Source organism: Pseudocitrobacter sp. CD920760 (assembly GCF_057782505.1).
The window spans coordinates 1727577-1842919 of sequence record NZ_CM173490.1; the positions used below are offsets into that span (position 1 = coordinate 1727577).

Genomic DNA, 115343 nt, shown 5'->3' on the forward strand with positions numbered 1-115343 from the left:
GGTTTTGACCGGGGAACCGTTATGGAAACCGGTGCGGTGTTTCACATCGACGCCGTAAGCGGAGGTATCCTGAGAGATAACCAGCAGCTCTTTCACGCCTGCGTCGGCCAGACGTTTCGCTTCAGAGAGCACATCGCCAATCGGGCGGCTGTCGAGGTCGCCACGCATGGACGGAATGATGCAGAAGGTGCAGCGGTGGTTGCAGCCTTCGGAAATTTTTAAATAGGCGTAATGACGCGGCGTCAGCTTTACACCCTGTTCCGGCACCAGGCTGGTAAACGGGTTGTGCTGCGGCTTCGGCGCATAGTGATGGACGTGTTCCAGCACCTGCTCGTAGCTATGCGGGCCGGTAATTTCCAGTACTTTAGGATGCACTTCGCGAATTTGATCTTCTTTGGCACCCAGGCAGCCGGTGACGATCACCTTGCCGTTTTCTTTTAAGGCTTCGCCAATCGCTTCCAGGGATTCCTGGACGGCGCTGTCGATAAAACCGCAGGTGTTGACGATAACCATATCGGCATCATCGTAGCTCGGGACCACGTCGTAACCTTCAGTACGCAGCTCCGTTAAAATACGTTCGGAGTCCACCAGGTTTTTCGGGCAGCCTAAAGATATAAATCCTACTTTCGGTTGACTAGTAGGTGTTTTAGTATGGGACATGTAGATTTACTCACATTGGATCAATGGCGCGGGATTTTAATGTCATCTAAGCAGAAATTATACAGCTATGTGCGTTGGTCAAGCGAGAAACAATCAACGGGAACCTCTTTCGAAAGGCAAACGGCTAGGGCGAAGCATTATGCTCATGATAACGATCTTGAGTATGTCGAGATCAAAGATGCTGGTGTGTCTGCTTTCAAAGGTAAAAACTCGACTCAAGGCCAGTTAGGTGAATTTATCGCTAGCGTTGAGAAAGGTCTAATACCTAAAGATAGCTGGCTGTATGTGGAAAATTTTGATCGTATAACCCGTGAAGAAGTTACCGATGCGAATGCACTTTTCCTGCGGTTGATAAACATGGGGTTAACGATAGTTACGGGCATGGACCAGCGTGTTTTCACGCGCGAAAGTGTGAATAAGAACCCGACGGATCTTATGCTTTCCATTCTAATGTTCATGCGTGCCCATGAAGAAAGCAAGACGAAATCTGACCGGGTTAACTCGCATGTACTAGCACTGTTGGCGCGTGAAAAACAGGGACTCCCTGTAAACATTAAAGCTGTTGGTAGGCATCCATTTTGGATAGATGACAGTGGCCCAGATAACGAGAAGGTTAAAAAACATCCTGATTACTGGCAGCCCGTCCAAGATGCGGTAAGGCTGTTCCTTGAAGGGCATGGTGCGTTTTATGTAACTAACTATCTGAACGAAAATTACTCACCGCCTCCTGCGTTTAAAAACAAGACACGTAAAGAGGGAGGATGGTCATTACAGGCTCTAAATAAAATGAGGAGTAATCAGGCGTTGATTGGTACAAGGATTTTTAGCCTTTCGGGTAAGGAATATCGCCTTGAGAATTACTATCCGCCTCTTTGTACTCCAGGTGAGTTTGCACAGCTTCAGGACATCAAAGCGAACAACAACAGATATAGTGGCAAAGTTTCGACGGCGATCAGCCTTCTGGGAGGAATGCAGATTCTTCGATGTGGTCACTGTAATGGGACCATGACAGCTTTTCTACAGCGGGGGCAATTGCGCTACATCTGTGAGTATGGGCGTGCAGGTGGAAGTTGCAATGCCTGGAGTGTGAAAGCCTCCATTGTTGAACGTTGCTTGATGCCTGTTCTGATCACTGGTTTCTTGATGGGGGCATACAAAACGCATAGTGATCTAACCTCGTTGGATGAAGAGTCCGACGAACTTAAAGAAAAGCTCAATAAAATTCAGAATCAACAAGATCACGTGATTGATGCGATTGCTGAGTACGGCAGAACTCCAAAGTTTGATGCTAAGTATAAGGCCTTGGAAAAGGTAGGGCAGGATATTAGTGGGAAGTTGCAACAGCTTAGCCAGTTAAAAGCGCTGTACGCGACAACAAAAGACTTCTCGGATAACATTGCAGACTTTGTTGCTGAGCAATGTCATTGGCTGATTATCTCTGATGTTCATAATTCAAGACGAGCGCAGTTAAGGGAAAATGTACGCAAGGTCATCAAGTCAGTAATCGTCACAAAGAAAAACCGATGTATACGTATAGAATTTCAACTCATTACCGGTGAGCCTTTTGTTTTTACAGGCAGTAAATCTCCGGACTATGAAGTATTCCTCCCTCGCCGGATTCATGACATCCTGCCTGATGCTACCGAAGATGAAAAATTTGAATGGAAAAAGTCAGATTATGAGTACAACAAGCACTTTCTGAAGCTTTGGTATGAGGTTGTGAACAAAAGTTTTCTTTCACATTATCCTGAGATCGACGGAAAGGATTTTTGGCCAAAAAGATAATTAATAATCATTCTCATTTACGAGTATTTATGATAAAATACTTTATGTAATGAATAACTTATTGAGAGGTCATTTTGTGCTTTGCCTTAACGCTACCAGCTTTTTCACCGCCTTCCTCAGAAGAACGTAAAACGCTGGTCAGTATCCTCAAAAGGTCCGGGTTGACCCCGACAACTTCCCGGATCAACCTTATTCACCACCTGACGCAAACCCAGATCCCAGTTACTGCATTAGACCTGTCACAGCAGGTTAATTTGCCCCTATCGACAACGCACAGAAATTTATCCGCATTCGCGGATTTCGGGTTGGTAGATTTTATCGTTGACCGTTCAAGTGTCTGCCGGTGGTATCTTTTGACCGCTGGACGCGCTAACTATTGTCCGACCTGCAACCAGTCTTTCAACGCCACTTACTGATACACCAAGAAACCACCGCAAAACGGTACTACTGAAGCAAATCAGCGTCAGCGATTACTTATACCCAACTTTCACCGATACGGAGGCCACATATGGCAACGAAAAAGAACTCTCGGAATGCAATATCACCAGAACTACAATCCTTTATTGACGAGATTGCAGCCAGATACCAACCCGACCCCGAAACACAGCATCGCCGTATTGAAAACGCTGAAGCCCGCTATAACCGATATCAGAACTTTACTGATATCCCAGCGCGGCTGGTGGATAAATTCCAAAGCCTAATCCTTGAAGGCTGGAGGTTTCATCTTGCTGGGCCTGCTTCAGTTATTACCAACTCATCGATGATTTCCGTTACTCTGCAAAAACCAGCCTCATTGATTGAGCAGGAACTTGAAGCACTACGTGTTAAAACCTCAGAGGCGTACCACAACGAGCTGATCGACGCTATGGAATTGGCGATCGACACATTGATTGCTGAAGCGGCTGAAGATGCCAGACGGCAGGCAGAAGAACAGGCAATAGCCAATCAATCCGCGATGCGTAGTCAACTTCGCAACTTGCTGAAACAGGGGGTTGTATGACCGCACAGAGCCGCGAATGCCCCGAGAGAACCATCGATCCGGATGCCCTTGCCCTTGCGATAGCAGCCGCCCGTAAACTCAAGGAAGAGGACCCGGAACGTTACAAATCAATCCCCGCTGAAAAAGGAAAACAATGATGAAAATCTACGATATCACCGTACCGGGAACTGTTGCAGATTGGCTAACCTCCGCGCGTGGAGATATGCCAATCCCTGTATTTGTTCGCCGCCTGCTCAATGAAATCTCCAGTTCACCAGAACACTATACCGACCTTATTAATGCTATTTTTAACACCTCAGTGGAGGATACATGCAGAACCAGAACACAGAACACCTGACAGAAGAACGCGCCGCAAACGATGTAGATGTTTACGATAGTGAGTTAGAAGAAACAAAGAAATTACATGCCCTGGATTTTTCTAATTACATGAAAGAACATGGTTATGTTTACCTCAACCGCCCGCAAGGTCCTGAGCTTTACAGTATAGAGACGGATAAAACATACTCCTTCCACGCGGAGTACAATTTATTTATTCAATGGTACAAAAAGCAGTCTGGAGCAAACACGAAGCCTAATCTGGCGATGGTTCATGAAGCCCTGGTCCAGCGTCTAAAGTTTGTTTCCGGCAAGACCTTCGCCCCGGGTAAAGAGGTTCCACTGATCCATGAAGCTGATGGTGTGCCAGTGCTCAATACATGGCAGCCATACGAACCAAAAACTGAAGCCATGCCAGATGCGGATCTTTCACTGTGGCTTGGGTTTCTGGAGCGCCTCTTCCCTGTAGCTCAGGAGCGCCGTACCGTTTGCCAGTGGCTGGCGCATATGTTCCAGCGACCAGAAGAAAAACCAAGCTGGCATCTGATGCTGACAAGCGATACCGGAACCGGGAAAGGTTTCCTGTTTAATCAGATTTTATACCCATTGCTGAACAAGCAGGCATCACTGCTTAATTCCTATGAAAAGCTGACCGGGAAGTTTAGCTCCGTGCTTTCGTCCTCCATGCTGGTCTTCCTTGATGACTGCCAATCAATGTCAAAGACCTTGCAAACACAGCTTAAGTCGCTGCTAACCGAACGGCGGCAACAGGTTGAAGAAAAATACGCTCAGGCACGGATGGTTGATACTTGCACCCGCTTTATTCTTGCCAGCAACGAAAAACGCCCCCTAAAACTTGATGCTAACGAACGGCGTTGGTATGCAGTCAGCTACCTTGAGCACCAACAGGATCGCGAAGATACCACGCAATTTATTGACCGCCTGGATAAATGGTTGCAGGAGCAAGGGAATCTTGATGCGCTTTACTTCTGGTTTCAGCAATATGATCTGGCTGGCTTTAATCCGAACCGCTGCGAACATACAGCGACGTTAACAAGCATGATAGAGCAATCACGATCGATGCTGGATATTGAGTTGACCGACTGGCTGGAATCCAACAAGGTTTTCAAAATGGATATGCTGAAAAACGTATTCAATGAAAGCCCTGATAAGGTTAAGCGCAAGCTGGAAGAATTGGGCTACCGTCAGGCGAGAATCTATACCAATGGGCAAAACGTAGACCGTTCCCGCTACTGGTTTCCTCGGGACTGGAAACCAAAACAGGCGGCACAATGGATAGAGGAAAGAAAAATCGATGGTGGTATCAAACCAATAGTGTCTGTTTAATCGGGGCTAACAGCCCCTTTTCTTTTTCCTGAACTAAATAATCCCACCCTAACCTGTAAACGCCAAAAGTAATCCCACGGCAATATGGTTTAATTGCTATTTAAAACAACCTTATACATAATAAATCCCTACAAGCCCAATAATCCCAAAGCTCTTTTATATACAACGTTAGTTACTGTGACGCACGTCAGTAAGTCACGGAGGCAAGGCGTAGCCGTGTGTGCAAATCCTGAAGCAGCACACCGCTTTACTCTGCTGGTGGCAAGTTTGCTTAACATGTTCACCTCTCACCACCAGCCGCATTCGCACATAAAATTTCATGCTGACATTCTCAATGTTGGCCCATCTCAGCCAGCAGCACATGGCGCTTTGATCGCTATCGCCCCGGCTGGAGTTTCTCAGATTAAATCCTGCTGAAAGCAAGGAAAATTCTCCTCTGAACCATCGCCCCACCTCGGGGATAAGGCCATATCTCTATTTTCACAAAGGGTATACCTGAAATGAAAAGTACATTCGTGAACAAATTTATTCACAATGAGTGGTATAAATTGACTCTATATAGATAATTCACGTAAGATATTCAAATGAAAACCCAATGTGAAAAAGACAATGGCTACACACCAAATCACGACCCACGCTTACCTCAGAGCATCAACTGATGATCAGGACGCAACACGCGCCCTTGATACGGTTAACCAGTTCGCGGCAAACCACCAGCTAACGAACATCATGCACTACGTGGAAAACTTTTCAGGTGCAAAGCTGGACCGCCCTGAACTCTCCAGACTTTTAGAGGCCGCCAAACAAGGTGATCTGTTGCTGGTGGAGTCTATCGACCGTTTAACCCGTCTACCTGCTGCACAATATGAGGCTCTGAAAGCTCGCATTGCTGAACGTGGTTTACGTGTCATTGTGGTTGACCTGCCAACTTCCCACGGGGCATTACAACCAGCAGTCGATGATCGTATAGTGCAACTTATCAACGGCCTCATGATGGACATTGCAGCCCATTACGCACACGAGGATTACACCAAGCGTCGCCAGCGTCAGGCACAGGGTATCGCTAAGGCTAAGGCTGAAAACAAATACAAAGGCAGACCTGCGGATACAGATCTGCGACGCAAGATTGAGTCGTACCTCATCAAAGGCGGTAACACATACGCGGAGATAGCGAAACTGTGTGATTGTTCCGTTGGAATGGTTGCCAAGGTCAAAGCATTACTATCAAATTGATAAATCTGAAATTTCGTCCTCATGACTATTTATCCAAGTTGTCGAATGATTTACTTTATGTCTTAAACAAGTTTACTAAGGTTGAAGGTTATGCACACGATGCTTGAGGACTATGGCGTAGAGATAAATGAGTATCTCATCGATGAGCTTAGGGAGGCGGTAAACCACAACCTTGATTACGTTTATACACACTTCTCAGATCAGAATGGTAAAAACAGATGGGGCGCATTATGCAGTTGCATGGACTGGATAACCGTAGCTATCCGATACATAAAAAATTACCCTGAGTTATCAGAAGATATCGACATCAGAGCGATGCAAGTTTACTCCCTCATATCTTCAATCGACATCATTACTGAATCCGTTGAGCAACTTCACCGGATTGTGATAAGCGAGAAACTTGAAGGATGGCCCTTTAAAGGAAAGAATACTGTTTTCAAAAAGAAAGTGGCTTATCTATCAGGTAAGGATGATGACCTTTACTTTGGAGAAATCAGGTCAGTGTTCGGAGCTCATCCAACAAAACTTCGTAACGGCAATGAGGAAAAGCTGTTCGCGAGTTGGCCTCATGAGAATTCTTTCGAAGGCTTTGACTTTACCGTTAGTCTTTCGAGCAACATTGTGGGCAAGGAAGATGTGAGTTTCGGTATAAATATTGCTGAACTCCTCGCCTACGCCAAAGAGCGCTTTGAGCATCTTGTGAACATAAAACATGGTCTGGATTTTCTTTATGATAAGCGCTGTACTGAGCTAGCCAAGATACAAATACCAGAATCACACAGCATTCAGCAAGAGTTGGATCTCTTATCAGAGGCGTCCAAGGAGCGGTTCAATAACGAGTATTATCATTATACTATCAGTGAGTTAATCACCATTTTTTCAGTGGCTCTCACAGAAGAACATCTCAAATCTGAAGAATTGGCGTTCAAGGAGAAGCTACTACCACTGATTGCTGAAATACGACGAAATCTCCAGAACATGAAACTCGTCGATCTCGAGTGCGGCAACGGAGTGATTGTTTCTTCCCTGCCAGGTCGTGCTCTAAGGTATGAACTACCGAAACTATTCTCACTCTTACATTCAAAGCGTTCTGACCCACTTACTGATTTTTATTTCAAGCAATTAAACAAATACTGTGATGAAAAATACATTTTCCGAATCACTGACGGTTATGGGATAACGTTACTTAAGCTCCGTATGATGACATACGCAGAAAGCAGGAAATGACTGAGTCAGCAGAGAGGTATGCCAGGTCACGGATTTGCTATAAACGTTACTCGCCTTAACCACTAACCCCCGTCACTGATATTCGCCACAGATGTCGAGCGACTATGGCGAGCAGAGACGCTTCGTTAGACCGTGCTGCAAGTGTGGCGGTGATATTTTCGCCGCTGACTGTGTACAAGGTGGGGGCTTCTGAAATCTTCCTGGCGGGGGGGCGTTGGGGTAGCCGGAAAGCCCCCCCAATGAATAAGTTACCGAAAATCTTTCTTTGAAAATTTGTACGTTACATCATCAGTGTCTGCATGCAACTCGGTAATAACCAGCGTCGTATCTTTGACTGTGAACACCACGTTAAATTCAACATTTCCTGTGCCATTCCAGCGATCGCTACTTTTGCCTGATTCTCTCCAGATCACATTGTCATCAGAGAGTTTGCAGTCGAATAAGAAATTCTTACCATCCGACGGACGACGATACGAAATAGTAAAGACCCCTTTGGTCCCTGCTTTAGCCGCTTTAATACTACCAACGGCGTGTCCAAACATTCCCGCAATCGTTGCTTTGCATACTTGAGCCGTTGTAAACGGTACTGTGCTAGCCGGGGACATATTTGCTGGTGATGCTTTTTTTACGCTCACAACATCCGGTGAAACGAAGGGCTGACTTGTGGGCGCACTGCTGTTGGCGACGTCATTAGAATGATATGAATTACCTGAACTACCTCCTTCACTACTGCACCCCTTGAAGACGGCGATTACAACAATGCCGATGAAAATTAACCCACGAACCGGAGACTGGTATGGTTTTTTTACCCCGCAACCGGGACATACTTTTGCTTCAGAGGAAACTTTCTGACCACACTCCCTGCAAGACTTCATCGCCATTATGTCTATTCCTTAATCATTAACTTCGACGGTATATCTCCCGCCTTTGTCCTTAATTATGTACTGATATGCGTCATCGCAGAACACAGTGACTGAGCCACCAAAAGCCGCAGGGAAGACACCATTCACTTTGTCACATTGATAACCTGCACCACGAACAACAGTCTGACTTTCTGATTTCAGTTCAGGTGAGCCATCATCCGCCAGTACACCATTGCAGATACCAAGCCCCAGAAATACCGCAAAAATCTTTTTCAAAACAGCCTCCTTAGTTAGAAAGAGTTAGTACACCATCGGCAAATACATGGATGTACGTTAATCACTTTAATCGATCGAAATTATAAAATCGATCGGTAAAATTGATCAACTTAGTTACTATAATCATCTGAACGAGAGAAGGCTACTAAGTAGTCATGATTGGTGAGCAACGACATTGAGAGGTTATGGATGAAATGTACTGTATTGATATTTTGCGGTTTGTTGTTGCCGCTTAGCGCCAGCGCGGGACAAATAACAATGAGCAACCCGGAACAGTCAACCACGGAGAATGGTCGCACTTTGTGCATCTACTCCAACAGCATCTACACCTTTACCTACGTCACGAAATCGAAACATTGCCCATACAGCAAAAGTTTCGACACGGCTGATAGTGAGTAAGGTCTCAGGGCTTTTGTTGCGCTACAAAATGGGATACAGTCAGCGACACACAACAACCCCAGCGCTGTAGACGCCTGACGTATGGTTGAACGAAGCCGCCTTATCGGTCAGTTTCACAACTTAAAGAAACCCTGCTTCGGCCGGGTTTTTTGCTTTCTGAAGGGAACAGCGTAGTTAAATAAAGAATGTATTATTTTTGACTTTTGGGCAGCCCAACGATACAAAACCAATTTTGCTCATTTTATATACTATTCATTGCTCGGAATCGGGAGATTATACATACGGCGCGCCACGACAGCCAGATACGTTAATCACCATTTTTCAGGCCGGGAGACGGGGATTAGTGTCAGTGTAGAAAAATTGTTTCTGGCTCGTTTCAGTTGTTGAATTATTGACCTCACGCATCATTCTGTACGAAAAATGACCTTATAATAAATGTGCCAAATGGATGAGGAGGGAGGAAATCACATGAGTGGAATGACGCTGAAACGCAACATGATGAATAAAATCATCAATGCGCGCATCGATCTCGACGCTTACCTGCAACTCAGAAAAGCGAAGGGATATATGTCGATCAGCGATAACGAGCATCTGCGTACTAACTTGTTTGATTTATGTGGTGAATTGCGTAGCAAAGCACCACAGCTGATACAGTCCGCAACGCCGAAAGAAAGGGACGCTTTGCGGCAGGCAGGCGAAGCAATCGCTTCTGCGGCTGTGTGTTTGATGACCGGGCACCATGACTGCCCGACCTCCATCGCCGTTAACGTGGAATCGCTCGAACGCTGTCTGACGACGTTGAGTGAAAGCATTTATAGTATGAATGCCCACATCGACCCTCTGCACGCCTGACCTCAGGGGGAGTTAACTCCCCCTGTTAAAGGTTTTGTAAAATCCCCCGCGTTATCAATGACGTTGTCTAACCTTAAGCCAATCAATGGCGGCTACCGGGATAGGCTATGCGTCGTACTTTTCTTACTTTGACCTTAAGTTCTCTGCTGTATGTCGCTTCCGCTCAATCGGCGGAGGTCAATGTTCAGGTGTTGCAGGATAAGCTCGAGCACCCCTGGTCACTGGCTTTTCTGCCGGATGATCACGGCATCCTGATTACGCTTCGCGGTGGCGAACTGCGTCACTGGCAGCAGGGTAAAGGGCTCTCAGCGCCCATTTCGGGCGTGCCGAAGGTCTGGGCAAACGGGCAGGGTGGTTTGCTGGATGTCGCCCTGGCACCGGATTTTGCCCAGTCGCGCCGCGTGTGGCTGAGCTTTGCGGAAGCGGGCGACGATGGCAAAGCCGGAACGGCGGTCGGTTACGGAAAATTAAGTGCGGATAACCAAACGCTGAGTGATTTCAGCGTGGTGTTCCGGCAGATGCCGAAGCTCTCTACCGGTAATCACTTTGGCGGCAGGCTGGTGTTTGATGGCAAAGGGCATCTCTATATTGGCCTCGGTGAAAACAATCAACGCAGTACCGCGCAGGATCTCGACAAACTTCAGGGAAAAGTTGTACGCCTGACTGAAGAAGGCAAGGTGCCGGACGATAACCCGTGGCTGAATAAATCGGGCGTGCGCCCGGAAATCTGGTCTTACGGTATTCGTAACCCGCAGGGGATGGCGATGAATCCGTGGAGCGAGACATTGTGGCTGAACGAGCATGGCCCGCGCGGCGGCGATGAAATCAACATTCCGCAAGCGGGGAAAAACTACGGCTGGCCGCTGGCGACGCACGGGATTAACTACAGTGGGCTGCCAATCCCCGAAGCGAAAGGGGAAACAGCGCCTGGCACTGAGCCACCGCTTTACGTGTGGAAAAAATCACCGGCATTGAGCGGTATGGCGTTTTACGATGCGAAGACGTTCCCACAGTGGCAGCACAAACTGTTTATCGGCGCGCTGAAGGATGAATCGGTGATTGTGATGCAGGTAGACGGTGATAAGGTGACGGAAGAGGCGAGGATCCTCGGCGATCGCAAACAGCGCATCCGCGATGTGCGCGTCGGACCCGACGGTTATCTGTATGTCTTAACCGATGAGTCCGACGGCGAGTTGCTGAAGGTCAGCCCTAAAAATTAACGCATAATGCGACGTAAAATACGGTTCGCCTGCTCCTCGAAGGTAGTTGCGGCTTCGTCGATGGAGGCTTTACCGTGGTCGATGCTTTCTCTGGCGGCGGTGAACAGTGCGCCAAATTGCGGATCTTCCAGGTACGGCATGGCCATCGATTTGTTTGGCATTGACTTCGACTGAATCAGCCCGGCGATTACCGGATCTTCATCTTTCAGAATGCCAGCCTCGCGGAGGATTTTTTCTCCGTCATGGCTCAGCGGCGCACCGCGTTCAAGTCCGACCGGAAGAACACCCTCGGATTCACTCATCAGGAAATGCAGTAATTGTGCAGCTTCCTGCGGATGTTTGGTGTTGCGGCTGATGGAGTACATCAGTGCGGTTTTACTAAACTGCCCGGCATCTTTTGCGTCTTTATGCATCGGATATGGGCCCATCACCAGGTCTGACGGGTTTTTCAGGTTCTGCGATTCAGCGGTGTAGAGCACGTTCCAGTTATAAACGCCGCCCCATTCGCCGTTGATCCACGGCTTCATTTCGTAATTCACGCCTTTACCAAACGAGGCCATCGCCTTGGTGTCGGGAATAACGTGGTTATCCGCCAGTTTGCGATAGAAGGTTAACGCCTCAACCAGTTCTTCATGTGACCAGGCGATTTTCTTCGTTTTCTCGTCGATCATCTCTTTCTGGTTCTTCTGGTACATATAAGAACGCAGCATCAGCAAAGCATCCTGCTCGGAGAGAATCAGCGGATAATAGTTATCGCCCAGTTTTTCTTTAAATACTGGGCCGGTCGCCAGCAGTTCATCCCAGGTTTTTGGAAACGCAACGCCCGCTTTTTTCCAGGTAGCGGCGTTGTAGAAGAACAGCATAACGTTAGAGGAAATAGGAATGGCGTTGATTTTGCCATTCACGGTGGTGGTCGCCAGCGCTTCAGGCGGGTATTGATCGAGGCCCAAAGGTTTACTTAGTTTATTGAGATCGTAAAAACCATCGCCTTTCTTCGACAGCAGCGTCAGCCAGTTCCAGTTGGTCTGCATCACGTCGGCTTCGGTGTTGCTGTTCATCTGGGTGGTCAGGCGAGGATAAAAACCGTCCCAGCCGGTGTATTCCGCTTTCACCTTGATGTTCGGATATTTGGCCTGGAAGGCTTCCAGCGCTTTCATGGTGGCCTGGTTACGGGCTTTACCGCCCCACCAGGCAAAACGCAGCTCAACCTGTTCGGCGCTGTGCGCAATAATCGGCATCGCGCTGAAACTGCAACAGGCCAGCATCAGCAGTACTGATTTTTTCATTCAATAACCCCTCCATGTTAAAGGATCAGCGGCGATCTCTGCGCTGTTGATGGTAGGCGGATAACGCTTTCACCAGCGTCATTTCCTGTTCGCACCACGGTTTGCCGTCGGCGTGAAGCACATCGTGGAACCACAGTGACTGCGGGTCTGGATGCGTTTTTTGCACGCCAGGCCACGGGATCCAGGTTTGAGTTTTTCCAGCGACCAGCCCCCAGTGGTAGCAGCCCGTTTCGAAGGCGCTGAACAGCGGAAGTTGTTCGCTAAAGTTGCAGTCGACGTGGCGGGCAAGCCACTCTGTGCACAGTACCGGGCGGTTGCGCTGGGCCAGTTTTGCCAGAATGTCCAGCTGACGGGCGGCGGTATTGTAGTTGTGGTAGCTGACGATATCGGACAGCGCCAGCGCGGCGGCATCAATTGGATGCTCGAAGGTGGCGTACTCATCGTGATCGACATGCCATGCACCAACGGTCAGCGGCTGGCTCGGGCGAACGTCGTGCGCCCAGCTGAATACGGAGACCATGAGTGTTAACGCGAACTCTTCCAGCGCGTCGTCCACTTCGCCGGATTCGCCGGGGCCGATAAACACGCCACGGTTGCCGGGTTCGTTGTAGAGATCCCAGATAGCCACGCGGTCGTCATTTTTGAAGCGGGTTAAGATGTCGCGCACGTAGGCTTCGACGCGCGGCCACAGGCTTGGGCTCATGACGATAGCGCGGCCTGGGCTGGCTGCCGCCTGGCTATTATGCAGGTTGGGCACCGGCGCTTTTTGCGGGCCGAGATAGGGCTCGTCACCGGAAAAACCGCAGTCATCCATCAGGGTCAGCATCACCTGGATTTCATGTTTCGCGGCAAGCGTCAGAAAAGTGTCGATACGCGCCAGAAGGCCATCGCGATCGTCTTCCCAGACAATGAACGGTAGGTTGGTACGCAGGGCGTTATAGCCATAGTTGTGCGCCCATTCCAGTTCTTGATCAATCGTGTGGGCGTCGAAGGTATCGGCTTGCCACATGTCAGTCCAGTTCACCGCGGTGCGCGGTAAATAGTTAAATCCACAGGCCCATCCATGATGTTTGTACCACTCCTGCGCCTGTGACTTACTCCACTGAGATTGCATGAGTATTCTCCATTGGTAATAATATTAGCTAATATTTATTACTCACGTGGCGCACGCAACGAAATTCCTGGTGTTTTGCCGTTTTGTTCACAAAAAAGGCGTAGATGTTTTGTGCTATAGTCGGCAGCGATAAGGAGCCGAAATGCAAAAGAAAAATAAGATAACCATGAGCGATATTGCCAGAGAAGCGGGGGTGTCACAGGCCACCGTATCGCTGGTGCTGAACAATAGTCGGGCGGTGCGTTTGAGCGACGATACGCGAGAGCGTGTTTTCATTGCGGCGCAAAAGCTGGGCTATAAGAAAATCGCCGTGGCGCACCGCCAGGAAGGGCAGGAAGAGATTGCATTACTGTTGTGCGGAATGGACGGTTACGATCCCTTTATTGACGCACTGAGTGAGGCCAGCGGTACGGCCTGGCAGCGGGATACGTTGCTGACTGTTTATGACTATGGCGATGATTTTGAAATGGCGCGGCAAATCATCCAACAGCTGGCGGGACGTAAATGCGCGGGCGTGATTCTGGCGAGCCCAACGACACGGGCATTTGATTTTTCTCCGTTTGAGCCGCTGCTCAATGTCCCGGTCGTGCTCCTGAATCAGTACGACCCTGCGCGGCCATTGTTACCGACGTTTCTGCCAGACGATCGCGCGAATGCTTGCCAGATAGTGAATCATCTGCTGGATCAGGGCGTGACGCGTATCGCACACATTACCGGGGATGAATGGATGGACGCCAGCGTCCTGCGTCTGGAAGGCTATCGTCAGACGCTTGAGCAGGCAGGCATTGCCATTGATGAGGCGTTAATTAAGCCGACAGACTGGTCGTTGAATGCAACATTCAACGCCACGCTTGAGCTAATGAAATTACCGCAGCCGCCGCAGGCGATATTTTGCGCCAGCGACTGGATGACGCTCGGCTGCTATCAGGCGCTGGCGACGCTCAATATTAAGGTGCCCGATGACATTCTGGTGTGCGGCTACGATGATCAGCGGATTGCGCATCAGCTGACGCCAATGCTTACCAGCGTGCAGTTAGCCTACGGCGAACTGGGCAGAATGGCGGTGGCTTACTTATGCGACGGTGATGATGTTGCCACGCACGTCCGACTGGTGGGGAAATTACAGGTACGCGGCAGCAGCCAGCGTACCTGAATGGCATCAGGTGACGGGGATCATCACCACATTCTGGAAGGCCGGGCGATCCGCAAGCTGCTGATACCAGCGCGCCAGATGCGGATGCGGCTGCCAGGCTTTCACTGTTTCCAGCAGGTTGTAGATGAACGGTGCGACCGCAATATCGCCGGGGCCAAATTCCTGGCCTGATAACCAACGATGCTTCGCCAGTTCAGCATCAAGCATCGCCAACAGCGGTTCACACTGGGCGATGGCTTTTTCAATCGCCGCGTGGTCGCGTTTTTCCGCTGGCGTTCTGACCAGCCCCATCAGGATCAGGCGGTGGCTGGGGGAAAGGGTATCATTGGCCCAGTCCATCCACTTCTCACCCTGTGCGCGCGTTGCCGGTGAATCCTGCCACAGGCGTCCCTGGCCGTACTGGGCTACCAGATAACGCACGATAGTATTTGACTCCCACAACACAATATCGGCTTCGTCATCTTTCAGCAGCGGCACCAGGCCATTGGGATTGAGCGCCAGAAATTCGGCGTCGTGGTTCAAACCAAACTCCATGCCCGCCATAATCTGCTGATAAGGTAATTCCAGCTCCTCCAGCGTCCAGCGGACCTTTTTCACGTTCGTTGAGTTATTGCGTCCCCACAGCGTAATCATAATCACCCCAGTGTTTCGTATCAGTACGTATCAGCATGGTGATTCAATCCTCGACATTAGGCAATCTCGATCAAAAAATTGTTCAGGATTTTCGCACATCCCTGGGATCTTGCGTAAACTTAACAAACTTTACCAACTCACTGTTTCTTTAAGAGAGTTTATACGTTATTACTCACCGCCTGGTGCAGCACGGTTACGGTAGTGGCGTGTTTTTTTGGAATGGATACTTGGGTGGCTTTTATGACGCGTGATGCTTTTTCCCTTCGTGGCCTGGTGACGGGCTCTGCTCTTTTACTTCTTGTCGCACCTGCTGTGCAGGCGGCGGAACAACTTCCTGATGCGCCGTCGATTGACGCACGTGCGTGGATCCTGATGGATTACTCCAGCGGTAAAGTGTTAACCGAAGGGAATGCGGACGAAAAACTGGACCCGGCCAGCCTGACCAAAATCATGACCAGCTACGTGGTGGGCCAGGCGCTGAAAGCGGGGAAAATTAAGCCGACCGATATGGTCACCATCGGAAAAGATGCATGGGCGACCGGCAACCCGGCACTGCGCGGCTCTTCCGTCATGTTCCTGAAGCCTGGCGAACAGGTTTCCGTTGAGAACCTGAATAAAGGTGTGATTATCCAGTCCGGTAACGATGCCAGTATTGCCATTGCGGACTATGTCGCCGGCAGCCAGGACTCCTTCGTGAGCCTGATGAACGGCTATGCGCAGAAAATTGGCCTCACCAATACCACCTTTAAAACCGTCCACGGCCTTGATGCGCCGGGGCAGTTCAGTACTGCGCGCGATATGGCCTTGTTGACCAAAGCCATGATCCACGATGTGCCTGAAGAGTACGCGATCCACAAAGAGAAAGAGTTCACCTTTAACAACATTCGCCAGCCAAACCGTAACCGTCTGTTGTGGAGCTCAAGCCTGAACGTTGATGGCGTGAAAACAGGCACCACCGCAGGTGCAGGCTATAACCTGGTAGCGTCTGCCAGTCAGGGCGAAATGCGCCTGATTTCCGTGGTACTCGGCACCAAAACGGACCGCATTCGCTTTGGCGAATCAGAGAAACTGCTGACCTGGGGCTTCCGCTTCTTCGAAACCGTGACGCCGATTAAACCGGACGCCACCTTCGTGACGCAGCGCGTCTGGTTCGGCGATACCAGCGAAGCGAAGCTGGGCGCTGGCGAAGCGGGCTCAATTACCATACCGAAAGGGCAACTGAAAAACCTGAAGGCCAGCTACTCACTAACTCAGCCGCAGCTCACCGCGCCGCTCAAGAAAGGCCAGGTTGTCGGGACCATCGACTTTAAACTGAATGATAAAACTATTGAACAGCGTCCACTGATTGTGATGGAAGCCGTGGAAGAGGGCGGGTTCTTTAACCGGATGCTCGATTTCGTGCTGATGAAATTCCACGAATGGTTTGGTAGCTGGTTCTCTTAATTGACGATAACAGGCCGCGCCAGTTGGCGCGGTCAGTAAAGTAAGGATATCTGCGTTTTTTTCGCCAGCGCGACAATATCATCATCCGGGCGAATATCACTGGCAATTACATCAAACTTCTCCAGCGCGCCCATTCTTGCCGGGCGTACCTTACCAAATTTACTGTGATCCGCCACCAGCACGTGGTAGCGCGCCTGACGCATCGCCCAGTGTTTTACCGGTAATTCTTCGAGATTAAAGCAGGTTGCACCCTGAACAATGTCGATGCCAGCCGCCGAATAAAAGGCGATATCCGGGCAGAGATGGGCCAGCGTGTCGTGTTCGCTCAGCGGTTTAAAGATGGCGTTGCTGGCATGAAACTCCCCCCCGCAGAGGATAACTTTGCAGTTGGGTTTTTCCTGCAACGCCAGAAAGGTATTCAGTGAATAGCAAACGCCGGTAAAAGGCAGCTCATTATCAATAGCGTCAATGATCCACGGTGTCGTCGTACCGCAATCAAAAAAGGCCATCTGGTGTGCTTTAAGCAACTGCGCAGCATGCTGAGCCGCGCGCTTCTTTTCATCCACCAGACGCGTTTTTTGATCGCTTAAGAGATAATGCGAGGCACTACGCGGTTCGAGGACGATGTAGCCGCCGAGCAGCACCACCGGCCCGCTCTGGCTATTCAGGTCACGGCGAACCGTCATTTCTGAAACGCCCAACAGCGCTGCGGCTTCTTTAAGGTGCAGTTTATCGCTGCGTTTTAATGCCTGAATGAGTTGACCAATCCGCTCGTCGCGTCGTGTTTCCATGTTTCCTCTACCGGGCCAGCTCCGGCAGGGCGCCGGAGTCAGCCTGTCATATTACCTGTGCCTGACGGCTTAGTCACGCACCCAACCCTTGCGAATGGGAAGGGAGAAAAGCATACGGTAGAGTGATTGCAGGCGTTGATAGACCTGAGAGCCAAAGCGGTGCCAGAGCATCTGTGAGGTCAGGCAGCCAATAAGGCCGCTCAGGAAACCGCCGAGCATATCGATGGGCCAGTGCACGCCAAGGTAAACCCGGGACCAGGCGATTGCGCAGGCAATAACCATTAATATCGCGCCGGACCACAAACGGTGCCAGAACAAGAAGGCGAGGGCAAAGGTGAAAATCACCGTACCGTGATCGCTTGGGAAGGAATCGTCTGCGGCATGCGGCAGGAAGTTGTAGCCCACGCCATCGACAAAGGGACGATCGTGCGGAAAAAGATGGCCCACAACCCATGAAAGCGTCAGGGCGACGACAATCGCCAGCGCGGTTTTGACCACCAGCTGACGCTGGGCGCAAACCTGCTGTTTCGGCCCCCAAAGCCAGAGCGCAGCCGCCAGGAAGGGAACGATAGAGATAAGGTCGCGGGCGATAAAGGTCGCCAGGGTGATTAACCACTGCGCCGAAGCGGGGGTGGCATTCAACAGCGCGAAGAGTTGGTGGTTCAGGATTTCCAGCATAACATCCAGACTTTTATGACAGATTAATGACCGATACCTTAAAAAGCTTAACCGCAGCGGTAAAGGGGGATTGTCTTAATTCCGCTCCCACGCACGCGCGCTAATCAGGTTAACTCGTTGAATTCAGCACACTATACCTATCCAAAGTTAAGCAAACCTTAAACGAGTAAAATTGTGCGGAAATATTACATCTGAGCGATAATTTACTATCGTCACTACGACCTGTGGATTAAACTTGCGCGTTTTTACACTGAGTTAGTTTTGGTAATGAGTAATCCCTCTCTTTCCGGCAAACGTCTGGGCCGTCAGGCGCTGCTTTTTCCGCTCTGTCTGGTGCTGTACGAATTCTCCACTTATATCGGCAATGATATGATTCAGCCGGGTATGCTGGCGGTGGTGGAACAATTCAACGCAGGCAACGAGTGGGTTCCCACCTCGATGACGGCTTATATGGCAGGCGGCATGTTTTTACAGTGGCTGCTGGGGCCGCTGTCGGATCGTATTGGCCGCCGCCCGGTAATGTTGACCGGCGTGGTGTGGTTTATCGTCACCTGTCTGGCCACGCTGCTGGTGCACAATATCGAACAGTTTATTTTCCTGCGTTTCCTGCAAGGGGTCAGCCTGTGCTTTATCGGCGCGGTAGGCTATGCGGCGATTCAGGAATCTTTCGACGAGGCCACCTGCATTAAAATCACCGCGCTGATGGCAAACGTAGCGCTGATTGCGCCATTGCTTGGCCCGTTGGTCGGTGCGGCCTGGGTGCACGTTGCGCCGTGGGAGGGTATGTTTGTACTGTTCGCGTTGCTCTCGGTTGTCGCTTTTGGCGGCTTGTTCCGCGCAATGCCGGAAACCGCTACGCGTATCGGCGAAAAGCTCTCTCTCGGTGAGTTAGGCCGTGATTACGCGCTGGTACTCAAAAATGGACGTTTCCTGGCGGGGGCACTGGCGACAGGTTTTGTTAGCCTGCCGTTACTGGCGTGGATAGCCCAATCGCCGGTGATTATTATCAGCGGTGAGCAGGCCAGCAGCTATGAATATGGCCTGTTACAGGTGCCTATCTTCGGCGCGCTGATCGCCGGAAACCTGACGCTGGCGCGCCTGACCTCTCGCCGTTCCGTGCGTTCACTGATTATCATGGGCGGTTGGCCGATTATGGCCGGTTTAGTACTGGCGGCGGCAGCGACGGTCGTTTCCTCGCACGCCTATCTGTGGATGACGGCGGGATTGAGCGTTTACGCGTTTGGTATTGGTGTGGCGAATGCCGGCCTGGTGCGACTGACGCTGTTTGCCAGCGATATGAGCAAAGGCACCGTTTCGGCGGCGATGGGCATGTTGCAGATGCTGATTTTTACCGTCGGTATCGAAGTCAGCAAACACATGTACCTGCAAGGCGGGAATGGGCTGTTTAGCCTCTTCAACCTGGCGAACGGTGTGCTGTGGCTGGTGGCGGTCGTCTTCTTCCTGAAAGACAAATCGGTAGGCAGCAGCAACCAACCGCAATAATGTGTGTGCCCGGCAAGTGCTGCCGGGCAGTCATTCAGGCGAACGGGGCTTCGCCGTTCAATGCTTTCTCAATAATGTCCAGCACACCCTCTTCGTTATTATGCGGCGCACGATATTTCGCCACTGACTTCACCACGTCCGACGCATTCGCCATCGCAAAACCGTAGCCCGCCTGTTGCAGCATTTCGATATCGTTGCCGCTGTCGCCAAAGGCCAGAACTTCGCTGTCGTCAATACCCCAGCGCGCCTGCAGCAGACGCAGACCGTTCGCTTTATGAACGCCAGGGACGATAAGGTCGATACTGCCATGGCCGGTCGTGACGGCGGTGAGCATATCGCCTACTTCTTCATGAATCAGTTTTTGCATCTCGGGTACCAGAGTATCCGGAACGTTGAGACCAAACTTCAGGAAGGTATCTTCAATATTGTCGAAGTTATCGACTTCTTCCAGACGATAATAGTAGCGGAGGGCAACCTCTTTAAATGTCTGATCATAGCGCTTTAGGGTGTAGGCGCTTTGTTTTCCGCAGGCGATGATTTCCAGTTCGGTACGGGTTTGCAGATAACGCACCACGTCCTGGAAATGCTGCTTTGGAATACTGCAGTTGAAGATATCTTCTCCGGCATCCACCACCCAGCCGCCGTTTTCGGCGACAAACGCGATTTCATCAACAATCTCCGGGAAGAAGGAGATGAGCTGATAATACTGGTTGCCGCTGGCGACCGCGAAGCGGATGCCTTGCTGCTTCATGCGCTGGTATTGAGCCAGAAATCGCTCACGATTATAGGTTTTCGCCTCGCTGAGGAAGGTGCCATCCATGTCGACTGCAATCAGTTTGATACTCATCCATTACTCTCCATCACAACGTTGGGTTCAGGTTTTGCCACCGCTCGCGCCACCAGCGCAGCGACCAGCACCAGCGCCAGCACGGCTAGCATGGCGCTGCGCAGACCATAATGTTCGCCGAGGAAGCCCAGCAGCGGCGGCCCGACAAGAAAAGCAAGATAACCGGTGGTGGCGACGACGCTTACGCGGGTCGGCGCATCCGGGCCGGTATCGCTGGCGGCGGAAATGGTTAGCGGGAAGCCCAGCGACGCGCCCAGCCCCCATAAAATCACGGATACGCCGGCAACCCAGTCGACATCGACGAAGATAATCAGCGCAATACCCAGTGCGCCCATCAGCGCACTAGCGCGAACTACCGTCACGCGGCTGTAGCGGTCAATGAACCAGCCGCCGGTAAAGCGGCCAAGGGTCATGCCCAGGGTGAAACCGGCGTAAATTAACGCGCCGGACTTCGCGCTGAACCCGTGGCCGTCAACCATCAGCAGCGGTAACCAGTCATTGGCTGAACCTTCGGCAAATGCCATCGCCAGCACCACGACGCCTATCAGCATCAGTTGCATATCGCGCCAGAAGGGAACGCCTTTCTCACTATGCTGGGTGCCATCTGCGGCGTTTTTGCCGGTACCCTCGGGAATCGCCCGAATGGCGATAGCGATAGGCGCGATGCCCACCAGCGCCGCCAGGGCGATATGCCACATTGCGGGTAGACCAAACGCGGTTAACGCCATCCCTACACCCGCGCCCACCAGGGTACCGAAGCTGTAAAAACCGTGCATCATCGGCAGCACGGTTTTTTTCATCTCTTGCTCAACGGCTGCACCTTCAACATTAATGGCCACTTCCGCTGCGCCAAAGCTGCCGCCAAACACCGCCAGCCCGGCGGCAAAAATCCACGCTGAGCTGAACCAGAGCGCGATGCTTAAAATTAGCATTCCGATGACGGCACACGACATGGTGGTGCGAATTACCGCGCGCGTGCCAAAACGCTTCACCAGCGGAGCCGAGCAGAGAATGCCGCTCATTGAGCCCACCGACAGCCCGAACAGCACAATGCCCATTTCTGCCGTCGAGACCGATAAAATATCGCGGATAGCGGGCGTGCGTGTTGCCCACGAGGCCATCAGCAAGCCCGGTAAAAAGAAGAACATAAACAGCGCATACATGCGCAACTGAAGGGCTTTGCGGGGCGTCACGTTATTATCCATTAGCGAAGTTGACGAAATGATGCGACAACACTAGCAAGGCTGTGTACATTTGTACATAAACAAACGAGGAGAAATATGGCCCGTCGACCCAACGATCCGCAGCGCCGGGAGCGCATCCTGGACGCCACGCTGGAAACCATCGCCGCCCACGGCATCAGCGCCGTCACGCACCGCAAAATTGCCAGTTGTGCCGATGTCCCGCTGGGATCGATGACCTATTACTTTGACGGCATTGAAGCATTACTGGTGGAGGCGTTTACCGTATTCACCGAACGGATGTCTCAGGAGTATCGCGACTTTTTCTGTGAGGTTGAAAACCCTGCCGCCGCCTGCGATGCCATCACTCAGCTTATCTTTAGCAGTGAAGTCACCACGCCGCGTAACATGACGCTGATGTATCAGTTGTATGCCTTTGCCAGCAATCGCCCGGCGTTAAAAGGCGTGATGCAAAATTGGATGCAGCGCAGCCAGCAAACGCTGGAGCAGTGGTTTGACCCGGCAACCGCCCGCGCGCTGGATGCGTTTATCGAAGGGATGACGCTACATTTTGTTACCGACCGCCAGCCACTGACAAAGGGGCAGATACGGGAAACGGTGGGGAGGATTGCGGGGGCATCAATTTGTACAGGCATATCGAAAGGCTAGTACACGTTAAAATGTACCGGCCTTCATTATTCGTTCACATTAAGAGGAATGCACGACCATCTCTCTTTTGTTGTAACAAATTGAATTTTCTGGAATATCTTTGTTCAGAAAACACATCGCTCCAATTGTTACATTGTCTCCAATCGTCACGTTGTTCGAAATAATGCAGGTATTGGCCCCAATATCGACATTATGACCTATTTTTAGACAATACTTTGGAAGGTCAATATCCTTAACGCCAATCGTAACGCCTTGTTTTATAGATAAATTATCGCCAATTTCGGCAAATTTAGAAATAACAACATTGGTAAAGTGATGAATTCTTGGGCATCTTCCAATCTTTGCGCCTGGCATAATATCAACATTGAAAGTAGATATAAGCTTAAGATTCAGACGTTTAGCTGCAAGTCTATAATGGTGCTTTTTACTCATATGCATTTGGTTTGCCAGACGCCACCAAAACCAGAATAGACTGTTCTGAAGACTTTTTTTCTTCGCCTTACGATACTCCTTCACAACCCTTATCCATGAAAATGTGTATTTTGAACGTAACAACTCAAGCTGCCAGTAATGGGTCAGCATGGATAAATCTTCAGTCATTAAAAAAAGGATGATGCGAAAGTAAGGCATAGTGTCTCGCCAGCAGGTTCTTCGTCAGGCGTGTAGTGTACGCAAGCAAGTATCTGATGACCAGATTCAAAAAGGCACAATGTTTTCATCGCTCTTGCCATTCAGAACAGGGATGCAGGGGAGTGGGATAAGGATGGCAAAGTGAATGGGGGATTGGTGCGCCAGGCAACAAAAAACCCATCAACCTTGAACCAAATCTGGCGGGGTTGATGGGCTCCACAAAATGGGGACATCAAAGAAAAGCAGTGGCATAAGTTATGACTGACGCTTATGCGAAAAGTTCTCTGTATCCCTAAAAATTTTTCTAAACATTTAAGACTAAGAATTATCCTAGCCCAGGCCAAATGATGATAATCAGCGTACCGGCCAATGTTAACAACACGTTAGCAATCGCGTAGGTGCCTGCATAGCCCAGCGCTGGAATGTTGCTTCGTGCAGTATCGCTAATGATTTCCATCGCCGGTGCGCAGGTACGTGCGCCCATGATGGCACCGAACAGCAGCGCGCGGTTCATGCGCAGAATGTACGCGCCGAACAGGAAGCTAATCACCACCGGCACCAGGCTGACAATCAGCCCTGCGACCAGCATCTGGCCGCCGACTGCGCCGAGGCTATTGCCGATGCCGCTGCCTGCGCTTAAACCCACGCCCGCCATAAACACCATCAGGCCGAACTCTTTCACCATGTTCAGCGCGCCCTGCGGGATGTAGCCGAAGGTCGGGTGGTTTGCACGCAGGAAGCCGAGCATGATGCCAGCAAACAGCAGACCCGCCGCGTTACCGACGCCAAAGCTAAAGTTGCTGAACTGGAAGGTGATCATGCCGATCATCAGGCCGACAATAAAGAAGGCGCAGAAGGCCAGCAGGTCAGTGACCTGACTGTGAATAGAGACGAAGCCAATGCGGTCGGCAACGGTTTTCACGCGTCGAGCGTCGCCGCTCACCTGAAGCACATCGCCTTTATTCAGCACCACGTTATCGTCGATGGGCATTTCGATCTGGCTGCGAATGACGCGGTTGAGGAAGCAACCGTGGTCGGTGAGTTTCAGCTGCGCCAGGCGACGGCCAACGGCATTGTGGTTTTTGACCACGATTTCTTCGGTGACGATGCGCATGTCGAGCAGGTCGCGGTCGAACACTTCTTTACCGTTACGGAAGCTTGGGTCGAGACGGGCATGGGCGTCCGGATATCCCACCAGCGCAATTTCATCGCCCATTTGCAGTACCGCGTCGCCGTCCGGGTTCGCCAGAATGCCATTACGGCGAATACGCTCGATATAGCATCCGGTCTGGCGATAAATTCCCAGCTCGCGCAGGTTTTTACCGTCGGCCCACGCCACCAGTTCCGGGCCAACGCGATAGGCGCGGATAACCGGCAGGTAGACTTTACGATTGGTGTCCGTATCCAGACCACGTTCACGGGCGATTTGTTGGGCGCTGGTTTGCAGATCCTGATGTTGCAGTTTTGGCAGATAGCGCGCGCCGACAATCAGGCTGACCAGACCAATCAAATAGGTGAGGGCGTAACCGAGGCTTAAGTGATCCTGGGCGATAGCCAGCAAGCCGGGTTCCATTCCCGAGTGGCGAAGGGTATCGCCTGCACCAACCAGCACTGGGGTAGAGGTCATGGAGCCAGCGAGCATACCGGCCGTCAGACCGATGTCCCAGCCGAACAGCTTACCGAGGCCCAGGGCAATCAGTAGGGCGCTGCCAACCATCACCAGCGCCAGCATCAGATAATTTTTGCCGTCGCGGAAGAAAATTGAAAAAAAGTTAGGCCCGGCTTCCACGCCCACGCAGAAAATAAACAGCATAAAGCCGAGATTGAGCGCCTCCGTGTTAATACTGAAATGCTGCTGGCCTAATAACAGGGAGACGACTAAAACGCCAATAGAATTACCGAGTTGAACGGAACCCAGACGTAATTTTCCCAGGCAAAGGCCAAGTGCCAGCACCACGAATAATAACAGGATGTAATTCCCATTTAACAAATCTGCGACGTTTATATTCACGGAGACTAACTTCTTGTTTACCAGTAACTTGTTGAAAGAGTTGGTTATTTAGTCTAATGTTTTGGTTCAGACAGCCGCGTAATTGCCTCTGTTCTGTACCTACAAAATAACCAAAAAATTGAAGCCGTTAGTTTAATCGTTCCTTATCGCTTCGGCTAGCAACAATCGCTTTTTGTACTTAAGTGTTTTGGCACGGATGGCCAGATGCTTTATCTGACTGGGCGCCCAATGGGTGAAATGTTGAGTTTGATAGAGAATTTTTCAGGAGGATCCTTTGAGATCTGAACGCGGCTGGACCGGCGTGATCTGCTGTTTCCTGCTTTTTATCGTGGTTTTCTTTTCGTTGCTGCTGCATATGAAGGGCGCGTTTCGTGCGTCTGGCGCGCCTGAGCTGGGGTTATTGTTCTTTTTGATCCCGGGAGCGGTCGCCAGCTTTATTTCGCCAAGACGTCGCTTGTTACGGCCGCTGGTCGGCGCGATTCTGGCAGCGCCGTTGTGTATGGTGCTGATGCGGTTGTTTTTCTATTCTGAGCGTTCGTTCTGGCAGGAGCTGGCGTGGCTGTTTAGCGCGGTATTCTGGTGTGCGCTGGGGGCGTTGTGCTTCTTATTTGTGACGACCTTATTACGGTTGAAAAACCGTGATGCGGATGCCCACCCGCTGGATGGGCATCCGAAGGATTAAGCGTACAGGCCGAGGGTCTCTTTGGCCCAGGCTTCAAAATCCGTGCAACCGCCGATGTGCTGCTGATCAACGAAGATCTGCGGCACAGTCTCAACCGGCTTACCGACTGTTTTTTCCAGGTCAGCTTTGCTGATGCCTTCCGCATGAATATCAACGTAGCGATAGTTGAAGTCGTCACGTTCCTGCGTCAGTTTTTCAGCCAGTTCTTTTGCGCGAACACAGTACGGGCAACCCGGGCGACCAAAAATTACGGTGAACATCGTTTCTCTCCTCAACCTTAAAATAAGGCGCTCATCATGACCTTATTCCCTCTGGCGCGAAAGAAGGTTCTGCCTGTTGCTTCAATTCATTCTGGCTATGTGTGGCGAATTGCCCTGCAACAATCGCGGCGGCTGAGATAAACTTGTGGTCTGATAAAGCAGCACGGTTAAGCGGAGGACGCATGCGTTCGCTCGGGTCGTTACCCAAAAGCGTTTTGATTCTGGAAGCAATAGGCATGGTGTTGTTGGGGGCCGCCTGGCTCTCGCTTAACGGCTATGTCACATTGCCTGCGCCTGTCGCCAGCCAGGGGGCGGCGGTGGTGATGATTTTCGCCGGGATAATCCTGATGCTCCCCGCCGCCTTTGCCCTGTTTTGGGGCATGGCGCAAACCGTTGCACCACAACTGATGGAGCGTAATGCCAAAACGCCCCCTAAGCAAGATAAGGAAAAACATGATGACGCCGACCATTGATCTGCTTCTCAGCCACCGTTCTATTCGCCAGTTTACCGATAAGCCCATCAGTGACGAGCAACGCGCGGCGATTATCGCCAGCGCCCAGGCGGCATCCAGTTCGAGTTTTTTACAGTGCAGTTCGATTATCCGCGTCACCGATAAAGTGATGCGCGCGCAACTGGTCGAGATGACCGGCGGTCAACAGCATGTCGCACAGGCGGCGGAGTTCTGGGTTTTCTGCGCCGATTTTAACCGCCATCTGCAAATTTGCCCTGACGCGCAGCTCGGCCTGGCGGAGCAACTGCTGCTGGGCGTAGTCGATACCGCGCTGATGGGGCAGAATGCCTTTACCGCCGCAGAATCTCTTGGGCTTGGCGGCGTTTACATCGGCGGAATTCGTAACAGCATTGAGGCGGTGACCGAGCTGCTGAAGCTGCCTAAACACGTGCTGCCGCTGTTTGGTTTGTGCCTGGGCTGGCCGGACAGCAACCCGGATATCAAACCGCGCCTGCCTGCCTCTATCGTGGTGCATGAAAACCACTATCAGCCGCTGGATGCCGACGAACTGGCGAAATACGACGAACAGCTTGCGGAATATTATCTGTCTCGTGGCAGCAACACGCGCCGTGACACCTGGAGCGATCATATTCGCCGCACCATCATCAAAGAGAATCGTCCGTTTATTCTCGATTATCTGCACAAGCAGGGCTGGGCGACCCGCTAATAATCTTCATCCTTCGAATTGTCTCTGCGTTGGCTGCGCGCGTTGATACGATTCGAATGATTTGATTATTAGATAGAAAAAAAGGCCGCCGGACACCATTTTTCTTCCGGCGGTACGTGTATCATACGCGGGCTTTTTTCAGGTTTTTTAGCGAGGTAAAAGGTGAAAATTGCCATTTTGTCCCGGGATGGAACGCTCTATTCCTGTAAGCGTCTGCGTGAAGCGGCAATGCGCCGTGGTCATATCGTCGAAATTCTTGACCCGCTCTCCTGCTATATGAACATCAGCCCGTCGGCGTCGTCCATCCACTATAAAGGGCGCAAGCTCCCGCATTTTGACGCGGTTATCCCGCGTATTGGGTCGGCGATCACCTTTTATGGCACGGCGGCGCTGCGTCAGTTTGAATTGCTGGGCAGCTATCCGCTTAATGAATCCGTCGCCATCACCCGCGCGCGTGACAAGCTGCGTTCGCTGCAACTGCTGGCGCGTCAGGGCATCGACCTGCCGGTGACCGGTATTGCCCATTCGCCTGATGACACCAGCGATTTAATCGATATGGTCGGCGGCGCGCCGCTGGTGGTGAAGCTGGTGGAAGGCACGCAGGGTATTGGCGTCGTGCTTGCCGAGACGCGTCAGGCAGCGGAAAGTGTGATTGATGCCTTTCGCGGCTTAAACGCGCATATCCTGGTGCAAGAATATATTGAAGAGGCGAAGGGATGCGACATTCGCTGCCTGGTGGTCGGTGATCGCGTGGTGGCGGCGATTGAGCGGCGAGCGAAAGAGGGGGATTTCCGCTCTAACTTACATCGCGGTGGCGTGGCGACGGTGGCGGAAATTACCCTGCGCGAGCGCGAAATTGCCGTGAAGGCGGCGCAAACCCTGGGGCTTGATGTCGCCGGTGTGGATATTCTGCGCGCCACGCGCGGGCCGCTGGTGATGGAAGTGAACGCTTCGCCGGGGCTGGAAGGCATCGAGAAAACCACCGGTATTGATATCGCGGGCAAAATGGTCGAGTGGATTGAGCGTCAGGCGCACCCCGGTTTTTGCCTTAAAATCGGCGGCTAAGACTGTTTTTTCGGCTTTCGTGGTATACGCGTGCAATTTTGCGTAAGCTATAGCGATCGAATGCCGGGCCCATTGCCCGGTTTTGTTCTGTTTTAAACCGCATGAGGTCATAGGTCATATGGATTCACTCGTCGTCCCGAGTCTGGATACGTTACGTCAGTGGCTCGACGAATCAGGCATCAGCTTCTATGAGTGCGATACCTGTCAGGCGTTGCACCTGCCGCATATGCAAAATTTTGATGGCGTGTTTGACGCTAAAATCGACCTTATTGATAACACTATTCTCTTCTCTGCGCTGGCGGAAATTCGTCCAACCGCACTGTTAGCGATGGCAGCGGATCTCTCTGCGATTAATGCCAGTTCGCTGACCGTGAAGGCGTTCATCGATATACAGGATGATAATCTGCCAAAACTGGTGGTTTGCCAGTCTTTATCTGCCTCTGTTGGCGTGGCCTACGAGCAGTTCGTGGCCTTCATGCGTCAAAGCGAAGAGCAGGTGTCGATGGTGATTCTGGAGGCTTTCGCGCAGCAGCTACTGTTTAAAGCGGAAGAAGAGGAAGAACAGCCATCTGAAGAGATTCAATACCACTTTCTTCACTGATTCCACCCCCTGAATAGCGCAGCCACTGCCAGAGCGGCTGCGTATCACGTTCGTTTATTCCGTATTTAACCTATTTTTAAAGATTCATTCACTACCTGAAAGACCCTTTTGGCCTATCAGATAGAGTGATCTTGCATAAAAAATTGATAAAAGGCGTTTTTAACGCTGAGCTATAGCCTCTATCTCTGGCTACAGTTATTCTTGCGATGCCCGGATGATCCCCCTCAATAGCCAGACCTTTCGCAGATTTGGCGAGGTTTTTGCATCCGTTAAGCGAGCAACGACTGCGGCGAGAGGAACCATTTCTTCTTCAATGCGGTACGACAAAAATATGCATGAATATTGCATACCTCCGACTGCGTGTATTTGGTCCAAATGTTAACGGACGTTGAGAAGGAAAAGAGATATGGCCGCTTTCAGTAAAAAATGGTTAACGGGTCTGGTGACGGGTGTGCTGATGGCCACCTCGGCAAGCGCGCTCGCTGCGGAGCAAAAAACGCTGCATATCTATAACTGGTCTGATTATATCGCGCCGGATACGGTGGCGAATTTTGAAAAAGAGACCGGCATAAAAGTGGTGTATGACGTTTTCGATTCCAACGAAGTGCTGGAAGGAAAACTGATGGCGGGCAGCACCGGGTTTGACCTTGTCGTACCCTCGGCGAGCTTCCTGGAGCGCCAGTTAACGGCGGGCGTATTCCACCCGCTGGATAAAAGCAAACTGCCTAACTGGAAAAATCTCGACCCGGAAGTACTGAAGCTGGTGGCGAAACACGATCCGGATAATAAGTACGCGATGCCCTATATGTGGGCAACCACCGGCATTGGCTATAACGTTGATAAAGTGAAAGCGGTGCTCGGCGCTGATGCGCCCGTGAACAGCTGGGATCTTATCTTCAAACCTGAAAATCTGGAGAAGCTGAAAAGCTGCGGCGTCTCCTTCCTCGATGCCCCGGAAGAGGTCTTTGCCACCGTGCTGAATTATCTGGGCAAAGACCCGAACAGCACCAAAGCGGATGACTACACCGGCCCGGCGACGGACCTGCTGCTGAAGCTGCGTCCGAACGTGCGTTACTTCCACTCCTCGCAATATATCAACGACCTGGCGAATGGCGATATCTGCGTGGCCATCGGCTGGGCGGGTGATGTATGGCAGGCGGCGAACCGCGCGAAAGAAGCGAAAAACGGCGTGAATGTTTCCTTCAGCATTCCGAAAGAGGGGGCCATGGCGTTCTTTGATGTCTTCGCTATGCCTGCCGATGCGAAAAACAAAGATGAAGCCTATCAGTTCCTCAACTATCTGATGAAACCCGAGGTGGTCGCGCATATCAGCGATCACGTCTTCTACGCCAATGCCAACAAAGCATCAACCCCGTTGGTTAGCGAAGCGATTCGCAACAACCCTGGCATTTATCCACCGCCGGATGTCTTCGCCAAACTCTTCACCCTGAAAGTGCAGGAGCCGAAGATTGATCGCGTGCGTACCCGCGCGTGGACCAAAGTAAAAAGCGGTAAATAACTGACGCAATCCGCCCGGCGTTCGCTGCCGGGTGGATTAGCAGCGCAGTTTTTCGTATGGCAACCGGGCCATAACGAGTGTGTTTTTTTTTGCCGGAGAGCACCCCATTGAACGACGCGACCCCCCGCCCACAGGCGAAAATCCGTAAAGCGCTTACCCCGCTGCTGGAGATCCGTAACCTGACCAAATCCTATGACGGCCAGCATGCCGTGGATGACGTCAGCCTCACCATTTATAAAGGCGAAATTTTTGCGCTGCTTGGCGCATCCGGCTGCGGAAAATCCACGCTGCTGCGTATGCTGGCGGGCTTTGAACAGCCCAGCACCGGGCAGATTATGCTCGATGGCGTCGACCTGGCACATGTTCCGCCCTATCAGCGTCCGATCAACATGATGTTTCAGTCCTACGCCTTGTTTCCCCATATGACCGTGGAGCAAAACATTGCTTTTGGCCTGAAGCAGGACAAACTGCCGAAGGCGGAAATTAGCGCCCGTGTCGCTGAAATGCTGGCACTGGTGCATATGCAGGAATTTGCCAAACGTAAACCGCACCAGCTATCCGGCGGCCAGCGGCAGCGTGTGGCGCTGGCGAGAAGCCTGGCGAAGCGACCAAAGCTATTGCTGCTGGATGAGCCGATGGGCGCGCTGGATAAGAAACTGCGCGACCGGATGCAGCTGGAAGTGGTCGATATTCTGGAGCGCGTCGGCGCGACCTGCGTGATGGTGACACACGACCAGGAAGAGGCGATGACCATGGCCGGGCGCATCGCCATTATGAATCGCGGCAAGTTTGTACAGATTGGTGAGCCTGAAGAGATTTACGAGCACCCGACCACCCGCTACAGCGCGGAGTTTATTGGTTCAGTAAATGTCTTTGAAGGGCTGCTCAAATCGCGCGAAGAAGATGGCCTGGTGATTGATTCTCCGGGGCTGGTGCATCCATTGAAAGTCGATGCCGATGCATCCGTAGTAGATAACGTCCCGGTGTATGTCGCGCTGCGACCGGAAAAAATCATGCTCTGCGACGCGCCGCCTGAAAATGGCTATAACTTTGCCGTGGGGGAAGTGGTGCATATTGCCTATCTGGGCGATTTATCGATTTATCACGTGCGCTTAAAAAGCGGGCAGATGATCAGTGCACAGCTACAGAATGAACATCGCTACCGAAAAGGATTACCCACCTGGGGCGATGAGGTGCGTCTGTGCTGGGATGCCGACAGCTGCGTCGTTCTGACGGTGTAAGGAGGGCGAATGAGTGCTTTAGAATCGCCAGCCCGCGTCGCGAAACCGGCGGGCTTTGCCCAGTGGCTTACGCGTATGAACGTTGCGCACGGGCGTAAATTGGTTATCGCGCTGCCGTTTATCTGGCTAATTTTGCTATTTTTGCTGCCATTTCTGACGGTATTCAAAATCAGCCTGGCCGAGATGGCGCGCGCGATCCCGCCGTATACGGATCTCATGTCGTGGGACGACGGGCAGCTTACGCTGTCGCTTAATTTTGGCAACTTCCTGCAATTGACCGACGATCCCTTGTACATCGAGGCCTATTTCCAGTCGTTGCAGGTGGCGGCTATTTCGACGATCTTCTGCCTGCTGTTGGGCTACCCGCTGGCGTGGGCGGTGGCGCACAGTAAACCATCGACGCGCAATATTCTGTTATTGCTGGTGATCCTGCCGTCGTGGACGTCGTTTTTGATTCGCGTTTATGCCTGGATGGGCATCCTGAAAGGCAACGGCGTGCTGAGTAATTTCCTGCAATGGGCGGGCATTATCGACCAGCCGCTGGAGATCCTGCACACAAATCTCGCGGTGTATATCGGCATTGTGTACGCCTATCTGCCGTTTATGGTGCTGCCTATCTACACGGCGTTGACGCGGATTGATTACTCGCTGGTGGAAGCCTCGCTGGATCTGGGCGCAAGGCCGCTGAAAACCTTCTTCAGCGTGATTGTGCCGTTAACCAAAGGCGGGATTATTGCCGGATCGATGCTGGTGTTTATTCCGGCGGTGGGGGAGTTTGTGATACCTGAACTGCTCGGCGGCCCGGATAGCATCATGATTGGCCGCGTGCTGTGGCAGGAGTTCTTTAACAACCGCGACTGGCCGGTGGCGTCGGCGGTGGCGATCGTCATGCTCCTGCTGCTGATTGTGCCGATCATGTGGTTCCACAAACATCAGCAAAAACAGATGGGAGAACACGGATGAACAACTTACCGGTCGTCCGCTCACCATGGCGAATTCTGATTCTGGTGCTCGGATTTACGTTTCTGTATGCGCCGATGCTGATGCTGGTGATTTACTCCTTCAACAGCTCAAAGCTGGTGACTGTATGGGCGGGGTGGTCAACGCGCTGGTACGGCGAACTGTTCCGCGATGATGCAATGATGAGCGCGGTGGGGCTCAGCCTGACCATTGCCGCCTGCGCGGCAACCATGGCGGCAATTCTGGGCACTATTGCGGCGGTGGTGATGGTGCGTTTTGGCCGTTTTCGCGGCTCCAACGGCTTTGCCTTTATGATAACCGCGCCGCTGGTGATGCCTGATGTGATCACCGGTTTATCGTTATTACTGCTGTTCGTTTCGCTCGGTCACGCCATCGGCTGGCCGTCCGATCGCGGCATGCTCACCATTTGGCTGGCGCACGTCACGTTCTGTACGGCGTATGTGGCGGTGGTGATTTCGTCGCGGCTGCGTGAGCTGGACCGCTCGATTGAAGAAGCGGCGATGGACCTCGGGGCGACGCCGCTGAAAGTGTTCTTTATCATTACTTTGCCGATGATTATGCCGGCGGTGATCTCGGGCTGGCTGCTGGCGTTTACGCTCTCGCTGGACGATCTGGTGATTGCCAGCTTCGTTTCCGGGCCAGGGGCGACCACGCTGCCGATGCTGGTCTTCTCCAACGTGCGTATGGGCGTCAACCCGGAAATCAACGCCCTGGCGACGCTCATTCTCGCGGTAGTAGGAATTGTCGGATTTATCGCCTGGTACCTGATGGCACGCGCAGAAAAACAACGTACGCGTGATATCCAGCGTGCAAGACAAGGATAATCCTCTTAAAATTAAGGAAGGTTGTATTCGGTTCCCTGTCCGCAGGGAACCGTTTTCACGGAAGACGACATCTTGGGATTCTTTGCTAAAACCGGCCGTTCACATGCCAGCTTAAACGTTCCTGCTCTGGTGCAGGTGGCGGCGCTCGCCATTATTTTGATCCGTTGCCTCGATCTGCTGATGATTTTCAATCTGCTGGGTCTTCGCGGACTCCTCGATTTTATTCATCGCAGCGTGCAAACCTGGAACCTGACGCTGGTGTTTCTGGCGAGCCTGATTCTGGTGTTTGTTGAAATCTGGTGTGCGTTTTCGGTGGTAAAAGGGCGCAACTGGGCGCGCTGGCTCTATCTGCTGACGCAAATTATCGCTGCCAGCTATTTATGGGCCGCCTCGCTAGGTTATGGATATCCGGAACTGTTTAGCATCGCCGGAGAATCAAAACGTGAAATATTCCGCTCGCTGGTGATGCAGAAAATGCCGGATATGCTGGTCCTGTTCCTGCTTTTTGTCCCGGCACACAGTCGACGGTTTTTCCGCTTCCAATAACGGTGATACAATCGCCGCCCCTGAATTTCTGAAGGTCTTTGTATGCAGTGCGCACTTTATGACGCGGGTCGCTGTCGCTCCTGTCAGTGGATTGAACAGCCGGTAAACGATCAACTCGCCGCCAAAATGAACGATCTCCACACGCTGCTGGCCGGGCAGGCGGTAGAGGCGTGGTGCGCACCCGTCAGCGGGCCGGAGCAGGGTTTTCGTAATAAAGCCAAAATGGTGGTCAGCGGCAGCGTGGAAAAACCGCTGCTGGGCATGCTGCACCGCGACGGCACGCCGGTTGACCTGACCGATTGCCCGCTGTATCCCGATTCTTTCGCGCCGGTTTTCGCCGCGCTCAAACCGTTCATTGCCCGCGCCGGGCTCACGCCCTATAACGTCGCGCGTAAACGCGGCGAGCTGAAGTATCTGCTGCTGACCGAAAGCCAGCGCGATGGCGGCATGATGCTGCGCTTTGTGCTGCGCTCAGAAAGTAAGCTTGAACAGCTGCGCGCTGCGCTGCCCGCGTTGCAGGCGCAGTTACCGCAGCTGAAAGTGATCACCGCCAATATTCAGCCGGTACACATGGCGATCATGGAAGGCGAGCAGGAGATCTTCTTTACCGAACAGCAGGCGCTGGCGGAAACGTTTAATGGCGTACCGCTGTGGATCCGTCCGCAAAGTTTCTTCCAGACCAACCCGACCGTTGCCAGCGCCTTATACGCGACGGCACGCGACTGGGTGCGCGCACTGCCGGTCACGCACATGTGGGATCTCTTCTGTGGCGTCGGCGGTTTTGGTCTGCACTGCGCGACACCGGAGATGACCCTCACCGGTATCGAAATTGCCCCGGAAGCCATCGCCTGTGCGAAGCAGTCTGCGGCACAACTGGGGCTCACTAAGCTTCAGTTTCAGGCGCTTGATTCCACGCAGTTTGCCACCGCCCAGGGTGACGTGCCCGAGCTGGTGCTGGTTAATCCGCCGCGTCGGGGCATTGGTAAAGCGCTGTGCGATTACTTAAGCCAGATGGCCCCGCCGTTTATTATCTACTCCAGCTGTAACGCTCAGACGATGGCGAAAGATATTGCCAGTCTGCCGGGCTACCGCATCGCGCGGGTTCAGCTGTTCGACATGTTCCCGCATACCGCCCACTACGAAGTGCTTACCCTGCTGGTAAAAAGCGGAAGTTAAACAAAATGTGAACTTTTGCCGGACGGAAATCAGGTAAGCTTTATCTCAGAAGAGATGGAAAAGGCACTGATTGATGACGGCAAAACAGATCCTGCTGGTGGAAGACGATCGCGATATCGCCACGCTGCTGCAACTCAACCTTGAAGATGAAGGCTATACCATCGTCCATGAAGAGGACGGCGGCAGGGCGTTGCAGCGCCTGGAGCATACGCAATGGGATATGGTTATCCTTGATTTAATGCTGCCTAACGTCGATGGGCTGACGATTTGCCAGCGCATTCGCGAGCGCGGTCGCTATCTGCCGGTGATTATCATCAGCGCGCGCAGCAGCGAAACGGAGCGCATTCTGGGCCTTGAAACCGGGGCCGATGATTATCTGGCAAAACCTTTCTCGGTGCAGGAGCTGGTGGCGCGTATCAAAGCACTGTTCCGTCGCCAGCAGGCAATGGGGCAGGATGTGCAGCAAACCAGCGGCACTATTGCCGCCCATGGTCTGGTGATCGACCCGCTGGCGCGTAGCGTGCGTTTGCGCGGTAATCTGGTCGATCTCACCCCGCGCGAATTTGATTTACTGTGGTTCTTCGCCCGCCATCCGGGGCAAATTTTCTCGCGCCTTGATCTGCTGGAGCAGGTGTGGGGCTATCAGCATGAAGGCTACGAACACACGGTGAATACGCACATTAACCGCCTGCGCGTCAAAATCGAACATAACGCCGCCGAGCCGGAAATCATTCTGACCGTGTGGGGTAAAGGCTATCGTTTTGTTGGAGGCCCGGCATGAAAGCGAAACTGAGCCTGAGCCAGCGCTTAACGCTACTGTTTATTCTGCTGCTGGTACTGTGCGCAACCATCGCCGGGGCGGTGCAACTCTACAGCAGCATGCAGTTTGGTAATGCGATGGTGCAGCGGCTGTCGGCGAATCTGGCGCAGCAAATTGTACGCAGCGAGCCGCTGATGGATGCGCAGGGCAGGGTGGATCGCAACACGTTAAAACCGCTCTTTGACCGTCTGATGACCTTTAACCCCAGCGTGGAGCTCTATGTTATCTCGCCCGACGGCGAGATTCTGGCCGATGCCGCGCCACCCGGGCATATCAAACGCCAGCGCGTCGCGCTCGCCCCCGTCGAACAGTTCCTGAGTCAGGCTGCGATGCCGGTGTATGGCGACGACCCGCGCAGTGCTGATAAGCATAAAGTCTTCAGCGCCGCGCCGCTGCGTCAGGATGGGGAACTGCGCGGGTATCTGTACATCATTTTGCAAGGTGAAGAACTCAACGCGCTGGCAGAAAATGCCTGGCATAAGACCCTGTGGAGCACGCTGCTGTGGGCGCTGTTGTTGGTTGCAGGCGTCGGTGTATTGGTGGCGATGCTGGTGCGTCAGTGGGTGACGCGCCCGGTGAATGCCCTAACGCGCGAGGCCAGCCGTATCGATCAGGACAGCATTAGCGCGATTAAACATCTGGCAACCCAGCCAACGGTCGAAAAGCCGGGCGATGAAGTGGCGTTGCTGCGCAATACGTTTATCGAGCTGGCGCGCAAGATTGCCTCGCAGTGGGATGAACTGGCCGACAGCGATCGCCAGCGGCGCGAGTTTATCGCCAATATTTCGCATGACCTGCGCACGCCGCTCACTTCGCTATTAGGTTATCTCGAAACCCTGTCAATGAAAGCCGCTACGCTGACGCCAGAAGAATCCCGGCATTATCTGGAAATCGCCCTGCGTCAGGGGCACAAAGTGCGTCATCTTTCGCAGGAGCTGTTTGAGCTGGCCCGGCTGGAGCATGGGGCGATTAAACCGCAGCGGGAGCGCTTTGCCCTGAGTGAACTGGTTTCCGATGTGGTGCAAAAATTTGATCTCTCCCTTGAGACGCGCAAAATCATCTTACAGACGGAGATCCCCGGGCATTTGCCGCTGATCAACGCCGATCTCTCGATGGTGGAGCGCGTGGTGACCAATTTGCTTGATAACGCGATTCGTCATACGCCGCCGGGTGGAACGATCCGCCTGAAAATCTGGCAGCAGGAGGAACGGTTGCAGATGGAAGTGGCCGACAGCGGGCCAGGCATTGATGCAGCGGTGCGGGAACAGCTTTTTGTTCGCCCTTCGGCGCTCAGCCAGCAGGCGACGCGCGAGAAGCGCGGTGGGTTAGGTTTGCTGATTGTCAAAAAAATGCTGGAACTGCACGGTGGGGGCATTGGGCTGGTGGAATCGACGGGCGGGGCGTGTTTTCGGTTTTGGCTTCCGTGTGGGCGGTAGTTGCCGGATGGCGGGGTAGCCGCCATCCGGCGAAGAGCTATTACTCAGGGAACCACTGATTGCTGATTTTCTGATAGGTGCCATCAGCTTTAATCGCTTTCAGCGCGCCGTTCAGTTTTTCCAGCAGAGCTTTGTTATCCGGACGAACCGCGATGCCCAGACCCGTGCCGAAGTATTGCGGATCGGTCACTTTCTCGGTCGCCGCGCCCAGCTGCGGGTTAGTTTTCAGCCACTCGTTCACCACCGCGGTATCACCAAACACACCATCAATACGGCCATTTTTCAGGTCGATAATCGCGTTCTGGTAGCTGTCATACGCCACGGTTTTCACTTCCGGATGCTTATCCATCAGGTATTTCTGGTGGGTGGTGCCGTTTTCCATCCCGATGCGTTTGCCTTTCAGGTCAGCGAAGGTTTTATAGGTATCTTTCTTCGCGATCACCAGTGCGGAGTTGGCGTAGTATGGCTCGGTGAATGCGACCTGCTTGCTACGTTCCGGAGTGATATCCATACCGGAAATTACGGCGTCATATTTTTTGAATTTCAGCGCCGGGATCAGGCTGTCGAACGCATGGTTAGTGAAGGTGCACTCTGCCTGCATCTGTTTGCATAACGCTTTCGCCAGATCGATATCAAAGCCGACAATCTGATTGCTGGCATCCATCGACTCAAACGGTGGGTAAGTTGCGGAGACGCCAAAGTTGATTTTATCTGCGGCGCTGGCGCCAGCGGCGAAGGTGGCAAGTAATGCGGCCAGAACTAACTTTTTCATCGGTAAGGCTCCCGTCTGTCAAAATTAAAAGATGCTGCCCTGCGTGTGGCATGAATATATCCTGCCTGCTTTTGAATTTATATGCAATAAAAATGATTTTTTATTTTGTTGATTATAAAAAAAAGCGGACAACTTATAAGGTTGCCCGCTCTATGATTGTGCCTTTATGCAATCATCGTCATCAGTTTCTGCGCTCGAATGCCAGCGCTTTTCGCTCAATCAGACGCATCAGCAGCGTCAACAGACCGTTGACGATAAGATAGACGACGCCCGCCGCGCCAAAGACCATCACGTCGTAGGTACGACCATACAGCAACTGCCCGTGGCCCATCACTTCCATCAATGTGATGGTATAGGCCAGCGAGGTACTTTTGAAGACCAGCACTACTTCGTTCGAGTAGGAAGACAAGGCGCGTTTCAGCGCGTACGGCAGCAGAATCGCCAGCGTATCTTTTTTACTCATTCCCAGTGCGCTACAGGATTGCCACTGCCCATCAGGAATGGCGCGAATCGCCCCATAGAATAACTGAGTGGTATAGGCCGCACTGTTCAGCGACAGGGCGATTAACGCGCACAGCCACGGTTCAGAAAGCAAATGCCACAGCCCCGGATAATCCTGCAACGACGGGAACTGACCCGGGCCGTAGTAAATCAGGAAGATCTGCACCAGCAGCGGCGTGCCGGTAAACAGGGTGATATAACCGCGCACGATCCAGACCAGCACCGGCGTTTTCAGCGTCAGAACGATGGTGAAAATCAGCGACAGGATCAGCGCAACCGCAATGGACGCCACGGTCAGCGTCAGGCTGGTGTGCAGCCCTTTCATCAGTTCCGGTAAATACTCGAGCATCAGCCTGGTCTCCGTTCGAAGCGAGTGGTACGCAGGTCAATGCGTTTGAGGATGTACTGGCTGAGCAGAGTGATCACCAGGTAAATCGCCGCTGCGACGATGTACCAGGTAAACGGCTCCTGCGTACGCGTGGCGATACTTTTGGTTTGCAGCATTAAATCATTCACGCTAATCAGCGACACCAGCGCGGTATCTTTCAGCAGCACCAGCCACTGGTTACCGAGCCCCGGCAGCGCATGACGCCACATTTGCGGCATCACCAGACGGAAGAAAATCGCCGCTTTCGACAGGCCCAGCGCCTGGCCGGATTCCCATTGGCCAACCGGCACCGCTTTCAGCGCGCCGCGCAGGGTTTGCGAGGCATAGGCAGCATAAAGCAGCGACAGCGCAATCACGCCGCACAGGAACGGGCTAACGTCGAAGTTTTCGATCTGCATCTGCACCGGAATTTGCACCACGCCAAGGTTAAGCGTGAAGCCGTCCGACAGCATCAGCAGCAGCTGTGAGGAACCGAAATAGATAAACAGGACCACCAGAATTTCCGGCAGCCCACGCAAGATGGTCACGATAGCGGAGCCCGCCCACGCGACAGGACGCCATTTGGCTGACTCCCATACCGCGAAGAACATCGCCAGCGCCAGCCCAATGACCAGAGCACAAACGGCAAGGCCGACGGTCATCCCGGCGGCGCTTGCTAATGGAAAAAATTCGTTCATCAGATCTTACTTCTGGAACCATTTGCTGTAGATGGTTTGATAAGTGCCATCTTTTTTCACTTTTTCCAGGGCTGCGTTGAATTTTTGCTGCAGCTCGGTGTTGCCCTGACGAACCGCGATGCCAAGACCGGTGCCGAAGTAGTCTTTATCCGTCACTTTGTCGCCGATGGCGGCCAGTTTGGCGTTGGCTTTCAGCCATTCGTTCACCACGGCAGAGTCGCCGAAGACCGCATCAATACGACCGTTTTGCAGATCCAGTTTCGCATTCTGATAGCTATCGTACGGTACGGTGGTGATTTCCGGATGTTTATCCATGATGAATTTCTGGTGGGTGGTGCCGTTCTGCACGCCCACTTTCTTGCCTTTCAGCGCATCAATGCTGGCGACTTTACCCTGCTGGCCAATAAACAGCGCAGAGTTGTCGTAATAAGGGGTGGTGAAGAGAACCTGTTTTTCACGCTCAGGCGTGATATCCATTCCGGCCATCACCGCGTCAACGCGGCGGAATTTCAGGCTTGGGATCAGGCTGTCGAAAGACTGGTTAGAGAAGGTGCAGGTGGCATCGATCTCTTTACACAGCGCGTTCGCCAGGTCGACGTCAAAGCCAACAATCTTGTTGTTTGCATCCATTGATTCGAACGGAGGGTAGGACGCTTCGGTCGCGAAACGGATGGTCTGGGCTGCGCCAGCAGAAAGGCTTACGCTTGCGAGCAGTGCGGCAATCAGTACTTTTTTCATGGTCATTGTCCCGGGTCTCTTCAGTGAGAAAGGTAATTCTTAAACGCTTCAGTCTGTGGCTGGGTGAAGCAGCTGTTATCGCCCTGTTCGACGATATAGCCGTTTTCCATATACACCACGCGGCTGGCGGTTTTTCGCGCCACTTCCACTTCGTGGGTGACGATCACCTGTGTAATGTTGGTTTCCGCCAGTTCGCGAATGATGCTGACGATCTGGGCGGTGATTTCCGGGTCGAGGGCCGCGGTCGGTTCATCAAACAGCAGAACCTGCGGTTCCATCATCAGCGCGCGAGCAATCGCCACACGTTGTTGCTGACCACCCGAAAGGTGCAGCGGATAACGATCGCTGTAAGGCTTCAGGCGTAAACGCTCGAGCAGTTTCTCGGCGCGCGCCATCGCGTTTTCTTTACTCAGGCCCAGCACGCGGCAGGGCGCTTCAATCAGGTTTTGCACCACGGTGAGGTGTGGCCAGAGGTTGTACTGCTGGAACACCATGCCGACGTTCTGGCGCAGTTCGCGAATGGCTTTATCCGACGGCGCTTTGGCGAAATCAAAGTGATTACCGGCGATGTTCAGCGTGCCGGAGCGCGGCATCTCAAGAAGATTCAGCACGCGCAGCAGCGAGCTCTTACCCGCGCCGCTTGGCCCCAGCAGTACCAGTGTTTCACCCTGCGGGCACTCAAGCGTGATGTCGAACAGCGCCTGGTGCGCGCCGTAGAAGCAGTTAATGCCGTTTAATTTAATGCTCATCGATACTCGTCAAGATGCGTTAGCTGTAGGTACTTACCCTGAACGTCCGTTCAGCGGCTCACTCAGTTGCTGCGGTATCCGGAGGCTTCGGCAGAATAACCTTCTGCTCAACCCGGCTTTGCCCGCTCATTATGTAACGAAAATGTTGCTAAATTCTCGAAGGTTTTCAGCAATTGAGGCCGCAAATAGTACCTTTGACAGAATAGTTATGCAATATTTGTGCGTTAAAACTTAAATATAAACCAGCGTTACACTTAAAGTTAGCACAAAATGTTGGGTGGGCGAGGCGGGAGGCAGAAATGTCGGCATTCCTCACGGAATGCCAGACAATTTACCCATGTGACGGTTGATGCACGGGAGGGTTAGCGTTTTTCCAGCGACTGGCGCAGCGTTCCGGCTGGCGCGTGCACGCTGCCGCCAAGGTAACGCACATCATCAACCGCCCAGCACTGGCCTTCGCGGACCATCAGCACTTCGTCCTGCCAGCTTTGCGTGCCCTGTTTGAGGCTGACGCGCAGAGGAATATTGCGCGCATCGGTATTAGGAATCGTGGATGCACTGGCGACGGTGGCGCTGTCTGCCGGCGTGGTGCGGCTGGAGAACGGATCGGACTGCAACAGTGCGCTGTGGCTGGCGTCGCTGCGGCTGTCATTCAGCACTTTTGCCAGATCGTCGCTCAGGTAAGGGCGAAGCGCCGTGAGGTCATTATTGCGATGCTGAATGCGATAATCGTAAAACTTTTGTGCCACGGCGTCCGGCCCGCCTTCCACGCAGGGCCCGCTTCGTGTACCAATATCTTTAAAGGCTGGCGTCACGGTGGTACAGGCGCTCAGCAGCATGACGCCAGGGAGGAGGAGTGCAAGAGTGGAGTAGCGCATAATTTTTCCTTTTAAGCAGCTCAACACATCCTCCTTCAAACGTGTCGTTTGTGCGATGCAGTCTGAAGGATTTGTGTATACGATTATGATGGAATCCCTTTCCAAGCATAGCGCATCGGTCCGATAATGGGAGAGGACAGTTTGCGCTAAGGCATTGAACGTTAAAAGAAGGAGTACAATGATGCAATTCTCAACCACCCCGACGCTGGAAGGCCAGACCATTGTGGAATATTGCGGCGTGATCACCGGTGAGGCGATTCTCGGGGCCAATATTTTCCGCGATTTCTTCGCCGGCATTCGCGACATTGTGGGCGGTCGTTCCGGTGCCTATGAAAAAGAGCTGCGTAAAGCGCGTGAAATCGCCTTTCAGGAGCTGGGCGAGCAGGCAAAAGCGCTGGGCGCAGATGCCATTGTTGGTATCGACATCGATTATGAAACCGTCGGCAAAGACAGCAGCATGCTGATGGTGAGCGTCAGCGGCACGGCGGTGAAAACGCGCCGATGAAACGTTTCCTGACGCTGGCTTTACTCGCGAGTTTTTTAGTGGGCTGTGCGGGTGAAAAGGGCGTGATCGACAAAGCCGGGTATCAGCTTGATACCCGTCATCCGGCGCAGGCCGCGTACCCGCGCGTAAAAGTGCTGGTGATTCACTACACGGCGGACGACTTTGACGTCTCGCTGGCGACGCTCACCGATAAACATGTGAGTTCGCATTATCTCATTCCTGATGTGCCACCTATGCACAACGGGAAACCGCGCATCTGGCAATTAGTGCCGGAAGATAAACTTGCCTGGCACGCTGGAGTCAGCTTCTGGCGCGGCGCAACGCGAATCAACGACACTTCCGTGGGTATCGAACTTGAGAACCGTGGCTGGCAGAAAACGGCAGGCGTTAAGCATTTTGCGCCGTTCTCACCCTCGCAAATTGAGGCGCTGATCCCGCTGGCGAAAGATATTATCGCCCGCTACGACATCCAGCCGCAAAACGTGGTGGCGCACGCGGATATCGCCCCGCAGCGCAAAGATGACCCCGGCCCGCTCTTTCCGTGGCAGCAGCTTGCCGCGCAGGGAATTGGTGCCTGGCCGGATTCACAACGGGTCACGTTTTACCTGAACGGACGCTCGCCGTATCAGCCTGTTGATACTGCCGGGTTGCTCGATCTGTTGTCGCGCTACGGTTACGAAGTGACGCCGGATATGACGCCAGCGCAGCAGAAAAGGGTGATTATGGCGTTCCAGATGCACTTCCGCCCGACGCTGTGGAACGGCATTGCGGATGCGCAAACTCAGGCGATAGCGGAAGCGTTGCTGGAGAAATATGGACAGGGGTGATGGCTTTGCCGGGGGCGCTGCGCTTGCCCGGCCTACATTTACTGCACGTTGTAGGCCCGATGCGCCATCGGGCATTTTCGCATTTAGCGGTGCAGCTTCCCGTGATCTTCCAGCCACTCGGCGGTGCGCACGATACCTTCGTTCAGCGTCACAATCGGCGCATAACCCAGTTCTTCTTTCGCGCGGGTGATATCCAGCGTGAAATCAAAGTTCAGCTTTGACACGCCATAATGGGTAAGAGCAGGCTCTTTGGCGGATTTATTGCCAAAGCGTTCCATGCTGCGCGCCACCATATCCAGCATCGGGTAGGGCACGGAACGGATCCGGCACTTGATATCCAGCTCGTCAATTAAACGCTCAACGATGCTGCGCAGCGTGCGAGGTTCATCGTTGGTGATGTTATACGCGCGGCCAGAAGGCAGGCCGTCGCACTGTGGCTGGCTTGCCAGCCACATGGCATGCACCACGTTTTCGTAATAGGTCATATCGACCATCGCATGGCCGCCGCGCGGCAGCAGCACGCTGCCGTAGTGGTGCATCATTTGCGCCAGACGCGGGATAAACACTTTATCATGCGGCCCAAAAATGCTTTGTGGACGCAGAATGGTAAAGCGCGTATTTGGGTTAGCCTGCGCCAGCAGTTGCACGACTTCTTCACCTGCCGCCTTGCTGCGGGCAAATTCGCAGGCAAAGCGGTGCGGACGAAAATCTTCTTTGATATCGCGATGGTGGTGATAATCGAAATAGAGCGATGGGGAAGAGATATGAATAAAGTTGCGCACGCCCCAGGCCACGGCCCATTCGCCCAGACGGCGCGTGGCGCGCACGTTAGCGAGGTCAAAGGCTTCCTGGGTTCCCCACGGAGAAGTAAAGCTGGAGCAGTGCCACAGCGTATCGACACCGGCGAGCATCACTTTCGCCTGAGAAGAGACCAGTTCCGTTAAATCGGCGTGGACGAACTCCGCACCCATTTTCTCCAGCAGTTTGCCCATCGCTTCATTGCGACCGCTCGCTCTGACGCTGATGCCCTTGTTGCGCAAATACTCGACGGCATTTCTGCCGAGCCCGCTGGTCGCGCCGGTAACCAGTACCTTCATATCGATCCACTGTGTAAAAAGAATTTCGTGCGCATTTTTCCGTGAATTTCACTCTCATGCAATGGGAAACTAAGAAGAAATGAGCTTATGCCTCTTTTTTGCCCGTGATTTCTTCTGCAAGCCTGGCAATTCGCCGCGCCATACCGCGAAAAATGAACAGATGCGCGGGGATCATTAACAGCCAGTAGAGTAATCCTGGCATACCCTGGGGATGCCACCAGGCGCGAACGTCAAGTTCACGATGGTCGCCTTTATCCACCAGCGTAAAACTGAGTCGCCCCAAACCCGGCGCTTTCATACCAAACAGCAGTGACAATTGTTTCTCCGGCTCGACGATAATCACTTTCCAGCTATCGACATTGTCACCGGTTTTCAGCCGCGCGTGCGCGGGGCGGCCTTTCGCCAGTTTATGACCCACCAGCAAATCCATCGCGGCACGCGTTTTCCACAGAATATTGCCAAAGAAATAGCCTTCGCGACCGCCCAGTCGATTCACCACTTGCCACAATGCCGCCAGGCTTGCCGGGGTTTTTACCGTATAACCCGCCTGTTTGGCGAAATATCCGTATTCGGGCCGCCAGCGGGCAAACGCATGTTCGTCGTAGCCCCAGTCACTGGAGTTCACCAGCTTCTTTTCTTCTTCCAGCGTCTGGCGTACGGCTTCATCAAACGTTGTCAATTTCTGCGGGATCAATGCGCGGAGTTCGCGATCGTCTGCCAGAAGATCGTGCTTTAAGCCCTGGATCAGTGCTTTCGCAATTGTCGGCGGCACAGAGGTGATCACATTTAAGAACCACACCGAGATCCAGCTTGTCGGGAAAGGAATGGGAATTAAGAGACGATGACGCCCGCTTACCGCCATAAAGCGCTCAAATTGTTGCTGATAGGTCAGCTCTTCCGGGCCCGCCGCTTCTAAGACGCGATGCTCTGAGGCTGGATGCTCCAGCAACCCCGCCAGATAGACCAGCAGGTTTTCCAGCGCAATCGGCGTCGTGCGCGAGCGCACCCAGCGCGGCGGTGTCAGCACGGGCAGGTTGTAAACCATATCGCGCATCACTTCGAAAGCGGCAGAGCCCGCGCCGACGATGATCCCGGCGCGCAGTTCGGTCAGCGGAATGCCCGCTTCACGCAGAATATCCCCGGTCGCCTGACGGGCGCGCAGATGCTCCGATTGTTCGTGTGCGGGAGCCTGTAATGAGCTTAAAAAGATAATCTGCTTAACCGGAACCTGACGTAACGCATCGCGCACGTTCAGCGCTACCTGACGCTCATGGGCGAGAAAGTCACGGCTTTCGCCCATGCCGTGCACCAGGTAATAGAGCGTCTCCACGCCCTCAAGCAGGGCAGGAAGGGTAACCGGCCATTCAAGATCGAGCGAGTGACAGCTCACGCCCGGAAGCTGCTGCTTTTCCAGACGTTCGATATGCCGCGCCGCCGCCCGCACGGTGTAGCCGCGCGCGCTCAGTTCCGCCACCAGATGCTGGCCGATATACCCACTTGCACCGAGGACTAAAACGGTTTGCGGCACGTCACTCTCCTTATTGGGCTAAAAACGCTTTCCAGTGGCTGACCACGTCGCTGAGCTGCTCGCGGCTGACGTCGAGATGCGTCACCAGACGCACCACCGGCGAGGCGTTAATCAGCACATCACGTTCACGCATAAATGCGCCCAACGCCGCAGCCTGCTCGTCACCCACGCGGACAAACAGCATGTTGGTATCGTGACGCATCACGTCCGCACCGATTTCACGCAGTTGCTCTGCCAGCCAGGCGGCATTGTCATGATCGTCCTGCAAACGTGCGACGTTATTTTTCAACGCATAAAGCCCGGCGGCGGCCAGAATCCCGGCCTGACGCATTCCGCCGCCGGTCATTTTACGCCAGCGCGTCGCACGCGTGATGTAGTCATGACTGCCGACCAGTAATGAACCGACAGGTGTGCCGAGACCTTTCGAGAGACAAATAGTGAACGAATCGCAATACTGCGCAATCTCTTTCAGCTCACAACCATATTCCACTACGGCGTTGAAAATGCGCGCGCCGTCGACGTGCAGCCCGAGCTTGCGCTCGCGGGTGAATTCCCACGCCTGGCGCAGATAATCGCGCGGCAACACTTTGCCGTTATGGGTGTTTTCAATGCTCAGCAGTTTGGTGCGCGCAAAGTGAATGTCATCGGCTTTAATTTTCGCCGCAACTTTATCGAGCGGCAGCGTGCCGTCTGCGGCTGCGTCAATCGGCTGAGGCTGAATACTGCCCAGCACCGCAGCACCACCGGCTTCATACAGATAATTATGCGCACCCTGGCCGACGATGTACTCCTCGCCGCGCTCGCAGTGGCTGAGCAGCGCCACCAGGTTCGCCTGGGTACCGGTGGGTAAAAAGAGGGCGGCGTCCTTTCCGGCAAGACTGGCAGCGTAGCGCTGGAGTTCATTGACGGTAGGGTCGTCGCCATACACATCATCCCCAACCGGGGCGGCCATCATCTCTTCGAGCATGGCACGGCTCGGCCGGGTAACGGTATCACTGCGTAAATCGATCATGACATTTCCTTGTAACTGAGGAGAATGTCGATAGTTTTACCTGAGCCAGTTAGTTTTCGCCAGCTCCATCACTTCATCGCCGCGCCCGTTAATAATGGCGCGCAGCATATAGAGGCTGAACCCTTTGGCCTGCTCCAGTTTAATCTGCGGCGGCATGGCCAGCTCTTCTTTGGCGACCACCACATCAACCAGCACCGGGCCGTCGATGCTGAACGCTTTCTGAATCGCTTCATCGACGTCAGCCGATTTTTCCACGCGGATACCCGGAATACCGCAGGCTTCGGCGATGCGGGCGAAGTTGGTGTCGTGCAGCTCGGTGCCGTCGGTGAGGTAACCGCCCGCTTTCATTTCCATCGCCACAAAGCCCAGTACGCTGTTATTAAAGACGAAAATTTTCACCGGCAGTTTCATCTGCACAACGGAGAGAAAATCGCCCATCAGCATGCTGAAGCCGCCGTCGCCGCACATCGCCACCACCTGGCGGCCAGGGTGAGTTGCCTGTGCGCCCAGTGCCTGCGGCATGGCATTCGCCATCGATCCGTGGTTAAACGAACCGAGCAGGCGGCGTTTGCCGTTCATTTTCAGATAACGTGCGGCCCAGACGGTTGGCGTGCCGACATCGCAGGTGAAGATGGCATCATCAGCGGCGAAATGGCTGATTTGCTGCGCCAGATATTGCGGGTGAATGGCTTTATCGCTGGGTTTGGCGAGGTCATCAAGGCCTTTGCGCGCATCGCGATAGTGCTCCAGCGCTTTATCCAGGAAGCGGCGATCGGTTTTCTCTTCCAGTTTTGGCAGCAGGGCGCGAAGTGTCGATTTGATATCGCCGACCAGCGCCATATCGACCTTACTGTGCGCGCCAATGCTGGCGGGATTAATATCAATCTGGATGATTTTGGCATCCGTGGGGTAGAACGGGCGATAAGGGAACTGTGTGCCGAGCAGGATCAGCGTATCGGCGTTCATCATGGCGTGGAAGCCCGAAGAGAAGCCAATCAGCCCGGTCATGCCCACATCGTAAGGGTTGTCGTACTCGACGTGCTCTTTACCGCGCAGGGCGTGAACAATCGGCGCTTTCAGTTTGCCCGCGAATTCCACCAGCTCTTTATGCGCCCCGGCGCAGCCGCTGCCGCACAGGAAGGCGATATTGCTGGAGTAGCGCAGCAGTTGCGCCAGTTTATCGAGTTCTTCTTCGGCGGGTATCACCACCGGGAGCGGAGCGTGATACCAGTGGCTGCTGGCGCTTTCCGGCGCGGCTTTCAGCGCCACGTCCCCTGGAAGCACAACCACCGATACGCCGCGATTGAGCACCGCTTTGCGCATGGCAATGGCCAGCACCTGAGGAATTTGCTCGGGTGACGAAACCAGTTCGCAGTAGTGGCTACATTCGCGAAACAACTCCTGCGGGTGCGTTTCCTGAAAATAGCCACTGCCGATTTCGCTCGATGGAATATGGGCGGCAATTGCCAGCACCGGCACGTGGTTGCGGTGGCAATCAAACAAGCCGTTGATTAAATGCAGGTTACCTGGTCCGCATGACCCCGCGCAGACGGCGAGTTCGCCCGTAAGTTGCGCTTCTGCGCCTGCGGCAAAGGCGGCGACTTCTTCGTGGCGCGTGGGCATCCAATCGATAGTGCCCATCCTGTTGAGACTGTCACTCAGACCGTTTAACGAGTCTCCGGTGACGCCCCAGATGCGTTTAACGCCAGCCTGTTCAAGGGTTTTGGCAATGTAAGCGGCAACGGTTTGCTTCATGGTTTTCCATCTCCTGAAATGTGATATCGCTAACAAGTTTAGTCGAAGATGGACATTGTGCTGGTTATTTTCCCTTTGATTTGTATGGGTTTAGCCATTCGTGCCTTTAACTGATACGCGTAATTTTTGGTCTGAAGCACGAAAAATGATTTGCCTGCATTTAACGGCTAGTGACTGCAATTCCGGTTTGTCCCCGCGTTTATTTCTGCTGTATCTCTTTTAGTCGAATATTTGTTCAATCTGGCGAGTTATTTTCTTGCGGGGGTAACATGCGTAATGCAGTGACACAAAGTAGCCTGTCAGCCAGGGCAGAAGACCATGCACTGGTCAGTGTTCCGGTGGCGGAACGAAAGAATGGTTATCACCTTTCAATGAGCACGGTGGGGGTAGCGACCGCGCTGGCGATGTTTGCCGTAGGTGGATTCACCGTGGTTTTGGCCGGTTTCAAGATGGGGGTGCTGGCCGGTGTGGTTTCAGGCGTGCTGGGTTTTGTTCTTGGTAAACTGCTGGGGCAAATCGCGTATCGCACCGGGATGTCCAGTACCCTGACGTCGCGTTTTTATGGCCTGGGATTTAAAGGCTCCGCATTAGGCTCATTTATCTTCTCCTTTCTGGTGCTCGGTTTTCTGGCCCTGGAAAATGCGCTGCTGTATGAAGGCACGTTATTGATGTTTGATTTGCACGACACGCTAATCACCCGAATTATGCTTTATGGGGTGATGACGCTCATGTGGGTCGTTTTGGCGATTTTCGGTATTAAGCTGGCCCTTCGCTCATCATTTTTCTTAACGTTGGTCACACTGGCGATCACGGCATTTATGATTTACCAGATTTATGTGACTGACGGGATTTCTCTGGCCGCCGTGCTGGCCTTTCCGGGCATTATTCCCGGTGGTGCATGGCAGCATTTTGACGCCGGGCTGGCGCTTACCGGCGGAACCGCTGGCACTATTGCGCTGGTTAGTGCTGATTTTGGCCGCTACAGCCGTAGTCGCAGAGATGTCACTATTCTGGCGGCACTGGGCCCTTTGGTACAGAACCTGTTGACGTTAATAATGGGGGCGCTGATTTTTATTGGCAGCCTGCCGCAAATCGTCGATTTCCTGTTACGTAAACATCCTGAACTGAATCCGCAAGCGGCGAGTGCCATGGCGCATCATTTCGCCATGGGTAACACGGGCGCCTATTACGTTATCCTGGCAGGGATGGTGGGGTTTGTGACGATTTATGCCGCTCAGGCAAAAGCTCAGGCGATTAACGCCTATTCGGGGTCGTTGGCGCTGGTTAACCTGGTGGATAGCCTGTTCAACGTGAAACCGGGGCGCGCGGCGATGGTTATCTTCGGCAACGTGCTGGCCTTGCTGATGATTGCCGCAGGTATTCTTGAGCAATTCGCCGCGTGGATTGCCTGGCTCGGTTGCATGACGATGGCGCTGTGCGGCGTGATGATTGCGGATTACTACCTGGTGCGTCGCCAGCGGCCACCGACTCAGGTGGAAAACTGCAACTGGGCCGGGGTGATTACGCTGATGGTTTCAAGCGCGGTCGGGATTGCGCTGATTCACAGTCAGGTTTTCCCCTGTGGTTTTCTTGTCACGCTGGCCATGACCTTTCTGCTTTATCCCCTGTTACGCAGGTGGCTACCCGACGGCACCGCGACGCACTATGTCGCCGAACACGCCGCGCTGGAAGAGGCGCTTTAAAGCTCACTGTTTTTCCTTACTTAAGAGAGATAAACCATGCTTTCATTTCGTGAAGGTTGTATTGCTTGCGCGTTTTTTCTGGTTGCTGTCGTGATACCGGCGCAGGGGGCCACGCCGACGGTCAATCAGCCGGCAGGGCTAAATACCGGGTTTACCAGCTTTTATGATGGTTTTCCGGCGGCACAGCCGGGGCAGTTTGCTTATCTGGGTTATTACCGTTACTCACATGCTAATCAGTTGCGCGACAACAGCGGTAATCGTATAGATGCGTTCAATCCGATGAAGCTGGATGTGTGGGTAAGTAATCACCAGTTCCTCTACACCTTTGCCGACTCGCCTTTCGATGGCGCTTCGCTGGGACTGGATTTGATTATTCCACTTGTCGGGTTTGATACGCATTTTGGTGGCCCGGCAAAACTAAAAGCGAACAGCGGCGGGGTCGGGGATATCTTTGTCGGAACGTATCTGCAATATCACCCGCTAACCAACGTGAGCGGTGAACCCGTCTTTGTTCACCGTTTTGAGATTGGTTTTAACGTTCCTACGGGGAAATATGATGCGAACAGGGATATTAACCCCGGTGCAAATCAGTGGTCATTTACGCCTACCTGGTCTGCCACCTGGCTGCCTGAACCACGCTGGACGGTAAACTGGCGCTTGCAATATCTGTATAATTTTAAGAATGATGATCCCGCCAGCAGCCAGCCGCTTACCTGGCGAGACGGTAGTGTGAATGACACCCAGGCGGGGCAACTGGTGTGGCTCAACTTTGCCAGTGAATATGAGGTGGCGCCGACGTGGCACGTCGGTATTAATGGTTACTATCTGAAGCAGATCACCGACGATAAAGTGAATAGCGATACATTAAAAGATTCACGGGAACAGGTATTGGGAATAGGGCCAGGTGTGATGTGGGGATATTCGCCAACGGATACGTTGACGCTCAATGTCTACACGGAAACGGAAGTGCGCAACCGCAGTCGTAATGCGGCAATCGTTAATTTTCTGTACGTCAAAGCATTTTAAAAAAAGCCACCGGTTATGGCCGGTGGCTTTTCACATTCTGGATCACGCCAACACTAAATCACCCTGCGGATGACAGGAGCATGCCAGCACGTATCCGTCGGCGATTTCCTGCTCGCTCAGCGTCATGGTGCTGGTGACGGTGTAATCGCCAGACACCACTTTGGTTTTGCAGCAGCCGCACACGCCTGCGCGGCAAGCGGCCTGTACCGGCACTTTGTTGCTTTCCATCGCTTCCAGAAGCGTCGTGCCTACCGGGCCGTAAAACTCCTGTGCCGGTTGCAGTTTGGTGAATTTCAGACCGCTGTTAACGGCGTCGGCCACCGGCGTGAAGAACTTCTCTTTAAAGAAGCGGGTTACGCCGAGCGCTTTCACCTCTTTCTCCACCATGTCCATGTACGGCGCGGGACCGCAGGTCATCACGGTGCGAGACGCAATATCCGGCACGCTTTGCAGCAGTTCACGGCTCAGACGACCAGAGACAAAACCATGGGTGGCATTGTTTTCTGCCACCAGCGTGACCGGATAGTTGCGCCATTCGTCGGCGAAAATCACATCCTGTGGCGAGCGAATGTTGAAGATAACCTGCACGTCAGCCTGCGGGCGATATTTTGCCAACCAGCGACGCATCGACATGATCGGCGTCACCCCGCAACCGGCTGCCAGCAGCAGGAAACGGTCGTTCGGCTCATTGTCACAGGTAAACTCGCCCATCGCATCAGACAGCCAGATGTAATCGCCGCGTTTGACATCGCGGGTCAGCCACTGGGAGCCTGCACCATCGTCGATACGACGAACGGTCAGCGTAATGTATTCGCTCACGCCCGGCGTCGATGAGAGGGTATACGCGCGCAGGGTGTCGGCAGAGTTACCCACGCTCACCAGCGCATGTTGGCCCGGACGGTACGGATAGTAGTCGTGGCACAGCAGTGACAGCGTCCATACATCCGGTGTTTCCTGGTGGATGTGGTGTACCTGCATCCGCCACGGACATTGAGGGGTTGGCATCGTCATCGTTTACTCCTTACGCGCTCAGCAGCTGCTTCATATCTTCTTCAACGGTGGTCACAGAACGCAGACCAAACTTCTCGTTGAGGATTGCCAGCAGGTCCGGCGTGAAGAAGCCCGGTGCGGTTGGGCCAGTAACGATGTTTTTCACGCCCAGCGACAGCAGAGTCAGCAGAATGACGATCGCTTTCTGTTCGAACCAGGAGAGCACCAGGGAGAGCGGCAGGTCATTGACGCCACAGCCCAGTTTTTCCGCCAGCGTCACCGCCAGGATAATTGCGGAGTATGCATCGTTACACTGACCGGCATCCACCAGACGCGGCAGACCTTCGATATCGCCGAAGTCCAGTTTGTTGAAGCGGTATTTCCCGCACGCCAGGGTCAGGATCAGGCAATCGTCCGGCACGCTGGTGGCGAAATCGGTGAAGTAGTTACGTTCGCCGCGCGCGCCATCGCAGCCGCCGACCAGGAAGATGTGACGCAGTTTTTCGCGGCTCACCAGGTCAATCAGAGTATCCGCTGCGCCCAGTAGCGTCTGGCGACCGAAACCAACGGTGATCAGGTGCGGGATTTCGCTGTACGGGAAGCCCGCCATCTGCTGTGCCTGGGCAATAACCGGCCCGAAGTTGTCGCCTTCGAGGTGGCTCACGCCCGGCCAGCCGACGATGCTACGGGTCCAGATACGGTCGTCGTATGCGCCAACAGTCGGGTCGATGATGCAGTTAGATGTCATCACGATAGGGCCAGGGAAGCGGGCGAATTCCACCTGCTGATTCTGCCAGCCGCTACCGTAGTTGCCGATCAGATGTTTGAATTTACGCAGTTCCGGGTAGCCGTGTGCTGGCAGCATTTCACCGTGGGTATAGACGTTAACGCCGGTGCCTTCGGTTTGCTCCAGCAGATTGTAGAGATCTTTCAGATCGTGACCGGAAATCAGAATACATTTCCCTTCGGTCGCTTTGACGTTCACCTGAGTCGGCGTCGGGTGACCATATTTGGTGGTTTCACCGGCATCCAGAATGCTCATTACTTTGAAGTTCATCTGGCCGATTTCCATTGAGCACTCCAGCAGAGCGTTCATATCGGAAGGCCAGGTGCCCAGCCACGCCATGATTTTGTGATACTGCGCGTAGATATCGTTGTCGTACTGACCGAGAACGTGCGCGTGCTCCATGTAAGCTGCCGCGCCTTTCAGGCCGTACAGGCACAGCAGACGCAGGCCGAGGATGTTCTCGCCAATCGCTGCTTTGTCTTTGTTCGGGGTAAATTCGGCCGCCTGCTGTTGCAGTGCGTCTAAATCATCGCTGACCAGTTGCAGATCGGCCATCGGGTTATTCACGCTTGCGCTGGCATCAACGGCCAGACATTGGGCTTTCAGTGCATCACGCAGGGCGATGGCTTCACGTGCGTAGCCGACGATGCGCGGAGAATCGAAGTTAACGTTGGTCAGCGTGGAGAAGAAGGCGCGCGGCGCAAAGTTATCAATCGCATGATCGACAATGCCATATTCACGCGCCTTCACCGCCCAGGCGGAGAGGCCTTGCAGAGCGGCAATCAACAGGTCCTGAAGATCGGACGTTTCGGCGGTTTTACCGCACATACCCTGCGAGTACGCGCAGCCGTTTCCTGCCGGAGTACGGATGGTTTGTTCACATTGCACACAAAACATGGTCATACCTTTTAAAGTTATATTTAATATACATGTTTAAGGGTAAGCCTGAGCCATGTGGTTGAAAAGCGGTTTTTATGGCTAGTTAAAGGGAGGTTGATTTAGCGCAATTTTGGCGGCAGCGAAGGCTACCGCCATGGGGGTATCAGGCGGTGAAAAAGGCCATTAACAGCGGAACCAGCAGGCTCAACACAAAGCCGTGAACAATCGCGGGCGGCACCATTTCCACGCCGCCGGAGCGCTGAAGAACAGGGAGTGTGAAGTCCATTGACGTCGCACCGCACAAACCGAGTGCCGTAGATCGACTACGCTGCACCAGCGCCGGAATGAGCATAATGGCAATGAGTTCGCGTGCCAGATCGTTAAAGAAAGTGGCGCTGCCAATCACCGGGCCAAAGGCGTCAGTGGTCATGATGCCGGAGAGCGAGTACCAGCCGAACCCGGAAGCCATAGCCAGCCCGGTTTTTAATGGCAGCCCGAGGATCAGGGAATTAATCGCTCCGCCAATTAAAGAACTCACCATCACCACCACGGAAATAATCATCCCGCGGCGATTGAGGACAATCTGTTTTAGCGTCATGCCGCTATTGCGTAGTTGAATACCCACAAGGAACAAAAGGAAAATAAGCGTATATTCGCTGGCGGCGGTCGCGTGTTGTAAAAATGAGAGACCGGTTAAACCCACGACAAAACCACCGACCACCACAAAGCACAGTTTTAATGATTCCAGCGCCATCGCGAGGCGTGATGGTAATTTTTCCTGCTGATGATGGTGACGCCAGGGCAGAGACTTTTCGAGCCAGAAAAGTGCTGCAATATTACACAGTAAAATAACCACAATACTGATAGAGGAATAGTAGAAAATAGCCAACAGATTGCTGGCCAGATTATCGAGAAATGCCAGGCTCACGCCCATCAAAAAGAGGATTACGTAAACAATCCAGCTAAGCAGTCGATTAATCAGCTGAAGCGTGGGGCGATGGGTGAGGGGGATCAGGTAACCCAGAATCAGGGGTACAAGAATGATCAGCAGTCCCGACAACATGAGCGGTCTATTCCTTGCAGTGTGTATTGAGCGGCAATGACACTACCGAAATTGGCATCAAATATCAAACCTGCCCGGTGGCGCTGCACTTACCGGGCCTACGGGGCGGTGATGAAGTAGGTCGGATAAGCGTAGCGCCATCCGACACAAAAAAAGCCCGCATAGCGGGCTTTTCATCAAACGCAGCGTAAATTAGTCGCGTTTTTCCAGCAGGGTACGGTAGATGAGGCCACCGAGGATACCGCCGATAATCGGCATGACCCAGAACAGCCACAGCTGTTGCAGCGCCCAGCCGCCCTGGAAGATAGCGACCGCGGTGCTACGCGCCGGGTTAACAGAGGTGTTGGTAACCGGGATGCTGATCAGGTGGATAAGGGTCAGCGCCAGGCCGATAGCGATCGGTGCAAAACCTGCCGGCGCATGTTTGTCGGTCGCGCCGTGGATGACCAGCAGGAAGCCACAGGTCAGCACGATTTCAATGACGATAGCGGAAAGCATAGAGAAGCCGCCCGGTGAATGTTCGCCATAGCCGTTAGACGCGAAGCCGCTTGCCGCAGCGTCGAAGCCTGCTTTACCGCTGGCCACCAGATACAGCACTGCCGCCGCGACGATACCGCCGATAACCTGCGCCACGATGTAGCCGATAACGTCTTTCGCCGGGAAACGACCGCCCGCCCACAGGCCCAGCGTAACGGCAGGGTTAAAGTGACCACCGGAGATATGGCCGACAGCGAACGCCATGGTCAGCACGGTCAGACCGAATGCCAGCGCCACGCCCGCGAAACCGATACCCAGTTCCGGGAATGCCGCAGCCAGAACGGCGCTACCGCAACCACCAAACACCAGCCAGAAAGTACCGAAGAACTCTGCAGCTAATTTTCTAAACATAACCACCTCAATAAAAAAGCACGTACAGGATGAGAAAATTCTCTCTGTACATTATTTATCGTCAGAAAGGGGTGACGACACAATTTATACCCACGACATTACTGCTGGCAGGGAAAGTGAGCAGAATCACCGCAATGCCAACAGAATAAAGCCGAGTATAGAAGTCGTTATTTTAAAAACGTTGTCATCCCTTCACCAGTTAAATTTATACGTTAAATTTGATGTAAGGCAATGTGATGTTATTCCTTAAACAATCTGCGTGGTTGAATAGAGTGTAGTGCATTCTTTTAAGAATATTCATTGGTAGCATTATCTGTTTACTCTCCCATTTTTGTGCTAGCGAAAAGCACCGTCGCGTTGCGCCCGGGCAGTCCGGATCCGTATCAATGCCGCACTCTCTTAACGGCTTGACGCAACTTGAATGTTTTTGCGTATATACTCCCGATAACAGAAGGAAAAGGCGGTAGCTAAACGGAGGGGACATGCTTCTTGAACGCGTAGAAATTGTCGGTTTTCGTGGCATTAATCGATTGTCATTAATGCTTGAGCAAAACAACGTCCTGATTGGCGAGAACGCCTGGGGCAAATCGAGCCTGCTGGACGCGTTAACCCTGCTGTTATCTCCTCGTGATGAGCTCTATCACTTTGTGCGTAACGATTTTTGGTTTCCGCCAGGCGATGTGAAGGGCCGCGAACATCATTTGCATATTATTCTGACCTTCCGCGAATCTGAACCGGGGCGTTATCGTGGGCGGCGCTACCGCCCGCTGGCCGATTGCTGGTCGCGCGGGGAAGATGGTTATCATCGTCTGTTTTACCGTCTGGAAGGTGAGCTGGGCGCGGATGACAGCGTCATGACGCTGCGCAGTTTTATCGACAGCAACGGGCATGCGCTGGAGCTGGACGATATCGATGCGATGGCGCGCCATTTGATTCGCCTGATGCCAGTGCTGCGCCTGCGCGACGCGCGCTTTATGCGCCGCATTCGCAACGGCACCGTGCCCAATACGCCGGACGTCGAAGTGACCGCGCAACAGCTTGATTTTCTCTCCCGCGAGCTGGTTTCCAGCCCGCAAAATCTGAGCGATGCACAAATTCGTCAGGGGCTGTCGGCGATGGTGCAACTGCTGGAGCACTACTTCTCTGAACAAGGCTCGGATGAAGCGCGCAACCGCCTGATGCGTCAGCGCTCTCACGATGAACAGCGAAGCTGGCGTTATCTCGATATCATCAACCGAATGATTGATAAACCTGGCGCACGCAGCCACCGGATGATCCTTCTCGCGCTCTTTTCCACGTTATTGCAGGCAAAAGGCACGGTACGCCTCGATAAAGACGCGCGTCCGTTGCTGTTAATTGAAGACCCGGAAACGCGACTACACCCGATCATGCTGTCGGTGGCGTGGAATTTACTCAATCTGCTGCCGCTACAGCGCGTGACCACCACCAATTCTGGCGAGCTATTATCGTTAACGCCGATGGAACACGTATGCCGTCTGGTGCGTGAATCCTCCCGCGTGGCGGCGTGGCGTTTAGGGCCGGGCGGTATGAACCCCGACGACAGCCGCCGCATTTCGTTCCATATTCGCTTTAATCGCGCGTCGTCGCTGTTTGCGCGCTGTTGGCTGCTGGTGGAGGGCGAAACCGAAACCTGGGTCATTAACGAACTGGCGCGCCAGTGTGGACATCACTTTGACGCCGAAGGCGTTAAAGTCATCGAATTTGCCCAGTCAGGCCTGAAGCCGTTGATTAAATTCGCCCGGCGAATGGGGATTGAGTGGCACGTGCTGGTGGATGGCGATGAGGCCGGTAAGAAATACGCCGCGACCGTGCGCGGCCTGCTCAATAATGACAGGGAACAGGAGCGTCACTACCTGACGACGCTCCCGGCGCTGGATATGGAACACTTTATGTATCGTCAGGGTTTCTCTGATGTTTACCATCGGGTGGCGCAGTTGCCGGAGAATATTCCCATGAACATGCGCCGGGTGATCACCAAAGCGATTCACCGCTCCTCAAAACCTGACCTGGCCATTGAGGTGGCGATGGAAGCAGGGCGGCGCGGCGTGGACGCCGTACCGACGCTGCTGCGAAAAATGTTCTCGCGGGTTATCTGGCTGGCGCGCGGGAAAGCCGACTAAATATTGAAGCGCTGCTGGATCTGGCTGGTAATGCTGTCCAGCAGCGCGTAACGGCGGCGATATTCCGCGCGTTTTTTACTGGCGATATCCGCTTCGTCTTTACGGGCGACGGAGAGCGGTAAATGGTAATAACCGCGCTCATCGTTCACCCCGCCGACAGCTTCCCAGAAATTGTCATAATCCGCGTGGATTTTTTTCTCTTTATCGCGATAACGCAGGCTGCGGTAAATGTGCGCCTGATTGCTCACTGCGAGAATTTGCTCCATCTGCCAGCGCTGGGCAAAGCTGCACACCGCTTCCATCACCACGCGCTTCGGGAACAGGCCGTGACAGGCTTTGGTCGCCTGATGAATATCCTGCTGTGACTGCTCGGTTTTCCCGCCCTGCAAGCCGCCAATAAACAGCGTGCGCTTACCTTCATATTCGCAAATGGTGAAAGTAATTTCCGCCAGCATTTCATTGCGCGCGTTGCGCAGCAGAATCGTGCTTTCCCCCTCTTTATCCAGTGAGATGACGGACGCAAAATGGAGGGTAAAGATTTCGCCGTCTTTGCCTTCGATTTCTGCCAGCGGAATGCCTGCGTGGGCGAAGTAGCGCTGTAACTCATCCGTGGTCAGCGCCTGGCGCAGCGTATGATAATGATAGCGCAGGGCATCCAGCAACTGATGGCGATCAAGATTGACGGCCAGATAAGGGCGGTGCAGGCGAACCGGCAGTCGCGGCTGAATTAATAACAGGCGTTCGAGGTCGGGCCATTTCGCCATTTCTGCCATCCATTGGCGTGATAAACGCGGCATCACCAGCGAACGCAGCATAAACTTTCTACGAAAGCTGCGCTGATGCCAGAACTTTCCGGGGCGCCACAGCCCGCTCCATAAGCAGAAAAACAGGCCAACGCTGGAGGTGGGGAGTGTCGGGTAATGGGAGTTTTCAGTGGTTTGCAACATATCAGCAATCCGCGTAATGGATGATGCGTTGATTTCACCACTGGCAAACTTAACCAATTCTCAATAACTCTGTTACCCTGTTCACCTTTACTTATTTGTTTAGTAACGGTTGATGTTGACGCTCTCACTCTGGCTGAAACAACGAAAAATATCAGGATAGGTATGCGTATTAAGGGAAAAATAAAAAAACGATATGCGCTGCTCGCGGTGGTGGTCATCGTGGGGCTGATTGCCGTCTGGCGCACGCTGAATGCGCCGCTGCCGCAGTATCAAACGCTGATTATTCGCCCGGGCGAGCTGGAACAAAGCGTGCTGGCGACAGGTAAGCTTGATGCGCTGCGTAAAGTTGACGTCGGCGCGCAGGTGAGCGGGCAGTTGAAAACGCTCTCCGTTGAGATTGGCGACAAAGTCAAAAAAGGGCAACTGCTGGGGGTGATTGACCCGGAGCAGGCGGAAAACCAGATTAAAGAAGTTGAAGCGACGCTGATGGAACTGCGCGCGCAACGTGCTCAGGCGGAAGCCGAACGTAAGCTGGCGCAGGTGACGCTGGCACGTCAACAGCAGCTGGCGAAAACGCAGGCCATTTCGCGCCAGGAACTCGACACCGCGACGACCGAACTTGCAGTGAAACAGGCGCAAATCGGCACGATTGATGCGCAAATTAAGCGGAATCAGGCCTCGCTTGATACGGCAAAAACGAATCTCGATTATACGCGGATCGTGGCGCCAATGGCCGGTGAAGTCACGCAAATTACGACTCTGCAAGGGCAGACGGTGATTGCGGCGCAGCAAGCGCCAAACATCCTGACGCTGGCGGATCTCAGCACCATGCTGGTGAAAGCACAGGTCTCTGAAGCCGATGTCATTAACCTGAAACCGGGGCAGAAAGCCTGGTTCACCGTTCTCGGCGATCCGTTAACGCGCTACGAAGGCACGCTGAAAGATATCCTGCCGACGCCGGAAAAAGTGAACGATGCCATTTTCTATCATGCGCGTTTTGAAGTGCCTAACCCACAGGGCGTATTACGTCTGGAGATGACCGCGCAGGTACATATTCAGCTAACAGGCGTGAAAAACGTGCTGACCATCCCGCTGAGTGCGCTGGGCGACAGCGTGGGCGATAACCGCTATACCGTGCGCCTGCTGCGTAACGGTGAGGTGAAACCGCGCGAAGTATCCATTGGTTCGCGCAACGACACGGAAGTGGAAATTGCGAAAGGTCTGGAAGCGGGCGACGAAGTGATTATTGGCGAGGGCAAAGCGGGAGCCGCGAAATGACGGCGCTGCTGCAGCTCACGGATATTCGCCGTAGTTATCCTTCCGGTGACGGGAATGTTGACGTCCTGAAAGGCATTACGCTTGATATCAACGCCGGGGAGATGGTGGCGATTGTCGGCGCGTCCGGCTCCGGTAAATCCACGCTGATGAATATCATTGGCTGCCTCGATAAACCGACCAGTGGCACCTATCGCGTGGCGGGCGTTGACGTTGCCACTCTCGATAGCGATGCGCTGGCGCAACTGCGCCGTGAGCACTTTGGTTTTATCTTCCAGCGTTATCATTTGCTCTCGCATTTGACGGCGGTGCAAAACGTGGAAATGCCCGCGGTGTACGCCGGTATGGAGCGCAAAGCCCGCCTGACGCGCGCGGCGGAACTGCTCAAGCGCCTCGGACTGGAAGAGCGCGTCGAGTACGCGCCTTCACAACTTTCCGGTGGCCAGCAGCAGCGCGTGAGTATTGCGCGTGCGTTGATGAACGGCGGGCAGGTGATCCTCGCGGATGAACCGACCGGGGCGCTGGATAGCCGTTCCGGCGAAGAGGTGATGGCGATTCTGCACCAGCTCAAAGAGCAGGGGCACACGATTATTATCGTCACCCACGACCCGCAGGTGGCCGCGCAGGCCGAACGGGTGATCGAAATTCATGACGGTGAGATTTTACGTAACCCTCCGGCAAAAGCGGCGACGGGCGAAACGCGACGCCTGAGCGGTGAGCACGTCTCCGGCTGGCGGCAGTTCAGCAACAGTTTCCGCGAAGCGCTGTCGATGGCGTGGCGCGCGCTGGCGGCCAATAAAATGCGCACGCTGTTAACCATGCTCGGCATCATTATCGGTATTGCCTCGGTGGTGTCGATTGTGGTGGTGGGCGATGCGGCAAAACAGATGGTGCTGGCGGATATTCGTTCTATTGGTACCAACACGATTGATGTGTATCCCGGTAAAGACTTTGGCGATGACGATCCGCAGTATCAACAATCGCTAAAATACGACGACCTGCTGGCGATTGAAAAACAGTCGTGGGTGAGTTCCGCAACGCCCGCCGTCTCTAAAAATCTGCGTTTACGTGCGGGTAATATTGATGTCGCCGCCAGCGTGCAGGGCATCGGCCAGCAGTACTTCAATGTTTACGGCATGACCTTCAGCGAAGGCAACACCTTTAACGCGATTCAGGCCGCTGAGCGCGCGCAGGTGGTGGTGCTGGATAACAATACCCGTCGCCAGCTTTTCCCGAATAAAACTAATGTCGTCGGCGAAATTATTCTGGTGGGGAATATGCCCGCCACGGTAATTGGCGTGGCGGATGAAAAGCAGTCGATGTTTGGCAGCAGTACGATTTTGCGCGTCTGGCTGCCTTACTCAACGATGGCGGGGCGCGTAATGGGGCAGTCGTGGCTCAATTCGATCACGGTACGCGTGAAAGAGGGCTACGACAGCAGTTTTGCCGAGCAGCAGCTCACGCGGTTGCTCAATCTTCGCCATGGCAAAAAAGATTTCTTCGTCTGGAATATGGACAGCGTCTTGAAAACGGCGGAACGCACCACACATACATTACAGCTGTTTCTGACATTGGTGGCGGTCATCTCGCTGGTGGTCGGCGGTATTGGCGTGATGAATATTATGCTGGTGTCGGTGACCGAGCGAACGCGCGAAATCGGTATTCGTATGGCGGTGGGGGCGCGGGCCAGCAATGTGCTGCAACAATTTTTGATTGAAGCGGTTTTGGTGTGTCTGGTAGGCGGAGCGTTAGGTGTGACGCTATCCTTAATGATAGCGCTGGCGCTGCAGCTGATTTTGCCGGGCTGGGAAATTGGTTTTTCGCCCGTCGCGCTGCTCACGGCGTTTATCTGTTCGACGCTCACCGGCGTGCTGTTTGGCTGGTTACCCGCTCGCAACGCGGCCCGGCTTGACCCGGTGGATGCGCTGGCGCGCGAGTAAAAGAAAAATGCCAGTCGAAGGGACTGGCATTTTGACGGCGGGATGTACACAATGAAGCGTGAAGGCTATGCGGCAGTTTCTGCCTCGACGACGGGAATAATCACGCTGGCGTGGTTACCCTTCGGGCCTTCATGAACATCAAACTGGACCGATTGCCCGGCTTTTAGCGTTCTGTAACCATCCATCTGAATGGTGGAGTAATGGGCGAATATGTCATCGCCACCGCCTTCCGGGCAGATAAAACCAAACCCTTTGGCATTGTTGAACCACTTAACAGTACCCATTTCCATACTTCGACATCCTTCGTAACTCTTATATGTAGATGGAATGAACCGGTGGTGGAGTCAGGAGCTGTTTAAAACCTCGCCAACTCTCGCCACTACAATTTAGAGTTTTCGCGCGAAGCGTCAAGGGTTTGAAGGGGTAGATTGGCGGAAAATGAATCAAAATTTGAAGCAGTTAACGCTATTGACGGGAATGTGACAGAGTTCGCTAATGACAGCTATAGGTGATAGTTATCTATGATCTACAGTAGATTTAGTACCTGTATAAACAGAGGTCAGCGACTGCGCACTTGCCACCGAAGATGATGACTGACAATGAGTAAGAGCAGAGACTGGCTGGATTTTGACCAGCTAACGGAAGACAAACTACAGGATGGGCTGAAACCCCCATCGATGTATAAAGTGATTTTAGTCAATGATGATTACACGCCAATGGAGTTTGTTATTGACGTGTTACAAAAATTCTTTTCTTATGATGTAGAACGTGCCACACAACTCATGCTCACGGTTCACTATCAGGGTAAAGCTATTTGTGGTGTTTTCACTGCCGAGGTGGCAGAAACCAAAGTAGCGATGGTGAACAAATACGCGAGGGAGAACGAGCATCCATTGTTGTGTACGCTGGAAAAAGCCTGAAATCAGGCATGAAAATTGGGGGAGGTGCCTATGCTCAATCAAGAACTGGAACTCAGTTTAAACATGGCTTTCGCCAGAGCGCGCGAGCACCGTCATGAGTTTATGACCGTCGAGCACTTGCTGCTGGCACTGCTTAGCAACCCATCGGCCCGTGAAGCGCTGGAAGCGTGTTCTGTAGACCTGGTCGCGCTGCGTCAGGAACTCGAAGCCTTCATCGAACAAACCACGCCGGTTCTGCCGGTTAGTGAAGAAGAGCGCGACACACAGCCGACGCTCAGCTTCCAGCGTGTCCTGCAACGCGCGGTATTCCACGTCCAGTCTTCTGGCCGTAGCGAAGTCACCGGCGCAAATGTTCTGGTCGCCATTTTCAGCGAGCAGGAGTCGCAAGCAGCGTATCTTCTGCGTAAACATGAAGTGAGCCGCCTCGATGTGGTCAACTTTATCTCTCACGGTACGCGTAAAGACGAACCGAGCCAGTCTTCTGACTCCGGAAGCCCGGCCCCGAACAATGAAGAGCAAGCAGGCGGGGAGGAACGTATGGAAAACTTCACCACCAACCTTAACCAGCTTGCTCGCGTCGGCGGTATTGACCCGCTGATTGGCCGCGACAAAGAGCTGGAGCGCGCCATTCAGGTGCTCTGCCGTCGTCGCAAAAACAACCCGCTGCTGGTGGGCGAATCAGGCGTCGGTAAAACCGCAATTGCCGAAGGTCTGGCATGGCGCATCGTGCGCGGTGACGTGCCGGAAATCATGGCTGACTGCACCATCTACTCACTCGATATCGGCTCGCTGCTGGCGGGGACCAAATATCGCGGTGACTTTGAAAAACGCTTTAAAGCGTTGCTCAAACAGCTGGAGCAGGACAACAACAGCATTCTGTTCATCGACGAAATCCACACCATTATCGGTGCGGGTGCGGCGTCGGGTGGCCAGGTGGATGCCGCTAACTTGATTAAACCGCTGCTCTCCAGCGGTAAAATTCGGGTTATGGGCTCAACCACTTACCAGGAATTCAGCAACATCTTTGAGAAAGACCGTGCCCTGGCGCGTCGTTTCCAGAAAATCGACATTACCGAACCTTCTGTCGAGGAAACCGTGCAGATTATCAACGGCCTGAAACCGAAGTATGAAGCTCACCATGACGTGCGCTACACCGCGAAAGCGGTACGTGCGGCGGTTGAGCTGGCGGTGAAATACATCAACGACCGTCATCTGCCGGATAAAGCGATTGACGTGATTGATGAAGCGGGTGCGCGTGCGCGCCTGATGCCCATCAGCAAGCGTAAGAAAACGATCAACGTGGCGGACATTGAATCCGTGGTCGCGCGCATTGCGCGTATCCCGGAGAAAAGCGTCTCCCAGAGCGATCGCGATACGCTGAAAACGCTGGGTAATCGCCTGAAAATGCTGGTGTTTGGTCAGGATAAAGCCATCGATGCGTTAACCGAAGCGATCAAGATGAGCCGTGCCGGTCTCGGCCACGATCATCGTCCGGTCGGTTCATTCCTGTTCGCCGGGCCAACCGGGGTCGGGAAAACCGAGGTGACGGTCCAACTGGCAAAAGCGATGGGCATTGAACTGCTGCGCTTTGATATGTCCGAATATATGGAACGCCATACGGTGAGCCGCCTGATTGGCGCGCCTCCGGGATACGTGGGCTTTGACCAGGGCGGCCTGCTCACCGATGCGGTTATCAAACATCCGCACGCGGTACTGCTGCTTGATGAAATCGAGAAAGCGCACCCGGACGTCTTTAACCTGCTGTTGCAGGTCATGGACAACGGCACGCTGACCGATAACAACGGCCGCAAAGCCGACTTCCGTAACGTGGTGCTGGTGATGACCACCAACGCCGGGGTGCGTGAAACCGAGCGTAAATCCATCGGCCTTATCCAGCAGGATAACAGCACCGATGCGATGGAAGAGATCAAAAAGATCTTTACGCCGGAATTCCGCAACCGTCTGGACAACATTATCTGGTTCGATCACCTCTCTACCGAGGTTATCCATCAGGTTGTCGATAAGTTTATCGTCGAACTGCAGGTGCAGTTGGATCAGAAAGGCGTATCGCTGGAAGTTTCTCAGGAAGCCCGCAACTGGCTGGCGGAGAAAGGCTACGACCGCGCAATGGGCGCCCGTCCAATGTCCCGCGTGATTCAGGATAACCTGAAAAAACCGCTGGCGAACGAGCTGCTGTTCGGCTCACTGGTCGATGGCGGCCAGGTGACGGTGGCGCTGGATAAAGAGAAAAATGAGCTGACTTACGGGTTCCAGAGTGCGCAAAAGCACAAACCGGAAGCGGCGCATTGATTCTCTGAAGTCAGTAATTTGAAACCGGGCGAGAGCCCGGTTTTTTTATTTTTATAAAATAGAAAAGGCCGGGGATTTCCCCGGCCTTTCAGCATCTGGTTGCCACTAAAAGGGCTCAGGAACGATCAGCGACTACGGAAGACAATGCGGCCTTTGCTCAGGTCGTACGGGGTCAACTCAACAGTCACTTTGTCGCCCGTCAGAATGCGGATGTAGTTTTTGCGCATTTTACCGGAGATGTGCGCAGTTACCACGTGACCGTTTTCAAGTTCTACGCGGAACATAGTGTTAGGTAACGTATCAAGTACGGTACCCTGCATTTCAATATTGTCTTCTTTGGCCATCTAGTCCTCGGGGTATCACTACCATAGTTTTTAACCGGCAAGATAATGCCGAACTTCATCATGTAAGTAAAGATTTTGCGAATGAATCGCCGAAAGTCGTTTTTGCGCATTACCCCAACACCACGCGAAAAGAGCGTGCGAGTGACGCAGATCGGGTTGGATACTGCGGGAGATCTGACTCGAATGATTCCCAAACGGCGGCGGGGCAAAAGGCAGAAGCGACTCTCAGGGCACAATTATATCATCCCGACAAAAATTGTGCTGAAAACATTTACACTTCCGGTGAAAAGAGTGTCCGGGGGACCCAGAAATGTTCCGGCAAACGATGCATGCGTAATATATCGAGCTGTTCCAGGTAGTCGCGTCGCGCTATTTCTACCGCACCTAATGAGGCGGTATGACTATTCAACACCTGACAGTCGATGAGTTTTCCGCCGCTTTGCTTAAACGTCTCGCAAAATACCAACAGCGCCGTTTTTGACGCGTTTTCCGCACGGCTGAACATGGATTCCCCACAAAAGAGGGCGCCCAGCGAGACACCGTACATGCCGCCAACCAACTCGTCGCCTTTCCACACTTCAATAGAATGCGCATGACCCAGTTCGTGCAGACGATGATAGGCCTGCACGATGCCAGTGGTAATCCAGGTGCCTTCGTTGCGGTCTTGCGCGCAACCGTCAATTACCTGGCCAAACGCATAATTCAGCGTGATGCGATAGGGGGAACGGCTGTGAAAACGCTTCATGCTGCGGCTGATGTGAAAGGTATCTGGCCACAGCACCGCACGCGGATCGGGCGACCACCATAGGATTGGGTCGCCCGGTGAGAACCAGGGGAAAATGCCGCGCTGATAGGCCATCAGCAGGCGAGCGGGGCTTAAGTCGCCCCCTAAGGCCAGTAAACCATTCGGCTCGCGAAGCGCCCCTTCCGGGGAAGGAAACGCTATCGAGTGACGTGAGAGCTGAACAAGGCGCATGTTTCTACTACCTCATAATACCGATCGCTCAATAATAGCCTACAAACGCTGCTTAAACTGGTAATAACGCCCCTGTTGCGACAGCAATTCTGCGTGAGTACCTTGCTCAATAACTTGCCCGTTGTCCATCACCACGATGCGATTAAAACGCGCCAGCCCACGCAGGCGATGCGTCACCATCAGCACGGTTTTATCACGCATTAGCTCTGCCAGTAAATCGAGGATCTGGCTTTCAGTCGTGGCATCCAGACCTTCGGTGGGTTCATCCAGCAGCATCAGCGGCGCATCGTGCAGCAATGCTCGGGCGATTGCCAGGCGTCGCAGCTCACCACCGGACAGCTGGCGTCCACCTTCGCCCAGCCAACTGTTGAGACCGCTATCTTCCAGCAGTTTGCTAAGGCCCGTTTGTTCCAGAACGGCGCTCAGTTCGGCATCGCTGGCGTCAGGACGCGCCAGCAGAAGGTTGTCGCGGAGTGTGGCGCTAAAAAGATGCACACGCTGCGGCACCACGCTCATGGTACGGCGCAGTGTCGGTTCGTCCAGATTGCTGAGCGGTTGTTCATTAAGCAAAATCGCCCCTTGCTGCGGATCCCATGCACGCGTAATCAACTGAAGCAACGTCGATTTACCACAACCTGTGCGCCCCAGAATGGCAATATGCTCGCCTGCGTTCACCTGCAGGGAGATATCGCTCAGCGCTGACTGCGCCTGCTCCGGATAGCGGAAAGTCACTTTCTCAAAGCGTAGCGCAACCTGCGTTGGCACAGCGGCTTTTGTTTGTGGGAACGTCACTTCGGGTTTTTGCTCGATAATCTGCGTCAGGCGCAGCGCTGAAGCGATCACCTGACCAAGATGCTGGAACGCGCCGGTAACCGGGGCCAGCGCTTCAAACGCGGCCAGCGCACAGAAGACAAACAGCGCAATCAGCGCGCCAGGCTGCGTGTTGCCGCCTACACCACCGGCGGCGAGCCAAAGCATGGCGATGACGGCTAAACCGCCAATCAGCAGCATCAGCGCTTGCGACAGGGCGGTCAGCTCCGACTGGCGACGCTGTGCGTCATGCCAGTTTACTTCCGTCTGTTCCATCTGTTCGCGGTAACGTGTGCTGGCGTTAAAAATCGTCAGCTCAGCCTGACCCTGTAACCAACTGGTCAACTGCTGGCGATAGCGCCCGCGCAGGTGCGTTAATTGCTCGCCGGTGGGTTTGCCGGCGCGATAGAACAGCGGCGGCAGCAAAAAGAGCGTCAGCAGCATAATACCGCCGAGGGTCAGCGCCAGCGTGCCATCCAGGAAACTCAGCCCGAAGGTCACGACCAGAATAACCACCAGCGCACCGACTAACGGCGAAATCACGCGCAGGTAGAGATGGTCCAGCGTATCAACATCAGCCACCATACGGTTAAGCAGTTCGCCCTGGCGAAAACGCGCCAGCCCGGCAGGAGAGAGGGGAAGCAATTTGCTGAAGGTGAAGACGCGCAGGTGCTGCAACACGCGGAAGGTGGCGTCGTGGCTGACCAGACGCTCGAAATAACGCCCGGCGGTACGGATAATCGCTGAACCGCGTACGCCTGCCGCCGGCAGCATGTAGTTGAAGCTGTAGACGCCAGCCACGCCGACGACGGCGGAGGCCGATAAGAACCAGCCGGACAGCGTCAGCAGGCCAATGCTCGCCAGCAGGGTGACAATCGCCAGCACCACGCCGAGCGTCAGCAGCCATTTATGGCGTTTATACAGCGCCAGGTAGGGAAGTAACGCACGCATTTAAATTTCCTCCTGACGGTTAGCGAGCAGCCGCGCAAACGGCCCTTGCGCTACGGCAAGCTGCTGATAGCGGCCTTGCTCAACAATCTGACCGTTATCCATTACCCAGATGGCATCCCAGTCGGTAATTTCTTCCAGCTGGTGCGTCACCATCAGCGTGGTTTGCTGGGTAGAGGCGCGCGTCAGCGCCTGCATGACACGCTGCTCACTGTGCGCGTCCAGGCTGGCGGTGGGCTCATCGAGCAACAATAACCGGCACGGCATCAGCAGCGCACGTGCCACGGCAACGCGTTGCGCCTGGCCGACGGAGAGACGCGCGGCCTGATCGCCTACGACGGTATCAACACCCTGCGGAAGCTGAGGTAAAAACTCGCTGACCCAGGCGTTATCCAGCGCGGCCTGTAACTGTTGCTCGCTGGCGTGAGGATTGGCCAGCAGAACGTTTTCGCGCAGCGTGGTGGCCGGGAGCTGCGGGTTCTGCCCGACCCAACTCATCATGCGCCGCCAGCTATCGGGGTGAAGCTGACTCAGTTCCACGCCATTAACCTGTAAAGAACCGGTATACGGCAGAAATCCTGCCAGCATGTTCAGCAATGAACTCTTTCCCGAGCCACTTTGCCCAACCATCACCACGCGCTGCCCGGCCTCCAGATTAAAGTTCAGAGGCCCGGCAAGGATTTTCCCTTCCGGTGAGGTAATGAAAAGCTCCCGCGCTGTCAGTGTGACCGGCTCTTTATCATTGATTTCTCGCTCACCCTGTTCCGGATGCGCCAGCGGCGTTTCCATAAATGTTTTTAAACTGTCGGCTGCGCCAACGGCCTGCGCTTTGGCGTGATAGAAGGTGCCTAAATCGCGCAATGGCTGGAAAAACTCCGGGGCGAGGATTAACGCGAGGAAACCCGACGAGAGCGTGACCGCCATCCCGTAGCTGCCAAAATTGAGTTCGCCGAGATACGAGAAACCAAAATAGACTGCCACCAGGGCGATAGAGAGTGAAGTAAAGAACTCCAGCACGCCGGAAGAGAGGAACGCCATGCGTAATACTTCCATCGTGCGCTGACGGAAATCTTGCGAGGCTTCACGGATACTGTCGGTTTCAGCCTCCCCGCGACCAAAGATACGCAGCGTTTCCATCCCACGCAGGCGGTCGAGGAAGTGGCCGCTCAGGCGAGCCAGCGCCTGGAAGTTGCGCCGGTTAGCGTCCGCCGCGCCCATCCCGACCAGCGCCATAAACAGCGGGATCAACGGGGCGGTAAACAGAAGAATCAGCGCGGCCGCCCAGTTCGACGGGAAGATAGCAACCACAATCAGCAGCGGCACGCAGACGGCCAGCGCCATCTGCGGCAGATAACGCGCATAGTAGTCGTGCATGTCGTCAATCTGCTCAAGAATCAGCGTCGCCCAGCTACCGGCTGGTTTACCCTGAATCCATGCCGGGCCTGCCTGTTGCAGGCGGTCGAGCACCTGTTTGCGGATTTCAAAGCGAATATGCTGCCCCGCATGGAAACCCACGCGCTCGCGCAGCCACACCACCCAGGCGCGCAGAATAAAGACCAGCACCAGCAGCACAAAAGGCAGCAACAGCGCCTCGCGTGGAATATTTTCCATAATCATGTGGTGCAGAATGCGGGCCAGAAGCCAGGCTTGCGCGATAATTAATGCGCCGCTGACAAAGCCCAGCAGACGGGAAATCATCAACCAGCGACGGGAGATCAAACTTTGCTGTTTTAACCAGCGGGTGAGTTCTTGTTGACGGCTTTTATTCATTGCGTGCTTCGCAGGTGCTTGTAATGAGAATTTTTAGGCACGGCAATGTTACATCGCGGCAAAAATAAAGGCGACTTATAGTCGCCTTATTTACCTTTGTTACTGACTTGTAAAGATTATTTACACGCGTCAGCCAAACCGTCGAGATAACGCTCTGCATCCAGCGCCGCCATACAGCCGGTGCCCGCAGAGGTGATAGCCTGACGGTAGATGTGGTCCATGACGTCGCCGGCGGCGAAAACGCCAGGGATGCTGGTTTGGGTGGCGTTGCCGTGAATACCGGACTGCACTTTGATGTAGCCGTTTTCCAGCTCCAGCTGACCTTCAAAGATAGCCGTATTCGGGCTGTGGCCGATGGCGACAAACAGACCCGCAACGTCCAGCGTTTCAATATTGTCGCTGTTTTGCGTATCGCGCAGGCGCAGACCGCTCACGCCCATCTGATCGCCCGTCACTTCTTCGAGCGTACGGTGGGTGTGCAGCACGATGTTGCCGCTTTCCACTTTATCCATCAGACGCTTGATCAGAATTTTTTCCGCGCGGAAGCTGTCGCGACGGTGAATCAGGTGCACTTCAGCAGCGATGTTAGAGAGGTACAGCGCTTCTTCAACCGCGGTGTTGCCGCCGCCGATGACAGCGACTTTCTGGTTGCGGTAGAAGAAACCGTCGCAGGTCGCGCAGGCGGAAACGCCGCGGCCTTTGAACGCGTCTTCAGAAGGCAGACCCAGATAGCGAGCAGATGCACCCGTGGCAATGATTAACGCATCGCAGGTGTATTCGCCGCTGTCGCCAATCAGGCGGAACGGACGATTTTGTAAATCCACGCTGGTGATGTGATCGAACAGAATTTCGGTTTCGAATTTCGTCGCATGCTCGTGCATACGTTCCATCAGCAGCGGCCCGGTCAGGTCGTTTGGATCGCCAGGCCAGTTTTCCACTTCTGTGGTGGTGGTCAGCTGACCGCCTTTTTCCATGCCGGTAATCAATACCGGGTGCAGGTTTGCGCGTGCGGCGTAGACCGCTGCGGTGTATCCCGCAGGTCCTGAACCAAGGATAAGCAGCTTACTGTGTTTGGCCGTGCCCATGAGATCCCCATAATTGTTGGCAGACATTGGGCTGGATTGTAGGGAATTTGTTGACGTAAAAAAAGGGCAGAGCGATTTTGTTAACGATATGTGCAATAGCAAGAACCGATGAATTGATGATTTTTACTACAGGGAATATAACTATTCCTACTGTGAGTCGCCCAATTATAAGACGATTTGCTATCAATTTTGCCCCACTGATAATGAATATCCGGCATGTTGTACTAAAAAACGATGTTTTGCTTTGACAATCCCCTGTGCTTTTGCGAAAACATTCAAGGAAGAAGAAAAGCAGTGTTGGCAGTGTTACGAATTTTAATGCACTGAAACACCATTTTTACCCGGCTCGCTGAAATCTACGTATGGTGTGGACAGACATCATACGTGATGTCAGCGGTGCTTTGCGGCACCGGGCTTCTCATACACGTACCCCTGGGTTATGCGCCGTCAGTGAATAGATTGCGCATGGACAACGGGTTCAGGCTCTGAACAGTGAAGTGCACAGGGTCAAGACAGGAGTAGGGAAGGAATACAGAGAGACAATAATAATGGTAGATAGTAAAAAGCGCCCCGGCAAAGATCTCGACCGCATCGATCGTAATATTCTGAACGAATTGCAAAAAGATGGGCGTATTTCCAACGTCGAGCTTTCAAAACGAGTAGGGCTTTCTCCGACGCCGTGCCTTGAGCGTGTGCGCCGACTGGAACGTCAGGGCTTCATTCAGGGCTATACTGCACTGTTGAACCCGCATTATCTGGACGCTTCACTGCTGGTCTTTGTTGAGATTACTCTGAATCGCGGTGCGCCGGATGTGTTTGAACAATTTAACGCCGCTGTACAAAAACTTGAAGAAATTCAAGAGTGTCATCTGGTTTCCGGTGATTTCGACTACCTGTTGAAAACCCGCGTACCGGATATGTCGGCATACCGTAAACTCCTGGGCGAAACCCTGCTGCGCCTGCCTGGCGTGAACGACACCCGTACCTATGTTGTTATGGAAGAAGTTAAGCAGAGTAATCGTCTGGTAATTAAGACTCGCTAATACGGAACAGGTGCAAAATCAGCTCAGTTTGATTACACTCCTGTTAATCCATACAGCAACAGTGCCGGGGAGACCCGGCGCTGTTGTCCGTTTTAGCATTTGGCACCTGGAGAGCCTTTCTTGAGCCAGGAATATACAGAAGACAAAGAAGTCAAACTGACAAAACTGAGCAGTGGACGCCGACTCCTTGAGGCGTTACTCCTCTTATGTTCCCTTTTTGCCATCTGGTTGATGGCGGCACTACTGAGCTTCAATCCTTCCGATCCCAGTTGGTCGCAAACAGCCTGGCATGAACCTATCCATAACCTGTGCGGCGCATCGGGCGCATGGCTTGCTGATACGCTGTTCTTTATTTTCGGCGTAATGGCTTACACCATTCCGGTGATTATTGTCGGCGGTTGCTGGTTTGCCTGGCGACACCGCGCCAGCGATGAATACATCGATTACTTCGCGGTCTCGTTACGCCTGATTGGCGTGCTGGCGATGATCCTCACTGCCTGCGGCCTGGCCGCGATCAACGCCGATGATATCTGGTACTTTGCCTCCGGCGGCGTAATTGGCAGCCTGCTTAGCACTGCGCTGCAACCGATGCTGCACAGCAGCGGCGGCACCATTGCCCTGCTATGTATTTGGGCGGCGGGCTTAACGCTGTTCACCGGCTGGTCCTGGGTCAGCATTGCCGAGAAAATCGGTAGCTGGATCCTCAATATTCTCACCTTCGCCAGTAATCGTACGCGCCGGGATGACACCTGGGTGGACGAAGAAGAGTACGAAGATGACGAAGAGTACGAAGACGATGTCCCTGTCGCGAAGCGTGAGTCTCGTCGTGCGCGTATTCTTCGTGGCGCACTGGCACGCCGTCAGCGTATTGCTGAAAAATTCTCTAACCCGATGGGGCGCAAGACCGATGCCGCGCTTTTCTCGGGTAAACGCATGGATGACCCGGAAGAGGCGGTGCAGTACAGCGCCCGTGGGGTACAGGCCGACCCTGATGACGTGTTGTTCTCCGGCAGTACTGCATTGCGCCCGGATGCCGATGATGTGCTGTTCTCTGGCTCAAGCGCAGTGCGCAGCGAAAGCGATGAATACGATCCGCTGCTAAACGGTCATTCCGTGAACGAACCGATCGCCGCCGCTGCCGCTGCTACAACGGCGACGCAGGCCTGGGCGGCCCCGGCTGACCCTGTGACGACAGCGCCGAGCGCGCTCGATGGCGCAGTACAGCCTGGCGTCGAGTGGCAGACCGTCTCTGCCGCAAATCCGGTAGAACCGTCAATTGCGCCAGCGCCAGAAGGTTGGCCACCTGCGCAACCCCAGCAGTACCAGGATGACCCGCTGTTGCAGGGCTATCAACAACCTCAGCCGTATGTTCAGGAACCGGTTTATCAGCAACCGCAGCCGTATCAGGCGTATGAGCCTGAACCGGTGTACGAACAGCCGCAGCAATATGTGCCAGAGCCGGTCTATCAACAGCCGCAGCCGTACGCGAAAGAGCCTGTTTACGAACAGCCGCAACAGCCTCAGCCGTATACGCCGGAGCCAGTTTATCAGCAGCCGCAGGTTGAGCCTGTCGCGCCTGAACCGGTTGTAGAAGAAGAGCCGAAACCGCATCAGCGTCCGCCGCTTTACTATTTCGAAGAGGTGGAAGAAAAACGTGCGCGCGAGCGTGAGCAACTTGCCGCCTGGTATCAACCGATTCCTGAGCCGCTGGCTCCGGTTGAACAGCACATTGCGCCAGCCGTTACGCCAGCGATAGACCCGACGCCTGCCGTCGCGCCTGTTGCCGCCAGCGTGCGTGAGGCCTCCTCCACCGTTGCCGCAGTCGCCGCCACGGCAGCCGCTGCAGCACCGCTCTTTAGCCCGGTTGATGGCCCGCGCCCACAGGTGAAAGAGGGCATTGGCCCGAAACTGCCGCGCCCTAACCGCGTACGTGTGCCTACTCGCCGCGAGCTGGCGTCTTTTGGTATCAAACTGCCGTCACAGCGCATGGCGGAAGAGCGTGCCCGTGGCGTGGAGCGCGATCAGCACGATGACGATATCGACAACCTGACCGATGATGAAGCCGATGCGCTGCAACAGGATGCGTTAGCGCGTCAGTTTGCGGCGACGCAGCAGCAGCGTTACGGCCGCGATACCGATATCGATAGCGCTGAAGACGACGCAGATGAAGCCGCCGAAGCGGAACTGGCTCGCCAGTTTGCCGCCAGCCAGCAGTCGCGTTATGCCAGTGAACAGCCGGCAGGCGCGCATCCGTTCTCGCTGGATGACTTCGATTTCTCGCCAACGAAAGCGCTGGTTGATGACACCCCGAAAGCCCCGCTGTTTACGCCGAGCGTAGCGCCGGAGCCGCAGGTGCAGCAGCCTCAGACACAGCAGCATTATCAGCAGCCACCTGTGCAGCCGCCGCAGCAGCATCAGCAGGCTTACCAGCCTCAGGTGCAGCAACCGCCAGTGCAACAGCCGCATTATCAGCAGCCACCTGTGCAGCAACCACAGCAGCAGGGCTATCAGCCTCAGGTTCAGCAGCCGCAACAACCGGCTCCGCAGCCTAAAGAGAGCCTGATTCACCCGCTGTTGATGCGTAACGGTGACGATCGTCCGGCGCTTAAGCCGACCACGCCGCTGCCGTCATTAGATTTGCTGACTCCGCCGCCAACGGAAGTTGAGCCGGTGGATACCTTCGCGCTGGAACAAATGGCGCGTCTGGTTGAAGCGCGTCTGGCTGATTTCCGTATCAAAGCGGATGTTGTGAACTACTCCCCAGGCCCGGTCATCACTCGCTTCGAGCTGAACCTGGCACCGGGTGTGAAAGCGGCGCGTATCTCTAACCTGTCGCGCGACCTGGCCCGTTCACTCTCCACCGTCGCTGTGCGTGTGGTGGAAGTGATCCCAGGTAAACCGTATGTTGGCCTGGAACTGCCAAACAAAAAACGTCAGACCGTGTATCTGCGCGAAGTGCTCGACTGTGCACGTTTCCGCGATAACCCGTCGCCGCTTTCCGTGGTGCTGGGTAAAGACATTGCCGGTGATCCGGTGGTGGCGGATCTGGCGAAAATGCCGCACTTGCTGGTTGCTGGTACCACCGGTTCCGGTAAGTCTGTCGGCGTGAACGCCATGATCCTCAGCATGCTTTACAAAGCTCAGCCTGAAGATGTGCGTTTCATCATGATCGACCCGAAAATGCTGGAGCTTTCCGTTTATGAAGGTATTCCGCATCTGTTAACGGAAGTGGTTACCGACATGAAAGACGCGGCCAACGCCCTGCGCTGGAGCGTTAACGAGATGGAACGCCGCTACAAGCTGATGTCGGCATTGGGCGTGCGAAACCTGGCGGGCTACAACGAGAAAATCGCCGAAGCGAAACGCATGGGCCGTCCGATTCCGGACCCATACTGGAAACCGGGTGACAGCATGGATGCCACGCATCCGGTGCTGGAAAAACTGCCGTACATCGTGGTGCTGGTGGATGAATTTGCTGACCTGATGATGACGGTCGGTAAAAAAGTGGAAGAGCTGATCGCTCGTCTGGCACAGAAAGCGCGTGCCGCCGGTATCCACCTGGTGCTGGCGACCCAGCGTCCGTCGGTTGACGTTATTACTGGCCTGATTAAAGCGAACATCCCGACGCGTATCGCGTTTACCGTGTCGAGTAAAATCGACTCCCGCACCATCCTTGATCAGGGCGGCGCGGAATCGCTGCTGGGGATGGGCGACATGCTCTACTCCGGGCCGAACTCCAGCACGCCGGTGCGTGTCCATGGCGCGTTTGTGCGCGATGAAGAAGTTCACGCCGTGGTGCAGGACTGGAAAGCGCGCGGTCGTCCGCAGTATGTTGACGGCATCACCTCTGACAGCGAAAGCGAAGGCGGCGGTGGCGGCTTAGACGGCGGCGAAGAGCTGGATCCGTTATTCGATCAGGCGGTGAATTTCGTGACGCAAAAACGTAAAGCCTCGATCTCTGGCGTACAGCGCCAGTTCCGTATCGGTTATAACCGTGCGGCGCGCATCATCGAACAGATGGAAGCGCAGGGTATCGTGAGCGAGCAAGGGCACAACGGTAACCGCGAAGTGCTTGCGCCACCACCGTTTGAGTGATCGTAAAACCAGGTAAATAAGTCAAAATTCAGTATTTTCTTCTGTCGCCTCGCCGGGCTTAGGCCTAAAGTGAGCGACAGAAGACTCCCCGTCGGGAGCATGATGCTATTAAGGATTAACGATGAAAAAGGCAGCAATCACGTGTGCATTACTTTCCAGCTTTGTTGTCAGTAGCGTCTGGGCAGATGCTGCCAGCGACCTGAAAAGCCGTCTGGATAAAGTGAGCAGTTTCCACGCGAGCTTCACCCAGAAAGTGACTGACGGTAGCGGCAATGCGGTGCAGGAAGGTCAGGGCGATCTGTGGGTGAAACGCCCGAATCTGTTTAACTGGCACATGACTCAGCCGGATGAAAGCATTCTGGTGTCTGATGGTAAAACCCTGTGGTTCTACAACCCGTTTGTGGAGCAGGCCACCGCCACGCGTCTGAGCGATGCGACCGGCAATACGCCGTTTATGCTGATTGCGCGCAACCAGTCCAGCGACTGGGCGCAGTACAACATCAAACAGAGCGGCGATGACTTCATGCTGACGCCGAAAGGCAGCAACGGCAACCTGAAGCAGTTCACCATTAACGTCGGTCGCGATGGCACCATCCATCAGTTCAGCGCGATTGAACAGGACGACCAGCGCAGCAGCTATCAGCTGAAATCGCAGCAAAACGGCGCGGTGGACGCGTCTAAGTTTACCTTTACGCCGCCAGCCGGGGTGACGGTGGACGATCAACGTAAGTAGAGGTAAGTCGTGAGCAACATGTCGCTCGACTTTTCAGATAATACCTTTCAACCTCTGGCCGCCCGTATGCGGCCAGAAAATTTAGCGCAGTACATCGGTCAGCAGCATCTGCTGGCGGCCGGGAAACCGCTGCCGCGCGCTATCGAAGCCGGGCATTTGCACTCGATGATCCTGTGGGGGCCGCCGGGCACCGGTAAAACGACTCTTGCGGAAGTGATTGCCCGTTACGCCAGTGCAGATGTCGAACGCATCTCTGCGGTGACGTCCGGGGTGAAAGAGATCCGCGAAGCCATTGAGCGCGCCCGACAGAATCGCAATGCCGGACGTCGCACCATTCTGTTTGTCGATGAAGTCCACCGTTTCAATAAAAGTCAGCAGGACGCCTTTCTGCCGCACATTGAAGACGGCACCATTACCTTTATCGGCGCGACAACCGAAAACCCCTCGTTTGAACTGAATTCGGCGCTGCTCTCCAGGGCGCGCGTCTATTTGCTGAAATCCCTCACCACTGAGGATATTGAGCAGGTTCTGGCTCAGGCGATGGAAGACAAAACGCGCGGCTACGGCGGCCAGGATATCGTGTTGCCGGATGATACCCGCCGGGCAATTGCCGAACTGGTGAACGGCGATGCGCGTCGTGCCCTGAACACGCTGGAAATGATGGCCGATATGGCCGAAGTGGATGATTCCGGCAAGCGCACGCTCAAACCTGAACTGTTAACGGAAATCGCCGGCGAGCGCAGCGCACGCTTTGATAACAAAGGCGACCGTTTCTACGATTTGATTTCCGCGCTGCATAAATCGGTACGCGGCAGCGCGCCGGATGCGGCGCTTTACTGGTATGCACGTATCATCTCCGCCGGTGGCGACCCGCTGTACGTCGCGCGTCGTTGCCTGGCGATTGCCTCAGAAGATGTTGGCAACGCTGACCCCCGCGCGATGCAGGTCGCCATTTCCGCATGGGATTGCTTTACCCGCGTCGGCCCTTCGGAGGGTGAACGCGCAATTGCCCAGGCAATCGTGTATCTCGCCTGTGCGCCGAAAAGTAATGCCGTTTATACCGCTTTCAAAGCCGCAATGGCCGATGCGCGTGAACGCCCGGACTATGACGTGCCGGTTCACCTGCGCAACGCGCCGACCAAACTGATGAAAGAGATGGGCTACGGGCAGGAGTATCGCTATGCCCATGATGAGCCAAATGCCTATGCTGCCGGTGAAGAGTACTTCCCGCAGGAAATGGCACAAACGCGCTATTATCGTCCAACTAACCGTGGCCTTGAAGGCAAGATTGGCGAAAAGCTCGCCTGGCTCGCTGAACAGGATCAAAATAGCCGCACAAAACGCTACCGCTAGCGCAGGCGTTGCGGTAATGTTGGCAATGTATCTTTGCAACCGCAGGCTGCGGTTGCATTCCCTTTTTTAATTCGATAAGCACAGGATAAGCATGCTCGATCCCAATCTGCTGCGTACCGAGCCAGACGCAGTCGCAGAAAAACTGGCACGCCGGGGCTTTAAGCTGGATGTAGATAAACTTCGCGCTCTTGAAGAGCGTCGTAAAGTGCTGCAGGTTGAAACCGAAAACCTGCAGGCAGAGCGAAACTCGCGATCGAAATCCATTGGCCAGGCGAAAGCGCGCGGGGAAGATATCGAGCCATTACGCCTGGAAGTGAACAAACTCGGTGAGCAGCTTGATGCCGCGAAATCTGAGCTGGATGTGCTGCTGGCGGAAATCCGCGATATCGCACTGACTATCCCGAACATTCCGCACGACGATGTGCCGGTCGGTAAAGACGAAAACGACAACGTTGAAGTCAGCCGCTGGGGTACGCCGCGTGAGTTCGATTTCGAAGTCCGCGACCACGTGACGCTGGGCGAGATGCACAGCGGCCTCGATTTCGCTGCAGCAGTGAAACTGACCGGTTCCCGCTTTGTGGTGATGAAAGGCCAGATCGCGCGCATGCACCGTGCACTGTCTCAGTTCATGCTGGATCTGCACACTGAACAGCACGGTTACAGCGAGAACTATGTGCCGTATCTGGTTAACCAGGACACGCTGTACGGTACGGGTCAGCTGCCGAAATTCGCCGGTGACCTGTTCCATACGCGTCCGCTGGAAGAAGAAGCCGACAGCAGCAACTATGCGTTGATCCCAACGGCCGAAGTGCCGCTGACCAACCTGGTGCGCGATGAAATCATCGACGAAGACGACCTGCCGATCAAAATGACCGCGCATACGCCGTGCTTCCGTTCTGAAGCCGGTTCTTACGGTCGTGATACCCGTGGTCTGATCCGTATGCACCAGTTCGACAAAGTTGAGATGGTGCAGGTTGTTCGCCCGGAAGACTCCATGGCGGCGCTGGAAGAGATGACCGGTCATGCAGAGAAAGTTCTGCAACTGCTGGGTCTGCCGTACCGCAAAATCATTCTGTGCACAGGGGATATGGGCTTCGGCGCCTGCAAAACCTATGACCTGGAAGTGTGGGTTCCGGCGCAGAATACCTACCGCGAGATCTCTTCCTGCTCTAACGTCTGGGATTTCCAGGCGCGTCGTATGCAGGCTCGTTGCCGTAGCAAATCTGATAAGAAAACCCGTCTGGTGCACACCCTGAACGGCTCCGGCCTGGCAGTAGGTCGTACGCTGGTGGCGGTGCTGGAAAACTACCAGCAGGCCGATGGTCGTATCGAGGTGCCGGAAGTCCTGCGCCCGTATATGAACGGCCTGGAATATATTGGCTGATTAATCTTTCTTACGTAAAAAGCGCCTGCGGGCGCTTTTTTTATGCCCATCATTGATACTGAGCAATACCTTAACCATTCAAAAGAGAAATACTCCCTTCGAAGTAACCAGTAGCATATAAAACTAAAAAATAAAAATCTCGCTATATATATGACTATATAGCGGTATTGTTTTCAATGTGAGCAACGAAGTGAGTATCCATGAAAATTAAGACCCCCGATGCCATTCTGGCAGCCGAGGTCAGCCGTCGCGGTTTGATGAAAACCTCGGCAATTGGCGGCCTGGCGATGGCCAGCAGTGCCTTCACGCTCCCGTTTAGCCGTATGGTAAGCGCCGCTGATGCGTTAGCCCCGGCAACTGCCTCTGAGCGTCTCACCTGGAGCGCGTGTACCGTAAACTGTGGCAGCCGCTGCCCGCTACGCATGCACGTTGTGGATGGTGAAATCAAATACGTCGAAACCGACAATACCGGTGATGATAACTACGACGGCTTACACCAGGTTCGCGCCTGCCTGCGCGGTCGTTCTATGCGCCGACGCGTCTACAATCCAGACCGTCTGAAATACCCGATGAAACGCGTAGGCAAACGTGGCGAAGGGAAATTTGAGCGCATCACCTGGGAAGAGGCGTTCGATACCATCGCCACCAACATGCAGCGCCTGATCAAAGAGTACGGTAACGAATCTATCTATCTCAACTACGGTACCGGTACGCTGGGCGGCACCATGACGCGCTCCTGGCCGCCGGGAAATACCCTGGTGGCCCGCCTGATGAACTGCTGTGGCGGTTATCTGAACCATTACGGTGACTACTCGTCTGCGCAGATTGCGGAAGGTCTGAACTACACCTACGGCGGTTGGGCCGACGGCAACAGCCCGTCCGATATTGAAAACAGCCAGCTTGTCGTGCTGTTTGGTAACAACCCTGGCGAAACGCGTATGAGCGGCGGTGGGGTGACGTACTACCTTGAACAGGCGCGTCAGAAATCGAATGCGCGCATGATCATCGTCGATCCGCGCTATACCGATACCGGCGCCGGGCGTGAAGATGAATGGATCCCTATTCGTCCAGGTACCGACGGGGCGTTGGTTTCTGCACTGGCGTGGGTGATGATCAGCGAAAATCTGGTCGATCAGCCGTTCCTCGATAAATACTGCGTCGGTTACGACGAGAAAACGCTGCCAGCGGGCGCGCCAGCCAATGGGCACTATAAAGCCTATATTCTTGGCCAGGGCAACGACGGCGTGGCGAAAACGCCGGAGTGGGCGTCGGCTATCACCGGTATTCCTGTAGAGCGCATTGTGAAGCTGGCGCGTGAAATTGCGACCGCTAAACCGGCGTTTATCTCTCAGGGCTGGGGCCCGCAGCGTCATGCTAACGGTGAAATCGCCACCCGCGCGATCTCCATGCTCTCTATTCTGACTGGCAATGTCGGTATTCACGGCGGTAATACTGGCGCCCGTGAAGGGTCTTACTCTTTGCCTTTCGTCCGTATGCCGACCCTGGAAAACCCGATTCAGACCAGCATCTCCATGTTTATGTGGACCGATGCAATTGAACGTGGCCCGGAAATGACGGCGCTACGCGACGGTGTGCGCGGGAAAGATAAACTCGATGTGCCGATCAAAATGATCTGGAACTATGCGGGCAACTGCATTATCAACCAGCACTCGGAAATCAACCGCACCCACGAGATCCTCCAGGATGACAAGAAGTGCGAGCTGATTGTGGTGATCGACTGCCATATGACCTCGTCCGCGAAATACGCCGATATCATCCTGCCGGACTGCACCGCGTCTGAACAGATGGACTTCGCGCTGGATGCGTCCTGCGGCAACATGTCGTACGTCATCTTTGCTGACCAGGCGATCAAACCGCGCTTCGAGTGCAAAACTATCTACGACATGACCACAGAGCTTGCCAAACGGATGGGCGTGGAGCAGCAGTTTACCGAAGGCCGTAGCCAGGAAGAGTGGATGCGCCATCTGTATGAACAGTCGCGCGAAGCAATTCCTGAGCTGCCGGACTTCGACACCTTCCGCAAGCAGGGGATTTTCAAACAGCGCGATCCTGAAGGACATCACGTTGCGTATAAGGCTTTCCGTGAAGATCCTCAGGCCAACCCACTGACCACGCCATCGGGCAAAATCGAAATTTACTCTCAGGAACTGGCGAAAATCGCCGCAACCTGGGAACTGGCTGAAGGCGATGTTATCGATCCACTGCCTATCTACACCCCGGGATTTGAAAACTATAACGATCCGCTGACGGAGAAATTCCCGTTGCAGCTGACCGGTTTCCACTATAAATCCCGCGTTCACTCTACCTATGGCAACGTTGAAGTGCTGAAAGCGGCCTGCCGTCAGGAAATGTGGATCAACCCGCTGGATGCGAAGAAACGCGGTATCGCCAACGGCGATCGTGTGCGCATCTTTAACGACCGTGGCGAAGTACACATCGAGGCGAAAGTCACGCCGCGTATGATGCCGGGCGTTGTCGCACTGGGCGAAGGGGCATGGTATGACCCGGATGCTAAAGGTGTGGATCAGGCGGGCTGTATCAACGTTCTGACGACGCAGCGTCCATCGCCGCTGGCGAAGGGCAACCCGTCACACACAAATCTCGTTCAGGTTGAAAGGGTGTAAGGAGTAATCGATGACAACCCAATACGGTTTTTATATTGATTCGAGTCGTTGCACCGGCTGCAAAACCTGCGAGCTGGCGTGTAAAGACTACAAAGATTTAGGCCCGGACGTCAGCTTCCGCCGTATTTACGAATACGCGGGCGGCGACTGGCAGGAAGACAACGGCGTCTGGCATCAGAACGTCTTTGCTTACTATCTCTCTATTTCGTGCAACCACTGCGAAGATCCGGCCTGTACCAAGGTCTGTCCGAGCGGCGCGATGCACAAACGCGAAGATGGTTTTGTGGTCGTCGATGAAGATGTTTGCATCGGCTGCCGCTACTGCCATATGGCCTGCCCGTACGGCGCGCCGCAGTACAACGCAGCGAAAGGGCACATGACGAAATGCGATGGCTGCCACGACCGCGTGGCAGACGGTAAAAAGCCAATCTGCGTGGAATCCTGCCCGCTGCGCGCGCTCGATTTCGGCCCGATTGACGAGCTGCGTAAAAAACACGGTAATCTTGCCGCTGTTGCACCGCTGCCGTCTGCGCACTTCACCAAACCGAGCATCGTCATTAAGCCGAATGCCAACAGTCGCCCAACCGGCGATACCACTGGCTACTTAGCCAATCCGAAGGAGGTGTGAGATGGGTAGTGGATGGCATGAATGGCCGTTGATGATCTTCACGGTCTTTGGTCAATGCGTGGTGGGCGCGTTTATCGTGCTGGCACTGGCGTTGCTGAAGGGCGATTTACGCCCTAACGCGCAGCAGCGCGTGGTGACCGGGATGTTTGCGCTGTGGGTGCTGATGGGCATTGCATTTATCGCATCGACGCTGCATCTGGGTTCCCCAATGCGCGCATTCAACTCGCTCAACCGCGTGGGTTCGTCGGCGCTGAGTAATGAAATTGCCAGCGGCGCAATCTTCTTTGCGGTCGGTGGCCTTGGCTGGCTGCTGGCGATGATGAAAAAACTGTCACCGGCGCTGCGTGGGCTGTGGCTGATTGTCACCGCAGTACTGGGCGTAGTATTTGTCTGGATGATGGCGCGTGTGTACAACAGCATTGATACCGTACCGACCTGGTACAGCGTCTGGACGCCGATGAGCTTCTTCCTGACACTGTTCATTGGCGGCCCGCTGCTGGGCTACCTGCTGCTGCGTGCGGCCGATGTCACCGGTTGGGCGATGCGTCTGCTGCCTGCCGTTAGCATCGTTGCGCTGGTGGTGAGTGTGGTGGTTGCGCTGATGCAGGGTGCTGAACTGGCGACGATTCACAGCTCTATTCAGCAGGCGTCAGCACTGGTGCCGGATTACGGTTCGTTGATGGCCTGGCGCGTGGTGCTGATTGCCCTGGCGCTGGTGTGCTGGGTTGCGCCGCAGCTGAGAGGCTATCAACCGGCGCTGCCGCTGCTGAGCATTGCCGTGGTGCTGGTCATTGCGGGTGAGCTGATTGGCCGTGGCGTTTTCTACGGCCTGCATATGACCGTCGGCATGGCGATTGCCAGCTAAGTTATTGTGGGTATAAAAAAAGCCAGGGCATTGCGTCCTGGCTTTTTAATGCTTTTTTATCATGAAATTTTTCGACCAATCGTTCCGACATGTTCCGGTAATAAACGAATAAAAACAATGAAATGATTGATGGCGTGAATTTATTTCCGCTTCGCTGGATAAGAAACATCAATCGTCACCCCATATTCCCCGCAGCCCCCGTCAGACGGGCGATTGACTTTAATAATGGCCGTGGCATGATGCGCTCGAAATCTGATCATCCTCACGGTTTTTACCCATGAACACCTATACTCGCCCGGTGCAGCTGTTGCTCTGTGGCTTACTTTTGTTGACTCTGGCGATCGCGGTATTAAATACGCTCGTCCCGCTTTGGCTCGCCCACGAAAACTTGCCTACCTGGCAGGTCGGGATGGTCGGTTCCTCCTATTTCACCGGTAACCTGGTGGGGACATTGCTGACCGGGCGCTTAATTAAGCGTATGGGATTTAACCGTAGCTACTACATTGCCTCCGCGATTTTTGCCGTGGGCTGCGTAGGATTAGGGATGATGGTCGGGTTCTGGAGCTGGATGTTCTGGCGCTTTGTCGCGGGCGTGGGTTGCGCCATGATTTGGGTCGTCGTGGAAAGTGCGCTGATGTGCAGTGGCACCTCACGTAACCGTGGGCGTCTGCTGGCGGCTTATATGATGGTGTACTACGTCGGTACTGTGCTGGGTCAAATCATGGTCAGCAAACTGCCAACCGATCTGCTGACCGTGTTACCGGTGATGACGGGCCTGGTACTGGCCGCCATTTTGCCGATGCTGTTCGCGCGTATCAACAATCAGCAGGATGAAACGCATGTATCAACCCGCGTGTGGTCGATGTTCACGCTTCGCCAGGCGCGCCTTGGCGTAAACGGCTGCATTATCTCCGGGATTGTACTGGGATCGCTTTATGGCCTGATGCCGCTCTATCTGAACCACCAGGGAGTGAGCGATTCCGGCATCGGTTTCTGGATGGCGGTGATGGTCAGTGCAGGTATCGTGGGTCAGTGGCCGGTTGGCCGCCTGGCGGATCGCTATGGCCGTCTGTTAGTCCTGCGTGTACAGGTCTTCGTGGTGATCCTCGGATGCCTGGCGATGCTTAGCAATGCGGCAATGGCACCTGCTTTATTTGTCCTTGGCGCTTCCGGGTTCACGTTATATCCGGTGGCAATGGCCTGGGCCTGCGAAAAGGTGGAACATCATCAACTGGTGTCGATGAACCAGGCGTTGCTGCTGAGCTATACCATCGGTAGTCTGCTCGGCCCGACGCTGACGGCAATGTTGATGCAGAACTATTCCGATAACCTGCTATTTGTGATGATCGCCTGCGTTTCGTTTGTGTATCTTCTGATGCTGCTGCGCAAAGCCGGGCATCACCCGACGCCGGTGGCGCATGCCTGAGAATTTGGCCCGTTAACGTCTGCGTTATCGGGCTGTTTAACAAAGTCGAGAAATGCCCGAAGCCCGCAGGACATATAGTGCCGATTCGGGTAGTAAAGCTGAAATCCCGGTCGCGCGGGCAACCACTCTTCCAGAACCGATTCCAGCCTTCCGCTGTGCAGATGCTCATTGACTTGTTCGCTTAGCAGGTAGCCCACGCCTGCACCCATGAGTACGGCTTCCAGCTCTGCATCCATATCATCGACGGTGATATTTCCCGCCGCCGCAATATCCAGCTTGCCTTCCGGGCCACTGAACTCCCAGTGGTAAGGCCGTCCGCTGGGATAACGAAAGACAACGCAAGGATGTTGCAATAAATCACGCGGATGCTCAGGTCGCCCAAAGCGGGCGAAATGCGCGGGCGTGGCGACGACCATTAAACGGACGGGCGGGCCAATAGGTACGGCTATCATATCCTGTTCGACAATGGCGCTCAGTCGTATCCCGGCGTCGAACCCCTCGGCCACAATATCTACCAGTTGATCGTCTGAGGAAACTTCGATTTTCAGGTCAGGATAACGGCGGGTGAACTCTGCCAGTAATGGCATCAGGAAAATGCGCGTCGCTGTGCGAGCGGCATTAAAACGCAGGGTTCCGGAGGGCGTTTCGCGAAAGTTATTCACCTCATCCAGCATGTTCTGAATATCTTCAAAAGCAGGGCGCAGTCGTTCATACAGGCTGCGACCCGCCTCCGTAAGCGCAACGCTCCGCGTGGTGCGGTTGAATAAACGGATTTTCAACCGTTGTTCCAGCTGTTTAATAGCGTGGCTAATGGCGGAAGGTGAGAGGCCTAGCGCATCTGCCGCGCCACGAAAACTTTGATGGCGGGCAACGGCGAGGAAGGTGGCGAAATCGGCAATATTGGCTTTCATTGATGAAAATTCCTCACTAACCCATGTTGAATAATCAAATTCACAGGATTATCTCACCTCAGTAAAGTGACAGGCAAATCCCAACGAACAGAGGTAACAATGGAAACCAAAAATATCTATCTGATTTGGGCGCACCCTCGCCATGATTCACTCACTGCGCAGGTGGTTAAGGAAATCCAGCAGCAGGCGGAGGATAAGCAGATTGCGGTTGATACGCTCGACCTTTATCGTGCGGATTTCGATCCCGTACTGCGTACGCAGGATGAACCCGATTGGGACGACCCGCAGAAAACTTACGCTCCAGAAGTCCATAAACTCTTTTCACAGATGCAGGGACACGATACAGCAGTGATTGTATTCCCTGTCTGGTGGTATAGCTTCCCCGCGATGTTGAAAGGGTATCTTGATCGGGTGTGGAATCATGGTCTGGCCTATGGCGAGGGAAGCTCGCTACCCTTTAAAAAAATACGCTGGGTTGCGCTGGTGGGAGGGGCGGAGGATAAGTTTGAGCACTTTGGTTGGCGCAAAAATATGAGTGACTATTTGACCAGCGCCTCAAGTTATCTCGGTGTGACGGATGTTGATGTCACTTATTTGTACAACACGATCGGCGTGGAGGCAGATATTGATAATCGCGAAGAACACTATCGCTCACTCTTTGTACAAGCCAGGAAGATGGTAAAAGCACTGTAAGTCACCAACCTAACCCGCACAGAGTGGGGGTTTTTCGCGATGCAGAGTTATTTCGCCTGCGCCAGAATATTCCCTTCCCAGCCTTTCTGCGCATAGTCATTAAGGCCGCTGATGGTTTTCACCGGCAGACCGGCGCTGAAGTTGATCTGTTTTAAATCCACCCACACCTGCGAGGCGGCAAAGGTCGATTTGAAGTGATACTCCTGATGCGAGAGGTCAGATATCGTCGTCCAGTAGGTGCCAATACCTTTGTTGTTTTCCGGTTTCTTACTGTATTTCGCGTACATATCGGTGACTTTTTGCTCGTCACTTTCCGCCGGAATACCGATCGGGTAGGCCACGTTATTGATGACCGACAGGACAAATCCCTGGGCCTGGTTCTTGTTCTCCGGTTTTGGAAGATTCTGTAAGTTCCAGCTGGCGCGCACCAGACGCTGGTCGGCATCCAGCCCGGTTGGAATAGCGTCGCGTTTCGCGTGGCTGAAACGCGCGAGATTCGCTAACTGTTTGTCGTAAGAAGGCGGGTTGGTCATCACACGGTAATTTTTATCGTGGTAGATATTCACTTTGCCGTTATCAATTTCAATGATGGCAGAGTCGCCACTCTTATCTTCGATCGCAATATGTTTTGTGTCCGTGGCGTAATCCACCGGCAGTTTAGCCGCCGCCAGACGCACGTTATGGCGAATACCCTCGACGGCGTCGTTCACTGTTGCATAGTTATCAAGGATATAGCTTAGCCACGCTCGGCTTTCGAGCACTGGCTTATCCTGATTATCCTGCTGTACCTGCGAGCCATTCATATAAAACAGGGTATGTCCCGCCAGCCCGGCCTCATTCATGCCATCCATCGGAAAGACACCATCCGCATAGACCACGACGCTGCCGTAACGTGTGGTCCAGTGCGCCGCTTTGGCGCTGTCCCCGCCATTATGGGCGATGCCTTTTGGGGTGATCACCAGTGACGGATCGACAGGGCCAAAGAAATCCAGGTTGCGAGCGGTGACCATATAGCCCGGAAACATGTTCATAAATGCGCGGGTACAGGCATCGGCGCTGACGCTTACCCCCACAGTGAGTACCAGACCTAAAGCGACGGCGGAGATTTTTTGATTCTTCATTTTTCTTCCTCAGTTAAGTTCACCCGTCTATGTTAGGGTTAATATGCTCAGCGCAATAAATCACTTAGCGGGGGGAAATCCCCCGTAAATGGATAAGGAACCTATGGAGTCGATTAATTTTTCTCTGGCGCAAATTGAAGCGTTTGCCTGCGTTTGTGAGTGCGGAACCCTGACGCAGGCGGCGAAAAAGCTGAAGAAAGACAGGACGACGGTAAGTCAGCTTATTGATTATCTTGAAATAGACTTAGGTTATGTCCTGTTCGATCGCACGAAGCGTCCGCTTGAACTGACCGATTCCGGCAAACGTCTGTATCGCCAGGCACGATTGTTCTTGCATGAAGCGCAGGCTTTTTCGCAGGTTGCTAAGCAGCTGCCCGATCAGCTCAAGACACAACTGACGCTGTGCTATGACCCCTTCACGCCGCGTGATTTTTTACTCAGCCTGGCAAGCACTCTCGCACAGCAACATATTTCGCTCGATTTGCTGATGTGTGAACGTGAACAGGCGGAGCGTTGGCTGGATGAAGGAAAGGCGGATATTGGTATTTACCAGGCGCTCAATCGATCGGTTAACGATCATCTTAAGTGGCGAGCGGTGGGGGCAATTTCGCTCTCTGTCTGGGCGCGAAAAGGCTTTTTCCCGGTCTCGCCGGTATCGATGTTACACCTCGCCGCCAGCCCGCAGCTTGTGCCGTTCTGCACGTTGCAGCAGTCGCTGGCACAGCGTATTCAAATTGCCGACCATATCATTCGCGTTAATGAAATCACGTTGCTGCAAAAACGGTTGTCCGCCGGAGACGGCTGGGCTTTTTTACCGCGTCATTTCGGGGTGGAGGAGTGGGAGAACATCGAACGCCAGGAGACCGAAGCGGGCGATAAGGGGTTAACGCATCCGGTCGTCGCGCTGTGGAAGCCTGGGCAGATACAACCTAATCAACTGGAGCAGGTTTTGAATGCGATTGATGAAGTCTGGCAGGAAGGTGAGTAAAGCAGGCGGCATGGTCAGCGGTTCATACATTATCGATGATGCTTCCCACGGCGGGCACCGTCAGGATTAAGCTGTCAAACCTGTAACAAGCCTCGACACCGATGCAACCAGTTCCGAGAGTTCATCCTGGTGACGAATGTGACTCAACTGATGTAAACGATCGTGTTCATCCAGCCAGCTCACTAACCCCTGGATCATGAGGATATGCTGCTGACTGTTCGCGGCAGCGAGGACAACGATAAACCGAACATCTGGATGTTCAGGAAATGCAATTCGTTCGCTGCAACATAGCAGGGATAAGCAACTTTGCTGGCTGAGGACGCCTTCTTCGGGGCGGGCGTGGGGAAGGGCGAATTCAGGGCTCAGAATATACCACGGGCCGTTTTCCTCTGTAGCCTGAATGATAGCGCCAGCATAACCGGTGGTTACTTTCCCTTGTTGTTCTAGCGGGAGACAAGCCATTTCGATGGCGTGTTTCCAGTCAATACTATGGTTTATATACTGATAAGCGCTGAATAAAGGATTATCCATAATAACCTCGTAAGAGCGGGCTGCTCCTGGCGTTGAGCAGCCCGTGATGTGACTAACTCAGTGCGTGATAAATAGCAGCGCCAGAGATCCCATACTTCGTTTTTAGCTCGCGGCTATTTCCTGACTCCGTGAACGTATCCTGGGTACCCAAACGGCACAGTTTTGCTGGAATGCCTCTTTGCGTCATGGCTTCCGCAATTTGTCCGCCCAGACCTCCGTTGACCGTATGATTCTCGATGGTGACGAGCGAAGGGCAGCCCTCAATCAAGGCGTAAAAAGCGTCGTGATTAAACGGCTTAAGTTTGGCAACATGGATGAGCTTGCCTTGCTTACCAGCGGCCACGAGCTTTTCGTAACCCTCCATTGCTTGTTCCATTACGGTGCCTTCAAAGAGAATGGCAAAGTCGTTGCCATTCTCTGCAATAGCCGCGATATCGGTAACGCGCGGAATAACGGATTTATCGCGTATTGGCATAGGCTCACGCGCCACGCGGATGTAAACAGGCCCGTCGATTTTTACCGCCTGTTCGAAAGCGTCTTCTATTTCGTCGGCGTCGGCAGGGGTAAGGATCGTCAACCCAGGCAGAACGCGAGTCAGAGCCAGATCTTCGAGAGCGTGGTGTGAGGCGCCATCAGGGCCATCGTCCATGCCCGGATGGCTGCCAACCAGTTTGATATTGGCTTTGGCGTAGCAGGCCTGGCGTAGCTGAGTCCAGGCTGTTCCGGTAACGAACATGGCAAAGTTCACGTAGAAGGGAATATTGCCTTCGACTGCCTGCCCAATGGCAAAACTCATCGCGGAACCTTCGGCGATCCCCATTTCAAAAAAGGATGCCGGATAGGCGGCCTGGAATTGATCGGTTCTCGTTGAGCTCGCGAGATCGCTATCAATAGCGACAATCGGATAACCTTTATTTTTCAAGGCAATAAGTGCTTTGCCAATTTCATCGCGTGGTGCTTTCATTATTGTAATTCCTCCATTGCCTGATGATATTGCTCCGTTGACGGCGTTTTGGAATGCCAGTCGCCGTTGTTTTCCATATAGCTCACACCACAGCCTTTGGTGGTATTTGCGATGATGGCGACCGGTTTACCTTTCAGATAGCGAGATAAGCGCAGCGTATTGGCAACCTGATGCATATCGTTGCCATTCTGAAGTTCAAGAACATGCCAGCCAAAATGGCGCACTTTATCTGCCAGTGGTTCAAGATTGACAACCTGATTTACCGGGTCATGCGAGGAGAATCCATTGTAATCGATGATGGCGACCAGATTGTCTATTTTCGCATGGCCAGCCTGCTGCAAGGTCTCCCAGATTTGCCCTTCATGCATTTCGCCATCGCCGATAATGGCGAACACACGTTCGGTTTCGCCCCGCTGTCGCTTCGCGGCAGCCATACCGAAGGCAATAGACAAACCCTGTCCGAGCAGCCCCGTGGTAGCGTCAACCTCAGGCATCGCCTTGATGCTGGGGTGGCCCTGTAAGCGCGAATTAATTTGTCTGAATGTCTTAAATTCGCTGCGTGCTATGACTCCTTTCTGATGCAGCATGGCGTATTGTGCAGCCACGGCATGGCCTTTACTCATGACCACTCGAGCACGGGGAGATGCGGTTAAATCAACCTCTTCGTTATAAATCCAGGTCAGGATATCGATAATCGATAGCGCTCCTCCTGGGTGTCCGATTCCGGATTCGTAAATCATGCTGACAATATCGCGACGTGCGGCGAGTGCGTGGGACTGAAGTTGCTCTATATTCATTTTTTCCTTCCTATGGCAGCATTTTGCCGATGTAGTACACCACCAAACCCAGGGCAACAAAGTCGGTTTCCGGGAAGCTGGTGCCTGATAAACCTACGGATTCCATGATCGGGTAGATCAATGCTGGCCCAACGCCTATCAATATTCCGGTCACAAAGCTGCCGACAATTGCGCCTTTCCAGCCACCAGAGGCGTTACCAAATACCGCGGCGGTCGCGCCAATAAAGAAATAGGGGATAGCGACAGGGATAATGACCGTCTGGCCGAGGATGGCGAGGAACCCCATAACCACTAATCCACCGATAAACGATGAGATGAAACCCAGCACGGTTGCTGTAGGGGCGTAGGGAAACACTACAGGGCAGTCCAGAGCGGGCTTGGCATTGGGAATAAATTTCTCTGAAATGCCCAGGAATGCAGGGACGATTTCGGACAGCAGCAAGCGAACACCGGTGATAATGATGTATAGCGATGCGGTAAAGGTTAACGACTGGTACAGCGGATAAACCAGCCAGTGCATGCCACCTGCCGCGGCGGTGACGGCAACTTTACCGGCAGCAAGCGCTGCGATGTAGTAGAAGATGCTGACAGATATGGATACGGAGACAATATAGTCTTTAAATATCCCCAGCCAGCCCGGTAGATTTAGTTTTTCTGTCGATTGTTTCGGATCGCCGACTTTTGAACCTATCCAGCCTGAGATAGCGTAAGCCAGGGTGACGTAATGGCCCATGGCAATTTCATCGTTGCCGGTGATCTTCCGCATCCAGGGCTGCGCGATGGCGGGATAGAGACAGGCCGCGAGTCCCAGAAGCACGGAACCAACAATGATGGTAGTCATGTCGCTGTAGCCCAACGCTTTAAGCGTGACGGTGAGCAGGGCGGAGAGATAAAGGTTATGTTGCCCGGTAAGGAATATGTATTTAAAGGGAGTTATGCGGGCGAATAAAAGGTTCCAGCCAAAACCAATGACCATGATGAGCGAGACGCACATGGCGAACTTGGTTTGGGCAAGCCCAGTTAATGCCTCCGCTAATGGCATAACACCTTTCAGGCCGAATCCATCGCTAAATAACGTCTGAAAGTTTCCCAGCGAGGTAACCGCAAGCCCGGCACCGCCAGCAAATACCAGAAATCCCACGATAGTTTTAAACGTACCAGAAAGGACCTTTTCGATGGGTTTACGCTGGATAAGCAGTCCGATTAATGCAATAAAACCAACTAAAAGTGGGGTTACACCCAGAATGTCGAATACAATGAACTTAAGGAGATCCATATTTCCCCCGAGAGAGATTAGTTGTTCTGAACGACGCTGGTGAGCGCAGATTCCATTTCTTCGCTGTTCATCAAATCGGTAATACCGATAGCCCTGAACCCGGCCGCTTCTACTTCATCGGTGAGATCGCGCATGGTGATGACAAAATCAATGCCTCGCCAGGTTGCCAGCCCGGAAAGCACATCGTGTTCGAGATCGATGTCCCATCCGTGTTTATCGATGATTTTTTGTGCTTTAATTTTGAGCATGAGTGAGCTGCCCATGCCGGTACGACAGACGATAAGACCTTTCATAAGATGTCCTTCTGTTTGTGAAAATAATTATTTTTAACTATCATTAATTCGATAAAAATTATTATCACAATCCCGGCCGAAATATGTGACAGCATTTGCATTTTGTGTAAAAAGGCGAAAAATGAGCCAGATAGACAATAATTTGTTGATAAACATACGAAATGAAGCATCCGGGCTAAGTCCGATCCTCGAAAAGGTCGGGCGTTTTATTACTGAAAATCCCGATTTTGTGATGCGGCACACGATTACCGAACTGGCTGATTCCATAGATACCAGCGAGGGGAGCATTACCCGATTTTGTCGAGCGTTTGGATTCAAAGGATTCTCTGACTTCAGAACCGCACTAGCGCTGGAGCAGGGCGCTGCCCGTTCGGATGAACGGGGCGATGATGAGACGTCTGCGGTATTGGCCAGTATTCGTGACAGCAATGCAATTATCGACAGTCTTGAGCTGCAAGCCGTTGCATCATGGCTGAATCAGCTGGGGAACATTGCCATTTATGCGGTGGGTACCGCCGTGCCGGTGGCGCTTTTCCTTCAGATGCATTTGGTGCAAATGGGAAAAATTGCGAGTTTTATCGACAGATCTTATCCAACAGCCATCTCCCCTTTAGCCGATAACCAGAAAACGGGCATTATCGTCATTCATACCGAACAAACGTCTACCGATATGATGCAGGCGCTGTCTCTGGCAAAAGAGCAGGGGATTAAAATATTGTCGCTGACGCGCGGATCGTTTGCACAATTGAACCGCCTCTCAGACTGGAACTTACAGGCTGCTGTGGCGCTTCAGGGGGATGGGGAGTCTGGTTTTGCGGAAATTGCGGGCGCGATGATGGTTGCAGATCGCATACTCAGTGCACTGGAAGAGCAGGACGAACGTTATGTTCAGTGCCGAAAAGCGCATCAGAAACGCATTTTCTCAATTGAAAGCGTGACGAATAAGCTGTCAGAATATTTTATGTCGTAGGGAAAGCATGGCAGATCTCGCGGATTATTATTCCGCATAGCATCTGCCACGCTGAAGGTTTTAGTACATCACCTTATGACCATACTGTTCCAGAATGCCTTTTACGCGTTCCATGGTCTCTTTTTTCGGCGGATGGACGCCATCCAGTTTGTATTCTTCGCCCATCGCAACCCATTTATGTTTACCCAGTTCGTGATACGGCAGCAGTTCGATTTTCTCGACGTTGCCCATATCTCGGGTAAATTCGCCCAGACGGTGCGCGGAATCGTCATCGTCTGACCAGCCTGGAACCACCACGTAACGGATCCAGACGTTGATCTCTTTTTTCGACAGATACTGCGCAAATTCCAGCGTGCGATGGTTAGAGACGCCAACCAGATTCTGGTGAATTTCATCGTTCATCTGTTTGAGATCGAGCATCACCAGATCGGTAACTTCCAGCAGTTCATCGATGACCGGATCGTAGCGACGCACAAAACCATTGGTATCGAGGCAGGTGTGGATGCCTTCTTTCTTACAGGCACGGAACCAGTCACGCACGAACTCTGCCTGAAGAATGGCTTCGCCGCCGGATGCGGTCACACCGCCGCCGGACGCGTTCATAAAGTGGCGATAGGTCACCACCTCTTTCATAAGTTCTTCAACGGTGACTTCTTTGCCACCGTGCGTATCCCACGTGTCGCGGTTATGGCAATAGAGGCAGCGCATCAGGCAGCCCTGGAAGAAGGTGATAAAACGGATACCTGGGCCATCAACGGTGCCACAGGATTCAAAGGAGTGAATGCGACCAGTTACAGACATTGCAGTGTTATCTCCAGTTTTTCCCCGCGTCCGGCAGGGGTGACGATCATGACTTCAGGCCGTCTTGAGTTTATTTTGCACGTTAATTTCATTATAGAGATTAACCCGCAAAATAGGCTCGGAGAGAGTGGGGCACTTATAAGAAAGGCCCCACTTGCGTGGAGCCTTTATTGTACGCTTTTTAAATCGCGATTTCAGTCAAATCCATTACATGGACTGAGTGAAGGTACGAGTAATAACGTCCTGCTGCTGTTCTTTAGTCAGGGAGTTAAAACGTACTGCGTAGCCAGATACGCGGATGGTCAGCTGCGGATATTTTTCCGGGTGTTCCATCGCGTCGAGCAGCATTTCGCGGTTCATAACGTTAACGTTCAGGTGCTGACCGCCTTCGATAGACGCTTCATGGTGGAAGTAACCATCCATCAGGCCTGCCAGGTTGGTTTTACGAACGTCGTCGTCTTTACCCAGTGCGTTCGGAACGATAGAGAAGGTGTAAGAGATACCATCTTTAGCGTAAGCAAACGGCAGTTTTGCAACGGAGGTCAGAGAGGCAACAGCACCTTTCTGGTCACGGCCGTGCATCGGGTTAGCACCTGGTCCGAACGGAGCGCCTGCGCGACGACCGTCTGGGGTGTTACCGGTTTTCTTACCATACACAACGTTGGAAGTGATGGTCAGAACGGACTGAGTCGGGATAGCGTTGCGGTAAGTAGTCAGTTTCTGAATTTTTTTCATGAAACGTTCTACCAGGTCAACAGCCATGTCATCGACGCGAGAGTCGTTGTTACCAAACTGCGGGTATTCGCCTTCGATTTCGAAGTCGATAGCCAGACCGTCTTCGTCACGAATCGGTTTAACTTTCGCATATTTGATTGCAGACAGGGAGTCAGCCGCTACGGACAGACCTGCGATACCGCAAGCCATGGTACGGATAACGTCACGGTCGTGCAGCGCCATCAGAGAAGCTTCGTAGCTGTATTTGTCATGCATGTAGTGGATGACGTTCAGTGCGGTGACGTACTGTTTAGCCAGCCAATCCATGAAGTGATCCATACGGTCGATAACTTCGTCGTAGTTCAGCACATCGCCTTTGATTGGTTCAGATTTCGGACCAACCTGCATTTTCAGTTTTTCATCAACGCCGCCGTTGATTGCGTACAGCATGGTTTTCGCCAGGTTAGCACGCGCACCGAAGAACTGCATTTGTTTACCAACGATCATCGGGCTTACGCAGCAAGCGATAGCATAGTCATCGTTGTTGAAGTCTGGACGCATCAGGTCATCGTTCTCATACTGCAGAGAAGAGGTATCGATGGACACTTTCGCAGCGTATTTTTTGAACGCCAGCGGCAGTTTTTCAGACCACAGGATAGTGATGTTCGGTTCCGGAGACGGGCCCATGGTGTACAGGGTGTTCAGGAAACGGAAGCTGTTTTTGGTCACCAGGGTACGGCCATCAACGCCCATACCACCGACGGATTCAGTTGCCCAAATCGGGTCACCGGAGAACAGTTCATCATATTCAGGAGTACGCAGGAAGCGAACCATACGCAGTTTCATGACCAGGTGGTCAATCATTTCCTGAGCTTCTTGTTCAGTGATTTTGCCTGCTTTCAGGTCACGTTCGATGTAGATATCCAGGAAGCTGGAGGTACGACCGAAGGACATTGCAGCGCCGTTCTGGGATTTAACCGCGGCCAGGTAGCCAAAGTAAGTCCACTGAATAGCTTCCTGAGCGTTGGTAGCAGGACCAGAGATATCGCAGCCATATTTAGCAGCCATTTCTTTGATCTGACCCAGTGCGCGGTGCTGTTCAGCAATTTCTTCACGCAGACGGATGGTCGCTTCCAGGTTTACGCCGTTTTCCATGTCAGATTGCAGTGACAGGAACTGTGCGTATTTGTCTTTCATCAGGAAGTCGATACCGTATACCGCGATACGACGGTAGTCACCGATGATACGACCACGACCGTATGCATCTGGCAGACCGGTCAGAACGCCAGATTTACGGCAGTTCAGGATGTCTTTGGTGTAAACATCAAAAACGCCCTGGTTGTGGGTTTTACGGTATTCGGTGAAGATTTTTTTGATCTGAGGATCCATTTCGCGGTTGTACGCTTTGCAGGAGTTCTCGATCATTTTGATGCCGCCAAACGGAATCAGCGCGCGTTTCAGCGGAGCTTCAGTCTGCAGACCAACGATTTTTTCCAGCGACTTGTTGATGTAGCCCGCGTCGTGGGAGGTGATGGTAGAAGCAACAGCGGTGTCGAAGTCAACAGGCGCGTGAGTGCGGTTTTCCTGTTTAACACCTTCCATTACTTTGTCCCACAGCTCGGTAGTTGCTTTAGTAGCACCTGCCAGGAAGGACTCGTCACCCTCGTATGGAGTGTAGTTTTTCTGGATGAAGTCACGTAAGTTGACTTCATTCTGCCAGTCACCTTTAGTAAAACCTTCCCAGGCTGTGGCTAACTTTTCATTAAGCTCGGACATGTAACACCTACCTTCTTATGTGGATTTTTTATTTACTGCCTGACACAACGCTCACTTTAGTGATGGTCGCCTTCACGCAGGTAAATGACCCAGTATGTCAGCCCAACTAACAGGCCTCCGCCAATGATATTCCCGATAGTCACCGGAATGAGGTTATCAGTGATGAAGTTCATGATAGTCAGGTGAGAAAAACTATCCGGGGTTGAACCAACTGCGGTCCAGAACTCCGGGCTTGCAAAGTTGCGAATCACAATCCCCATTGGGATCATAAACATGTTTGCAATACTGTGCTCAAAGCCGCTGGCGACGAACATGGCAACCGGAAGAACCATAATCATGGCTTTGTCCATCAGGCTGCGGCCAGAGTAGCTCATCCAGACAGCCAGACAAACCATCAGGTTAGCCAGGATGCCGAGTGCAACGGCTTCAATAAATGTGTGGTGCATTTTGTGGTCAGCGGTTTGCAGGACATTCATGCCCCAGCCACCGTTAGCGGTCATATACTCGCCGGAAAGCCACATCAGCAGAACAAAGAGCAGACATCCTACCAGGTTACCAACATAGACGTTCAACCAGTTTTTCGCCAGTTGACCCCATGTGATGCGACCGCTGGCTTTCGCCACAACGATCAGTACCGTGGAAGTGAAGAGGTCGGCCCCGCAAATGACGCAGAGAATCAAGCCCAGTGAGAAGCAGATACCCCCAATCAGTTTCGCGACGCCAAAAGGCATGCCCGCGGTTCCTGTGGTGGCAGTAATGTAGAAAACAAAAGCAATCGAGATGAACACGCCCGCAGTAATCGCCAGATAAAAGGTTTTCAGCGGATGCTTCGTTGCTTTATAGACACCTGCTTCTTCGGCAACTTTGGCCATAGCGGCAGGAACAAGTAGATCAAAAGGGTTGTCAGCTTTCACACTAACTCTCTCTTTATTAAGTCGGCGACGAGATACTAACAAAGCATTATAGATGAGAATTTGATGTAGATCATATCTCGCCTGGCTTATAGGCCCGCAAATCGAATGGTTTTTCATCGAAAGCGGCATAACTTTTTGATTATCAAAGTAAAAATAAATTTTAAAGTTTGCAATATCAGTTGATTTTTTTCGTCACCCTCCCGTTTTGCCAGTTAATTAAAATGGAGTAATGATCATTTAAATTAACATTATTGGTAAGCTACCAATAATAGTGTTTACTTGTACGTAACGTAATTATCACAAATTAATTTACGGCATTTTAGAAATAAAAAAAGGGCCGTTAAACGGCCCCATAATATAGCGTAGACTAATCTTTAAACCTACTTATTCTCCGGTCTTTTTAGCCCTGCTTTGACCAAAACGCAGCTTTTGCACACTGCAATTTTTCATAGGCTGCCAGCAGCGACTGGTGCGCCGGGAAGGCCGCCAGGTCGTTGTCAACGGCCTGCAAACCGTAGAACGGCGCTTCGCCGCTCAGCGCGGCGCTGGCAGCTTCTACGGCTTCAGCACCGTACATACGAATAAACGCGTTCAGGTATTGCAGCGGCTGGCGTTCTTCTTCCTGAGACAGCAGTAATAAGGTTTGCAGGCAACGGTAATAATTCGCACGCTCGGCACTAAAGATTGACGCGTTGAATTCCATTGTCCATTCGGTCCAGATCAGCGCCTGTTCCAGATCGCCACCGGCCAGCGCGAGCATCGCTTTCAACTCACCAACGCGCAGCGTATACCAACCGTTGTCTTTGCCTGTTGCCAGGCCCAGCAGTTCACGCACGCGGGTGAAATCGTCCAGACCTTCTTCATCAAGCTGTTCGATCAGATTCAGGTACTCTTCTTTTTCCCATTCACTGTTTGGCAGGGTCAGAATCGTCTCGCGCAGATGGCTGCCCATATTATTGTTCGCCAGCCACAGATCTTCCGCCGGATAGATATCAGACATTCCCGGCACCAGGATACGGCAGGCGTACACGCCTAAATGCTCGTAATCCGCGATGTACACTTCTTTATCTTCCGCGTGGAAAATCGCCATCAGGGTGGCGAACTCTTCTTCGGTAGTGCCGGAGAAATTCCAGTCCACAAACGGATAGTCGGCATCCTGCTTAAAGAGATCCCAGGAGATCAAACCGCTGGAATCGATGAAGTGGGTTTCCAGGTTGGCATGCTCGGCGACTTCTTCATCATCAAAGGTTGGCGGCGTGAAAACATCCAGATCTTTCAGACCACGGCCCTGAAGCAGTTCCGTAACGGTACGTTCCAGCGCGACGCCAAAGTCCGGGTGCGCGCCGAAGGAGGCAAAGCAGGTGCCGTTTGCCGGGTTGAACAGCACAACGCAGATAACCGGATATTTACCGCCTAAAGAGCCGTCGTAAGCGAAGATAGGGAAACCTTCCGCTTCCAGTTTCTCAATAGACGCCACGACGCCAGGATAGCGCGCCATTACCTCTTTCGGGATCTCCGGCAGGCTGATGCTCTCGGCAATAATGCGGTTTTTGATATGACGCTCAAACACTTCCGACAGACCCTGTACGCGCGCTTCGTTAGCGGTGTTGCCCGCAGACATACCGTTAGAAACGTACAGGTTGCCGACGATGTTCATCGGGATATAAATGGTTTCACCGTCAGACTGGCGCGTAAACGGCAGGCCACATACACCGCGATCGGTATTGCCCGATTGCAGATCGACCATCAGGCTGCCGGTCAACTGATCGTCAGGATCGTAGAACGCTCGCAGACGCGTATCGAGCAGGCCTTCCGGCAGTTCGTCATCTTCCGGGATCGGGAACCATTTTTCGTTCGGATAATGCACGAATGGACCGTTAGCGATTTTCTCACCCAGCCAGAAATCGGCGAAGAAGTAGTTGGTTGACAGGCGCTCGAAATATTCCCCTAACGCAGACGCCAGCGCGGCTTTTTTGGTTGCGCCTTTACCGTTGGTAAAGCACAGCGAGCACGCTTTGTCGCGGATATGTACCGACCAGACGTTCGGCACCGGGTTCAGCCAGGAGGCCTCTTCGATGTCAAAGCCCAGGTCGAGCAGTTTTTGCTGGAAGCGAGCGATGGAATCTTCCAGTGCGGCATCTTTGCCGGGGATATAGGTTTGCGTCATGACGGTCTCATTTTTATCGTACGGAAAGCGCGCAATGATACGGGGTTTGGATGAATGTAGCTATCGCGATTGATAACGATAATAAATTAAATGCGCTGGTCTATGATTAACGGCAATGGCATCTTTGCAGGTATAAAAATGAAATCGTTCGATCTACACCGCATGGCGCTGGATAAAGTCCCGCTGGACTTCCTCGGCGAAGTGGCGCTGCGTTCGCTCTATACCTTTATACTGGTTTTCCTGTTCCTGAAAATCACCGGCCGGCGTGGTGTCCGCCAGATGTCGCTGTTTGAAGTGCTCATCATCCTGACGCTGGGTTCCGCCGCAGGCGATGTGGCATTTTATGACGATGTGCCGATGCTGCCGGTGCTGGTGGTGTTTATCACTCTGGCTGCCCTTTATCGGCTGGTGATGTGGCTGATGTCGCGTAGCGAAAAACTGGAAGATTTGCTGGAGGGGAAACCGGTCATTGTAGTGGAAGAGGGCGAGCTGGCGTGGGAACGTTTGCAGTCTGAGAACATGACTGAGTTTGAGTTTTTCATGGAGCTGCGTTTGGGCGGCGTCGAGCAACTCGGGCAGGTGCGGCTGGCCATTATGGAAACGAATGGGCAAATCAGCCTCTATTACTATCCCGATGATGACGTAAAAGCCGGTTTGGTGATTTTACCGTCGAGCTGTGTCTCGCGCTTTACCACGGTTCCCGAGGCAGCGGACTACGCCTGCGTTCGGTGCAGCGCGATTTTTCACTTTAATGCCGGGGAACATCAATTATGTCCCCGCTGCGCAAATCCAGAATGGTCGAAGGCCAGCACCGCGAAACGCGTCACCTGATAGCGGATTTCTCCATTTTCACTCGTCAATGCGGAAGATTCTGTTGTGTGACTTATGACACATTTTCTGACCGCTCAGTATTACCCATTGCGGCGCGTGTCACTGAATGATAAAACCGATATCCACAGGAATAACTTATACCCGGGTGAACGCACACGGGTAGACAACATTGCAACGTGGTGAGGGGAAATGGCTCAGGTCTTTAATTTCAGTTCAGGTCCGGCAATGCTACCGGCAGATGTCCTTAAACAGGCGCAAAACGAATTACGCGACTGGAACGGATTGGGTACATCAGTAATGGAAGTTAGCCACCGTGGGAAAGAGTTTATCCACGTGGCGGAAGAAGCAGAAAAGGATTTTCGTGACCTGCTCAATATCCCTTCCAACTATAAAGTGTTGTTTTGCCATGGCGGCGGTCGCGGCCAGTTCGCTGGCGTGCCGCTGAACATTCTGGGTGATAAAACCACCGCAGACTATGTTGACGCGGGTTACTGGGCAGCCAGCGCAGTAAAGGAAGCGAAGAAATACTGCACGCCGAATGTGATTGACGCCAAAATCACCGTTGACGGCAAGCGTGCCGTGACGCCGATGAGCGAATGGCAGCTTTCTGACAATGCTGCGTATCTGCACTATTGCCCGAATGAAACCATCGATGGCATCGCTATCGATGAAACCCCGAATTTCGGTAAAGATGTGGTCGTTGCAGCTGACTTCTCCTCTACCATCCTTTCCCGCCCGATTGATGTCAGCCGCTTTGGCGTGATTTACGCTGGCGCGCAGAAAAACATCGGCCCGGCCGGCCTGACGCTGGTGATTGTGCGTGAAGATCTGCTTGGCAAAGCCAACATTGCCTGCCCGTCGATTCTGGATTACTCCGTGCTGAACGAAAATGATTCCATGTTCAACACGCCGCCGACCTTCGCCTGGTATCTGGCGGGTCTGGTCTTCAAATGGCTGAAAGAGCAGGGCGGCGTGGCGGCGATGGATCGCGTCAACCAGCAGAAAGCTGAACTGCTGTATGGCGTTATCGACAACAGCGATTTCTATCGTAACGATGTTGCGGCGTCTAACCGTTCTCGCATGAACATTCCGTTCCAGCTGGCGGACAGCGCACTGGATAAAGTCTTCCTTGAAGAGTCCTTCGCGGCGGGTCTGCATTCGCTGAAAGGCCACCGCGTCGTTGGCGGGATGCGCGCGTCAATCTATAACGCGATGCCGCTGGCGGGCGTTCAGGCATTGACCGATTTCATGCAGGACTTCGAACGTCGCCACGGTTGATTTTTTCGTTTTCATCCCCCGCAGTATTCTGCGGGGGTTTTTATTGTCGATTTTGAGAGTTGAGTTTCATGGAATCCCTGACGTTACAACCCATTGCGCGTGTTGATGGCACCATTAACCTGCCTGGTTCAAAAAGTGTCTCTAACCGCGCCTTGCTGCTGGCAGCTTTAGCACGCGGCACCACTGTCCTGACTAATCTGCTGGACAGCGACGATGTTCGCCACATGCTGAATGCGCTGAGTGCGCTGGGAATTCATTACACCTTGTCTGCCGATCGCACCCGTTGTGAAGTCACGGGTAACGCAGGCCCGTTGCAGGCCAATGAATCACTGGAATTGTTCCTCGGGAATGCGGGCACGGCGATGCGTCCTCTGGCGGCTGCACTTTGTCTGGGTCGCAACGATATCGTGCTGACCGGCGAACCGCGCATGAAAGAGCGTCCGATTGGCCATCTGGTTGACGCGCTGCGTCAGGGCGGGGCGCAAATCACGTATCTCGAGCAGGAAAATTATCCACCGCTGCGTTTGCAGGGCGGCTTTAGCGGCGGCAACGTTGAGGTTGACGGTACCGTTTCCAGCCAGTTCCTGACAGCACTGCTGATGACCGCGCCGTTGGCACCGAATGACACCACCATCACCATCAAAGGCGATCTGGTTTCTAAACCGTATATCGACATCACCCTGCACCTGATGAAAACGTTTGGTGTTGAGGTGGAAAACCAACACTATCAGCGCTTTGTCGTGCGTGGCGGTCAGCAGTATCAGTCTCCGGGCCAGTATCTGGTGGAAGGCGATGCCTCGTCTGCGTCCTATTTCCTGGCGGCGGGAGCAATCCGCGGCGGGACCGTAAAGGTGACCGGGATTGGGCGTAACAGCGTGCAGGGCGATATCCGCTTTGCCGATGTACTGGAAAAAATGGGCGCAACGATCACCTGGGGTGATGACTACATCGCCTGTACCCGTGGTGAACTGAATGCCATTGATATGGATATGAACCATATTCCCGATGCAGCGATGACTATCGCCACCGCAGCGTTGTTTGCCAAAGGCACCACTACGCTGCGTAACATCTATAACTGGCGCGTAAAAGAGACCGACCGTCTGTTTGCGATGGCGACAGAGCTGCGCAAAGTGGGCGCCGAAGTGGAAGAGGGTGAAGATTACATTCGCGTCACGCCGCCGACAAAATTGCAGTTTGCCGAAATTGGCACCTACAACGATCACCGTATGGCGATGTGCTTCTCGCTGGTGGCGCTGTCTGACACGCCGGTAACCATTCTTGACCCTAAATGTACGGCGAAGACCTTCCCGGATTACTTCGAACAGCTGGCGCGTATTAGTACGTTGGCTTAATTGAAATCGTGATCTAAAAACGCCGACCTTGTGTCGGCGTTTTTTTTCGGACTTTCTGCGCATTCCTCATAGTGATAATCTTGATTGCTTTGTTAACTTATTGATATTTAGATAAATTATATATAATCAACGGATGATTCACATGAAGAATGCTAAACTTCTGCTGGCGCTGGCTGTTTCCGCCACGCTACTCAGCGGCTGTCAAAATACCCACGGTATCGACACCAACATGGCGATCAGTTCAGGAATGTCAGCTTACAAAGCGGCAACCCTGAATGACGCAGATGCCAAAGCCATCGCCAATCAGGGCTGCCAGGAACTGGACAGCCAGAATCAAATGGCAGGCGCATCCAGCAAATACAGCAAACGCCTGGCGAAAATCGCCAAAGCGCTGGGCAATAACATCAATGGTACGCCGGTCAACTATAAGGTTTACATGACCAGCGATGTGAACGCATGGGCGATGGCTAACGGCTGTGTGCGCGTGTATAGCGGCCTGATGGACATGATGAACGACAACGAAATCGAAGGCGTTCTCGGTCATGAACTGGGCCACGTAGCGCTCGGTCACTCCCTGGCTGAAATGAAAGCATCTTATGCGATCGTTGCCGCACGTGATGCTATCTCTGCAACCAGCGGCGTGGCAGCTCAGCTATCTCGTTCTCAGCTTGGCGATATTGCGGAAGGCGCCATTAATGCGAAATACTCGCGTGATAAAGAGTCTGAAGCCGATGACTTCTCTTACGATCTGCTGAAAAAACGCGGTATCAGCACCCAGGGCCTGGTCGGCAGCTTCGACAAACTGGCAAGCCTGGACTCCGGGCACACCAAATCGATGTTTGATTCCCATCCGCCTTCAACCGAACGTGCGCAGCATATCCGCGAACGTATCGCCTCTGACAAAAAGTAAAACATTGTCATCTTTCGGGCTGGCCCTGTGCCAGCCCGCTATAATTAGTGTTCACTATTCCTACCATTTTTGGCGTTAATTCCGTAATTCGCAGACAAAGGTAACTGTCAGGCGTAGACATGCGTATAATGCGCGCGTTTAGGTTCTATACGCCTTGTGTTGAAGGAGATAAAGATGACGGCAGTTGCCCCGGTAATCACAATTGATGGACCAAGCGGTGCGGGTAAAGGCACCCTGTGTAAAGCGATGGCTGAGGCTTTACAGTGGCATTTATTGGACTCGGGAGCCATCTATCGTGTTCTGGCGCTGGCCGCGCTACATCACCACGTTGATGTGACGTCGGAAGATGCGCTGGTTCCGCTGGCCGCTCACCTGGATGTGCGTTTTGTCTCTACGGAAGGCAACCTGGAAGTGATTCTGGAAGGGGAAGACGTTAGTGGTGAAATCCGCACCCAGGAAGTGGCGAATGCCGCTTCACAAGTGGCGGCTTTTCCTCGCGTTCGCGAAGCGCTTCTGCGCCGTCAGCGCGCGTTTCGTGAAGCGCCGGGCTTAATCGCTGATGGCCGCGATATGGGCACGGTGGTATTCCCTGATGCGCCAGTAAAAATTTTCCTCGACGCCTCATCGGAAGAGCGTGCGAATCGCCGCATGCTACAGTTGCAGGAAAAGGGCTTTAGTGTTAACTTTGAACGCCTTTTGGCCGAGATACAGGAACGAGACGACCGCGATCGCAACCGCGCCGTGGCACCGCTGGTTCCGGCTGCTGATGCTTTAGTGTTGGATTCCACCACCTTAAGCATTGAGCAAGTGATTGAAAAAGCGCTACAATACGCGCGCCAAAAGTTGGCTCTCGCCTAATACGCGACCGAATTTGCAGTACCCCCGTTGCAATGGATTGACAGCGGGTATGTTAAACAACCCCACCCGGCACGGAGCCAGGTGGACGTTAAATATGAAACCTGAAGATTAAACATGACTGAATCTTTTGCTCAACTTTTTGAAGAATCCTTAAAAACAATCGAAACCCGCCCGGGTTCCATCGTTCGTGGCGTTGTTGTCTCTATCGACAAAGACGTTGTTCTGGTTGATGCGGGCCTGAAATCTGAATCTGCTATCCCAGCAGAGCAGTTCAAAAACGCAGCCGGCGAACTGGAAATCCAGGTTGGTGACGAAGTTGATGTTGCCCTGGATGCAGTAGAAGACGGCTTCGGTGAAACCCTGCTGTCCCGTGAAAAAGCTAAACGTCATGAAGCTTGGATCACGCTGGAAAAAGCTTACGAAGACGCTGAAACTGTTGTTGGTGTTATCAACGGTAAAGTTAAAGGTGGCTTCACTGTTGAGCTGAACGGTATTCGTGCGTTCCTGCCAGGTTCACTGGTAGACGTTCGTCCGGTTCGCGATACTCTGCACCTGGAAGGCAAAGAGCTTGAGTTCAAAGTAATCAAGCTTGACCAGAAACGTAACAACGTTGTTGTTTCCCGTCGTGCTGTTATCGAATCCGAAAACAGTGCAGAACGCGATCAGCTGCTTGAAAACCTGCAAGAAGGCATGGAAGTTAAAGGTATCGTTAAGAACCTCACTGACTACGGTGCATTCGTTGATCTGGGTGGCGTTGACGGCCTGCTGCACATCACCGACATGGCATGGAAACGCGTTAAGCATCCGAGCGAAATCGTAAACGTTGGCGACGAAATCACTGTTAAAGTGCTGAAATTCGACCGCGAACGTACCCGTGTATCCCTTGGCCTGAAACAGCTGGGCGAAGATCCGTGGGTAGCTATCGCTAAACGTTATCCGGAAGGTACCAAACTGACCGGTCGCGTAACCAACCTGACCGACTACGGCTGCTTCGTTGAAATCGAAGAAGGCGTTGAAGGCCTGGTTCACGTTTCCGAAATGGATTGGACCAACAAAAACATCCACCCGTCCAAAGTTGTTAACGTTGGCGACGTAGTGGAAGTTATGGTTCTGGATATCGACGAAGAACGTCGTCGTATCTCCCTGGGCCTGAAACAGTGCAAAAACAACCCATGGCAGCAGTTCGCGGAAACCCACAACAAGGGTGACCGTGTTGAAGGTAAAATCAAGTCTATCACTGACTTCGGTATCTTCATCGGCCTGGACGGCGGCATCGATGGCCTGGTTCACCTGTCTGACATCTCCTGGAACGTTGCAGGCGAAGAAGCAGTACGTGAATACAAAAAAGGCGACGAAATCGCTGCAGTTGTACTGCAGGTTGACGCAGAACGTGAACGTATCTCCCTGGGCGTTAAACAGCTCGCAGAAGATCCGTTCAACAACTGGGTTGCTCTGAACAAGAAAGGCGCTATCGTAAACGGTAAAGTGACTGCAGTTGACGCTAAAGGCGCAACCGTAGAACTGGCTGACGGCGTTGAAGGTTACCTGCGTGCTTCTGAAGCATCCCGTGACCGCGTTGAAGATGCAACTCTGGTTCTGAGCGTTGGCGACGACGTTGAAGCTAAATTCACCGGTGTTGACCGCAAAAACCGTGCAATCAGCCTGTCTGTACGTGCTAAAGACGAAGCTGACGAGAAAGATGCAATCGCGACTGTTAACAACAAACAGGAAGACGGCAACTTCTCCAACGCAATGGCTGAAGCATTCAAAGCAGCTAAAGGCGAGTAATTCTCTTACTCTTCGGTCTGATTATCAGCCGAAGAATCATGAGATTACTTGACAGATTACGGTTTTCGTTCTGTAATCAAGCACAAAGGGCGGCTACGGCCGCCCTTGTTTAAGCTGTTAGCTAATTTTCCTTGAAAGGAAACCGGAGGAATTATGACCAAGTCAGAATTGATTGAAAGACTTGCCAGCCAGCAATCTCACATCCCTGCAAAAGCAGTGGAAGATGCGGTAAAAGAGATGCTGGAGCATATGGCCTCAACCCTCGCACAGGGTGAGCGCATTGAAATCCGCGGTTTCGGCAGCTTCTCCCTGCACTATCGAGCACCACGTACCGGGCGTAACCCGAAGACTGGCGATAAAGTGGAACTTGAAGGCAAATATGTGCCGCACTTTAAGCCGGGTAAAGAACTGCGCGATCGCGCCAACATTTACGATTGAGTTTGTGCCGTGCGTTAACGGCTTAACTTGATTGCGAAAAAAGCACCTGCGGGTGCTTTTTTCATTTCTTGCGTTCCAGCATCTCAGTCACTCCCCACACTTTCTGAATCCTCCTCGCATAACGTTTTCCCGTTTGCTGCAACTGTAAAATTGTCTGGAAGACGCCTCGACGCTTCTCCTTTTGCCCCGAGACAGCCAAAAACGTATGCGCGACACTCGGCACAACAAGGAGGTGTTGATGCGTGTACCACTGTTTGCCTGCTGTGTGATGCTGGGCGTAATCCCTCTGCTTTGGCTGCCTGCGCTTCCTCCTTTGCCGGTCATTGAAGCGGCAATTGTTGTTCTTAGCCTGTTAGCATTGATATGCCCGAAACCGGGTGTGCGCATGCTGTGTATTGTGGGGTTACTTTTTTGCTGGGGCGTGCTGGCCGGCTGGCAGGTGCAACTGCCCGCGCTGCGTATTCCCGGAAAAAATCAGACCGTCGAGATAGTGCTTAGCCAGACTGACGGACAAACCACGCATCAGGGGAACATTATCCGTTTCAACGGGCAGCGGCTTTTCCCGACACCGGTCATTACGCTGTATGGCAACTACCTGCCACAGCCGCCCTGTGCAGGCCAGCGCTGGGCGATGACGATTCGCGCTCGTGCCGTGCACGGCCAGCTCAACGACGGCGGGTTTGATTCTCAACGCTACGCGCTGGCACAGCATCAGCCGCTCACCGGGCGGTTAATTAATGCTACGCCGCTGGATGCAGCATGCAGCCTGCGAGCGCAGTTTCTGGCATCGTTACGGGCTTCTCTTGCAGGCTACCGATGGCGCGATGTGCTGCTGGCGTTAGGGCTTGGCGAACGTCTCAGCGTTGATCCGGAAATAAAACGGCTGATGCAGCAAACCGGAACGTCGCATCTGATGGCGATTTCCGGGTTACATATTGCGCTGGGCGCATCGCTGGGCTGGATGATTATTCGCACGTTACAGTTTTTCCTGCCGTGCCGCTTTATTAACTGGCGTCTCCCGCTGGTTGGGGCATTAGTCTGCAGTTTCCTTTACGCCTGGCTCACCGGGTTACAACCCCCCGCAGTACGCACGGTAGTGGCAGGAGGGATCTGGACGCTGCTGCGGCTTTCGGGTCGTCGATGGCGAGGCTGGGATGTCTGGCTGTGCTGCCTCGCGGCTATTATATTCATTGATCCGTTGGCGGTGTTATCCGACAGCCTTTGGCTTTCTGCCTTCGCGGTAGCTACGCTGATTTTCTGGTATCAGTGGGTGCCCCCGCCGCGCTGGAAAGGGCGTGCGCCGTTGCGTTTCCTGAAGGAAATGCTCTACCTGCAATTGGGATTGATGCTTTTGCTGACGCCCATGCAAGTGTTGCTGTTTCATGGTGTCAGCACCACTTCGCTGGTGGCGAATTTGCTGGCGGTACCGGTGGTGACGTTTGTGGTCGTGCCGTTGGTACTTCTGGGATTGTTACTTCACCTGAGCGGGCCAATGGCACTTGAGACGGTGGTCTGGTTTTGCGCTGACACGGTTACGGGGTGGGTGTTTACGTATCTGCGTAGCTTGCCAGATGGCTGGCTAAGCGTGGATTCGCGTTGGGCGTGGGCGACGCTCATTCCGTGGATGCTGATCATCGTCTGGCGTCTTCACGGCTGGCGTACTTATCCTGCGCTCTATCTGTCTGGCGTAGCACTGTTAACTTTTCCCCTATGGCGTTCGACGCCGGACGATCGTTGGCAGGTTACCATGCTGGACGTGGGGCAGGGGCTTTCCATTGTGATTTCGCGACATGATAAGGCGATTGTTTATGATACCGGGCTGGCGTGGCCTGGAGGCGATAGCGGAACGCAACTGATTATTCCCTGGCTGCGCTGGCGTAATCTGACCCCGGAGGGGATTATCCTGAGCCATGAGCATCTGGACCATCGAGGCGGTTTTGATAGTCTGCATAACGCCTGGCCGAAAAGCTGGGTACGAAGCCCTTTAGGTTGGAAAGGGCATCAGGGATGTTTTCGTGGGGACGCCTGGCAATGGCAGGGATTATCTTTTCGGGTGCTCTGGCCGATATCAGCAAACAGACAAACCGGTAATAATGGTTCCTGTGTTATTCGTGTCGATGATGGTAAAAACAGCGTTTTGCTGACTGGCGACATCGAGTTATCGGCGGAAATGGCCATGCAAAGCCATTACTGGCAGTATCTTAGGTCTACAATTATTCAGGTGCCGCATCATGGCAGTAATACCTCGTCAGGCATCGCATTATTACAGCAGGTTAACGGGCAAGCCGCGTTGGCTTCCGCATCCCGCTATAACGCGTGGCGTCTGCCTTCGGCGAAAGTGAAGACGCGCTATCAACAGCATAATTATGCATGGTTCGACACCCCGCATCAGGGGCAGATTACGGTCACTTTTTTCACCAATAAGTGGAAAATAGAAGGCTTACGCGATCAACTTTTACCTCGTTGGTATCATCAGTGGTTTGGCGAGGGGCAGGATAACGGGTAGAATATGCGGCTATTTCAACATAAGCTGGTTTTTTGAATGCAGAACGACAAAGATCTCTCCACGTGGCAGACCTTCCGCCGACTCTGGCCGACTATTGCGCCATTTAAAGCAGGGCTGATTGTGGCTGCGGTTGCGTTAATCTTCAACGCAGCCAGCGATACCTTTATGCTATCGCTCCTCAAACCATTACTGGATGATGGTTTTGGTAAAACGGACAGGTCAGTGCTGTTATGGATGCCATTGGTGGTAATTGGTCTGATGATCCTCAGGGGCATCACCAGTTATATCTCCAGTTATTGCATCTCCTGGGTTTCCGGCAAGGTCGTTATGACCGTGCGCCGCCGCTTATTCAGTCACATGATGGGGATGCCCGTCTCCTTCTTTGATAAGCAATCCACCGGCACGCTGCTTTCTCGTATTACATACGACTCCGAGCAGGTGGCATCGTCTTCTTCCAGCGCATTGATTACCGTCGTGCGTGAAGGGGCATCGATCATCGGTCTGTTCATCATGATGTTCTACTACAGCTGGCAGCTGTCGCTGATCCTCATCGTGCTGGCGCCGATTGTGTCGATTGCTATCCGTGTGGTTTCTAAGCGCTTCCGTAACATCAGTAAAAATATGCAAAACACGATGGGGCAGGTGACCACCAGTGCAGAGCAAATGCTGAAAGGGCACAAAGAGGTGCTGATTTTCGGTGGTCAGCAGGTTGAGACCAAACGCTTTGATAAAGTCAGCAATAAGATGCGTCTGCAGGGCATGAAAATGGTTTCTGCGTCTTCTATTTCTGACCCGATCATTCAGCTGATTGCTTCTCTGGCGTTGGCCTTTGTCCTGTATGCTGCAAGCTTCCCAAGCGTCATGGAAACCCTGACTGCCGGTACTATCACCGTGGTCTTCTCATCCATGATTGCCCTGATGCGCCCGCTGAAATCGCTGACTAACGTCAACGCGCAGTTCCAGCGCGGGATGGCTGCCTGCCAGACGCTGTTTGCTATCCTCGATAGCGAGCAGGAAAAAGACGAAGGTACACGCGTGGTTGAACGTGCAAAAGGCGACCTTGAGTTCCGTAATGTCACCTTTACCTATCCTGGCCGTGAAACGCCTGCGCTGCGCGATATCAACCTGTCGATTCCGGAAGGCAAAACGGTGGCGCTGGTAGGGCGTTCGGGCTCAGGTAAATCAACCATTGCGAGCCTGATCACCCGCTTCTACGATATCGACAAGGGCGAAATTCTGCTCGATGGGCATGACCTGCGTGAGTACACCCTGGCGTCACTGCGTAATCAGGTTGCGCTGGTATCGCAAAACGTTCACCTGTTCAACGATACCGTTGCCAATAACATCGCTTATGCGCGTACCGAAGAGTTCAGCCGCGAGCAGATCGAAAAAGCCGCGGAAATGGCCTACGCCATGGACTTCATCAATAAGATGGATCAAGGTCTGGATACGGTTATCGGTGAAAACGGCGTGCTGCTTTCCGGCGGTCAGCGTCAGCGTATTGCCATTGCCCGTGCGCTGCTGCGCGACAGCCCAATCCTGATTCTTGACGAAGCGACCTCTGCGCTGGATACGGAATCAGAACGTGCGATTCAGTCGGCTCTTGATGAGCTGCAGAAAAACCGTACCTCACTGGTGATTGCGCACCGTCTGTCCACTATCGAACAGGCTGACGAAATTGTGGTGGTGGAAGATGGTCGTATCGTTGAACGCGGTAGCCATGCGGATCTACTGGCCCATCGCGGCGTTTACGCACAACTGCACAAGATGCAATTTGGCGAATGATAGCGCGCATCTGGTCGGGCGAATCACCGCTCTGGTTATTGCTGTTACCGCTCTCCTGGCTTTACGGCCTGGTGAGCGGGCTTATCCGACTGAGCTATAAGCTGGGCCTTAAAAAGGCCTGGCGCGCACCGGTGCCGGTGGTCGTCGTGGGTAACCTGACGGCGGGCGGTAACGGGAAAACGCCGGTGGTGATTTGGCTGGTCGAACAGCTCCAGCAGCAAGGCATTCGCGTTGGCGTGGTGTCTCGTGGTTATGGCGGTAAAGCGGAGACGTATCCGCTGCTGCTGGACCCGGAAACCACCACCGCCCAGGCCGGTGATGAACCGGTGCTTATTTTCCAGCGCACGGGCGCGCCGGTAGCGGTATCGCCTGTCCGTTCGGATGCAGTCAACGCGCTGCTTAACGCATACCCTATGCAACTAATCATCACCGACGACGGCCTGCAACACTATCGACTGGCGCGGGATAAAGAAATTGTCGTTGTTGATGGCGTTCGCCGTTTTGGTAATGGCTGGTGGCTGCCCGCCGGGCCGATGCGCGAACGCGCGTCGCGTCTCAAATCGGTTGATGCGATCATTACCAACGGCGGTACGGCGCTGGCGGGGGAAATTCCGATGCGTCTACAGCCTGGTCTGGCGGTAAACCTGCTGACCGGCGAACGTCGGGCGCTTACCGAATTGCACGATGTGGTGGCGATGGCCGGTATCGGTCATCCTCCTCGTTTCTTTGCCACGCTTGAAAACAGCGGCCTGCACCCGGTCAAAACCGTTGCACTGGCCGATCATCAGGCGCTGACGCTTGCGGATGTCGAGGCGCTAACTGCGCCGGGGCAAACGCTCATCATGACCGAAAAGGATGCGGTGAAATGCCGCGCGTTTGCTAAGTCCAACTGGTGGTATCTGCCGGTTGATGCCGAACTGAGCGGCGAGCGGGCGCAACGTTTACTTCAGGAACTGGTCGCTCTGGCGCAACAATAGCCGAAACGGTAAAGCGCGCGGGCGGAATACGGGGATGTGACATGTCAGAGTTGCACTTGACCCTCAGCGCCGCGCGTCATCTCCATCTTGCTGCGCAGGGGTTACTCAAACGCCCACGGCGTCAGGCGAAACCGGTGGATGTTCTTGCCACTATTCAACGCATGTCGCTGCTGCAAATCGACACCATTAACGTTGTCGCCCGCAGCCCCTATCTTGTTCTTTTCAGTCGCCTGGGCGCTTATCCGCAAAGCTGGCTGGATGACGCGCTGCTTCGTGGCGAATTGATGGAGTACTGGGCGCACGAAGCCTGTTTTCTGCCACGCTCGGATTTCCCGCTGGTTCGTCACAAAATGCTCTCGCCGCAGAATATGGGCTGGAAATACCATCCGGAGTGGATGGCTGAGCATACTGACGAGATTGACGCGCTTATCGCGCATATTGCTGAAAATGGCCCGGTGCGTTCTGCGGATTTTGTCCACCCGCGAAAAGGCGCAAGCGGCTGGTGGGAATGGAAACCGCATAAACGTCATCTGGAAGGGTTGTTTACCGCAGGCAAGGTGATGGTGGTGGAGCGACGCAACTTTCAGCGCGTCTACGACCTCACGCATCGCGTGATGCCAGGCTGGCAGGATGAACTGCACGCACTCTCTCAGGAAGACGCAGAAGCGCTAATGCTGGAAAACAGCGCGCGCAGCCTGGGAATATTTCGCCCGCAGTGGCTGGCAGATTACTATCGCCTGCGTCAGCCGAATCTTCCCGCGCTACTCAAACGCTGGCACGATGCGCAGCAGGTGGTGCCCGTACAGGTTGAGCAACTGGGCGAGATGTGGGTGCACACCGACCTGCTGCCCCAACTTGCGCTGGCGGCGGAGGGCAAACTGAACGCCACGCACAGCGCCGTGCTTTCTCCCTTCGACCCTGTTGTCTGGGATCGCAAACGCGCGGAACAATTTTTTGATTTTACCTATCGGCTGGAATGCTACACCCCGGCACTCAAGCGTCAGTATGGCTATTTTGTATTGCCGCTGTTGCATCAGGGTAAGCTGGTGGGGCGCATCGACAGTAAAATGCACAGAAAAGAGGGCGTCCTGGAAATTTTTGCGCTTTATCTGGAGGAGGGGACTCGCGTGAGCGCCTCGCTGGAAAAAGGCTTGAAACAGGCGCTGGATGATTTTGCCCGTTGGCAAGGCGCTAACCGGATCCGCCTGCAACGGCTGCCGGAAAAGCTCTTTTTGCATCAGCGGGATGGCTGGGAAATTGACGTTGCCTGAGATGGCACTATGATATGCTGCATCGAGGCCTACCCGGTGCATCAGGAGGAACCATGGATCACCGTTTATTAGAAATTATCGCCTGCCCGGTTTGTAACGGCAAACTCTACTACAGCCAGGATAAGCAGGAACTGATTTGCAAGATTGATAACCTGGCGTTCCCGTTCCGCGATGGGATCCCGGTTCTGTTAGAACATGAAGCGCGCCCGCTGGCGGCAGAAGAGAGCAGACCATGAGTTTTGTCGTTATTATTCCGGCGCGATTCGCTTCCACGCGCCTGCCGGGTAAACCGCTACAGGATATCAACGGCAAGCCGATGATTGTTCATGTGCTGGAACGCGCGCGTGAATCAGGTGCGGATCGCATCATCGTCGCGACCGACCATGCCGACGTGGCGAAAGCTGTAGAAGCGGCGGGTGGCGAAGTGTGCATGACCCGTGCCGATCATCAGTCCGGTACCGAGCGTCTGGCTGAAGTAGTCGAGAAATGCGGCTTCAGCGATGACACCATCGTGGTGAACGTGCAGGGCGATGAACCGATGATCCCGGCGGTCATTATTCGCCAGGTGGCGGAAAACCTCGCGGCC

The 115343-nt window shown here is 53.5% G+C and carries 107 protein-coding genes (2 of these 107 cut by a window edge); 62 read left to right on the plus strand and 45 right to left on the minus strand.

Annotated features, from left to right (window positions below):
* Nucleotides 1-660: the 5' end (the start) of a 30S ribosomal protein S12 methylthiotransferase RimO gene (gene rimO / locus AC1MKH_RS07850; RefSeq protein WP_276218136.1), read on the minus strand. 675 nt of this gene lie to the left of the window's left edge; only the first 660 of its 1335 coding nucleotides appear in the window; it begins with the start codon at nucleotides 658-660; its stop codon lies beyond the left edge, outside the window.
* Here rimO and AC1MKH_RS07855 point away from each other — a divergent pair.
* From AC1MKH_RS07855 to AC1MKH_RS07890, 8 genes are all read left to right on the plus strand, one after another.
* Nucleotides 652-2445: a recombinase family protein gene (locus tag AC1MKH_RS07855; protein WP_276218134.1), complete on the plus strand. Its 1794-nt coding sequence runs from the start codon at nucleotides 652-654 to the stop codon at nucleotides 2443-2445. The genes rimO and AC1MKH_RS07855 overlap by 9 nt on opposite strands.
* A gap of 161 nt (nucleotides 2446-2606) precedes the next feature.
* A complete protein-coding gene (locus AC1MKH_RS07860) occupies nucleotides 2607-2861 on the plus strand; it encodes a helix-turn-helix domain-containing protein (RefSeq protein WP_488452163.1) in 255 nt (84 codons plus the stop codon).
* A gap of 92 nt (nucleotides 2862-2953) precedes the next feature.
* Nucleotides 2954-3445, plus strand: a complete 492-nt coding sequence (locus AC1MKH_RS07865; RefSeq protein WP_276218133.1) for a hypothetical protein — start codon at nucleotides 2954-2956, stop codon at nucleotides 3443-3445.
* Nucleotides 3442-3582 carry a hypothetical protein gene (locus tag AC1MKH_RS07870; RefSeq protein WP_276218132.1) on the plus strand — a complete coding sequence of 47 codons (141 nt, stop codon included), beginning with the start codon at nucleotides 3442-3444 and terminating at the stop codon, nucleotides 3580-3582. Before AC1MKH_RS07865 ends, AC1MKH_RS07870 begins: the two co-directional genes overlap by 4 nt.
* On the plus strand, nucleotides 3579-3782 hold the full coding sequence (locus AC1MKH_RS07875; RefSeq protein ID WP_276218130.1) for a hypothetical protein: 204 nt from the start codon (nucleotides 3579-3581) through the stop codon (nucleotides 3780-3782). The genes AC1MKH_RS07870 and AC1MKH_RS07875 overlap by 4 nt, the downstream gene beginning before the upstream one ends.
* Nucleotides 3755-5107, plus strand: a complete 1353-nt coding sequence (locus tag AC1MKH_RS07880) for a primase-helicase family protein (protein ID WP_276218128.1) — start codon at nucleotides 3755-3757, stop codon at nucleotides 5105-5107. Before AC1MKH_RS07875 ends, AC1MKH_RS07880 begins: the two co-directional genes overlap by 28 nt.
* Nucleotides 5108-5716: 609 nt before the next feature.
* Nucleotides 5717-6340 (plus strand): recombinase family protein, encoded by a 624-nt coding sequence (locus AC1MKH_RS07885; RefSeq protein ID WP_276218126.1) that lies wholly within the window; start codon nucleotides 5717-5719, stop codon nucleotides 6338-6340.
* Between the two features lie 90 nt (nucleotides 6341-6430).
* Nucleotides 6431-7567, plus strand: coding sequence for a hypothetical protein (locus tag AC1MKH_RS07890; protein ID WP_276218124.1), 1137 nt, complete (start codon nucleotides 6431-6433; stop codon nucleotides 7565-7567).
* Between the two features lie 248 nt (nucleotides 7568-7815).
* Here AC1MKH_RS07890 and AC1MKH_RS07895 read toward each other — a convergent pair whose 3' ends face one another.
* Together AC1MKH_RS07895 and AC1MKH_RS07900 are read right to left on the minus strand one after the other, a co-directional pair.
* Nucleotides 7816-8448, minus strand: a complete 633-nt coding sequence (locus tag AC1MKH_RS07895; RefSeq protein WP_276218122.1) for a hypothetical protein — start codon at nucleotides 8446-8448, stop codon at nucleotides 7816-7818.
* Between the two features lie 12 nt (nucleotides 8449-8460).
* Entirely contained in the window at nucleotides 8461-8706 is a 246-nt protein-coding gene (locus AC1MKH_RS07900) for a hypothetical protein (RefSeq protein WP_276218121.1), read from the minus strand.
* 189 nt (nucleotides 8707-8895) lie between these two features.
* Between AC1MKH_RS07900 and AC1MKH_RS07905 the strand changes: the two genes are divergently transcribed.
* From AC1MKH_RS07905 to AC1MKH_RS07915, 3 genes are all read left to right on the plus strand, one after another.
* Nucleotides 8896-9105 carry a hypothetical protein gene (locus AC1MKH_RS07905; RefSeq protein ID WP_276218118.1) on the plus strand — a complete coding sequence of 70 codons (210 nt, stop codon included), beginning with the start codon at nucleotides 8896-8898 and terminating at the stop codon, nucleotides 9103-9105.
* A 468-nt stretch (nucleotides 9106-9573) separates the two neighbouring features.
* Nucleotides 9574-9957 carry a biofilm formation regulator BssR gene (locus AC1MKH_RS07910; RefSeq protein WP_188016803.1) on the plus strand — a complete coding sequence of 128 codons (384 nt, stop codon included), beginning with the start codon at nucleotides 9574-9576 and terminating at the stop codon, nucleotides 9955-9957.
* A 107-nt stretch (nucleotides 9958-10064) separates the two neighbouring features.
* Entirely contained in the window at nucleotides 10065-11177 is a 1113-nt protein-coding gene (locus AC1MKH_RS07915) for a PQQ-dependent sugar dehydrogenase (RefSeq protein WP_276218116.1), read from the plus strand.
* Here AC1MKH_RS07915 and AC1MKH_RS07920 read toward each other — a convergent pair.
* Complete coding sequence (locus AC1MKH_RS07920; RefSeq protein WP_276218114.1) at nucleotides 11174-12463, minus strand: ABC transporter substrate-binding protein; 1290 nt, start codon at nucleotides 12461-12463, stop codon at nucleotides 11174-11176. The two genes, AC1MKH_RS07915 and AC1MKH_RS07920, sit on opposite strands and share 4 nt — an antisense overlap.
* A gap of 25 nt (nucleotides 12464-12488) precedes the next feature.
* A complete protein-coding gene (locus AC1MKH_RS07925) occupies nucleotides 12489-13577 on the minus strand; it encodes a glycoside hydrolase 5 family protein (RefSeq protein ID WP_276218112.1) in 1089 nt (362 codons plus the stop codon).
* Nucleotides 13578-13719: 142 nt separating this feature from the next.
* Between AC1MKH_RS07925 and AC1MKH_RS07930 the strand changes: the two genes are divergently transcribed.
* Nucleotides 13720-14730 (plus strand): LacI family DNA-binding transcriptional regulator, encoded by a 1011-nt coding sequence (locus tag AC1MKH_RS07930; protein ID WP_276218110.1) that lies wholly within the window; start codon nucleotides 13720-13722, stop codon nucleotides 14728-14730.
* 6 nt (nucleotides 14731-14736) lie between these two features.
* Here the strand turns inward: AC1MKH_RS07930 and AC1MKH_RS07935 are convergent, their stop codons facing one another.
* Nucleotides 14737-15363 carry a glutathione S-transferase family protein gene (locus AC1MKH_RS07935; RefSeq protein WP_276218108.1) on the minus strand — a complete coding sequence of 209 codons (627 nt, stop codon included), beginning with the start codon at nucleotides 15361-15363 and terminating at the stop codon, nucleotides 14737-14739.
* A 240-nt stretch (nucleotides 15364-15603) separates the two neighbouring features.
* Here AC1MKH_RS07935 and dacC point away from each other — a divergent pair, with 240 nt between their 5' ends.
* The gene (gene dacC, locus AC1MKH_RS07940; protein WP_276218604.1) at nucleotides 15604-16806 is read left to right on the plus strand and encodes a serine-type D-Ala-D-Ala carboxypeptidase; all 1203 of its coding nucleotides are present in this window, start codon (nucleotides 15604-15606) and stop codon (nucleotides 16804-16806) included.
* A gap of 32 nt (nucleotides 16807-16838) precedes the next feature.
* Here dacC and deoR read toward each other — a convergent pair whose 3' ends face one another.
* Together deoR and ybjG are read right to left on the minus strand one after the other, a co-directional pair.
* Nucleotides 16839-17597 (minus strand): DNA-binding transcriptional repressor DeoR, encoded by a 759-nt coding sequence (gene deoR, locus AC1MKH_RS07945; protein ID WP_276218106.1) that lies wholly within the window; start codon nucleotides 17595-17597, stop codon nucleotides 16839-16841.
* Nucleotides 17598-17666: 69 nt separating this feature from the next.
* Entirely contained in the window at nucleotides 17667-18275 is a 609-nt protein-coding gene (ybjG, locus tag AC1MKH_RS07950; protein ID WP_015965162.1) for an undecaprenyl-diphosphate phosphatase, read from the minus strand.
* A 267-nt stretch (nucleotides 18276-18542) separates the two neighbouring features.
* On the opposite strand from ybjG, the gene AC1MKH_RS07955 reads away from it, so the two are divergent.
* Entirely contained in the window at nucleotides 18543-19778 is a 1236-nt protein-coding gene (locus AC1MKH_RS07955) for an MFS transporter (protein ID WP_276218101.1), read from the plus strand.
* 34 nt (nucleotides 19779-19812) lie between these two features.
* Here the strand turns inward: AC1MKH_RS07955 and AC1MKH_RS07960 are convergent, their stop codons facing one another.
* Both AC1MKH_RS07960 and AC1MKH_RS07965 read right to left on the minus strand, forming a co-directional pair.
* Entirely contained in the window at nucleotides 19813-20625 is an 813-nt protein-coding gene (locus AC1MKH_RS07960) for a Cof-type HAD-IIB family hydrolase (protein WP_276218099.1), read from the minus strand.
* Nucleotides 20622-21788, minus strand: coding sequence for an MFS transporter (locus AC1MKH_RS07965; protein ID WP_488452164.1), 1167 nt, complete (start codon nucleotides 21786-21788; stop codon nucleotides 20622-20624). Before AC1MKH_RS07965 ends, AC1MKH_RS07960 begins: the two co-directional genes overlap by 4 nt.
* A gap of 117 nt (nucleotides 21789-21905) precedes the next feature.
* On the opposite strand from AC1MKH_RS07965, the gene AC1MKH_RS07970 reads away from it, so the two are divergent.
* Complete coding sequence (locus AC1MKH_RS07970) at nucleotides 21906-22475, plus strand: TetR/AcrR family transcriptional regulator (RefSeq protein WP_276218095.1); 570 nt, start codon at nucleotides 21906-21908, stop codon at nucleotides 22473-22475.
* Between the two features lie 39 nt (nucleotides 22476-22514).
* On the opposite strand, the gene AC1MKH_RS07975 is transcribed toward AC1MKH_RS07970, so the two are convergent.
* Both AC1MKH_RS07975 and AC1MKH_RS07980 read right to left on the minus strand, forming a co-directional pair.
* Nucleotides 22515-23105, minus strand: a complete 591-nt coding sequence (locus AC1MKH_RS07975; RefSeq protein WP_276218093.1) for a serine acetyltransferase — start codon at nucleotides 23103-23105, stop codon at nucleotides 22515-22517.
* 325 nt (nucleotides 23106-23430) lie between these two features.
* Entirely contained in the window at nucleotides 23431-25116 is a 1686-nt protein-coding gene (locus tag AC1MKH_RS07980) for an aspartate:alanine antiporter (protein ID WP_108474643.1), read from the minus strand.
* Between the two features lie 274 nt (nucleotides 25117-25390).
* Between AC1MKH_RS07980 and AC1MKH_RS07985 the strand changes: the two genes are divergently transcribed.
* Nucleotides 25391-25798, plus strand: coding sequence for an inner membrane protein YbjM (locus tag AC1MKH_RS07985; protein ID WP_015965156.1), 408 nt, complete (start codon nucleotides 25391-25393; stop codon nucleotides 25796-25798).
* Here the strand turns inward: AC1MKH_RS07985 and AC1MKH_RS07990 are convergent.
* On the minus strand, nucleotides 25795-26058 hold the full coding sequence (locus AC1MKH_RS07990; protein WP_015965155.1) for a GrxA family glutaredoxin: 264 nt from the start codon (nucleotides 26056-26058) through the stop codon (nucleotides 25795-25797). The genes AC1MKH_RS07985 and AC1MKH_RS07990 overlap by 4 nt on opposite strands.
* 182 nt (nucleotides 26059-26240) lie before the next feature.
* On the opposite strand from AC1MKH_RS07990, the gene AC1MKH_RS07995 reads away from it, so the two are divergent.
* The 12 genes from AC1MKH_RS07995 to AC1MKH_RS08050 all read left to right on the plus strand — a co-directional run bounded on the left by AC1MKH_RS07995 (nucleotide 26241) and on the right by AC1MKH_RS08050 (nucleotide 37446).
* Nucleotides 26241-26531: a YbjC family protein gene (locus AC1MKH_RS07995; protein WP_276218087.1), complete on the plus strand. Its 291-nt coding sequence runs from the start codon at nucleotides 26241-26243 to the stop codon at nucleotides 26529-26531.
* Nucleotides 26515-27237: an oxygen-insensitive NADPH nitroreductase gene (gene nfsA, locus AC1MKH_RS08000; protein WP_276218602.1), complete on the plus strand. Its 723-nt coding sequence runs from the start codon at nucleotides 26515-26517 to the stop codon at nucleotides 27235-27237. Before AC1MKH_RS07995 ends, nfsA begins: the two co-directional genes overlap by 17 nt.
* A gap of 162 nt (nucleotides 27238-27399) precedes the next feature.
* On the plus strand, nucleotides 27400-28302 hold the full coding sequence (rimK, locus tag AC1MKH_RS08005; RefSeq protein WP_276218086.1) for a 30S ribosomal protein S6--L-glutamate ligase: 903 nt from the start codon (nucleotides 27400-27402) through the stop codon (nucleotides 28300-28302).
* Between the two features lie 118 nt (nucleotides 28303-28420).
* Nucleotides 28421-28903, plus strand: a complete 483-nt coding sequence (locus AC1MKH_RS08010) for a type III secretion system chaperone family protein (protein WP_231827861.1) — start codon at nucleotides 28421-28423, stop codon at nucleotides 28901-28903.
* 406 nt (nucleotides 28904-29309) lie between these two features.
* On the plus strand, nucleotides 29310-30422 hold the full coding sequence (potF, locus tag AC1MKH_RS08015) for a spermidine/putrescine ABC transporter substrate-binding protein PotF (RefSeq protein WP_276218084.1): 1113 nt from the start codon (nucleotides 29310-29312) through the stop codon (nucleotides 30420-30422).
* 107 nt (nucleotides 30423-30529) lie between these two features.
* Nucleotides 30530-31663 carry a putrescine ABC transporter ATP-binding subunit PotG gene (gene potG / locus AC1MKH_RS08020; protein WP_015965149.1) on the plus strand — a complete coding sequence of 378 codons (1134 nt, stop codon included), beginning with the start codon at nucleotides 30530-30532 and terminating at the stop codon, nucleotides 31661-31663.
* A 9-nt stretch (nucleotides 31664-31672) separates the two neighbouring features.
* On the plus strand, nucleotides 31673-32626 hold the full coding sequence (gene potH / locus AC1MKH_RS08025) for a putrescine ABC transporter permease PotH (RefSeq protein WP_015965148.1): 954 nt from the start codon (nucleotides 31673-31675) through the stop codon (nucleotides 32624-32626).
* Nucleotides 32623-33468: a putrescine ABC transporter permease PotI gene (gene potI, locus AC1MKH_RS08030; protein WP_015965147.1), complete on the plus strand. Its 846-nt coding sequence runs from the start codon at nucleotides 32623-32625 to the stop codon at nucleotides 33466-33468. Before potH ends, potI begins: the two co-directional genes overlap by 4 nt.
* A gap of 21 nt (nucleotides 33469-33489) precedes the next feature.
* Nucleotides 33490-34014: a YbjO family protein gene (locus AC1MKH_RS08035; protein WP_276218080.1), complete on the plus strand. Its 525-nt coding sequence runs from the start codon at nucleotides 33490-33492 to the stop codon at nucleotides 34012-34014.
* A gap of 42 nt (nucleotides 34015-34056) precedes the next feature.
* The gene (gene rlmC, locus AC1MKH_RS08040) at nucleotides 34057-35190 is read left to right on the plus strand and encodes a 23S rRNA (uracil(747)-C(5))-methyltransferase RlmC (RefSeq protein WP_276218078.1); all 1134 of its coding nucleotides are present in this window, start codon (nucleotides 34057-34059) and stop codon (nucleotides 35188-35190) included.
* Nucleotides 35191-35263: 73 nt separating this feature from the next.
* A complete protein-coding gene (locus AC1MKH_RS08045; RefSeq protein ID WP_276218076.1) occupies nucleotides 35264-35971 on the plus strand; it encodes a response regulator transcription factor in 708 nt (235 codons plus the stop codon).
* The gene (locus AC1MKH_RS08050) at nucleotides 35968-37446 is read left to right on the plus strand and encodes a sensor histidine kinase (protein WP_276218074.1); all 1479 of its coding nucleotides are present in this window, start codon (nucleotides 35968-35970) and stop codon (nucleotides 37444-37446) included. Before AC1MKH_RS08045 ends, AC1MKH_RS08050 begins: the two co-directional genes overlap by 4 nt.
* 40 nt (nucleotides 37447-37486) lie before the next feature.
* Here the strand turns inward: AC1MKH_RS08050 and artJ are convergent, their stop codons facing one another.
* The 6 genes from artJ to AC1MKH_RS08080 all read right to left on the minus strand — a co-directional run bounded on the left by artJ (nucleotide 37487) and on the right by AC1MKH_RS08080 (nucleotide 42149).
* Nucleotides 37487-38218, minus strand: a complete 732-nt coding sequence (gene artJ / locus AC1MKH_RS08055; protein ID WP_108474629.1) for an arginine ABC transporter substrate-binding protein ArtJ — start codon at nucleotides 38216-38218, stop codon at nucleotides 37487-37489.
* 181 nt (nucleotides 38219-38399) lie between these two features.
* Entirely contained in the window at nucleotides 38400-39068 is a 669-nt protein-coding gene (gene artM, locus AC1MKH_RS08060; protein WP_276218072.1) for an arginine ABC transporter permease ArtM, read from the minus strand.
* A complete protein-coding gene (artQ, locus tag AC1MKH_RS08065) occupies nucleotides 39068-39784 on the minus strand; it encodes an arginine ABC transporter permease ArtQ (RefSeq protein ID WP_276218070.1) in 717 nt (238 codons plus the stop codon). Before artQ ends, artM begins: the two co-directional genes overlap by 1 nt.
* 6 nt (nucleotides 39785-39790) lie before the next feature.
* Nucleotides 39791-40522: an arginine ABC transporter substrate-binding protein ArtI gene (gene artI / locus AC1MKH_RS08070; RefSeq protein ID WP_149461471.1), complete on the minus strand. Its 732-nt coding sequence runs from the start codon at nucleotides 40520-40522 to the stop codon at nucleotides 39791-39793.
* Between the two features lie 20 nt (nucleotides 40523-40542).
* Complete coding sequence (artP, locus tag AC1MKH_RS08075) at nucleotides 40543-41271, minus strand: arginine ABC transporter ATP-binding protein ArtP (RefSeq protein ID WP_015965138.1); 729 nt, start codon at nucleotides 41269-41271, stop codon at nucleotides 40543-40545.
* Between the two features lie 362 nt (nucleotides 41272-41633).
* Nucleotides 41634-42149, minus strand: coding sequence for a lipoprotein (locus AC1MKH_RS08080; protein ID WP_276218067.1), 516 nt, complete (start codon nucleotides 42147-42149; stop codon nucleotides 41634-41636).
* Nucleotides 42150-42330: 181 nt separating this feature from the next.
* Here AC1MKH_RS08080 and AC1MKH_RS08085 point away from each other — a divergent pair, with 181 nt between their 5' ends.
* Together AC1MKH_RS08085 and AC1MKH_RS08090 are read left to right on the plus strand one after the other, a co-directional pair.
* The gene (locus tag AC1MKH_RS08085; protein ID WP_276218600.1) at nucleotides 42331-42654 is read left to right on the plus strand and encodes a heavy metal-binding domain-containing protein; all 324 of its coding nucleotides are present in this window, start codon (nucleotides 42331-42333) and stop codon (nucleotides 42652-42654) included.
* Entirely contained in the window at nucleotides 42651-43481 is an 831-nt protein-coding gene (locus AC1MKH_RS08090) for an N-acetylmuramoyl-L-alanine amidase (RefSeq protein ID WP_276218065.1), read from the plus strand. Before AC1MKH_RS08085 ends, AC1MKH_RS08090 begins: the two co-directional genes overlap by 4 nt.
* An 83-nt stretch (nucleotides 43482-43564) precedes the next feature.
* Here AC1MKH_RS08090 and AC1MKH_RS08095 read toward each other — a convergent pair whose 3' ends face one another.
* From AC1MKH_RS08095 to poxB, 4 genes are all read right to left on the minus strand, one after another.
* Entirely contained in the window at nucleotides 43565-44578 is a 1014-nt protein-coding gene (locus tag AC1MKH_RS08095) for an NAD-dependent epimerase/dehydratase family protein (protein WP_276218063.1), read from the minus strand.
* A gap of 85 nt (nucleotides 44579-44663) precedes the next feature.
* The gene (locus AC1MKH_RS08100; RefSeq protein ID WP_276218061.1) at nucleotides 44664-46106 is read right to left on the minus strand and encodes an SDR family oxidoreductase; all 1443 of its coding nucleotides are present in this window, start codon (nucleotides 46104-46106) and stop codon (nucleotides 44664-44666) included.
* 10 nt (nucleotides 46107-46116) lie between these two features.
* Nucleotides 46117-47118 (minus strand): low-specificity L-threonine aldolase, encoded by a 1002-nt coding sequence (ltaE, locus tag AC1MKH_RS08105; RefSeq protein WP_276218058.1) that lies wholly within the window; start codon nucleotides 47116-47118, stop codon nucleotides 46117-46119.
* Nucleotides 47119-47154: 36 nt separating this feature from the next.
* Complete coding sequence (poxB, locus tag AC1MKH_RS08110; RefSeq protein ID WP_276218056.1) at nucleotides 47155-48873, minus strand: ubiquinone-dependent pyruvate dehydrogenase; 1719 nt, start codon at nucleotides 48871-48873, stop codon at nucleotides 47155-47157.
* 269 nt (nucleotides 48874-49142) lie between these two features.
* Here poxB and AC1MKH_RS08115 point away from each other — a divergent pair, with 269 nt between their 5' ends.
* Both AC1MKH_RS08115 and AC1MKH_RS08120 read left to right on the plus strand, forming a co-directional pair.
* Entirely contained in the window at nucleotides 49143-50576 is a 1434-nt protein-coding gene (locus AC1MKH_RS08115) for a purine-cytosine permease family protein (RefSeq protein ID WP_276218054.1), read from the plus strand.
* A gap of 36 nt (nucleotides 50577-50612) precedes the next feature.
* Entirely contained in the window at nucleotides 50613-51602 is a 990-nt protein-coding gene (locus AC1MKH_RS08120) for a SphA family protein (RefSeq protein WP_276218052.1), read from the plus strand.
* 42 nt (nucleotides 51603-51644) lie between these two features.
* Here the strand turns inward: AC1MKH_RS08120 and hcr are convergent, their stop codons facing one another.
* The 4 genes from hcr to aqpZ all read right to left on the minus strand — a co-directional run bounded on the left by hcr (nucleotide 51645) and on the right by aqpZ (nucleotide 56209).
* The gene (gene hcr / locus AC1MKH_RS08125) at nucleotides 51645-52613 is read right to left on the minus strand and encodes an NADH oxidoreductase (protein WP_189623488.1); all 969 of its coding nucleotides are present in this window, start codon (nucleotides 52611-52613) and stop codon (nucleotides 51645-51647) included.
* Between the two features lie 10 nt (nucleotides 52614-52623).
* A complete protein-coding gene (gene hcp, locus AC1MKH_RS08130; RefSeq protein ID WP_276218048.1) occupies nucleotides 52624-54276 on the minus strand; it encodes a hydroxylamine reductase in 1653 nt (550 codons plus the stop codon).
* A 145-nt stretch (nucleotides 54277-54421) separates the two neighbouring features.
* Nucleotides 54422-55321 (minus strand): LysO family transporter, encoded by a 900-nt coding sequence (locus tag AC1MKH_RS08135; RefSeq protein WP_276218045.1) that lies wholly within the window; start codon nucleotides 55319-55321, stop codon nucleotides 54422-54424.
* Nucleotides 55322-55513: 192 nt separating this feature from the next.
* Complete coding sequence (aqpZ, locus tag AC1MKH_RS08140) at nucleotides 55514-56209, minus strand: aquaporin Z (RefSeq protein ID WP_015965127.1); 696 nt, start codon at nucleotides 56207-56209, stop codon at nucleotides 55514-55516.
* 482 nt (nucleotides 56210-56691) lie between these two features.
* Between aqpZ and AC1MKH_RS08145 the strand changes: the two genes are divergently transcribed.
* Complete coding sequence (locus AC1MKH_RS08145) at nucleotides 56692-58350, plus strand: ATP-dependent endonuclease (protein WP_015965126.1); 1659 nt, start codon at nucleotides 56692-56694, stop codon at nucleotides 58348-58350.
* Here AC1MKH_RS08145 and AC1MKH_RS08150 read toward each other — a convergent pair.
* Nucleotides 58347-59297: a VirK/YbjX family protein gene (locus AC1MKH_RS08150; protein WP_276218042.1), complete on the minus strand. Its 951-nt coding sequence runs from the start codon at nucleotides 59295-59297 to the stop codon at nucleotides 58347-58349. The two genes, AC1MKH_RS08145 and AC1MKH_RS08150, sit on opposite strands and share 4 nt — an antisense overlap.
* 162 nt (nucleotides 59298-59459) lie before the next feature.
* On the opposite strand from AC1MKH_RS08150, the gene macA reads away from it, so the two are divergent.
* Together macA and macB are read left to right on the plus strand one after the other, a co-directional pair.
* On the plus strand, nucleotides 59460-60575 hold the full coding sequence (macA, locus tag AC1MKH_RS08155) for a macrolide transporter subunit MacA (protein WP_327621798.1): 1116 nt from the start codon (nucleotides 59460-59462) through the stop codon (nucleotides 60573-60575).
* Entirely contained in the window at nucleotides 60572-62512 is a 1941-nt protein-coding gene (gene macB, locus AC1MKH_RS08160) for a macrolide ABC transporter ATP-binding protein/permease MacB (RefSeq protein ID WP_276218038.1), read from the plus strand. The genes macA and macB overlap by 4 nt, the downstream gene beginning before the upstream one ends.
* Before the next feature lie 65 nt (nucleotides 62513-62577).
* Here the strand turns inward: macB and cspD are convergent, their stop codons facing one another.
* The gene (gene cspD / locus AC1MKH_RS08165) at nucleotides 62578-62802 is read right to left on the minus strand and encodes a cold shock-like protein CspD (RefSeq protein WP_015965122.1); all 225 of its coding nucleotides are present in this window, start codon (nucleotides 62800-62802) and stop codon (nucleotides 62578-62580) included.
* 309 nt (nucleotides 62803-63111) lie between these two features.
* Here cspD and clpS point away from each other — a divergent pair, with 309 nt between their 5' ends.
* Complete coding sequence (gene clpS, locus AC1MKH_RS08170; RefSeq protein WP_015965121.1) at nucleotides 63112-63432, plus strand: ATP-dependent Clp protease adapter ClpS; 321 nt, start codon at nucleotides 63112-63114, stop codon at nucleotides 63430-63432.
* Between the two features lie 30 nt (nucleotides 63433-63462).
* Nucleotides 63463-65742 (plus strand): ATP-dependent Clp protease ATP-binding subunit ClpA, encoded by a 2280-nt coding sequence (gene clpA / locus AC1MKH_RS08175; RefSeq protein ID WP_276218033.1) that lies wholly within the window; start codon nucleotides 63463-63465, stop codon nucleotides 65740-65742.
* Nucleotides 65743-65867: 125 nt separating this feature from the next.
* On the opposite strand, the gene infA is transcribed toward clpA, so the two are convergent.
* From infA to trxB, 5 genes are all read right to left on the minus strand, one after another.
* Entirely contained in the window at nucleotides 65868-66086 is a 219-nt protein-coding gene (gene infA / locus AC1MKH_RS08180; RefSeq protein WP_002211347.1) for a translation initiation factor IF-1, read from the minus strand.
* 271 nt (nucleotides 66087-66357) lie between these two features.
* Nucleotides 66358-67062 carry a leucyl/phenylalanyl-tRNA--protein transferase gene (gene aat / locus AC1MKH_RS08185; RefSeq protein ID WP_276218030.1) on the minus strand — a complete coding sequence of 235 codons (705 nt, stop codon included), beginning with the start codon at nucleotides 67060-67062 and terminating at the stop codon, nucleotides 66358-66360.
* A gap of 39 nt (nucleotides 67063-67101) precedes the next feature.
* Nucleotides 67102-68823: a heme ABC transporter ATP-binding protein/permease CydC gene (gene cydC, locus AC1MKH_RS08190; RefSeq protein WP_276218028.1), complete on the minus strand. Its 1722-nt coding sequence runs from the start codon at nucleotides 68821-68823 to the stop codon at nucleotides 67102-67104.
* A complete protein-coding gene (gene cydD / locus AC1MKH_RS08195) occupies nucleotides 68824-70590 on the minus strand; it encodes a heme ABC transporter permease/ATP-binding protein CydD (RefSeq protein ID WP_276218026.1) in 1767 nt (588 codons plus the stop codon).
* A gap of 116 nt (nucleotides 70591-70706) precedes the next feature.
* A complete protein-coding gene (gene trxB, locus AC1MKH_RS08200) occupies nucleotides 70707-71675 on the minus strand; it encodes a thioredoxin-disulfide reductase (protein ID WP_041686280.1) in 969 nt (322 codons plus the stop codon).
* A 548-nt stretch (nucleotides 71676-72223) separates the two neighbouring features.
* On the opposite strand from trxB, the gene lrp reads away from it, so the two are divergent.
* From lrp to AC1MKH_RS08245, 9 genes are all read left to right on the plus strand, one after another.
* On the plus strand, nucleotides 72224-72718 hold the full coding sequence (gene lrp, locus AC1MKH_RS08205; RefSeq protein WP_000228469.1) for a leucine-responsive transcriptional regulator Lrp: 495 nt from the start codon (nucleotides 72224-72226) through the stop codon (nucleotides 72716-72718).
* Between the two features lie 120 nt (nucleotides 72719-72838).
* The gene (ftsK, locus tag AC1MKH_RS08210; protein ID WP_276218017.1) at nucleotides 72839-76813 is read left to right on the plus strand and encodes a DNA translocase FtsK; all 3975 of its coding nucleotides are present in this window, start codon (nucleotides 72839-72841) and stop codon (nucleotides 76811-76813) included.
* A 121-nt stretch (nucleotides 76814-76934) separates the two neighbouring features.
* Nucleotides 76935-77546, plus strand: coding sequence for an outer membrane lipoprotein periplasmic chaperone LolA (lolA, locus tag AC1MKH_RS08215; RefSeq protein ID WP_276218015.1), 612 nt, complete (start codon nucleotides 76935-76937; stop codon nucleotides 77544-77546).
* 9 nt (nucleotides 77547-77555) lie between these two features.
* Nucleotides 77556-78899, plus strand: coding sequence for a replication-associated recombination protein RarA (gene rarA, locus AC1MKH_RS08220; RefSeq protein ID WP_276218013.1), 1344 nt, complete (start codon nucleotides 77556-77558; stop codon nucleotides 78897-78899).
* A gap of 91 nt (nucleotides 78900-78990) precedes the next feature.
* Nucleotides 78991-80283, plus strand: a complete 1293-nt coding sequence (gene serS, locus AC1MKH_RS08225) for a serine--tRNA ligase (protein ID WP_015965112.1) — start codon at nucleotides 78991-78993, stop codon at nucleotides 80281-80283.
* A gap of 200 nt (nucleotides 80284-80483) precedes the next feature.
* Complete coding sequence (gene dmsA / locus AC1MKH_RS08230; RefSeq protein WP_276218010.1) at nucleotides 80484-82928, plus strand: dimethylsulfoxide reductase subunit A; 2445 nt, start codon at nucleotides 80484-80486, stop codon at nucleotides 82926-82928.
* A 10-nt stretch (nucleotides 82929-82938) separates the two neighbouring features.
* Nucleotides 82939-83556: a dimethylsulfoxide reductase iron-sulfur subunit DmsB gene (gene dmsB / locus AC1MKH_RS08235; protein ID WP_015965110.1), complete on the plus strand. Its 618-nt coding sequence runs from the start codon at nucleotides 82939-82941 to the stop codon at nucleotides 83554-83556.
* A gap of 1 nt (nucleotide 83557) precedes the next feature.
* Entirely contained in the window at nucleotides 83558-84421 is an 864-nt protein-coding gene (locus AC1MKH_RS08240; RefSeq protein WP_276218008.1) for a dimethyl sulfoxide reductase anchor subunit family protein, read from the plus strand.
* Between the two features lie 277 nt (nucleotides 84422-84698).
* Nucleotides 84699-85847 carry an MFS transporter gene (locus AC1MKH_RS08245; protein WP_276218006.1) on the plus strand — a complete coding sequence of 383 codons (1149 nt, stop codon included), beginning with the start codon at nucleotides 84699-84701 and terminating at the stop codon, nucleotides 85845-85847.
* Here AC1MKH_RS08245 and AC1MKH_RS08250 read toward each other — a convergent pair.
* The gene (locus tag AC1MKH_RS08250; protein WP_276218004.1) at nucleotides 85820-86758 is read right to left on the minus strand and encodes a LysR family transcriptional regulator; all 939 of its coding nucleotides are present in this window, start codon (nucleotides 86756-86758) and stop codon (nucleotides 85820-85822) included. The two genes, AC1MKH_RS08245 and AC1MKH_RS08250, sit on opposite strands and share 28 nt — an antisense overlap.
* Nucleotides 86759-86857: 99 nt before the next feature.
* Here AC1MKH_RS08250 and AC1MKH_RS08255 point away from each other — a divergent pair, with 99 nt between their 5' ends.
* Entirely contained in the window at nucleotides 86858-87451 is a 594-nt protein-coding gene (locus tag AC1MKH_RS08255) for an NAD(P)H oxidoreductase (RefSeq protein ID WP_276218002.1), read from the plus strand.
* 47 nt (nucleotides 87452-87498) lie between these two features.
* Here the strand turns inward: AC1MKH_RS08255 and AC1MKH_RS08260 are convergent, their stop codons facing one another.
* On the minus strand, nucleotides 87499-88572 hold the full coding sequence (locus AC1MKH_RS08260) for a linear amide C-N hydrolase (protein WP_276218000.1): 1074 nt from the start codon (nucleotides 88570-88572) through the stop codon (nucleotides 87499-87501).
* Between the two features lie 88 nt (nucleotides 88573-88660).
* Between AC1MKH_RS08260 and AC1MKH_RS08265 the strand changes: the two genes are divergently transcribed.
* Nucleotides 88661-89560, plus strand: a complete 900-nt coding sequence (locus tag AC1MKH_RS08265) for a LysR family transcriptional regulator (RefSeq protein ID WP_327621797.1) — start codon at nucleotides 88661-88663, stop codon at nucleotides 89558-89560.
* A gap of 66 nt (nucleotides 89561-89626) precedes the next feature.
* On the opposite strand, the gene AC1MKH_RS08270 is transcribed toward AC1MKH_RS08265, so the two are convergent.
* From AC1MKH_RS08270 to AC1MKH_RS08290, 5 genes are read right to left on the minus strand one after another with little or no spacing between them, the layout of a single operon-like run.
* A complete protein-coding gene (locus tag AC1MKH_RS08270; protein WP_276217998.1) occupies nucleotides 89627-90091 on the minus strand; it encodes a PTS sugar transporter subunit IIA in 465 nt (154 codons plus the stop codon).
* Nucleotides 90092-90143: 52 nt separating this feature from the next.
* A complete protein-coding gene (locus AC1MKH_RS08275; RefSeq protein ID WP_276217996.1) occupies nucleotides 90144-91055 on the minus strand; it encodes a transketolase family protein in 912 nt (303 codons plus the stop codon).
* The gene (locus AC1MKH_RS08280) at nucleotides 91055-91852 is read right to left on the minus strand and encodes a transketolase (protein WP_276217994.1); all 798 of its coding nucleotides are present in this window, start codon (nucleotides 91850-91852) and stop codon (nucleotides 91055-91057) included. The genes AC1MKH_RS08275 and AC1MKH_RS08280 overlap by 1 nt, the downstream gene beginning before the upstream one ends.
* Before the next feature lie 10 nt (nucleotides 91853-91862).
* Nucleotides 91863-93128: a PTS ascorbate transporter subunit IIC gene (gene ulaA / locus AC1MKH_RS08285; RefSeq protein ID WP_276217992.1), complete on the minus strand. Its 1266-nt coding sequence runs from the start codon at nucleotides 93126-93128 to the stop codon at nucleotides 91863-91865.
* 17 nt (nucleotides 93129-93145) lie between these two features.
* On the minus strand, nucleotides 93146-93421 hold the full coding sequence (locus tag AC1MKH_RS08290; protein WP_276217990.1) for a PTS sugar transporter subunit IIB: 276 nt from the start codon (nucleotides 93419-93421) through the stop codon (nucleotides 93146-93148).
* A 121-nt stretch (nucleotides 93422-93542) separates the two neighbouring features.
* On the opposite strand from AC1MKH_RS08290, the gene AC1MKH_RS08295 reads away from it, so the two are divergent.
* Nucleotides 93543-94391, plus strand: a complete 849-nt coding sequence (locus AC1MKH_RS08295; RefSeq protein ID WP_276217988.1) for a MurR/RpiR family transcriptional regulator — start codon at nucleotides 93543-93545, stop codon at nucleotides 94389-94391.
* Between the two features lie 60 nt (nucleotides 94392-94451).
* Here the strand turns inward: AC1MKH_RS08295 and pflA are convergent, their stop codons facing one another.
* From pflA to ycaO, 4 genes are all read right to left on the minus strand, one after another.
* The gene (gene pflA, locus AC1MKH_RS08300) at nucleotides 94452-95192 is read right to left on the minus strand and encodes a pyruvate formate lyase 1-activating protein (RefSeq protein WP_149461501.1); all 741 of its coding nucleotides are present in this window, start codon (nucleotides 95190-95192) and stop codon (nucleotides 94452-94454) included.
* Between the two features lie 207 nt (nucleotides 95193-95399).
* The gene (pflB, locus tag AC1MKH_RS08305) at nucleotides 95400-97682 is read right to left on the minus strand and encodes a formate C-acetyltransferase (RefSeq protein WP_276217985.1); all 2283 of its coding nucleotides are present in this window, start codon (nucleotides 97680-97682) and stop codon (nucleotides 95400-95402) included.
* 56 nt (nucleotides 97683-97738) lie between these two features.
* The gene (gene focA, locus AC1MKH_RS08310; RefSeq protein ID WP_041686279.1) at nucleotides 97739-98596 is read right to left on the minus strand and encodes a formate transporter FocA; all 858 of its coding nucleotides are present in this window, start codon (nucleotides 98594-98596) and stop codon (nucleotides 97739-97741) included.
* Between the two features lie 400 nt (nucleotides 98597-98996).
* Nucleotides 98997-100763 carry a 30S ribosomal protein S12 methylthiotransferase accessory factor YcaO gene (ycaO, locus tag AC1MKH_RS08315; RefSeq protein ID WP_276217982.1) on the minus strand — a complete coding sequence of 589 codons (1767 nt, stop codon included), beginning with the start codon at nucleotides 100761-100763 and terminating at the stop codon, nucleotides 98997-98999.
* A gap of 138 nt (nucleotides 100764-100901) precedes the next feature.
* On the opposite strand from ycaO, the gene AC1MKH_RS08320 reads away from it, so the two are divergent.
* The 13 genes from AC1MKH_RS08320 to kdsB form a co-directional block, all read left to right on the plus strand.
* Nucleotides 100902-101594, plus strand: coding sequence for a DUF421 domain-containing protein (locus AC1MKH_RS08320; protein ID WP_276217980.1), 693 nt, complete (start codon nucleotides 100902-100904; stop codon nucleotides 101592-101594).
* A 189-nt stretch (nucleotides 101595-101783) separates the two neighbouring features.
* Nucleotides 101784-102872 (plus strand): 3-phosphoserine/phosphohydroxythreonine transaminase, encoded by a 1089-nt coding sequence (gene serC, locus AC1MKH_RS08325; RefSeq protein ID WP_276217978.1) that lies wholly within the window; start codon nucleotides 101784-101786, stop codon nucleotides 102870-102872.
* Nucleotides 102873-102940: 68 nt separating this feature from the next.
* On the plus strand, nucleotides 102941-104224 hold the full coding sequence (aroA, locus tag AC1MKH_RS08330) for a 3-phosphoshikimate 1-carboxyvinyltransferase (protein ID WP_276217976.1): 1284 nt from the start codon (nucleotides 102941-102943) through the stop codon (nucleotides 104222-104224).
* A gap of 142 nt (nucleotides 104225-104366) precedes the next feature.
* Nucleotides 104367-105134 carry a metalloprotease LoiP gene (loiP, locus tag AC1MKH_RS08335; RefSeq protein WP_276217974.1) on the plus strand — a complete coding sequence of 256 codons (768 nt, stop codon included), beginning with the start codon at nucleotides 104367-104369 and terminating at the stop codon, nucleotides 105132-105134.
* 174 nt (nucleotides 105135-105308) lie between these two features.
* Complete coding sequence (cmk, locus tag AC1MKH_RS08340) at nucleotides 105309-105992, plus strand: (d)CMP kinase (protein ID WP_015965096.1); 684 nt, start codon at nucleotides 105309-105311, stop codon at nucleotides 105990-105992.
* A gap of 114 nt (nucleotides 105993-106106) precedes the next feature.
* A complete protein-coding gene (rpsA, locus tag AC1MKH_RS08345) occupies nucleotides 106107-107780 on the plus strand; it encodes a 30S ribosomal protein S1 (RefSeq protein WP_276217972.1) in 1674 nt (557 codons plus the stop codon).
* A 153-nt stretch (nucleotides 107781-107933) separates the two neighbouring features.
* Nucleotides 107934-108218 carry an integration host factor subunit beta gene (gene ihfB / locus AC1MKH_RS08350; RefSeq protein ID WP_015965094.1) on the plus strand — a complete coding sequence of 95 codons (285 nt, stop codon included), beginning with the start codon at nucleotides 107934-107936 and terminating at the stop codon, nucleotides 108216-108218.
* Nucleotides 108219-108456: 238 nt separating this feature from the next.
* Entirely contained in the window at nucleotides 108457-110724 is a 2268-nt protein-coding gene (locus AC1MKH_RS08355; protein ID WP_276217969.1) for a ComEC family protein, read from the plus strand.
* Nucleotides 110725-110760: 36 nt separating this feature from the next.
* The gene (msbA, locus tag AC1MKH_RS08360) at nucleotides 110761-112509 is read left to right on the plus strand and encodes a lipid A ABC transporter ATP-binding protein/permease MsbA (RefSeq protein ID WP_276217967.1); all 1749 of its coding nucleotides are present in this window, start codon (nucleotides 110761-110763) and stop codon (nucleotides 112507-112509) included.
* Nucleotides 112506-113486, plus strand: a complete 981-nt coding sequence (gene lpxK, locus AC1MKH_RS08365; protein ID WP_276217965.1) for a tetraacyldisaccharide 4'-kinase — start codon at nucleotides 112506-112508, stop codon at nucleotides 113484-113486. The genes msbA and lpxK overlap by 4 nt, the downstream gene beginning before the upstream one ends.
* A 41-nt stretch (nucleotides 113487-113527) precedes the next feature.
* Nucleotides 113528-114757 carry a winged helix-turn-helix domain-containing protein gene (locus AC1MKH_RS08370; RefSeq protein ID WP_276217963.1) on the plus strand — a complete coding sequence of 410 codons (1230 nt, stop codon included), beginning with the start codon at nucleotides 113528-113530 and terminating at the stop codon, nucleotides 114755-114757.
* Between the two features lie 53 nt (nucleotides 114758-114810).
* A complete protein-coding gene (gene ycaR / locus AC1MKH_RS08375) occupies nucleotides 114811-114993 on the plus strand; it encodes a protein YcaR (RefSeq protein WP_015965089.1) in 183 nt (60 codons plus the stop codon).
* Nucleotides 114990-115343, plus strand: the 5' portion of a protein-coding gene (gene kdsB / locus AC1MKH_RS08380; protein WP_113857358.1) for a 3-deoxy-manno-octulosonate cytidylyltransferase. It continues 393 nt past the right edge of the window; 354 of the gene's 747 nt are visible here — the first part of the coding sequence; it begins with the start codon at nucleotides 114990-114992; its stop codon lies beyond the right edge, outside the window. Before ycaR ends, kdsB begins: the two co-directional genes overlap by 4 nt.

Coding starts and splice junctions, on each gene's coding strand:
- AC1MKH_RS07855 (WP_276218134.1), top strand. CDS start 652: ATGGGACATGTAGATTTACTCACATTGGATCAATGGCGCGGGATTTTA.
- AC1MKH_RS07865 (WP_276218133.1), top strand. CDS start 2,954: ATGGCAACGAAAAAGAACTCTCGGAATGCAATATCACCAGAACTACAA.
- AC1MKH_RS07870 (WP_276218132.1), top strand. CDS start 3,442: ATGACCGCACAGAGCCGCGAATGCCCCGAGAGAACCATCGATCCGGAT.
- AC1MKH_RS07875 (WP_276218130.1), top strand. CDS start 3,579: ATGATGAAAATCTACGATATCACCGTACCGGGAACTGTTGCAGATTGG.
- AC1MKH_RS07880 (WP_276218128.1), top strand. CDS start 3,755: ATGCAGAACCAGAACACAGAACACCTGACAGAAGAACGCGCCGCAAAC.
- AC1MKH_RS07885 (WP_276218126.1), top strand. CDS start 5,717: ATGGCTACACACCAAATCACGACCCACGCTTACCTCAGAGCATCAACT.
- AC1MKH_RS07890 (WP_276218124.1), top strand. CDS start 6,431: ATGCACACGATGCTTGAGGACTATGGCGTAGAGATAAATGAGTATCTC.
- AC1MKH_RS07895 (WP_276218122.1), bottom strand. CDS start 8,448: ATGGCGATGAAGTCTTGCAGGGAGTGTGGTCAGAAAGTTTCCTCTGAA.
- AC1MKH_RS07905 (WP_276218118.1), top strand. CDS start 8,896: ATGAAATGTACTGTATTGATATTTTGCGGTTTGTTGTTGCCGCTTAGC.
- AC1MKH_RS07910 (WP_188016803.1), top strand. CDS start 9,574: ATGAGTGGAATGACGCTGAAACGCAACATGATGAATAAAATCATCAAT.
- AC1MKH_RS07915 (WP_276218116.1), top strand. CDS start 10,065: ATGCGTCGTACTTTTCTTACTTTGACCTTAAGTTCTCTGCTGTATGTC.
- AC1MKH_RS07920 (WP_276218114.1), bottom strand. CDS start 12,463: ATGAAAAAATCAGTACTGCTGATGCTGGCCTGTTGCAGTTTCAGCGCG.
- AC1MKH_RS07925 (WP_276218112.1), bottom strand. CDS start 13,577: ATGCAATCTCAGTGGAGTAAGTCACAGGCGCAGGAGTGGTACAAACAT.
- AC1MKH_RS07930 (WP_276218110.1), top strand. CDS start 13,720: ATGCAAAAGAAAAATAAGATAACCATGAGCGATATTGCCAGAGAAGCG.
- AC1MKH_RS07935 (WP_276218108.1), bottom strand. CDS start 15,363: ATGATTACGCTGTGGGGACGCAATAACTCAACGAACGTGAAAAAGGTC.
- dacC (WP_276218604.1), top strand. CDS start 15,604: ATGACGCGTGATGCTTTTTCCCTTCGTGGCCTGGTGACGGGCTCTGCT.
- deoR (WP_276218106.1), bottom strand. CDS start 17,597: ATGGAAACACGACGCGACGAGCGGATTGGTCAACTCATTCAGGCATTA.
- ybjG (WP_015965162.1), bottom strand. CDS start 18,275: ATGCTGGAAATCCTGAACCACCAACTCTTCGCGCTGTTGAATGCCACC.
- AC1MKH_RS07955 (WP_276218101.1), top strand. CDS start 18,543: ATGAGTAATCCCTCTCTTTCCGGCAAACGTCTGGGCCGTCAGGCGCTG.
- AC1MKH_RS07960 (WP_276218099.1), bottom strand. CDS start 20,625: ATGAGTATCAAACTGATTGCAGTCGACATGGATGGCACCTTCCTCAGC.
- AC1MKH_RS07965 (WP_488452164.1), bottom strand. CDS start 21,788: ATGTATGCGCTGTTTATGTTCTTCTTTTTACCGGGCTTGCTGATGGCC.
- AC1MKH_RS07970 (WP_276218095.1), top strand. CDS start 21,906: ATGGCCCGTCGACCCAACGATCCGCAGCGCCGGGAGCGCATCCTGGAC.
- AC1MKH_RS07975 (WP_276218093.1), bottom strand. CDS start 23,105: ATGCCTTACTTTCGCATCATCCTTTTTTTAATGACTGAAGATTTATCC.
- AC1MKH_RS07990 (WP_015965155.1), bottom strand. CDS start 26,058: ATGTTCACCGTAATTTTTGGTCGCCCGGGTTGCCCGTACTGTGTTCGC.
- AC1MKH_RS07995 (WP_276218087.1), top strand. CDS start 26,241: ATGCGTTCGCTCGGGTCGTTACCCAAAAGCGTTTTGATTCTGGAAGCA.
- nfsA (WP_276218602.1), top strand. CDS start 26,515: ATGACGCCGACCATTGATCTGCTTCTCAGCCACCGTTCTATTCGCCAG.
- AC1MKH_RS08010 (WP_231827861.1), top strand. CDS start 28,421: ATGGATTCACTCGTCGTCCCGAGTCTGGATACGTTACGTCAGTGGCTC.
- potF (WP_276218084.1), top strand. CDS start 29,310: ATGGCCGCTTTCAGTAAAAAATGGTTAACGGGTCTGGTGACGGGTGTG.
- potH (WP_015965148.1), top strand. CDS start 31,673: ATGAGTGCTTTAGAATCGCCAGCCCGCGTCGCGAAACCGGCGGGCTTT.
- potI (WP_015965147.1), top strand. CDS start 32,623: ATGAACAACTTACCGGTCGTCCGCTCACCATGGCGAATTCTGATTCTG.
- rlmC (WP_276218078.1), top strand. CDS start 34,057: ATGCAGTGCGCACTTTATGACGCGGGTCGCTGTCGCTCCTGTCAGTGG.
- AC1MKH_RS08045 (WP_276218076.1), top strand. CDS start 35,264: ATGACGGCAAAACAGATCCTGCTGGTGGAAGACGATCGCGATATCGCC.
- AC1MKH_RS08050 (WP_276218074.1), top strand. CDS start 35,968: ATGAAAGCGAAACTGAGCCTGAGCCAGCGCTTAACGCTACTGTTTATT.
- artJ (WP_108474629.1), bottom strand. CDS start 38,218: ATGAAAAAGTTAGTTCTGGCCGCATTACTTGCCACCTTCGCCGCTGGC.
- artM (WP_276218072.1), bottom strand. CDS start 39,068: ATGCTCGAGTATTTACCGGAACTGATGAAAGGGCTGCACACCAGCCTG.
- artQ (WP_276218070.1), bottom strand. CDS start 39,784: ATGAACGAATTTTTTCCATTAGCAAGCGCCGCCGGGATGACCGTCGGC.
- artI (WP_149461471.1), bottom strand. CDS start 40,522: ATGAAAAAAGTACTGATTGCCGCACTGCTCGCAAGCGTAAGCCTTTCT.
- artP (WP_015965138.1), bottom strand. CDS start 41,271: ATGAGCATTAAATTAAACGGCATTAACTGCTTCTACGGCGCGCACCAG.
- AC1MKH_RS08080 (WP_276218067.1), bottom strand. CDS start 42,149: ATGCGCTACTCCACTCTTGCACTCCTCCTCCCTGGCGTCATGCTGCTG.
- AC1MKH_RS08085 (WP_276218600.1), top strand. CDS start 42,331: ATGCAATTCTCAACCACCCCGACGCTGGAAGGCCAGACCATTGTGGAA.
- AC1MKH_RS08090 (WP_276218065.1), top strand. CDS start 42,651: ATGAAACGTTTCCTGACGCTGGCTTTACTCGCGAGTTTTTTAGTGGGC.
- AC1MKH_RS08095 (WP_276218063.1), bottom strand. CDS start 44,578: ATGAAGGTACTGGTTACCGGCGCGACCAGCGGGCTCGGCAGAAATGCC.
- ltaE (WP_276218058.1), bottom strand. CDS start 47,118: ATGATCGATTTACGCAGTGATACCGTTACCCGGCCGAGCCGTGCCATG.
- poxB (WP_276218056.1), bottom strand. CDS start 48,873: ATGAAGCAAACCGTTGCCGCTTACATTGCCAAAACCCTTGAACAGGCT.
- AC1MKH_RS08115 (WP_276218054.1), top strand. CDS start 49,143: ATGCGTAATGCAGTGACACAAAGTAGCCTGTCAGCCAGGGCAGAAGAC.
- AC1MKH_RS08120 (WP_276218052.1), top strand. CDS start 50,613: ATGCTTTCATTTCGTGAAGGTTGTATTGCTTGCGCGTTTTTTCTGGTT.
- hcr (WP_189623488.1), bottom strand. CDS start 52,613: ATGACGATGCCAACCCCTCAATGTCCGTGGCGGATGCAGGTACACCAC.
- hcp (WP_276218048.1), bottom strand. CDS start 54,276: ATGTTTTGTGTGCAATGTGAACAAACCATCCGTACTCCGGCAGGAAAC.
- AC1MKH_RS08135 (WP_276218045.1), bottom strand. CDS start 55,321: ATGTTGTCGGGACTGCTGATCATTCTTGTACCCCTGATTCTGGGTTAC.
- aqpZ (WP_015965127.1), bottom strand. CDS start 56,209: ATGTTTAGAAAATTAGCTGCAGAGTTCTTCGGTACTTTCTGGCTGGTG.
- AC1MKH_RS08145 (WP_015965126.1), top strand. CDS start 56,692: ATGCTTCTTGAACGCGTAGAAATTGTCGGTTTTCGTGGCATTAATCGA.
- AC1MKH_RS08150 (WP_276218042.1), bottom strand. CDS start 59,297: ATGTTGCAAACCACTGAAAACTCCCATTACCCGACACTCCCCACCTCC.
- macA (WP_327621798.1), top strand. CDS start 59,460: ATGCGTATTAAGGGAAAAATAAAAAAACGATATGCGCTGCTCGCGGTG.
- macB (WP_276218038.1), top strand. CDS start 60,572: ATGACGGCGCTGCTGCAGCTCACGGATATTCGCCGTAGTTATCCTTCC.
- cspD (WP_015965122.1), bottom strand. CDS start 62,802: ATGGAAATGGGTACTGTTAAGTGGTTCAACAATGCCAAAGGGTTTGGT.
- clpS (WP_015965121.1), top strand. CDS start 63,112: ATGAGTAAGAGCAGAGACTGGCTGGATTTTGACCAGCTAACGGAAGAC.
- clpA (WP_276218033.1), top strand. CDS start 63,463: ATGCTCAATCAAGAACTGGAACTCAGTTTAAACATGGCTTTCGCCAGA.
- infA (WP_002211347.1), bottom strand. CDS start 66,086: ATGGCCAAAGAAGACAATATTGAAATGCAGGGTACCGTACTTGATACG.
- aat (WP_276218030.1), bottom strand. CDS start 67,062: ATGCGCCTTGTTCAGCTCTCACGTCACTCGATAGCGTTTCCTTCCCCG.
- cydC (WP_276218028.1), bottom strand. CDS start 68,823: ATGCGTGCGTTACTTCCCTACCTGGCGCTGTATAAACGCCATAAATGG.
- cydD (WP_276218026.1), bottom strand. CDS start 70,590: ATGAATAAAAGCCGTCAACAAGAACTCACCCGCTGGTTAAAACAGCAA.
- trxB (WP_041686280.1), bottom strand. CDS start 71,675: ATGGGCACGGCCAAACACAGTAAGCTGCTTATCCTTGGTTCAGGACCT.
- lrp (WP_000228469.1), top strand. CDS start 72,224: ATGGTAGATAGTAAAAAGCGCCCCGGCAAAGATCTCGACCGCATCGAT.
- lolA (WP_276218015.1), top strand. CDS start 76,935: ATGAAAAAGGCAGCAATCACGTGTGCATTACTTTCCAGCTTTGTTGTC.
- serS (WP_015965112.1), top strand. CDS start 78,991: ATGCTCGATCCCAATCTGCTGCGTACCGAGCCAGACGCAGTCGCAGAA.
- dmsA (WP_276218010.1), top strand. CDS start 80,484: ATGAAAATTAAGACCCCCGATGCCATTCTGGCAGCCGAGGTCAGCCGT.
- dmsB (WP_015965110.1), top strand. CDS start 82,939: ATGACAACCCAATACGGTTTTTATATTGATTCGAGTCGTTGCACCGGC.
- AC1MKH_RS08240 (WP_276218008.1), top strand. CDS start 83,558: ATGGGTAGTGGATGGCATGAATGGCCGTTGATGATCTTCACGGTCTTT.
- AC1MKH_RS08245 (WP_276218006.1), top strand. CDS start 84,699: ATGAACACCTATACTCGCCCGGTGCAGCTGTTGCTCTGTGGCTTACTT.
- AC1MKH_RS08250 (WP_276218004.1), bottom strand. CDS start 86,758: ATGAAAGCCAATATTGCCGATTTCGCCACCTTCCTCGCCGTTGCCCGC.
- AC1MKH_RS08255 (WP_276218002.1), top strand. CDS start 86,858: ATGGAAACCAAAAATATCTATCTGATTTGGGCGCACCCTCGCCATGAT.
- AC1MKH_RS08260 (WP_276218000.1), bottom strand. CDS start 88,572: ATGAAGAATCAAAAAATCTCCGCCGTCGCTTTAGGTCTGGTACTCACT.
- AC1MKH_RS08265 (WP_327621797.1), top strand. CDS start 88,661: ATGGATAAGGAACCTATGGAGTCGATTAATTTTTCTCTGGCGCAAATT.
- AC1MKH_RS08270 (WP_276217998.1), bottom strand. CDS start 90,091: ATGGATAATCCTTTATTCAGCGCTTATCAGTATATAAACCATAGTATT.
- AC1MKH_RS08275 (WP_276217996.1), bottom strand. CDS start 91,055: ATGAAAGCACCACGCGATGAAATTGGCAAAGCACTTATTGCCTTGAAA.
- AC1MKH_RS08280 (WP_276217994.1), bottom strand. CDS start 91,852: ATGAATATAGAGCAACTTCAGTCCCACGCACTCGCCGCACGTCGCGAT.
- ulaA (WP_276217992.1), bottom strand. CDS start 93,128: ATGGATCTCCTTAAGTTCATTGTATTCGACATTCTGGGTGTAACCCCA.
- AC1MKH_RS08290 (WP_276217990.1), bottom strand. CDS start 93,421: ATGAAAGGTCTTATCGTCTGTCGTACCGGCATGGGCAGCTCACTCATG.
- AC1MKH_RS08295 (WP_276217988.1), top strand. CDS start 93,543: ATGAGCCAGATAGACAATAATTTGTTGATAAACATACGAAATGAAGCA.
- pflA (WP_149461501.1), bottom strand. CDS start 95,192: ATGTCTGTAACTGGTCGCATTCACTCCTTTGAATCCTGTGGCACCGTT.
- pflB (WP_276217985.1), bottom strand. CDS start 97,682: ATGTCCGAGCTTAATGAAAAGTTAGCCACAGCCTGGGAAGGTTTTACT.
- ycaO (WP_276217982.1), bottom strand. CDS start 100,763: ATGACGCAAACCTATATCCCCGGCAAAGATGCCGCACTGGAAGATTCC.
- AC1MKH_RS08320 (WP_276217980.1), top strand. CDS start 100,902: ATGAAATCGTTCGATCTACACCGCATGGCGCTGGATAAAGTCCCGCTG.
- serC (WP_276217978.1), top strand. CDS start 101,784: ATGGCTCAGGTCTTTAATTTCAGTTCAGGTCCGGCAATGCTACCGGCA.
- aroA (WP_276217976.1), top strand. CDS start 102,941: ATGGAATCCCTGACGTTACAACCCATTGCGCGTGTTGATGGCACCATT.
- loiP (WP_276217974.1), top strand. CDS start 104,367: ATGAAGAATGCTAAACTTCTGCTGGCGCTGGCTGTTTCCGCCACGCTA.
- cmk (WP_015965096.1), top strand. CDS start 105,309: ATGACGGCAGTTGCCCCGGTAATCACAATTGATGGACCAAGCGGTGCG.
- rpsA (WP_276217972.1), top strand. CDS start 106,107: ATGACTGAATCTTTTGCTCAACTTTTTGAAGAATCCTTAAAAACAATC.
- ihfB (WP_015965094.1), top strand. CDS start 107,934: ATGACCAAGTCAGAATTGATTGAAAGACTTGCCAGCCAGCAATCTCAC.
- AC1MKH_RS08355 (WP_276217969.1), top strand. CDS start 108,457: ATGCGTGTACCACTGTTTGCCTGCTGTGTGATGCTGGGCGTAATCCCT.
- msbA (WP_276217967.1), top strand. CDS start 110,761: ATGCAGAACGACAAAGATCTCTCCACGTGGCAGACCTTCCGCCGACTC.
- lpxK (WP_276217965.1), top strand. CDS start 112,506: ATGATAGCGCGCATCTGGTCGGGCGAATCACCGCTCTGGTTATTGCTG.
- AC1MKH_RS08370 (WP_276217963.1), top strand. CDS start 113,528: ATGTCAGAGTTGCACTTGACCCTCAGCGCCGCGCGTCATCTCCATCTT.
- ycaR (WP_015965089.1), top strand. CDS start 114,811: ATGGATCACCGTTTATTAGAAATTATCGCCTGCCCGGTTTGTAACGGC.